The organism is Pseudomonas sp. C 49-2, from assembly GCF_003970195.1.
Classification (GTDB): domain Bacteria; phylum Pseudomonadota; class Gammaproteobacteria; order Pseudomonadales; family Pseudomonadaceae; genus Aquipseudomonas; species Aquipseudomonas canadensis.
Map to the genome: position 1 here is coordinate 226,429 of NZ_RXYG01000007.1, position 98,222 is coordinate 324,650.

The window sequence follows — 98,222 nt, forward strand, 5'->3', positions numbered from 1 at the left end:
CCCATGGGCTTGAAGGTGATGCGCAAGGTCGAAGCCATCGTTCGTGAAGAAATGAACGCTGCCGGCTCTCTGGAAGTGTTGATGCCGAGTACCCAACCGGCTGAACTGTGGCAGGAATCCGGGCGCTGGGAAGAGTACGGCCCTGAGCTGCTGCGCTTCAAGGATCGTCATGGCCGCGACTTCTGCGCCGGCCCGACCCACGAAGAAGTGATCACTGATCTGATGCGCAACGAGCTGAGCAGCTACAAACAGCTGCCGCTGAACCTGTATCAGATCCAGACCAAATTCCGTGACGAAATCCGTCCACGCTTCGGTTTGATGCGCGGCCGCGAATTCATCATGAAGGATGCGTACTCGTTCCACGCCGACCAGGCGTCACTGCAGGTCACCTACGACCGCATGCACCAGGCCTACTGCAACGTGTTCACGCGCCTGGGCCTGAAGTTCCGCCCGGTTGAAGCGGACAACGGCTCCATCGGCGGCGCCGGTTCCCACGAATTCCACGTACTGGCCGAGTCCGGCGAAGACGATATCGTGTTCAGCAACGGCTCCGACTACGCGGCGAACATCGAGAAAGCCGAAGCCGTGCCACGGGAAACCTCCCGTCCAGCACCGGCTGAAGAGCTGCGCCTGGTGGACACACCTGAGACCAAGACCATCGCGGCCCTGGTGGAAAAATTCAATCTGCCGATTGAAAAGACCATCAAGACCCTGATCGTGCGCGCCGAAGAAGAAGGCAAGCTGATCGCCCTGGTGATCCGTGGCGACCACGAACTCAACGAAATCAAGGCGGCCCAGCAACCTGGCGTGGCCAGCCCGCTGGTCATGGCTACCGACGCCGAACTGCGTGACGCCATTGGCGCCGGCGCAGGTTCGCTCGGCCCGCTTAACCTGCCACTGCCGATCATCATCGACCGTTCGGTCGAGCTGATGAGCGACTTCGGCATCGGCGCGAACATCGACGACAAGCACTACTTCGGCGTGAACTGGGAGCGTGACCTGCCGGTTCCGACGGTGGCCGACCTGCGTAACGTGGTGGCCGGTGACCCAAGCCCGGATGGCAAGGGCACCCTGGAAATCAAGCGCGGCATCGAAGTCGGGCACATCTTCCAGCTGGGCAACAAGTACAGCCAGGCGATGAACTGCAAAGTGCTGGGCGAGAACGGCAAGCCGGTGATCCTGGAAATGGGTTGCTACGGCATTGGCGTTTCCCGGGTGGTTGCCGCTGCCATCGAGCAGAACAACGACGCGAACGGCATCATCTGGAGCGACACCCTGGCGCCGTTCCAGATCGCCCTGGTGCCACTGCGTTATGAGACCGAGCAAGTACGCGAAGCCACCGACAAACTGTATGCCGATCTGACGGCCGCCGGTTTTGAAGTGTTGCTGGATGACCGGGACAAGAAAACCAGCCCGGGCATCAAATTCGCCGACATGGAATTGATTGGCATCCCGCACCGGATCGTGGTCAGTGACCGCGGCCTGGCCGATGGCAATCTGGAATACAAGAGCCGGACCGAAGCCGAAGCCCAACCGTTGCCGGTGGCTGACGTGCTGTCTTTCCTTCAGGCGCGTATTCGTCGCTGAAAACCAGATCAAGAGAAGTCATGTTCAAGCGAAACACCAGAGCCCTGGGGGGCGCCGCCTTGTGCGGCGCCCTGCTGGTCAGCGGCTGCGCCAACCAGATGTCGCAACGCAGTGAGCACGAGGAGCGGGTCGAGCGTAAGTTGCTCGACCACAGCCTGCAGATCGATGTAGGCGAACCCAAAGTGCTGGAGCTGCCGCAACGCCGGGTCCGCATTCACGAGCAGAAGACCTTCGAGGTCACCGAGTTCGAAGTCACCCGTCGTTACGACCGCTACACGCCCTACCAGCCCTGGCGCAAACTCTATGAGATGCCTTTGGGTGCCGTAGCCCTGGTGGCCGGCGCGGGCGCCAATGTGGTGAACGTATTCGCCCTTGGCAACCTGCCGACCAGTGTGACGCGTGACTGGCTGATCTACGGCGTGGACGGCCTAAACCCGTTCATGAACGTGCAGTCCCACGGCCGCGCGCAACAGAACCTGGCGGGTATTGATGAAGTCCAGCGCGACAAGCGCGTGGAGTATTCGAGCCTGCCCTGGAGCGAACGCCCGGTGCAAGTCACCGCCGGCAAGCAAGTCCATGAGCTGACCACCGACCGTAACGGCGTATTGCGCCTGAACCTGTTGGACAGCCCGTTTGCCGAGCAGGACCTGAACCGCGTCACGACCTTGAAGATCAGCGTGGAAGATGGCCAGGACGACGTGCATTCGGACTCCACGCTGGCGGTCAGCAGCACCTTGCGCAACAAGTTGCTGGAAGCCCACGGACTGATCTACGACGACCTGGAAGATGACGAAGTCAGTCAGTGGGTGCATAGGGTCAAGCGCTTGTCTGAACTGGGCCTGGAAGAAGAAGCCAGCGAGCTGGAGCAAAGCCTGATCGAACTGACCCGCAATGATCCCGAGTTGCAGCAGGAATTCCTGCAGGCGTTGACCAAGGATGCGGGGCGGTTGGTGGCAGATCCTGGCGCTCGCTGATATTTTTCGACCGCTGAAAATCTTAATGTGGGAGCGGGCTTGCTCGCGAACGCGGTGTATCAGTGATGCATGTATCGACTGACACTACGCATTCGCGAGCAAGCCCGCTCCCACATTTGGTTTCCGGTTTCTACCAGGAGAACTCGAGCTGTTCGTTGCCATTGCTTAAATCCAGCAACCGCACCCCAATCCCCAGCAACCGCACCGGCTTCCCACCCCGGTTAAACGCCTGCGTCAGCAGTTGTTGATAACTCTCCAGATCCCGCCCTGCCCCCGCCTGCTCCAAGGTGGTCTGGGTAAAGTCATGAAATTTCACCTTAACGAACGGCTTGCCTGCCCGGTAACTGCTGTCGATGCGCGCCATGCGTCCGGCCAGGGTTTCCATGAGTTCGGGGAGTTTGGCCAGGCAACTTGAGAGATCCGGCAGGTCCACGTCGTAGGTATTTTCCACACTGATCGACTGCCGGCGACTGTCGTTCTGCACCACGCGGTCATCGATCCCACGGGCCAGGCTCCACAGCCGCTCGCCAAAACTGCCGAATTCGCGCACCAACGCCAGCTTGTTCCACTCGCGCAACTGCAAGCAGTCTTCGATTCCCAGGCGCGCCAGTTTGTCCGCCGTGACCTTGCCCACACCGTGCAACTTGCTCACGCGCAACTGCGAGACAAAGTCTTCAACCTGGTCCGGGGTGATCACGAAGAGTCCGTTGGGCTTCTTCCAATCGCTGGCGATCTTGGCCAGGAACTTGTTCGGCGCCACGCCGGCGGACACGGTGATGTGCAACTGGTTGGAGACACGCCGGCGAATATCCTGGGCAATGCGCGTGGCACTGCCGCCGAAATGCGAGCTGTCGGACACATCCAGATAGGCTTCATCCAGTGACAACGGCTCGATCAGGTCGGTGTAGTCGCGAAAGATGGTCTGGATTTCCTTCGACGCTTCCTTATAGGCGTCCATGCGCGGCTTGACGATGGTCAGGTCCGGGCACAGCTTCAAGGCATGGCGTGACGACATGGCCGAGCGCACGCCATAGGCCCGCGCCTCGTAGTTGCAGGTGGCGATCACCCCGCGCCGGTCGGCCGAGCCACCCACCGCCAGCGGTTTTTGCGCCAGGCTCGGGTCATCGCGCATCTCGATGGCGGCGTAGAAGCAATCACAGTCGACGTGGATGATTTTGCGCTGCGTCATATAAACGGGGGTGTGTACCTACGGGTGGCCAGTATCGCATTCACACCTGTATATAGCACCAGTAGTTTGACTCTTCCGCTTGAGCGGTAGGAAAAATCCCGGATGAATTTATTTTCTCAATCGAATTTTACCTGCTGATAGAGCTGAAACCCTCAGCCACACTGGGCTGGCGGGGTATCGAGAGGCCACCTTGGAGAGCTAACCGATTGAACCACAAGCGCTTTTCTTCGATTCACGGGTTGACACACCTGCGTTCCTCTGTAGAATGCCGACACACAGACGCGGGATGGAGCAGTCTGGTAGCTCGTCGGGCTCATAACCCGAAGGTCGTCGGTTCAAATCCGGCTCCCGCAACCAAACATCAAAAAAGGCTACTCGAAAGAGTGGCCTTTTTTGTGCCTGCTCGTTTTTCCTTCCTGTACGAAAATTGTAAGACAAAAAAATCTTTACTCGTCGCGCACTTACCGCCCTTGGTCAACCTGTAACGACAAATTCACACTTATTTGACCCATCAGCCCATTAACGGTTGACACCCCGCCGTTGGGCTGTAGAATGCCGCCCACAGACGCGGGATGGAGCAGTCTGGTAGCTCGTCGGGCTCATAACCCGAAGGTCGTCGGTTCAAATCCGGCTCCCGCAACCAAACATCAAAAAAGGCTACTCGAAAGAGTGGCCTTTTTTGTATCCGGTGAAAAAGTTCTTCTGAAACAATGGCATGGCATCTTTCATGAAACCCTACACGGTTTGTTGAGTCCATCTCTTTGCAAGCTATGCTCAATGCTCAATCGCTACCCTCTACGACCAATGGCCGCTGTCGCCGCACCCGGTGATACGCGTTAATATTTGTAATTATTTTGTCCATAGGGATTGGTAACTTGGCTGGATACCTCCATCCTGTCGCGCACAATCCACGAGGTGATTGATGCGCGCCAACTCGTCTGAACCACAAGACACTGTTACAGCAGAACAACCGATCACACCCACCCGTTTGCGTTGGCTGGATCTGGTGAGCAAGTACCGGCAACCCATCGGGCTGGCCGTCACCCTATTGTTGTTCGCCATCGCCCTGATCGCCTGCCGCCACCTGCTGTTGGAACTGGACCTCTACGCCCTCCACGACTCGATCCTGGAAGTGCCCAAGCCCGCCTTGCTGGGTGCGTTTGCGGCGGCCGTCGCCGGTTTCGTCATTCTATTGGGCTATGAATTTTCCGGCGCGCGCTACGCGGGCGTGAACCTGCCCGCCAAAACCCTGGCCCTCGGTGGCTTTACCGCCTTCGCCATCGGCAATGCGATTGGCCTGTCGATGCTCTCCGGCGGTTCGGTGCGTTACCGTTTATATGCACGCCATGGCATCGGGGCTTCGGAAGTCGCGCACATGACAGTGTTCGCCAGCCTGGCGCTCGGTACTGCACTGCCGCCACTGGCTGCACTGGCGACACTGAGCAACCTGCCCGCCGCATCGACCTACCTGCATTTGCCACAGGCTGTGCTGGGCGGTATTGCTGGCGCGGTGCTGTTGTTGTCGGCGGTGTTGTGCATCGGCATTTATCGCCGTCGCCTGCCGGAACAACCCTACCCGGATAACCTGCTGGTAAAAGCCGGTCGTCGCACCCTGCGCCTGCCGGGTCGCCGCCTGACCTTCCTGCAACTGATCATTACCGCGCTGGACGTGGCCGCTGCCGCCACTGTCCTTTATATGCTGCTGCCGGAAGCGCCGCCGTTCGGTCCCTTCCTGCTGGTGTACCTGCTGGCCTTGGCCGCTGGTGTGCTCAGCCATGTGCCGGGCGGTGTGGGCGTATTCGAAGCGATCCTGCTGGCGGCCTTCGCCGACAAACTGGGCGCCGCGCCATTGGCCGCCGCCCTGCTGCTGTATCGCATGATCTACGTGGTGTTGCCGCTGCTGATCGCCTGCGTGTTCCTGCTGGTCAACGAAGCACAGCGCCTGTTCCAGACCCAGCAAAGCCTGCGGGTCGCCTCGGGGCTGGCAGCGCCAGTATTGGCCGTGCTGGTTTTTTTGTCCGGCGTGGTCCTGCTGTTCTCTGGCGCCACGCCCGAAATCGACTCACGCCTGGAAAACATCGGCTTCCTGATTCCCCACCGCCTGATTGACGCCTCGCACTTTGGCGCCAGCCTGATCGGCGTGCTGTGCCTGTTGCTGGCCCAGGGTCTGCGTCGACGTTTGTCGGCTGCCTGGATGCTGACCATGGTGCTGCTGTTGGTCGGCGCCCTGCTCTCGCTGCTCAAGGGGTTCGACTGGGAAGAAGCCAGCCTGATGACCATGACCGCGATCCTGCTGGCGATCTTCCGACGCTCGTTTTATCGCGCCAGTCGCCTCACCGAACTGCCCTTCTCGCCGCTGTACCTGGTGGCCAGTGTCTGCGTGCTGGGCGCTTCGATCTGGCTGCTATTGTTCGCTTATCAAGACGTACCGTACAGCCATCAACTGTGGTGGCAGTTCACCCTGGACGCCAATGCCCCCCGCGGCCTGCGCTCGCTGCTGGGCGCCGCCGTGGTGCTGGTGATCGTGTCGTTGACCTGGCTGCTGCGCACCGCGCGCCCGGTGATCCACTTGCCGACGCCGGACGAACTGGAGCGCGCCAGCAAGATCCTGATGGCCTCGTCCCAGCCCGACGGGGGCCTGGCGCTTACCGGCGACAAAGCGCTGCTGTTCCACCCCAATGATGAAGCTTTCCTCATGTACGCCCGTCGCGGCCGCAGCCTGGTAGCCTTGTACGACCCGATTGGCCCGACCCAGCCACGGGCCGAGATGATCTGGCAGTTCCGTGACCTGTGCGACATTCACCATGCCCGCCCGGTGTTCTACCAGGTCCGCGCCGAGAACCTGCCGTACTACATGGACATCGGCCTCACCGCCATCAAGCTGGGCGAAGAAGCCCGCGTCGACCTGAAACGCTTTGACCTGGAAGCCAAGGGCAAAGAGATGAAGGACCTGCGCTACACCTGGAACCGCGGCTCGCGGGACGGCCTGTCCCTGGAGATCTGCGAGCCGGGCACCGCGCCGATGGACGAGCTCAAGGTAATCTCCGATGCCTGGCTGACCGGCAAGAACGTACGGGAAAAAGGCTTTTCCCTGGGACGTTTCAGCGACGACTACCTCAAGCACTTTCGCATCGCGATCATTCGCTTCGAAGGGCGCCCGGTGGCCTTCGCCAACCTGCTCGAGACCTACAACCACGACCTGGCCAGTCTCGACCTGATGCGCGCCCACCCGGACGCGCCCAAGCTGACCATGGAGTTCATGATGGTCGGCCTGATTCAACACTATAAGAGTCACGGCTACGCCCGCTTCAGCCTCGGCATGGTGCCGTTGTCAGGCCTGCAACCACGACGCGGCGCCCCGCTGACCCAACGCCTGGGTTCGATGGTGTTCCGTCGTGGCGAGCAACTGTATAACTTCCAAGGTTTGCGCCGCTTCAAAGATAAGTTCCAGCCTGACTGGGAACCCCGTTACATGGCCGTGCCCGCAGGACTTGATCCGCTGGTGGCACTGGCCGATACCGCCGCCCTGATCGCGGGCGGCTTGACTGGATTGGTGAAACGCTGATGATTCGACGCTCCTGGCGGTATGTATTGGCCTTTGTAGTGCTGCTCGCCCTGGTCCTGGGTGGCGGCTATTGGTACTGGAACCGCCCTGCCCCCCAGCCGACCCTGGAGCAACTGCCCCAGGCCGATGGCTCGGTGATGACCCGGGTAACCCCGTACGGAGCGCCGAAAGCCCGTGTGGCCGTGGCCGTGATGCCCGATGAAATCCTGACCGACAGCCAACTGGTCGCCTTGAGCCAAGGCGGCAAGGCGCAGATTGTCCAGGTGATCCTGCCCAAGGACGACTGCAAGCTGCAGGAACAAGCGCTGCAAAACGCCCTGGGCCAGCTCAAGGGCCAAGCAACGCTGGTCAGCGGCATCGGCCCTGGCGCCGCCCTCGCCTGGCGCTGGCTGGCCACCCAGAACGACGACAAGGCCAACGCCATCTCCGTCGGCTTCGCCTTGGTGCAAGAAGGCTGCAAGGATCCACTGCCAAAGACAGCCGCACACGGCAATTGGCTGGTGGCCTGGAACGATAACCCTGACGATGAAAGCGCCAGTTTCGTACGTGACACCCCGCGCGCCACCACCAGCATCAGCGACTACGACATTCACTACCCGCAAGTGCTGAACAACGAGCTGCGCAAGCAACTGGTAGGTTCGGACAACGGCGGCCTGGCAATTCCGGTGGTTGAAGTCCCGGCCGGCCAAGCGAAGGACACCGTCACCCTGTTCCTCTCCGGTGATGGCGGCTGGCGTGACCTGGACCGTGACGTGGCCGGTGAAATGGCCAAGATCGGCTACCCGGTGGTGGGTATCGATACTCTGCGCTATTACTGGCAGCACAAGACCCCGGAACAAAGCGCCAAGGACCTCACCGAACTGATGCAGCACTACCGTCAGAAATGGGGCACCAAGCGCTTCGTACTGACCGGTTATTCGTTCGGCGCCGATGTATTGCCGGCCATCTACAACCGCCTGCCGGAAAACGAGCAGCAGCGCGTGGACGCGATCATTCTGCTGGCGTTCGCGCGCACGGGAAGCTTCGAAATTGAAGTGGAAGGCTGGTTGGGCAACGCCGGTAAAGAAGCCGCCACCGGGCCGGAAATGGCCAAGCTGCCCCCTGAGAAAGTGGTGTGCATCTACGGCACGGAAGAGGTCGACGAGAGCGGCTGCACGGACAAGACAGCCGTGGGTGAAGCGTTGAAGTTGCCAGGTGGGCATCACTTCGATGAGAACTACCCGGCGCTGGCGAAGCGGTTGGTGGATATCATCGTGAAGCATCAGGCCAAGGACAAAGCCGAGTAACTCCAGGTATTACATGGCTTAAAATGTGGGAGGGGGCTTGCCCCCGATGGCGGTGGGTCAGCTACAGATAAGCTGACTGAAGTACCGTTATCGGGGGCAAGCCCCCTCCCACATTTATATTTGCAGTGTTGTTTAGATTCAGCGCGGTTCGATGTGGGCAATCATCAGTTGCACAGTCTCATTCCCACGAAACTCGTTCACATCCAGCTTGTACGCCAACTCCACCCAACGCACGGTCGGGTTCGGCCAGACCTCACGGTCCACTCCAAAGGCAATGCCATCGAGTTTCACTGACCCGCATTCAGTCTTGAGCACCACCTTCAGGTGCCGCTCACCCAACACCCGCTGCTCTACCAACTGGAATACACCGTGAAAGACCGGCTCGGGAAAGTGCTGCCCCCACGGCCCGGCATGTCGCAATGCGCGAGCCAGTTCCAGATGAAACTCTTCCACCGCCAGGGTGCCGTCGGACAGCAGGCGCCCGGTGAGGTCTTCTTCGCGCAGTTGCCGGCGCACTTCAGCGTCAAACGCTTCGGCAAACAGTGGGAAGTTTTCCTCGCGCAGTGTCAGGCCAGCCGCCATGGCGTGACCGCCGTATTTGGCGATCAGGTTGGGATGCTGGCTCGCAACCACTGCCAGCGCATCACGAATATGAAAACCCTGCACGGAACGCCCTGAGCCCTTGAGCAAGCCATCACCGGCGTCGGCAAAGGCGATGGTCGGGCGGAAGTAACGTTCTTTCATTCGCGATGCGAGAATCCCGATCACGCCCTGGTGCCATTCCGGATCGAACAGGCACAAGCCGTAAGGCATCGACTCCACCGGCAAGTCCTTGAGCTGGGCCAGGGCCTCGCGCTGCATGCCTTGCTCGATGGACTTGCGATCCTGGTTCATGCCGTCCAGTTGCGCGGCCATTTCCCGCGCGGCGGCAACGTCGGTGGTGAGCAGGCATTCGATGCCCAGGCTCATGTCATCCAGGCGCCCGGCGGCGTTCAGACGTGGCCCGAGGATAAATCCCAGGTCGGTGGAAGTGATACGCGCAGCGTCGCGCTTGGCCACTTCCAGGATCGCCTTGATCCCCGGCCGCGCACGGCCAGCGCGGATACGCTCCAGGCCTTGATGCACGAGGATGCGGTTGTTGGCGTCCAGGGGCACTACGTCGGCCACGCTGCCCAGGGCAACCAGGTCGAGCAATTCACCAATGTTGGGTTGCGGCTTGTTGTCGTACCAGCCCAAGCTGCGCAGGCGCGCACGCAGTGCCATCAGCACGTAAAAGATCACACCCACGCCGGCCAGAGCCTTGCTCGGAAACTCACAGCCGGGCTGGTTCGGATTGACGATGGCATCTGCCGCCGGCAACTCATCACCAGGCAAGTGGTGGTCCGTCACCAACACCTGCAACCCCGCCGCTTTCGCCGCCGCCACGCCTTCGACGCTGGAAATGCCGTTGTCCACGGTGATCAGCAACTGCGGCTCGCGCTGCAGGGCGACAGCGACAATTTCCGGGGTCAGGCCGTAGCCGTACTCGAAACGGTTGGGCACGAGGTAATCGACATGGGCCGCACCGAGCAAACGCAGGCCCAGGGTGCCTACGGTGCTGGCGGTGGCGCCATCGGCGTCGAAGTCACCGACGATTAAGATACGCTGGCGCTGCTCCAATGCGGTCACCAGCAAGTCCACCGCCGCATCAATCCCTTTGAGCTGTTGATAGGGAATCAACCGGGCCAGGCTTTTATCCAGCTCGGCCTCGGACTGCACCCCGCGCGCGGCGTAGAGACGGGTCAACAGCGGTGGCAGTTCACCGAGAAACGGGAGGACGGCGGGCAACGGGCGAGGATCGATACGCATGGGAAGCAGGTGAATTCTCTTCAATAAACGGTAGGAGCGAGCTTGCTCGCGAAAATCGTTAACGATGACACGGATTGCCTAGATGAACGCGGCGCCCTCAGGTTCTTCGCGAGCAAGCTCGCTCCTACAGGTTCAGCCGCGTTCGCCGACCAGCCATTGCAGTTGGACTTCATGCTGGCCACGGTCGTCGGTGACGAACATCGTGCCTTCGCTGATCATCACATCCCACTTGATGACGCGGGGCATGTCCTTGGCCAGGGTCTCCAGGACTTCCTGGGGCACGGCGGCGATGTGTACGTTTTTCAGGTTATTCGCTACCGGCACTACCTTGCCTTCCCACACGCGCAAGCTGCCATAGGCCAGCAGGCTGGTGCGTTCGGTGCGGCGCGAGCACCAGGTGAGGCGGTCGGCGTCGGGCTGGCCGACTTCGATCCAGTGCAAAACCCGATCATCCAGGCTTTTTTCCCACAGGGCTGGTTCGTCTACATCTGACAGGCCGCGCCCGAACGACAACTGCTCGTTGTACCAGAGGGCGTAGGCCAGCAGGCGCACGGTCATGCGCTCTTCGGTTTCCGACGGGTGGCGGGCGATGGTCTGTTTGACGCTCTCGTACACCGAGCGATCGAGGTCGGTGAGGTTGAGTTCGAATTTGTAGGTCGTGGACGGCTGGGCCATGAACGGGCTTCTAGAGACAAGGAAAGGCGGCCAGTCTAACCGATGGCGAGGCTATTCAACGAATCCTGCGCTGCCCAGGGCTACTCGCCTATGTTAAAAGGCATCACACCCACGCTCTGCGCAGACAAGGATCCTGATGTCGTTCAACGCCAAACCGCTTGCCGGACTGAAAGTCATCGAACTCGGCACCCTGATCGCCGGCCCGTTTGCCTCCCGTATCTGTGCGGAATTCGGCGCCGACGTGATCAAGGTCGAGTCTCCCGACGGCGGCGACCCCCTGCGCAAATGGCGCAAGCTGTACGAGGGCACATCGCTGTGGTGGTTCGTGCAGGCGCGTAACAAACAGTCGCTGACGCTGAACCTCAAGCACCCCGACGGCCTGGCCATCCTCAAGCAACTGTTGGCCGACGCCGACATCCTGATCGAGAATTTCCGCCCCGGCGTGCTGGAAAAACTCGGCCTGAGCTGGGAAACCCTGCACGCCCTCAACCCCAAGCTGGTGATGGTACGTCTCTCCGGCTTTGGCCAGACCGGGCCGATGAAAGATCAGCCAGGGTTTGGTGCTGTGGGCGAATCCATGGGCGGCCTGCGCTACATCACCGGCTTTGAAGACCGCCCGCCGGTCCGCACCGGTATTTCGATCGGCGACTCGATCGCCGCGTTATGGGCGGTGATCGGTGCGTTGATGGCGCTGCGTCATCGCGAAGTCAATGGCGGTTTGGGGCAAGTGGTGGATGTGGCGCTGTACGAAGCCATCTTCGCCATGATGGAGAGCATGATTCCGGAGTTCGACGTGTTTGGCTTCATCCGCGAACGCACCGGTAACATCATGCCCGGCATCACGCCGTCCTCGATCCACACCAGCGCCGACGGCAAGCATGTACAGATTGGCGCCAACGGCGATGCGATCTTCAAGCGCTTTATGTCGGCCATCGGTCGAGAAGACCTCGCCAACGATCCTGCACTTGCCAGCAATGACGGGCGCGATAGCCGCCGTGATGAGTTGTATGGGGTCATTGATCGCTGGGTGAACTCGCTGCCGCTGGGTCAGGTGGTAGATATCCTGAATAAGGCCGAAGTGCCCGCCAGCCGCATCTATAGCGCCGAAGACATGCTCGGCGACCCGCAATTCCTCGCCAGGGAGATGTTCCTCAAGGCCAAGTTGCCTGGCGGCAAGGACTTCAAGATGCCAGGCATCGTGCCCAAGCTGTCGGACACGCCGGGCAGCTGCGAATGGGTCGGGCCGCAGTTGGGTGAACATAACAGCCAGGTGCTGGGCGGGCTGGGTTATGACGCTGCCGCCATTGTGCGTTTACGTGAGGCAGGCGCGATCTGATGATCCGCAGGCTTGCTCAGCTTTGCCTCGGCGTCATGCTCGCCTGGGGCCCGACCGCCAACGCTGAAGACACGCTGGTCTGGCTACTACGTGACTTGCCTCCCCTGACCATTTTCGAAGGCCCGCGCAAAGGCCAGGGTGCGCTGGACCAACTGTTGCCGATATTGAGCGAACGCCTGCCGGAGTACCGCCACCAAGTGCTGCACGTCAATCGCGCACGGGGCATGCAAATGCTGCGTGAGCCCACGTTCACCTGCGATCCTTCATTGCTGTGGACGGCCGAACGGGCCAGGTACGTCGTGTTTTCCAGCCAGGCGTTTGTGGTGGCCAGCAATGGCGTCACCATCCGACACGACCAGCAGGACGCCATGGCGCCTTACATCACGCAAGGCCAGTTTGACCTGCAGGCGTTCCTCGATGCTCACACGTCAAGGGTGGGAGCCATCGCCGAGCGCAGCTACGGGCCTGTCATCGATGAACAGCTCAAGCACGCTGATGCGCACAAGCTCGCACTGCATTACGGCAACGACGCCTTGGGTAGCCTGTTGCAGATGCAGCGCCTGGGCAGACTGGAGGCGGTGTTGGGTTATTGGCCGGAAATCCGCTATCACGCGATGCAGCAGGGCATCGTCTCGGACGACCTGATGTTCTACCCCATCAAAGGCTCAGCGCCTTACCAACGGACGCACATCGGTTGCTCGGATACGCCCCAGGGACGCCAAGCCATCGAAAGGATCAACCAGGTCCTGCGCGAAATCCCACAAGAGCAGATACAGCAGTCCTACGCCTCATGGCTGGACCCCGTCATGCGTGAACAGTATCTGCGCGATAACCCGAGTTTTTTCCAGGACTCGCCGGCCCCCTGACAAATCGCAGGCAAAAAGAAACCCCGGAGCGTGGGGAGACACTTCGGGGTTAAACGTGGCCTACAAAGACCAGTACAACAAGACACAAACACCGGAGCACAATGTTTGCTCTTGCTGTTACGAAATCTGACCGGCCACGCTGTAGGAAGTTTCCATAATTAAACAATTCTTCATGCGGCGGTGGCGTTGCGGGTCTGGGCTGCGTTGCGCAAGGCCGCGATGACCGAGGGTTCGACGCGCCCTTCGGCAATTTTGATGTCACGCAGCAGGCAATCCACCACATCCACCAGCACGCGTTTGTCCATCAACTGGGCGCGGTCGACTTCACGTTCGACCACAATGGCGCCAGCAGGATTCTTCACGGTTACCAGGCACTCGTCCTGCACACCAGAGGTGGTCAGCGTAACCTGATAAGGGCTCAGTGCTTCTTCGAGCAATAGGCTGATACTTTCCATCTCGATCACCACTCAATAGTTCGGGAACAATCGTTTCAACGGGAGAGCTGCATCTATCCTAAGTGACTGGTTGTGACGTAGGAAAGTTCGCTTTTTCGTCTTTTGGGGCCGTCAGGGGGTGACGGATTCCAGCATGCGCTTGCAACATGACAACGAAAAAACGGCCGCACATAACTGCTTACGCAATGGGTGGCTGATTTGAGGTTTTCCGGGGGTTGAGGCCGGAGGTGAATCCTATACTCGTTGAGCACTGGTCACGCTGCAACGCAGGTAAAAGCGCATGTCAAAAGGCCCTTATTGCGAAGGATGAAGATGATGGCGGAACACAATGAACAGCAAACATCGACAGACAGAATGCACGCCGAGGTCTCACGTATTTTTGCTGAAATCGCACGTATGAACGCAGAGCAGAACAAACTCAACAAAGAATCCCTGAAGATAACCTGTGAGACTTTCTGGTACCCGGTGGGTATCGCGACAGGGTTCTATGCCGCAGTCGGCACCGTCATAGTCGTCGCGCAGAAACTATTCTCGTAACACTAGACCGGGCCTGCCAGAAACAGAAAACGCCGCTGCCCCAAGGAAGGGAAAGCGGCGTTTTTGTGCACCGTGCCCCCCCCACTTTCCACCATCACTGGGTTAACAGGCTAAAATCCCCGAATTGTCCGGGGAATCTATCTTGAGAAGCGCACCTGAAAAACCCTTGCGCATCATCCTTGCCGACGACCATCCCATTTTCCTGATTGGTCTGCGAGCCGTCTTGGAACGCGATGAACAGTTGGAAATCGTCGGCGAAGCCAACTCACCCCAGTCCCTTGCCCAATTGCTGCAACACTGTGCCTGCGACCTGTTGATCACCGATTTCATGATGCCCGCCGAACCCCAGGCCGACGGTTTGCGACTGATCGAACAACTGCGCCGGCATCACCCTAGGCTCCCCATCGTCGTGGTGACCATGCTCAACAACGCTGGGTTGTTTCACGCCATTCTGGAGCTGGGTGTCATGGGCCTGCTGAGCAAAGCCAGCCTCGCGAATGAATTGCCTGAAGCCGTCCGGCGGGTACGCCAGCAGCAATGCTATGTGGCCCACACCATTCGCCAGTCACTGAGCGCCATGGGCACTGATCGATTGCAGTCCCATGAGCAACTGTCGCCCCGCGAGCTGGAAGTGATTCGCCTGCTGGCGAGAGGGCTGACCGTGGGTGAGATCGCGGCACATCTGCATCGCAGCAAGCAGACAGTCAGTGCGCAAAAAGTGAGCGCCATGCGCAAGCTCGGGCTCAGCACCGACGCATCATTGTTTATCTACGTGCAGGAGCATGGGTTGGCCTAGCCTCGTGGCCGAGCCACTCTTTCAGTGCCTGAGCGTCCATCGGCGGGGCAATCAGGCGGCCTTGCAACCAGGCAGGGCCCAGTGCACAGGCCGCCTCACGATCGGCTGTCGTTTCAATGCCCGCAATCACCACGTTCATGCCCATACGGCTGGCCATGCTCATGGCGCCTGCGACGACGGCCACTTTGCGCTCATCGCCCGCCATTCCACAGGCAAAGGCCGGTGGTATTTTCAGCTCGGTGAAAGGCAGCTCCAGCAAACGCTGCAAACTCGTACCGCCGACGCCGAAGTCACCGATAGACAACTTGCAACCGATCATCCGCAAACGTAGCAAGCTGCTGACATGAGCACTGTCGGTGTTCAAACGGGTGGTTTCGACCAGTTCCAGCGTCAGGCTATGGGCGGGCACGGCATAGAGTTGCAGCAGGCGCTGCAGCCTCTGGGGAAAATGCGCATGCTCCAGCATCCGCCCGGGAATGTTCACCGCCACTGGTAAGATCTCGCCCGTATCCCACGCTATCTGGCTGACAAGGCCTAGGGCCTCTTCCATCACATGCCAGGTAAACGCCTCCTCCATGCCGGCAAACTCCAGCACCGGCAGGAATTCATGCGGTAGCAACACTTCTCCCTCAGGTAGGTACCACCTCGCCAGCACCTCAACCCCTTGCAATACGCCTGCCTGGCAAACGATAGGCTGAAAGCTGGCGCTGGCGTAGCGCGCGATGGCTACCTGGCAGGCATCCACCGTAGGCGGCAATTCATCCTGCTCATTCACCCCCAACAGTTGGCGTACCCTCTCCCAGGACACTACCTGCGGCCCTGGGCGTAAGTGTTGCCGGCAAACCATCAGCAGTTGCCCGATCAGCTGTGCCGAGGCGGGTTTGGGCAAACACCTGAGCACATTCAACCCGGCCTGACGCGCCATGTTGGCGACACCCTCCAATACGTTGGGCTCAGCATTGCTTAACAGGATCAGCACCTGAGTCTGCCGCAGCTCGCCCAATTCGCGAATCAGTTCAAGGGCATCGCCTTGCTCCAGATAGAGGTCGCAAATAGCGATGTCTACCGGCCCCTTGCTCGCCAATGACTGCCGGGCGGCCTCTACTGTTTCGGCCGTCATTACATTGAATACACCATTGGCATTGAGCATCTGGTGCAGGGCCATCAGTTGGAACGGGTTATCTTCGAGGATCAAGACATTGAGGGAGCGCATGACAAACTCTACGGCGTAAAAGCGAGGTGGCGCAGGCTACTCAAAAGGCCCTGCGCGCCCCATAGGACACGTCCTATTCTTGCGGATTCAAATGAGCCCCCAGCTCAACTTTAAACTCTGCCAGCGCTTCATTCAGCACAAGCCAAAGGGGTTGAACTTCTTCAATACGCTGCTCACGCAGGCAGCTTTCAAGCCCCACACACGCCTTGGCAAGGGGCAGCGCATCCACCAGGCAGCAAATGCCCTTGAGGCGATGCAGCGAGGCCTTCACCCGGGGAAAATCCTGTTCCGCCAACGCCGCCTCGATCGCGTCGTGCTCATGTTCAAGACTCTTCGCCAGCTCCTCCAGCATTCGCTGCAGCACCGGCCCATCGGCCTGGGTCATCGCATGCAAGGTTTGGATATTGAAGGTGCGCAACGGCGCCACGCGGGCGAGTACCCTGGCCCAGTGTTCAAGGGTGACCGGCTTGACCAACAGTTCATCCATCCCCACCTCAAGACAACGCTGGTGCTCATCCTCCATGGCATTGGCGGTACAACCCACCAACGCACAGCGCGGTCGTCGCTCCTGCGCTTCAATCCCGCGGACCGCTTCGCTCAAGGCGTAGCCCGACATACCCGGCATGTTGCAATCGGTCACCAGCACGTCAAAGGCGTCATCTCGCCAATGCTGCAAGGCCAACTCAGCCGAGTCGAGGGCCACCACCCGATGACCGAGGAACTGAAGCTGCTGAGCCAGCACCAGACGATTGGCGGGCAGGTCATCCACAACCAGCACCGACAAACGGCGACCGACAGTCGGCAGGGTCACCTCAGGCACAACGGGCATGTCGTCGCCACTGACCCGTTCCAGATACAGGTCAATGCACACCGTCGTGCCCTCGCCCGCCGCGCTGCTCAGGGAGATCGTGCCGCCCATCAACTCCACCAGTTGCTGACAAATGCTCAAGCCCAGTCCCGTCCCGCCATGCTGAGCCGCCGTCAGCGGGCTGACCTGGACAAAGGGCTTGAACACCCGGGCCTGTTGTTCGACGCCAATACCCGGCCCACTGTCTGCAACACACACATGCAGGTATTCAGCGCCTGACTCATCGCACAGGGTGACGACGCTGAGGCGGACCTCACCCTGCTCGGTAAACTTCAACGCATTGCCCAGCAGGTTGTGCATGACCTGCCGCAAACGCAGCGGATCGAACCAATAATTCCCTTGCGCCGCTGGATCAAACGCCAGGGTCAAATGCAGGCCTTTTTTACGTGCGGTGGCTTCGAACAGGCGCTGGATCCCCTCGAAAAAACTTTTCAGGTCAGTGGTCTGCGGCGCCAGTTGCAAATGGCCTGCTTCGATCTTGGCCAGGTCCAGGCTATCGCCCATTAACTCAATCAATTCTCGTGCCGAACGATGGGCCACCTGTAGCGCTTCGGAAACGCGTTTGCCCTCGGCCAGGGCGCGTTCTTGTTCCAATTCAAGCAAGCCGATGATGGCGGTCATCGGTGTACGAATTTCGTGGCTCAGCGTCGAGAGAAATGCACTTTTGGCGTAATTCGCTTCGTCAGCAGCCTGGCGTGCGTCCATCAACTGATGCTCCAGGACTTTGCGCTCATTGATGTCGATCCACCCCCCGAGCAATCCCTGCAATTGGCCGCGCGCGTCGAAAAACGGCACCGTCCATTGATACACGTGGAAAGTGCCGCCGTTGAACTCCAGTTGGCGATCAACAAATAACGATCGCTGCGTTGCCAACTGCTCCATGTGCCCTGCATGCAGGCGTGCGGCAGTAGCCTCTGGCATCAAGCCACTCTCCATCAAGGTCAGGCCCTGGATCTGCTCGCGCCGGGTGGCCAACTGCTGCTCATAGCTGGTGTTACAGGTCACCAACCGCCCAGCCAGGTCACGTACGAAAACCGGGTTGGGCATGCCGTCGAGCAAGGCACGCTTGAAGGCCAACTGATCGCTCAGTCGTTGCTCGGCCACCAAGCGCTGCTGGATCTGACGCTTGAGCCGGCTATTCCAGGCCAGCGATACCAACACACACAGCAGCGCCATGGCGACCGTCCAATAGGCCCATGGCGGCACACGCTGCCATGCCGATGTAGGGATGGGCACCGCGCCCAGCCAGCGCAAGCGCAGCGCGCTCAACTCTGCCACCGGCATCGCTTCCAAAGCCTTGTTCACAATACTCAGCAGCTCAGGCTGATCCTTGCGCACCACAAGGCTGTTGGACGACCACTTGCCCTCGACACTACGCCCGATACGCAAGCCGTCGGACGGGTAACTCTGCACCTCCACTTCATTCTGGATAGTCGCCGCCGCGCGCCCCTGGATCACTTGATCACGGGCCTGGGTATAGTTATCGACAGAGAGAATTTCGATATCTGGGTGTTCACGACGAATAAAGTTTTCCAGTACATGGCGTGCCGGCAACGCCAATACTTTGCCGGACAGTTCACTCAAACTGACCAGTAATGGCGTGTCGCTGCGCTGGATAAACACCCACCCGGCGCCACCAAAACCATGGCTGAAATCCAGGAATTGCCTGCGTTCCTGATTCTCGGCCAGCGTGGTGTTCATATCCGCCCTGCCCGCTGCCAATAACTCCAGGGTCTGCGCGGTGGAAGACACCTCTTCCATCACGAACTGCAACCCCGTCATGCGTGAAATCCGGTTTAGCAGATCGACGTTCAGGCCGACCCATTGGTCGTCCTTGTCTTTGAAGATGTACGGCGACTGTTGCTGGGACGCCACCACCACATGAGGATGGTGCAACAGCCACGCTTGCTCCTGGGCCGACAACACAATGCGGTCTGCGGCGATGCCCACCCCCAGGCCAGTGGTCCAGCGCGCCAGGATTTCACGTTGTATCGACTCGTCGATACTCGCCAGGGCACGGTCCAGCATGGCGCCCAATAAAGGGTCCGCCGCACGGGAGGCAAAGGCAAAACCAATCGGCGCCAGCCGGCTTTCCACTTTTATCTGCAAACCCAGGTAAGGACGCAGCGACTTGTAGGCACGTACGATCACTTCATTGCCGATAAAGGCATCGGCATCCCCTTGATTCAACGCCTCCAAGCCACTGTAAAGGTTCGGAGCCAGTATGATGTGACTGGCGGGATAGGCCCGATGCACATTGCCGACATTGGCATATCCCTCCAGCAAAACCACCTTCTTGTCCGCGAGGTCCTCGTTCTGCGTGGCGTCGTCGCGGCGCACGACAACCACCGAACGATCCGGCATGTAGTCGCGGGTAAACCGCAACCCAGGCACATCCCGCTCATAGCCATTGGCGCTGGTCAGAATATCAATCGCCCCACTGCGCAAGGCTTCCACCGCTTGCGCCCGCTCAGCGAAACCCATCACCTGCATGGGCACATCGAGGCGCGCGCCGATCAGGCTCAGGTAGTCGGCGCTGATGCCTTGGTAGCGATTATGGTCGCGGGTAATATCAATCGGCTGGTAATCATCAATGGAGATACCGACCTTCAGCGTTCGATGGTTCGCCAGCCATTGCTGCTCGGCGGCCGTCAAAGGCAAGGGTGCCAGAGGCGTAAATGCCGGGACCAGTTTGAAAGGCAGGCTAACGGCTGCCAGGGTCGTCGACAGATGACCGAACAAGAGCAGATACACCAGCCACATGCACCTTCGGCTCAATAAACGCACCGTATTGGTTTCCTTGTTTTTTGTTGTCGGTTGCCCGTTGGAGTATGGCCTGCCCCAATGAAAAAGCCCGTCACGAAGACGGGCTTGAGCAACCTCGCGAAGCCATTGAATCAGAGCGGCTTGCCACGATTTCCGTGCTGGCTCACAAACGCCTGCACAGCCTTCAGGTCATTGGCCAACACGGTGCAACGCTCTTCACGCTCGAACAGGTCTGCCAAGTGCACCGGCAGCTCCAGCGCCTTGCCAACACCCGCCTTCTCTACCGCTTCCGGGAATTTAACCGGGTGGGCGGTGCCCAGGATCACCATTGGAATGTCCAGGCTGCGGCGGCATTCGCGGGCGGCCTTCACACCGATAGCGGTGTGCGGGTCGAGCAGCTCGCCGGTCTGGGCATAGACTTCAGCGATGGTTTCGCAGGTCTGTGCATCGTCCACGGCCAGGGAATCGAACAGCTTGCGGGTTTCGGTCCAGCGCTCTTCTTCCACGCTGAAACCGCCGCCACTCTTGAAGGTGTCCATCAAGCCGGCAATCGCTGCACCGTTACGACCGTGCATGTCGAACAACAGGCGCTCGAAGTTCGACGAGACCATGATGTCCATCGACGGCGACAGGGTGGCGTGCAGGGTTTCCTTGACGTACTGGTTGCCGCTCATGAAGCGGTGCAGGATGTCGTTGCGGTTGGTGGCGACGATCAATTGGTTGATCGGCAGGCCCATGTTGCGCGCCAGGTAACCGGCGAAGATATCGCCAAAGTTGCCGGTCGGCACCGAGAACGACACCGAACGCGCCGGGCCGCCCAACTGCAGGGAAGCGTGGAAGTAGTAAACGATCTGGGCCATGATCCGCGCCCAGTTGATCGAGTTCACCGCTACCAGGCGTGTGCCCTTCAGGAAGCTCTGGTCAGCGAAGCTGTTCTTGACCATTTCCTGGCAGTCATCGAAGTTGCCTTCGATGGCGATATTGTGGATGTTCTCACCAAAGATGGTAGTCATCTGGCGACGCTGCACTTCCGACACGCGCTTGTGCGGGTGCAGGATGAAGATGTCGACGTTTTCGCAATGCTTGCAGCCTTCGATGGCCGCCGAGCCGGTATCACCGGAGGTGGCGCCGATGATCACCACGCGCTCGCCGCGCTTCTCCAGCACGTAGTCGAGCAGGCGACCCAGCAGTTGCAGGGCGAAGTCCTTGAATGCCAGGGTCGGGCCGTGGAACAGCTCCAGTACCCATTCGTTGCCATTCAGCTGGCGCAGTGGCGCGATGGCATTGTGGGAGAAGACACCGTAGGTTTCTTCCAGGATCTTCTTGAAATCCGCATCCGGAATGCTGCCGGTGACGAACGGGCGCATCACGCGGAACGCCAGTTCGTGGTATGGCAGGCCGGCCCACGAAGCGATTTCTTCCTGGGTAAAACGTGGCAGGTTTTCCGGCACGTACAGGCCGCCGTCGGTGGCAAGGCCTGCCAGCAGGACGTCTTCGAAATTCAGGGCCGGTGCCTGGCCGCGGGTACTGATATAACGCATGACTGGCTCCTCTAGAGCATTCTTGAACAAGGGCCGCCGAACCTGTGGGGCCCTTGCAGCAAAACCATTAGTTCAGGTGTTCGACGCGAATCCGCACCACCGGGCCGACCACGCCTTGCAGGGCTTCCAGGGCAGCGATGGCATCGTTGATGTGCTGCTCGAGCACGCGGTGAGTCAGCAGGATCATCGGTACCTGGCCGTTTTGCTCCTCGACTTCCTTCTGCATGATCGACTCGATGTTGATGCCGCGTTCCGACAGGATGCTGGCGACCTGGGCCAATACGCCCGGATGGTCCTGGGCCTGGATGCGCAGGTAGTAGGCGCTTTCGCAGGCTTCGATCGGCAGGATCGGGTGCGCCGACAGCGAATCCGGCTGGAAGGCCAGGTGCGGCACGCGGTTTTCCGGGTCGCTGGTCATGGCGCGGACCACGTCCACCAGGTCGGCGATCACCGACGAAGCGGTCGGCTCCATGCCGGCGCCGGCGCCGTAGAACAGGGTCGAACCGGCCGCATCACCGTTGACCATCACGGCGTTCATCACGCCATTGACGTTGGCGATCAGGCGGTCGGCCGGGATCAGCGTCGGGTGCACACGCAGCTCGATGCCCGCAGGTGTGCTACGCGCGACGCCCAGGTGCTTGATGCGGTAGCCCAGGGCTTCGGCGTAGTTCACGTCGGCGGTGGTCAGCTTGGTGATGCCTTCGGTGTAGGCCTTGTCGAACTGCAGCGGGATACCAAAGGCGATGGACGCCAGGATGGTCAGCTTGTGAGCGGCGTCGATACCTTCCACGTCGAAAGTCGGGTCGGCTTCGGCGTAACCCAGGGCCTGGGCTTCGGCCAGCACGTCTTCGAAGGTGCGGCCCTTCTCGCGCATTTCGGTAAGGATGAAGTTACCGGTGCCGTTGATGATGCCGGCCACCCAGTTGATGCGGTTGGCGGACAGGCCTTCACGGATCGCCTTGATCACCGGGATGCCACCGGCCACGGCGGCTTCGAACGCCACGATCACGCCCTTCTCACGCGCCTTGGCGAAGATCTCGTTGCCGTGCACGGCGATCAGCGCCTTGTTGGCGGTAACCACGTGCTTGCCGTTCTCGATGGCCTTGAGCACCAGCTCACGGGCCACGGTGTAGCCGCCGACCAGCTCGATGACGATATCGATTTCAGGGTTGGTGGCAACGGCGAAGACATCGTTGGTAATCGCAATACCGGTCGTTTCGAACTGAGGCTTTGGCGAACGCGTGGCAATTTGCGCCACTTCAATCCCGCGACCTGCGCGGCGGGAAATTTCCTCAGCGTTACGCTGAAGTACGTTAAAGGTGCCGCCACCGACGGTCCCTAACCCACAGATGCCTACTTTGACCGGTTTCACTGAAGAACTCCCCATGAAACGGCCGACGCTAGGTCGGCCGTGGAAAACAGCCGCACGACTGCGGCTTGCAATTAACGACCCGCTGACGTGTCAGCGAGCCTTGATCGTCGACATTTCGACGATACTGATTTATTTGGCACTGAGCGCCAGTTTGGCAACTTGTGGTGCCGGCTGGTAGCCCGGAATCACTTGGCCGTCAGCCAAAACGATGGCCGGTGTACCGTTCACGCCGATGGACTGGCCCAGGGCGAACTGCTTGGAAACCGGATTGGCACATTTGGCCGCCTTGATTTCCTTGCCATCTACCATCTTGTCCATGGCTGCTTTCTTGTCGGCCGAGCACCACACAGCTTGCAACTGCTCGTCACCCGGCGAACCCAGGCCCTGGCGCGGGAACGCGACGTAGCGCACTTCCACGCCCAGCTTGTTCAGCGCCGGCACTTCGGCGTGCAGCTTGTGGCAATACGGGCAGGTGGTGTCGGTGAACACGGTGATATGGGTCTTAGTCTCGCCGATGGCCGGGTAAACCACGGTTTCTGCTACCGGAATGCCATTGATCAGCTTGGACACGCCCAGGCGCTCGGCTTTCTCGGTGAGGTTGACCGGCTTGCCGTCCTTCAGCTGGAACAGGTAACCCTGGACGATGTACTGGCCGTCGGCACTGGCGTACAGCACGCGGCTGCCCTTGAGCTTGACTTCATACAGGCCGGCCATCGGGCTGGCGCTGATGCTTTCGATCGGGGTATCGAGTTGCAGGTTGGCCAGGCTCTTGCGGATGGTCTGCTCGGCAGCGTCATCGGCGAAGGCAAAGGTGGAAACCAACGCAATGGCTGCGGCGGCAATAATCTGGGTCAAGCGCATGGGAACTCCTGAAGGCAGATGCAGGGACGGGAGCAGTAGCACCGATGTGGAAACTCGGGCATGGGCCGTCCCCTTTGCTAACCGGCAAAGCCTACCACAGTTGGGCCGCAGGGCAGCCCGTGGCGGGATAAATTGGCGGTTTTCAGCCTCGCGGGTGGTGCTTGGCGTGCATATCCTGCAAACGTGCACGCGCGACGTGGGTGTAGATTTGGGTTGTGGATAAGTCGCTATGGCCGAGCAACATTTGCACCACGCGCAAATCCGCACCGTGGTTGAGCAAATGCGTGGCAAATGCATGGCGCAACGTGTGGGGTGACAAGGTCTTGCCGATACCGGCGACCTTGGCCTGGTGCTTGATACGATGCCAGAAAGTCTGCCGGGTCATCTGCTCGCCGCGCAGGCTGGGGAACAGCACGTCGCTGGGCCGCCCGCCAAGCAGCTCACTACGAGCATCACGCATATAACGCTCGACCCAGACAATCGCCTCTTCGCCCATCGGCACCAGCCGTTCCTTACTGCCCTTGCCCATCACCCGCAGCACGCCCTGACGCAGGTTGACTTGCTCCAGGGTGAGGCTAATCAATTCGGTCACCCGCAGGCCGCAGGCATACAACACCTCCAGCATGGCACGGTCGCGCTGGCCGATGGCCTCACTTAAATCCGGCGCGGCGAGCAAGGCCTCCACGTCGGCTTCCGACAGGGATTTGGGCAATGGCCTGCCGAGTTGTGGCATGTCGACTTGCAGGGTGGGATCGAGGGCGATCAGCTTTTCCCGCAGCAGATAGCGATAAAACCCACGCACGCCCGAGAGGAATCGCGCGGTGGAGCGCGGTTTGTAGTTCTGCTCCAGGCGCCAGGCCAGATGGTCGAGGATCAGCTCACGACCCGCATTTATCAGTTCGAGTTTTTTCTCCTGGAGCCAGCCATTGAATAGGGCCAAGTCGCTGCGGTAGGCCTGGCGAGTGTTGTCCGACAGGCCTTTTTCCAGCCAGAGGGCGTCAAGGAAACGGTCTATCAGGGGGTGGTCGATGGCGGGCATGGGGGCTCAGGCGGATTTCTGTAATGTCTGTTAGATCCTATCGCAGGCAAGCCAGCTCCCACAGGGGTTTTGTGTCGGGTCACTGATTTGTACCCTCCACCGATCAAATGTGGGAGCTGGCTTGCCTGCGATGGCCGCGGCTCGGTCCAGGATCAGTCTACAAACCCAGGCAGCACAGGCACCGGACGCTTATCGGCATCAATCGCCACAAAGCTGAACACGCCCTGGATCGCCTTCTCGCGGCCATCGGCGCTCATGCTCTCGACGAACACTTCCACTTCAACCTTGAGGCTGGTGTTACCGACCTTGATCACGCGGCCGATCAACTCAACGATGGACCCAGCCGGGATCGCATGATTGAAGTCGATACGGTCGGTGGAGACCGTCACCAGCGGCAGGCGACAGAAGCGCGTGGCCGTGATGAACGACACTTCGTCCATCCAGGCTAAAGCGGTGCCGCCAAACAAGGTGTTGTGGTGGTTGGTGGTCGGCGGGAACACGGCCTTGGTCACGTGGGTCACGGACAGGTCGGTGCGGCGCTGGATTTCTTCGAGGCGGGTGGTCATGGACAAATACCGGCAAATAGACAAATTTCAGGCACAAAAAAGCAGCCCGTAGGCTGCTTTTTTCTGCATCGGGAAGCTGGACTTAAGCCAGTTTTTCCTTGATGCGAGCTGCTTTACCGGACAGGTCACGCAGGTAGTACAGCTTGGCTTTACGTACGTCACCGCGACGCTTGACGGCCATGCTGTCGATTTGCGGGCTGTAGGTCTGGAAAGTACGCTCTACGCCAACACCGTTGGAGATTTTACGAACAGTGAAAGCACTGTTCACACCACGGTTACGCTTGGCGATTACCACGCCTTCGAACGCTTGCAGACGCGAACGGTCGCCTTCCTTCACTTTCACCTGAACGACAATAGTGTCGCCCGGGGCAAAGGTAGGGATCTCTTTGGTCATCTGCTCTGCTTCGAGTGCAAGGATGATTTTGTTAGTCATGCTGTGCTCCTAAGGTAAGTCAATGGACCTACCATCGATACGTTGTTAACTATCGTCCCGCGCGAGGATGTATTCCTCGAGCAGCTTCTTCTCTTCTCCAGAAAGCGAGCGGCTTTCCAGAAGATCGGCGCGTCGTTCATAGGTCCGACCAAGGGACTGCTGTAAACGCCAACGCCGGATGTGTGCGTGATTGCCACTTAGCAATACGTCGGGAACACGCTGATCCGCATACACCTCCGGTCGGGTGTAGTGCGGGCAATCCAGCAAACCATCCGTGAAGGAATCTTCCTCCGCGGAGTCCGCATGCCCTAAAGCTCCAGGCAGCAGTCGTGTAACCGCATCTATCAGGACCATCGCCGGCAGCTCGCCGCCAGACAGGACATAGTCCCCAATCGACCACTCTTCATCGACATGAGCTTCAATAAAACGCTCGTCAATGCCTTCATAGCGACCGGCAATCAGGATCAGTGCTTCCTCATTCGCCAGTTCGCGGACCCCAGCCTGTTTCAGCTGGCGGCCTTGAGGGGACAGGTAAATTACCTTCGCCTTCTCCCCGGCGGCAGCCTTGGCCTGAACCAACGCGTCTTCCAGGGGCTTGATCTTCATCACCATGCCCGGACCACCGCCAAATGGGCGATCGTCTACAGTGTGATGTCGATCCGTCGTGTAGTCTCGCGGGTTCCAACAGGTGAGCTGCAACAGCCCCTGTTTCACCGCCCGACTGGTGATGCCGTACTCGCTGATGGCGGAAAACATCTCGGGAAACAAACTGATCACTTCAATGCGCAAATTAGCCACGCTTAGAAGTCCGCGTCCCATTCCACCTTCATCTCGCCCGCTGCCAGGTCGACGGCCAACACGCATTGCTCGGTATAGGGCAACAGGCGTTCGCGATCATCCAGGCTGCCAGCGCAAGGCTTGACCACCATTACATCATTGGCGCCGGTTTCCAGAAGATGATCGATTTTCCCGAACAATTGCCCGAGTTGATCAATAACCTTCAGACCTTCCAGCTGGTACCAGTAGTACTCGCCGTCGGTCAATTCAGGGAACAGGTCTCGCGGCACGCAGATCTCATAACCGGCCAGAAGACGAGCTTCTTCACGGTCATCAAGACCCTTGAGCTTTGCGACCAGGAACTTATCGCTCCCGCGTCCACTGACCAGCTCAACCTGCTTCACACTACCTTCGCGCTTGAGCGTCCAGGTCTTGTACTGCAACAGGTTTTCAGTCGGATCAGTAAAGGAATACACCTTCACTTCGCCGCGAACGCCATGAACAGAGTAAATCTTGCCGATAACGATCAAATCATCAGCAACAGCTGGCGTCGCGTTCATATTGCTCAGGCTGCGGCCTTAGCCGAGTCCTTCAACAGTTTTGCAACGCGCTCGGATGGCTGTGCACCCACGCTCAGCCAGTAGGCTACGCGCTCTTGGTTCACGGACAGACGAACTTCTTGACCACGAGCAACAGGGTTGAAGAAACCAACCTGTTCCTTGTGCGAACCGTCACGCGGGTTGCGGCTGTCGGTTACGGTCAAGTGGTAAAACGGGCGCTTTTTGGAGCCGCCAAGGGCAAGACGGATTGTTAGCATGTGAACATCGTTCCTGTAGTCGGTGCTGCAAATCTAAATGCACAGCGGGCATAGGTGCCCGAAAGGCCGCATATTCTAAGGAATATCCGGACTTTTGCAAATGTCTTTTTCTGGCGCCTATCAGCGTGCCACTCAGATCTGCTATAGAGCCGTCGGTTAAAACGGCCGGTCAGCCCCCGCCAACGGCGGGTTTGCTGGAGATCCCACATCCCTGTGGGTCGGAGCAGAAGCGAACTTCTGCTCGAATTCTTTACATCTTTGGCATCCCGCCGCCGGGCAACATACCGCCCATGCCGCGCATCATCTTGGCCATTCCGCCCTTGGCGGAGAATTTCTTCATCATCTTCTGCATCTGCTTGTGTTGCTTGATCAAGCGACCGATGTCCTGCACCTGGGTGCCGGAACCCATGGCGATCCGGCGCTTGCGCGAACCGCTGATCAGCTCGGGGTCGCGGCGCTCGGCCGGGGTCATGGAGTTGATGATGGCTTCCATCTGCTTGAACTGCTTCTCTGCCGCGCCCTGGGCATTGCCCATCTGCGCCAGGTTCACACCGCCGATGTTCGGCAGCTTGTCCATCAGGCCGCCAAGGCCGCCCATGTTCTTCATTTGTTGCAGCTGGTCGCGGAAGTCTTCGAGGTCGAAGCCCTTGCCCTTCTTCAGCTTTTTGGCCAGTTTGTCGGCCTTGTCCTTGTCGAGCGTGGCTTCGGCCTGCTCGATCAGGCTGAGCACGTCGCCCATGCCGAGGATGCGCGAGGCAATACGCTCTGGGTGGAACGGCTCGAGCGCTTCGCTCTTCTCGCCCATACCGATGAACTTGATCGGCTTGCCGGTGATGGCACGTACCGACAGCGCGGCACCGCCGCGGGCGTCACCGTCGACCTTGGTCAGGATCACGCCGGTCAGCGGCAGTGCGTCACCAAAGGCCTTGGCGGTATTGGCCGCATCCTGGCCGGTCATGGCGTCGACCACGAACAGCGTCTCGACCGGGTTGATCGCGGCATGCAGCGCCTTGATCTCGCCCATCATCTCTTCGTCGATGTGCAGGCGACCGGCGGTATCGACGATGACCACGTCGATGAACTTCAGCTTGGCTTCTTTAATAGCCGCGTTGGCGATGTCGACCGGCTTCTGGCTCAGGTCGGACGGGAAGAAGGTCACGCCTACTTCGCCAGCGAGCATTTCCAACTGCTTGATGGCCGCCGGACGGTACACGTCGGCCGACACCACCATCACGGACTTCTTCTTGCGCTCTTTAAGGAAGCGCGCCAGCTTGCCGGCGGTGGTGGTCTTACCCGCACCTTGCAGACCGGCCATCAATACGACGGCCGGCGGCACGGCGCTGAGGTTCAAGTCTTCATTGGCCGCGCCCATCAGGCTTTCGAGCTCGGCCTGGACGATCTTCACAAAGGCCTGGCCCGGCGTGAGGCTGCGAGACACTTCGGTGCCTACCGCGCGCTCTTTGACCGAGTTGACGAAGTCCTTAACCACCGGCAAAGCCACGTCGGCTTCCAGCAACGCCATGCGCACTTCACGCAGGGTGTCTTTAATATTGTCCTCGGTCAGCTTGGCCTTGCCGGTGACATGGCGCAGCGTCTGCGAGAGACGGTCAGTCAGATTTTCAAACATGCGCGATCCTTTCAGGCCCTATTCATAGACCGAGGTAATGGCGGCCCAGGCTGTGGTAAATCGCTATTAAAAACAGCGCTCGGCGAGCCTGCGGCGTGGGCAGGTCGCGGATTATAGCGAAGACTGCCGCCATGCACACCCGCTGTCTGGCTTGAGAGTCTTTCGTGTTACGCGGGGGTATGCCAAACTCAGCGCCTTTCGGGCTTGCCTAACAGGATTTATGCTCCCTTTGTCACCCAGTTTGCTACCCAGCCTCGCCGCCGCCATTTTGTATGCCGCTGCGACTCTCTACCAGGGCACTCGTCTGGCCCAAGGCGCCAAGGCGGACAAACGCCTGCTCGTCGGCCTTGGCGTCCTCGCCCTGCTGGCCCATGCTGCCAGCCTGTTTACCCATTTGATGACGCCCGTCGGCCTGGGCCTGGATTTTTTCAGCGCCGCCAGCCTGATCGCGGCTGCCGTCATCGCATTGACCCTGCTGGCGTGCTACCGGATTCCCGTCGAGAACCTGCTGGTGCTGCTATTCCCCTTGGGCATGCTGACGGTGCTGATGGCGCAATTCGCCCCGACCGGCACGGTGCAGGTGATTGATGAAGAACCGGGCATCCTCGCGCACATCCTGCTGTCGATCCTCGCTTACGGCATGTTCACCATCGCGGTGTTCCAGGCCCTGCTCCTGCTGCTGCAGGACCACCAGCTCAAGCACAAGCACCCCTCGGGGCTGATCAAGAACTTCCCGCCGCTGCAAACCATGGAAAGCCTGCTGTTCGGCTTCCTGTGGGCCGGCTGGACGCTGCTCTCGCTGTCGCTGATCTCCGGCTGGCTGTTCGTCGAAAACCTGTTCGCCCAGCACCTGGTGCACAAGACCCTGCTAGCGTGCCTGGCCTGGGTGGTGTTCAGCGTGTTGCTGTGGGGCCGCAACCGCCTCGGCTGGCGCGGCCACAAGGCGATCCGCTGGACCCTGGCCGGTTTCTGCCTGCTGATGCTGGCCTATTTCGGCAGCAAGCTGGTCCGCGAATACATCCTGCATATCTGACGGGCAGCGATCATGGACAACTTGCCCCTAGAGCCGATGCTCGCGGTAATCGCCCTGCTGGTCTTATGGGCCGCACTGTTCACCGCCATCGAAGCCGCGCAACAACACCTGCTGGCCCTGCGCCCCGGCACACGCCAGGGCGACAAGGCCGCCGCCCGCCTGAGCTTCCCGCGTAACAGCCTGATCCTGTGCAACAGCCTGTGTCGCGCCGCCGTGGTGATCCTCTGCACGCTGCTGGCCATCTATGCCTGGGCGCAGAACGGGCCCTGGCTGGGTTGGATGATCTCCTGCGCGATCCTGCTGGTTCTGGCCGATTACCTGCCCCGCGCCCTCGCCGTCCGCCATCCGCAGGCCGTGCTGGGCTTTGGCAATACGCTGTTGGGTGTGCCGCTGAAAATCCTCTACCCGCTGGCCTGGCTGCTCAATGGCATCAGCCTGTTGCTGCTGCGCCCGTTCGCACGCAAATCCGGCGTGGTGAAACAGAGCGACGAACCGCTGCCCGACCATGACGACGAGCGGGAAGCCGAATCCGACGAAGGCCACACCCCTGGCATGCCCGGCATCCACGCCCTGGACAACATCACTGTCAACGACATCCTGGTGCCGCGCAGTGAAGTGGACGGCATCAACCTGGACGACTCGATCGAAGAGATCATCGAGCAACTGCGCACCTCACAGCGTACGCGCCTGCCGGTGTTCCACAGCGACATCAACCAGGTCCAGGCGGTGCTCAACACCCGGCAGATCCAGCACCTGCTGCCCGACGCCAGCCTGACCAAGGAGGCCTTGCTCGCCGCCTGCCACGAACCCTACTTCGTCCCCGAAAGCACGCCCCTGCAACTGCAACTGCTGAACTTCCACAAGCAGCAGCGCCGCCTGGGCATGGTGGTGGATGAATACGGCGAAGTGCTGGGTATCGTGACCCTGGAAGACATTCTCGAAGAAATCGTCGGCGAATTCGAAAGCGAGCAGAGTGCCGACAACCCGCATATCGAGCCTCAGCCAGACGGCCGCTACATCATCGATGGCGCTGCATCGATCCGCGAACTCAACAAGAGCCTGAACTGGCACCTGCCCAGCGACGGCCCCAAGACCCTCAACGGTCTGGTCACCGAAGCGCTGGAGACCATTCCCGATTGCGCGGTGTGCCTGAAAATCGGGCGCTACCGCCTGGAAATCCTCGAGACCGAGGACAACCGGGTGAGCAAGGTACTGATCTGGCACACCAGCCGAATGCCCGTCGCCGCCTGAATCAACTCGGTTCATGTGGAAGCTGGCTTGCCTGCGATAAAATCGCCTCGGCTTCACTGAATGACCGAGGTGCCTGCATCGCAGGCAAGCCAGCTCCCACACAGACCCAGTTCCAAACCTTAGATCCTCACCAGCCCCCTTGTTGTATGTTCAAACCCCTTCCTATAATCGGTGCGGCTTACCAGAGCCGCGCCCGACCGCGTGCTACCCGCACCCAGCGTGTCCAGGCACCGCCTTATCGTGTCCGACCGGTGTTCGCTCCCATCCCGAGCCTGCCCGCGCACAACCCTGATCCATGGGTGTTCGACCAATAATAATCCGCGTCCAAACGCGCAATGACCATCAGGGACACCACCATGAGCACCACCTACAACGAGGCCGCGCCCGCCGCCGCCCCGACCAACTCGACTGCACGGGTCGCCACGGCGAGCATCGTCGGCACCGCCATCGAGTTCTACGACTTCTATATCTACGCCACGGCCGCTGCGCTGGTGATCGGCCCGGTGTTCTTCCCGCAGACCTCCGGCACCGCACAGATGCTGGCGTCATTCCTGACCTTCGGTATCGCCTTCATCGCCCGCCCGCTGGGCTCGGCGCTGTTTGGCCACTTCGGCGACCGCATCGGGCGTAAATCCACACTGGTGGCATCACTGCTGCTGATGGGCGTATGTACCACGCTGATTGGCCTGCTGCCCGGCTATGACAGCATCGGGGCCTGGGCGCCGATCCTGTTGTGTGTGCTGCGGTTCGGCCAAGGCCTCGGCTTGGGCGGTGAGTGGGGCGGCGCGGCGCTGCTGGCCACCGAGAACGCGCCCAAGGGCAAACGCGCCTGGTTCGGCATGTTCCCGCAACTGGGTCCTTCGATCGGCTTCCTGGCCGCCAACGGCTTGTTCCTGATCCTGGCCATGAGCCTGAACGACGAGCAGTTCCGCAGCTGGGGCTGGCGCATCCCGTTCATCCTCAGCGCTGCGCTGGTGATGGTTGGCCTGTACGCGCGACTGAAGCTGCACGAAACGCCGGTGTTCGCCAACGCCGTCGCCAAGGAAGCGCCGGTCAAGGTGCCACTGGTGGAATTGTTCAGCCAGCATTGGCTGCCGGTGTTGCTGGGCGCTGCGTCGATGGTGGTGTGTTACGCGCTGTTTTATATCACCACCGCGTTTTCCCTGAGTTATGGCGTTTCAACCCTGGGCTACAGCCGCGAGACCTTCCTCGGTCTGCTGTGCTTTGCGGTGCTGTTCATGGGGCTGGCGACGCCATTGGCGGCGCTGGCCAGTGATCGCTACGGACGCAAGCCGGTGCTGATTGTCGGCGCGATCCTGGCGATCCTGTCGGGCTTCACCATGGAGCCGCTGCTGACTCACGGTTCGACCTGGGCCGTAGCGCTGTTCCTGGCCTTGGAGCTGTTCCTGATGGGCGTGACCTTCGCACCGATGGGCGCCATGCTGCCGGAACTGTTCCCGACCCGCGTGCGTTATACCGGTGCTTCGGCGGCGTATAACCTGGGCGGGATTGTGGGCGCGTCGGCCGCACCGTTTTTCGCGACCAAGCTGGTGGCGATGGGGGGGCTGAGTTATGTCGGCGGGTATGTGTCGGCGGCAGCGTTGCTCAGCTTGATTGCTGTGCTGTGCCTGAAAGAGACGCGGGATAATGATTTGAACAAGGTCGCCTGATAGACCGAATCACCTGTAGGAGCGAGCTTGCTCGCGAAAAAGGTACATCCGACGCCGCAATGCGCCTGAAATACCTTCGCGAGCAAGCTCGCTCCTACAAGGGTTGGGTTACAGCTCTACGACAACAGCCTTCGAAGCACGGGTCGCTTTAGCACGAGCCGCTTCAATCGACTCATCCCGCGCCAGCGCCACGCCCATGCGGCGCTGGCCATTCACTTCCGGCTTGCCAAACAGACGCAACGCCGTGTCCGGCTCGCTCAGCGCAGCACCGAGGTTGGCGAACGCAGTCTGGGTCGACTGGCCTTCTACCAGGATCACCGCCGAGGCCGAAGGCCCGAACTGACGGATCAACGGGATCGGCAAGCCCAGGATTGCGCGCGCATGCAGCGCAAACTGCGACAGGTCCTGGGAAATCAAGGTCACCAAACCGGTGTCATGCGGGCGCGGCGAGACTTCGCTGAACCACACCTGATCGCCCTTGATGAACAACTCAACGCCAAACAGACCACGACCTCCCAGGGCCTCGGTCACCGCTTTGGCAACACGCTCGGACTCTGCCAGGGCAATCGGGCTCATGGCCTGCGGCTGCCAGGATTCCTGGTAGTCGCCCTTCTCCTGACGGTGACCAACCGGCGCACAGAACGTGGTGCCGCCGATGTGACGCACGGTCAACAGAGTGATTTCGTAGTCGAAGTCGATAAAGCCTTCGATGATCACGCGGCCTTTACCGGCACGACCACCTTCCTGGGCGTAGTCCCAGGCTTTCTGCACGTCATCGGCGCTGCGCAGCAGGCTCTGGCCTTTGCCCGACGAACTCATCACCGGCTTGACCACGCAGGGGAAGCCCAGGTCCTGCACGGCCTTGCTGTAGTCTTCGAAGGTATCGGCGAAGTGGTACGGCGAGGTCGGCAGGTCCAGCTCTTCAGCGGCCAGGCGGCGGATGCCTTCACGGTTCATGGTCAACGAGGTGGCGCGCGCGGTCGGGATCACGGTGAAGCCTTCGGCTTCCAGTTCTACCAGGGTCGCGGTGGCGATGGCTTCGATTTCCGGCACGATGAAGTGCGGCTTCTCGGCCTCGATCACCGCACGCAACGCAGCGCCGTCGAGCATGTTGATCACGTGGCTACGGTGCGCCACCTGCATGGCCGGCGCATTGGCGTAGCGATCCACGGCAATCACTTCAACGCCCAGGCGTTGCAGTTCGATTACCACTTCCTTGCCCAGCTCACCGCAGCCACACAGCAAAACGCGGGTCGCGGTTGGCGACAATGGAGTTCCGATTCGGGTCATCTCAGGTCCTCAGGGGAGCGGATCATTGGGAGAAAGGCCGGCATTTTACATGAACTGCAGCAATTGGCCTCAGTTGACGACGGCGCGCTTGCGGATGCGCCAGGCCATGATCAACCACACCACCGTGACCCCGGCGAATTTCGACACCAGCGCGGTGCCCGCTACCGCTGGAGTGAGCGCGCCGATCAAGCCGAAGAAGATGAAGGTATCGAGAGGAATACTCAGCGCCGAACTTATCCACAGGCGGTCGTGCAACGGGCGCTTGGTGATGCTGAACACCAGCCAGTCGATGCACTCGGACACCGCGAACGCCGTGGCGCTGGCCAGGGCGATGGCTGGGTCGGACGTGACATACGACAGCACCAGCGCAGCCAGCATGGCGATGATCGCACCGTGGCCGAAGCGGGTTTGCACCATGTCGCGCAGGATAAAGACCAGGCCACCCCAAGCGGACCAGATAACGTCCAGGTGCGGGGCGGTGGAGAAGGCGAAGTTGATCAGCACGACGCTGCTGATGTAGGCGATCAGGAAGAGCATGGGGGATGGACCTGTGAACAAGGGGCACAGGGTACTTCACATTTGGAAATATGTCGTCTGGGAGGGCCCTATCGCGGGCAAGCCCGGCTCTCACAATTGACCGAGTTGTCTTGGCTGGCGTCGAACAATGTGGGAGCTGGCTTGCCTGCGATAGCGGTGGTTCAGCCGCCAGATTTCCCGGAAACCATAAACACCATCCCACTCGCCACCGCCCGCTCATGACACAAGCCCAACACCACCAGGCGCTCGGCGTTATCCATGCGGCTCCAACGCGTGATCTCATCCACCGTGCGCTGGCAGCCAGTACAAATATCGTCGTCATCCAATGCGCAAATGCTCACGCACGGCGACGCAACGGGGCGCTCAATCGGGTTCATTCTTCCTGCTCAACCAAGTCACGCGCATAACGCTGCGAGTTGTGCACATAGTGCGCAGCGCTGGCTTCAAGCATGCGTTTCTGCGCGTCGGTCAACTCCCGCACCACCTTGCCCGGCGAGCCCATCACCAGCGAACCATCGGGAATTTCCTTGCCTTCGCCGATCAGCGAGTTGGCGCCGATGATGCAATGCTTGCCGATCTTGGCGCCATTGAGGATCACCGCGTTGATGCCGATCAGGCTGTAATCATCCACCGTGCAACCGTGCAACATCGCGTTATGGCCAATGGTCACGCCGGTGCCCAGGGTCAGCGGGTAGCCCATGTCGGTGTGCATTACGCTACCGTCCTGCACGTTGCTGTTCTTGCCGATCAGGATCAGTTCGTTGTCGCCACGCAACACCGCGTTGAACCAGACATTGGCGCCCTCCTCCAGCTTGACCTTGCCCACCAGCGTGGCATTCGGCGCCACCCAGCTGTGTGGATGCGTCTCGACGCGGGCGTCGCCCAGGCGGTATTTCATGGTGTTTCCTCACGGCGTTGCCATTCAAGCGATGGCTTAGATGTTGATGAAACTCTTGGGTGGTTGGTGCAGGCTGATCTTGGCATCGTCATAGAGCAGGTTGATCAACTCGACAATCATGATCGCCGTCAGCCCCCAGATCTTGTATTCACCGAATCGATAGCTGGGCACGTACCAACTACGGCCCTGGTAATCGATCCGGTGGGTATGTTCGCGCGGGTCCTGTCGGAAGAAGTCCAAAGGCACGCTGAAGACGGCGGCAATTTCGGCATCGTTGGCCAGGTATTCGACGTAATCGGGGATGACGCCGACATACGGCGTGACCCGAATGCCATGCAGGGAGATCAATGGGCTCAGCGGGCCGATGACTTCCACCAGGCCGGGTGGCAGGCCGATCTCTTCTTCCGCTTCACGTAGCGCGGTGAAGATCAGGTCCGGGTCTTCCGGATCACGGCGCCCGCCGGGAAAGGCCACTTCGCCACCATGGGTCGACAGGCCACTGGCGCGAAGGGTCAGGATCAGCTCAGGTTCGTCACTGCGGGTAATCGGCACCAGCACCGCGGCCTCGGGGAAACGCCCGTCGGTTTCAAGCGTGTGGGGGGTGTGATTGCTTACCCGGCGAAGTAGCTCGTCCAGCATGAGTCATCTCGGTCTGTTGGCTACCTTGCATCATGCACCAAAGCTCGCGGGTGCCCAACCCCAAAACCCGCGCCGTGTCGCTAAACGACAACTTGTTGCAGCGCCCTGCCCGTCACGCCAAGATAGACGCACTTTCCAGGAACCCCAGCATGAATTTCTGCAGCCAGTGCGGTAAACCGGTCACCCAACGCATCCCCGAAGGCGACGGCCGCCTGCGCTTTGTGTGTGATAACTGCTCGACCATCCACTACCAGAACCCCAACATCGTCGCCGGCACCGTACCCGTGTGGGGCGATAAAGTGCTGCTGTGCCGCCGCGCCATCGAACCGCGCCTGGGTTACTGGACCCTGCCCGCCGGCTTCATGGAAAACGGCGAGACCGTGGAACAGGCCGCCATGCGCGAAACCCTGGAAGAAGCCTGCGCCCGCGTGCACAACCTGAACATCTATACGCTGATCGACGTGCCACACATCAACCAGGTGCATATTTTCTACCGCGCCGACCTGCTCGACCTGGACTTCGCCGCCGGCCCCGAAAGCCTGGAAGTGCAGCTGTTCGACGAAGTTGACATCCCGTGGTCCGAGCTGGCTTTCCGCACGGTCGGGCGTACCCTGGAATACTTTTTCGCTGACCGCAGGCAACAGTCGTTCCCGGTGCGCAGCGAAGCCGTGCCGCCGATGGGAAAGCCCGCGCCATGACACTGGGGATACCGTATTTGATGCGTTGGGTGCTTGCCCTGCTCTGCCTGTCGTTCACCACGCTGTCACCAGCCTCTACGGTGCAAACCCTGGGCGGCAAGCCTGTCGAAAAAGTCCTGGTGCTCAAGTCCGCCCATCAGTTGCAGTTGATCAACGACGGCAAACCGTTCAAGACCTACCGCATTTCCCTGGGCAAGAACCCCAAGGGCCACAAGCTGATCGAGGGCGACCGCCGCACGCCAGAGGGCCTGTACTGGATCGACTGGCGCAAGACCAGTGACCGCTTCAACCTGGCCATGCACATCTCCTACCCGAACATCAGCGACGCCGCCCGCGCCCGCCGCGAAGGCGTGAAGCCCGGCAGCATGATCATGATCCACGGCACCCCCGACACCGAGGATTACCCGGAACAGTGGTTCCACACCCTGGACTGGACCGACGGCTGCATCGGCATGCGCAACGTGGACATGCGCGAAGTGTGGAACCTGGTCAAAGACGGTACCCTCATCGAGATTCGTCCGTAATCTCGTACCGTTCGTAAAATAATTCGAAAAAAATTCCTGCCCTGCCCCGCGCCCGCCGGTGAATACCAGTTCACCCCCGCGGGCTGCGCAGTTCTGCGCGTGATAAAGACCTCTCTAATACCACTTGATACCAGGCCCCATTACGGGGCCCTAAAACCAATGCCTGCACCATTTTGACTGCATTGACATGGTATTTAAGTGGTATTAATTTCCGGCCCATACCGGGCGACAACACTCCAATAACCGCATCGGAAACCTTAACGATGAATCCCATCCTGGCCCTGCGCCCCGACGACAAACAATCCACGCCGCTGTACCTGCAATTGGCGCGCAAACTGGAAGCGGCGATCCATGCTGGCCAGTGGACGTCCGAGCAGGCGCTGCCGTCAGAACGCGTACTCAGCGAGCAATTGAGCATTTCGCGCGTCACCGCACGCAAGGCGTTGGAAGTGTTGTTTGCCCAAGGGCTGATCCGCCGCAACCAAGGTTCCGGCACCTATATTTCGCCACGTTTGGAACAGCCGCTGTCGCGCCTGTCGGGGTTCAGCGAAATGCTGCGGCTCAAGGGTTTTGTGCCCAGCTCCCAATGGCTGGAGCGTGAACTGACCCAGCCGACCCACGAAGAGATGATCCGCCTGGGCCTGTCGCCCGCCGACAAAGTGGCTCGCCTCAAGCGCTTGCGTAAGGCGGATGACACGGTGATGGCAATTGAAATGACCACCATGCCCGCCTCGGTGCTGCCACAGCCACAAGCCATCGGCCACTCGTTGTACGAGTACCTGGAAGGCATCGGCAAACCGGTGGTGCGCGCCCTGCAGCATATCCAGGCGATCAACGCCTCGGACGAGTTCGCCAAGCTGGTCGGCATCGCCCCCGGCACCGCCATGCTGCTGATGACCCGGGTCGGCTACACCGCCGATAACACGCCGATCGAAATCACCGACACCTACTGCCGCAACGACTACTACGACTTCGTCGCAGAACTGCGTCGCCACGACTATTCCGCTGAACTGCGAATTTAGAGAACTGCCCATGTCCGAAGACAACATCCTCACGCCCAGCGGCTGGATTCGCGGCCGCCTGGTGCACGCGCACGGCAAGGTCGTCGCCATCGAAGGCACGCCCTGCGACCCGGCTGAAAACGAGTTGCCCTACCTGCTGCCGGGCTTTATCGACCTGCATGTGCACGGCGGTGGCGGCGCGGACATCATGGAAGGCCGCGATGCCTTCGAGACGATCACTCGCACCCATGTGCGCTTTGGTACCACCTCGTTGCTGGCCACCACCATGACCGCTCCGGTGGAGGAAATCTCCAGCGTGCTCGGCCAGCTCGGCACCTTCTGCGAGCAACGTCCTACCGGCAGCGCCCGTGTACTCGGCGTGCACCTGGAAGGGCCCTACATCAATCCCGGAAAACTCGGCGCCCAACCCAACTTCGCCCACACCGCGTTGATGGCCGAAGTGGAAGCCTACCTGCGCCTGGCGCCAATCCGCGTGATCACCATCGCGCCGGAAATCGCCGGCCACGACGCCCTCATCCGCGCCCTCAGCGAACGTGGCGTGCGCATGCAGATCGGCCACACCCTGGGCAGCTACGAAGAAGGCGTCGCCGCCCTCGCCGCCGGAGCCACCAGCTTTACCCATTTGTACAACGCGATGAGCCCGTTGCATCACCGCGAGCCGGGCATCGTCGGCGCCGCGTTGGCCCACGCCAAATACGCCGAACTGATCCCGGATCTGCTCCACGTTCACCCCGGCGCCATGCGCGTGGCGTTGCGCTCGATCCCATGCCTGTATTGCGTCACCGATTCCACCGCCGCCGCCGGCATGCCCGACGGTGAATACAAGCTGGGCAGCCACACCGTGACCAAATGCCTGGGCGGCGTACGCCTGGCCGACGGCACCCTGGCCGGCAGCACGCTGACCATGGACCAGGCGCTGCGCAACCTGGTGAAGATCGGCCTGCCCATCAGCGAAGCCTCACAACGCCTGTCGCAATTTCCTGCGGACTACCTGGGCCTGGAAGAACGCGGCCGCCTGCAACCCGGCAGCTTTGCCGACTGCGTGCGCCTGGACCGCTCCCTGACACTCACCGACGTAATGGTCGAAGGAGAAACCATTGACTTCAAAAATGCTTGAAGAGGCCCTGGCCTCCTGCGACGCCGTGGCCGCCCAACTGCAACGCCTGGACCCGGCGCTGGAGGAAATCGCCGGCCGCCTGCGCCGTCAGCCGCCGCAGGTGGCGATGACCATCGCCCGTGGCAGCTCGGACCATGCCGCCAGCTATTTCGCCTACCTGACCATGCAGCACGTCGGCACTCCGGTGGCGTCGTTGCCGATGTCGGTAGTGACCCTGTTGCAGGCACCAATGAAAGTCAGCGGCCAGGTAGCGTTTGGTTTCTCCCAGTCGGGGCAAAGTCCGGACTTGGTGAACAGCCTGCGTCTGCTACGCAAACGCGGTGCCCTGAGCATTTCGCTGGTCAACGCCGAAGACTCGCCGCTGGAAGCCGCCTGCGAATTCCATGTGCCGCTGTGCGCCGGGCCGGAACACAGCGTGGCCGCGACCAAAAGCTTCATCGCCACCCTCAGCGCCAGCGCGCAGCTGATTGGCCACTGGAACCAAGAAACCGAGTTGCTGCACGCCTGCCGCGCCCTGCCCGATGACCTGCGTGCCGCCGCCCAACAAGATTGGACGGTTGCCATCGACGCCCTGCGCGACTGCCAGCAATTAATGGTCATCGGTCGCGGCGCCGGTTTCGCCATCGCCCAGGAAGCTGCACTCAAGCTCAAGGAAACCTCGGCGATCCAGGCCGAAGCCTTCAGCAGCGCCGAAGTGCGTCACGGACCGATGGCCCTGATTGGCGACAACTATCCCCTGCTGGTCTTCGCCCCGCGCGGCGCCGAGCAAGCCGGCCTGCTGAGCCTGGCCGCCGACATGCGCCAGCGCGGCGCCCGTGTATTGCTGGCTGCGCCGGATAACATCGTCGAGCGCGACCTGACCCTGAGCCGCGCCGAACACCCGACCCTGGATTCGATCCTGGCGATCCAGAGTTTCTACGTGATGGCGGCAGGTTTGGCGCAAGCCCGAGGCATGGACCCGGACCAGCCGCGTCACCTGAGCAAAGTTACCCGCACTCACTGAGTGGCGTTTTCCTGATGAGTACCGTGCCCATGTCCTACAACAATAATGAATTGACCCTCAGCGCCCCGTTAAGCGGGCCCGTGCTGACCCTGGGCGACGTTCCTGATGAAGTGTTCGCAAGCCACGCCATGGGCGATGGTATTGCCATCGACCCCCTGAACGATTGCCTGCATGCGCCCTGTGACGGCGTAATCATCCATGTCGCGCGCACCGGGCACGCCCTGACGATTCGCGCCCAGAACGGTGCCGAGGTGTTGATGCATGTGGGCATCGATACGGTGGAACTGAACGGCGAAGGCTTTGCCTTGCTGGTGAAGGAAGGCGCGAAGGTGAGCAAGGGGCAAGCATTGGTGCAGTTTGACCTGGACCGCATTGCGCGTCAGTGCAAGAGCCTGATCAGCCTGATCATCCTGACCAATGGCGAACGTTTCGAATTGCGTTCGGTAGCCGGGCAATCGGTCAAGGTCGGCGAGCCGTTGTTGCAGGTCGTGGCGCGTTCGGCGGCAGCGGTTCAAACCGCTGTGGATAACTCGGACGCTAAAGTCAGCGCCAGCGTGCGCATCACGCATCGCGGTGGTTTGCATGCGCGTCCGGCGGCGTTGATCCGCAAGACGGCCCAGGGGTTCAGCAGCCAGGCACAGCTGCATTTCGGTGATAAATCAGCTTCGTGTGACAGCTTGATTGGCTTGATGGGGCTGGGTATTGGCGAAGGGGATGAAGTGCGTGTGAGCTGTCGCGGCAGGGATGCGGAGGCGGCGTTGCAGGCACTGGTCGCGGCCTTGTCCGCCGCCATCAAGGAAGAACACCACGCCCCCGTCGTTGCCACCCCACGCCGAGCCAACACCGAAGCCGGCGTGTTGCAAGGTGTGTGTGCTGCTCCGGGTCTCGTATGCGGGCCGCTGTTCCGCCTGACGGGTATCGAACTGCCGGCAGACGCCGGCCACCATGCTGCCGACGAACAACTGCAACGCCTGGACACCGCCCTGAAGCAAGTGCGCAGCGAAATTCGCATGACTCTGGATCAAGCGCGCCAGCGCAAGAACATCGAGGAAGAAGACATCTTCGCCGCCCACCTCGCGCTGATGGAAGATCCTAACCTGCTGGAAGCCGCGACCGGCTCCATCGAAAAAGGCAGCGCAGCGACTCACGCCTGGCGCGATGCAATCCAGGCGCAATGCGCGGTATTGCTGGCCCTGGGCAAACCACTGTTTGCCGAACGCGCCAACGATCTGCGTGATTTGCAACAACGGGTACTGCGTGCGTTGCTGGGTGAGGCCTGGCATTTCGAATTGCCCGCGGGCTCGATTGTCAGCGCCCATGAACTGACCCCCTCAGACCTGCTGCAACTCAGCGCGCAACAGGCCGTCGGCATTTGCATGGCCGAAGGCGGCGCCACCTCTCACGTGGCGATCCTGGCTCGCGGCAAAGGCTTGCCCTGCGTGGTGGCGTTGGGTGCCGAAGTCCTCGATGTGCCCCAAGGTCAACGTGTGGTGCTGGACGCCGCCAACGGCCGCCTGGAACTGGCACCCAGCGACGCGCGCCACGCCGAAGTGCACCAGATTCGTGACGCACAGAAACGGCGTCGCCAGCAGCAACAGGCCCAGGCTCAACAGCCGGCGCGCACCAGCGATGGCGTGACCATCGAAGTGGCCGCCAATGTCGCTTCCAGTGCCGAAGCCCAGGTGGCGTTTGAAAATGGCGCCGATGGCGTCGGCCTGCTGCGCACCGAATTTCTCTTCGTCGATCGTCGCACTGCACCGGATGAACAGGAGCAGCGCCAGGCCTACCAAGCAGTACTGGATGCCATGGGCGACAAGTCGGTGATCATCCGCACCATCGACGTGGGCGGCGACAAGCAGCTCGACTACCTGCCGCTGCCGGTCGAAGCGAATCCGGTGCTGGGCCTGCGCGGTATTCGCCTGGCCCAAGTGCGCCCGGAACTGCTCGACCAGCAACTGCGCGCGCTGCTGCAGGTCTCCCCACTGGAGCGCTGCCGCATCCTGCTGCCGATGGTCAGTGAAGTGGATGAGCTGCTGCAGATCCGCCAGCGTTTGGATGAGTTGTGCGTGGAGCTGGAGCTGACCCAGCGCCCCGACCTGGGCGTGATGATCGAAGTGCCCGCCGCCGCGCTGATGGCCGAGCAGTTGGCCAAGCATGCGGATTTCCTGTCCATCGGCACCAATGACTTGTCCCAGTACACCCTGGCCATGGACCGCGACCACGCCGGCCTTGCCGCGCGCGTCGATGCGCTGCACCCGGCGCTGCTGCGGCTGATCGCGCAGACCTGCACAGGCGCGGCGAAACACGGCCGTTGGGTCGGTGTGTGCGGCGCCCTCGCCTCCGACCCGTTGGCCACGCCAGTCCTGGTGGGCCTGGGGGTCAGCGAGCTGTCGGTAAGCCCGCCGCAGATCGGAGAAATCAAGGACCGCGTCCGCCACCTGGATGCGGCGCAATGCCGGCAACTGAGCCAAGGGCTGCTCGACCTGAGCAGCGCCAAAGCCGTTCGCCAAGCCTGTCAACACCACTGGCCGCTGAGCTGACAACAACAAGAAAAAAGGAGACTCGCCATGTACCAACATTTCATCGAAGGCCTGCAACGCCTGGGCCGTGCACTGATGCTGCCGATTGCGATCCTGCCGATTGCCGGCCTCTTGCTGCGCCTGGGCGACACCGATCTTTTGAACATCGCGGTGATGCACGACGCCGGGCAGGCGATCTTCGCCAACCTGGCGCTGATCTTCGCCATCGGCATTGCCGTGGGGTTTGCCCGCGACAACAACGGCACGGCCGGTTTGGCGGGTGCGATTGGTTACCTGGTGATGGTCTCCACGCTCAAGGTGATGGACACGTCCATCAACATGGGCATGCTTGCCGGTATCGCCAGCGGCCTGATGGCGGGCGGGCTTTACAACCGCTTCAAGGACATCAAGCTACCGGAGTACCTGGCGTTCTTTGGTGGGCGACGGTTTGTGCCGATCGTCACCGGGTTCAGTGCGGTCGGATTGGGCGTGATCTTTGGTTTGATCTGGCCGCCGATCCAGCACGGCATCAACAGCTTCGGCGTGTTGTTGATGGAAAGCGGCAGCCTGGGTGCGTTTGTGTTTGGCGTGTTCAACCGCCTGCTGATCGTCACCGGGCTGCACCACATCCTCAACAATATGGCCTGGTTTGTGTTCGGCACCTTTACCGATCCGGTGACCGGCGCGGTGGTCACTGGCGACCTCACCCGTTATTTTGCCGGCGACCCGAAAGGCGGCCAGTTCATGACCGGCATGTTCCCGGTGATGCTGTTTGGCCTGCCGGCTGCGTGTTTGGCGATGTATCGGAATGCGTTGCCTGAACGCCGTAAAGTGATGGGCGGGATTTTCCTGTCCATGGCGTTGACCTCCTTTCTGACGGGGGTGACCGAGCCGATTGAGTTCGCGTTCATGTTCCTCGCGCCGTTCCTGTACCTGATCCATGCGGTGCTGACCGGCCTGTCGATGGCGGTCACCAATATGCTAAATATCCACCTGGGCTTTACCTTCTCCGGTGGGTTTATCGACATGGTGCTGGGTTGGGGCAAGTCTACCAATGGTTGGCTGGTGTTCCCGGTTGGGTTGGCCTATGCGCTGATCTATTACAGCGTGTTCAACTACTGCATTCGCCGCTTCAACCTGAAAACACCAGGGCGTGAGGATATTCAGGTGGTGCAGGCGGAAGTGATGACGGATAACCAGCGCGCCACGGCCTACATCCAGGCCCTGGGTGGTGCTGAGAATCTGCTGAGCGTCGGTGCCTGCACCACGCGCCTGCGGTTGGACATGGTGGATCGTAACAAGGCGGTGGATGCAGAGTTGAAAGCGCTGGGCGCCATGGCAGTCGTCCGGCCAGGTAACGGCGGCAGTTTGCAGGTGGTGGTCGGGCCGATGGCCGACAGCATTGCTGATGAGATTCGCTTGGCCATGCCGTCGTTTGTTGCCAGTGCGCCTGTCGCCGTTGCGCCTGTGGCTAAGCCGGTTGCAGTGAATGTGCAGGAAGCCGAGAAATGGCTGAGCGCCTTGGGCGGCCGGGGAAATGTGCGGCAACTGGAAGCCGTAGCGATGACTCGGTTGCGGGTGAAGTTGGGGGATGATTCGGTGTTGTCGGAAGCTCAACTTACTGCACTCGGCTGCCAGGGCGTAAGCCAACTGGATAGCGGTGTTTGGCACCTGTTGATTGGTGAAAATGCGTCAGTATTGGGTGAAGCGTTGGAGCGGTTGGTTACCCGCCCAATCAACGCCTGACCACCCTGTGGCGAGGGAGCTTACTCCCGTTGGGCTGCGCAGCGGCCCTTCGCTCAGAACACCCATTTTTTCAGAAAGAACTCTGTGGCAGGTTTTGGGGGCGCTTCGCACCCCAACGGGAGCAAGCTCCCTCGCCACAGAGTGGGTGTGGTCAGTTGCTGATCGGCACTTCCTGTAGGTCCAACACCCGATCCACCATCAGTTGGATGCCTTCCACCATCCGATGAATGCCCAGCACTGCATCTCGCTGCGGGCCGTCGACATCAAACGCCAGATTGCCCGCCAGTGCCTGCACAGATGCCAGGTCTTGGGAGGCATTGGCGAGCAGGGTTTCGGTGTTCAGACTGGGTAGTACGGTGAAGATCTGGTCGGACGGTGAATCACCAGCTTGGCGGGACTCGGCTTGAGATGAGATTGAACCAGTTAGCAAGTTGTCGCTGATCATCAATAAACTCCATATGGAATAGGCTCCTAGTGATTTTTCAGGCTTGCAGTCCCGGTCACTGAATTGGCAGCGACTGGCGAAGGTTAGTGAGGTGAGTTCCGAGGGACAACCTGAAAGGCTTGTAAGAAACCTCCGAGAGCCGAAGAAATAGCAGACAACAAAAACCCGGCCTAAGCCGGATTCTTTAATCGCAACGAACGCCTAGACTGACGCCCCACGCTGCTCCGCTTCGTAATGGCGAGTCTGAAACGGCATCAGCGCTTGAGCTTTCAAACCCAACCCCTCACTCAGCCCCCAGGACACCGCCAGTTCATCACGGCGGCTGCGCAGTGCAACAACGCCCAAAGGCTTCACATCCTGCTTGGAAGCAGTCGCCGCAAACAGCTCAATAGCGTGCAAGGCTTCCAAAACCCGGCTATCCGTTACACACGAAAAGCGTGTGAAGCGTTCCAGCAGATACCCCGCGCGACGAAGCTCCAATTCACTGGAGTGAGCCTCTAGAAAGTTCTTCACTTCACCGACAAGGTTAGCGTCCGAGTACCAGACTGCTTTCGCTGCACTCACCAGCGCCTCATCATCAGCCTGATTCAAAGGGCTTTTAACCAGAGTGTCCAACGCGGACGAGAGGACGGGAGCGTTAAAAGGCTTCGCCATCTGCTGTCTCCAGATAATCATGCAAAATATTGGTCAGAATGGACCTGGGTGGTTCTTTGTTTCCAACATACATATCAATCGCCTGCGATGCCAGCCGACGGAGCTCAGTGGTCACAATGAAGCCCGCCCTGAGCAGCGCCATGATATCGCTTACATCCTGATCGGTAGCTCTAGCCAATTTTGAGATGGCAATGTCGATAGGTGCCGCTATATGCAAGTGCAGTGCGGATTGTGCAGGAAACTCATCCAGGGGAAGACTTCGTTCCCAGTAGTCTTCGTGCAGCGGGCCAAAGCTAGTGTTGTATTGGAGATCGTAGTTCAGCTCCATGACGCGCCCAGATCGCTCATCGAAAAACTGCTCTGGAAATTCCGCCAACAGTGTCTGAAGGCGCAGCTTATTTCGAAAGCTCGCGCAATAAATCTCCGCATCAACATCCGTGGAAATACGGTGGTGTGTGTATAAATGAACAGCACAACCGCCGAAGACAATGACCTTGACCGAGCCAGGTTTAGCCCCTTCAAGTATCAATTCCACTTCGATGGATTTGAACATTGAAACCAAGGCTTTCCCTAGTGGGCTACTGGTATTTAGGCGTGGAGCGACGGTATCTTGCAATTCCATCATTGAATATCAAACCCGAGAGCAATGTTGCTGGACGGGCCTTGAAATCAGATCCCGATCACTGAGCCGACAGCGACCGAAGAAGGCTATTGAGCCAGGTTCCGAGGGACAACCTGAAAGGTTTGTCGGAAAGGTCTGCAGCGCCTGTACGGACGCCATCGCCGGCAAGCCGGCTCCTACAGTTGAACGCGCTCCCTCTGTAGGAGCCGGCTTGCCGACGATGGGATTTCACAGCCAACAAAAAACCCGCTGACCAAACTGGCCCAGCGGGTTTCTTGTTAATACAGCGTGCGAATCAAAAATCCGCCAACTGCCACACCTCATACGCCGGTGTCTCATACGGGTGACTGAGTTTCAAAGCAGCCACAACAGCCACGATCAATTCATCCGTCACCACCAGCTCAACCTTCCATTCTTCAACCACTTCAACCTGACCCACCTGCCCGATAAACGGCTGGCTGCCATCCAACGCGCGGAATTGGCCCTGGCCCAGCACTTGCCAGGCGCAGCTGTCGTAATTGCCGATGCGCCCGCCGCCGGCGGCGAAGACGGCGGTTTTCACCGTCTCCACATGGCTGTCGGGCACAAAGAAGGCAAGCTTGTACACCGTCTTAGTTCACCCACACGCGAGCATTGCGGAACATGCGCATCCAGGCGCCATCTTCGTTCCACTCTTCCGGGCGCCACGAGTTCTGCACGGCGCGGAATACGCGCTCCGGGTGCGGCATCATGATGGTGACGCGACCGTCGCGGCTGGTGAGACCGGTGATCCCGCGCGGCGAGCCGTTCGGGTTGGCCGGGTAGGTCTCGGTGACCTTGCCGTGGTTGTCGACAAAACGCAGGGCGACGGTGCCGGACAGGTCGGCTTCCAGCAACGCTTCTTCGCTTTCGAACTCGGCATGGCCTTCACCGTGAGCGATGGCGATTGGCATGCGCGAACCGGCCATGCCTTGCAGGAAGATCGAGTTGGACTCCTGCACCTGCACCATGGCGACACGGGCTTCGAACTGCTCGGAACGGTTACGCACGAAGTGCGGCCAGAACTCGCTGCCCGGGATCAGTTCGCTGAGGTTGGACATCATCTGGCAACCGTTGCACACACCCAGGGTGAAGCTGTCGTTGCGCTCGAAGAAGCCTTGGAACGCATCGCGGGCACGGCTGTTGAACAGGGCCGACTTGGCCCAGCCTTCACCGGCACCCAGCACGTCGCCGTAGGAGAAACCGCCGCAGGCTACCAGGCCTTTGAACTCGTTGAGGTCAACGCGACCGGCGAGGATGTCGCTCATGTGCACGTCGATCGCATTGAAGCCGGCGCGGTCGAACGCAGCCGCCATTTCCACCTGGCCGTTGACGCCCTGCTCACGCAGTACGGCAACCTGTGGGCGGATACCTTTCTTGATGTAAGGCGCGGCGATGTCCTGGTTGACGTCGAAGCTGAGCTTGGTGCTCAGGCCCGGGTTGTCTTCTTCCAGGATCACGTCGAATTCCTGTTCGGCGCAGTCGGCGTTGTCACGCAAGCGTTGGATCTGGTAGCTGGTCTCGGCCCACTGACGTTGCAGCAGACGACGCTGGCCGGCAAACACCGTGTCACCGTTGAACGAGATGTTGATCTCGCCGTTGTTGATCGGCTGGCCGATCACGGCCACGCAGTCGTCCAGGCCAGCGGCGCTGAATTGGGCGAGTACGTCCGGGGTAGCGTCCTGGCGAACCTGGATCACCGCGCCCAACTCTTCGTTGAACAGGATGCCGTTGATCTCGCACGCTGCCTCGGCAACGCTGTCGAGCACGATGTTAAGACCGCAGTGACCGGCGAAGGCCATCTCGACAACGCTGGTCAGCAAGCCGCCGTCGGAACGGTCGTGGTAAGCCAGCAGGTGGCCGTCGGCGTTGAGGCCCTGGATCACGGCGAAGAAGGCTTTCAGGTCTTCGGCGTCATCGACGTCCGGTGCCTGGCTGCCGAGCTTGCCATGGGTTTGCGCCAAGATGGACGCACCCATGCGGTTCTGGCCACGGCCCAGGTCGATCAGGATCAGATCGGTGGTGCCCTTGTCCATGCGCAGTTGCGGGGTCAGGGTCTGGCGGATGTCGGTGACCGGTGCGAAACCGGTAACGATCAGCGACAGCGGCGAGGTGACCGTCTTGTCGATGCCGTCTTCGTTCCAACGGGTGGCCATGGACATGGAGTCCTTACCCACCGGAATGGTGATACCCAGCTCAGGGCACAGCTCCATACCCACTGCCTTAACAGTGTCGTACAGACGGGCGTCTTCACCCGGGTGACCGGCAGCCGACATCCAGTTGGCCGACAGTTTGATGTCGGACAATTTACCGATGCGCGAAGCCGCGATGTTGGTGAGGGTTTCACCAATGGCCATGCGGCCCGACGCCGGAGCGTCGAGCAGGGCCAGCGGTGTACGCTCGCCCATGGCCATGGCTTCACCGGTGTAGACGTCGAAGCTGGTGGCGGTAACGGCAACGTCAGCCACCGGAACCTGCCACGGGCCGACCATTTGGTCACGGGCCACCAGGCCGGTGATGGTGCGGTCGCCGATGGTGATCAGGAAGCTTTTGCTCGCCACGGCCGGGTGGTGCAGCACGCGTTCGATGCTGTCGGCCAGTTCCAGTTGGCTTGGGTCGAAATCATCGCCCAGCTCGGCTTCACGTACAGCCGAACGGTGCATGCGCGGGGCTTTGCCCAGCAGCACTTCCAGCGGCATGTCCACCGGGCTGTTGCCGAAGTGGCTGTCGGTAACCGTCAGCTGTGGCTCGGCAGTGGCTTCGCCGACTACCGCAAACGGGCAACGCTCGCGTTCGCAGATGGCCTGGAAGCGTGCGAAGTCTTCAGCGCCGACTGCCAGAACGTAGCGCTCCTGGGATTCGTTGCTCCAGATTTCGTGCGGGGCCATGCCCGGTTCGTCGTTAGGAATGTTGCGCAGTTCGAAACGGCCACCACGGTCGCCATCATTGACCAGTTCCGGGAAGGCGTTGGACAGACCACCCGCGCCGACGTCGTGGATGAAGCTAATCGGGTTCTTGTCACCCAACTGCCAGCAACGGTCGATGACTTCCTGGCAGCGACGCTCCATCTCTGGGTTTTCGCGCTGTACGGAAGCGAAGTCCAGGTCTGCCGAGCTGGTGCCGGTGGCCATGGAGGAAGCCGCGCCGCCGCCCAGGCCGATCAACATCGCCGGGCCGCCGAGCACGATCAGCTTGGAGCCGACCAGGATCTCGCCTTTCTTGACGTGTTCTTCACGGATGTTGCCCATGCCGCCGGCCAACATGATTGGCTTGTGATAGCCGCGCACTTCATCGCCACGCGGGGTGGTGATGGATTGTTCGAAGGTACGGAAGTAACCGGTCAGCGCCGGACGTCCGAATTCGTTGTTGAACGCGGCGCCGCCCAGCGGGCCTTCGATCATGATGTCCAGCGCGGTAACAATGCGCTCAGGCTTGCCGTACGGCACTTCCCACGGCTGTTCAAAGCCTGGGATCTGCAGGTTGGACACGGTGAAGCCGGTCAGGCCCGCCTTTGGCTTGGCGCCTCGGCCGGTAGCGCCTTCGTCACGGATTTCGCCGCCGGAACCGGTGGCTGCGCCCGGGAACGGGGCAATCGCGGTCGGGTGGTTGTGGGTCTCAACCTTCATCAGGATGTGCACCGGCTCCTGCACCGCGCCGTACTGGCGGGTTTCAGGGTCCGGGAAGAAGCGGCCGGCGACGGAGCCGACGATCACCGAGGCGTTGTCTTTATAAGCCGACAGAACGCCTTCGCTGTGCATCACGTAGGTGTTCTTGATCATGCCGAACAGGCTTTTTTCCTGGCTTTCGCCGTCGATGTCCCAACTGGCGTTGAAGATCTTGTGACGGCAGTGCTCGGAGTTGGCCTGGGCGAACATCATCAGTTCGATGTCGTGCGGGTTGCGTTTCAAGCCGTTGAAGGCGTTGACCAGGTAGTCGATTTCGTCTTCAGCCAGGGCCAGGCCCAGCTCGGTGTTGGCCTTCTCGAGGGCGGCGCGGCCACCGCCGAGCACGTCAATCGCGGTCAGCGGCTTGGGCTCGGCGTGGCTGAACAGGCCGGCAGCCTGTTCCAGCTGGCTGACGATGATCTGGGTCATGCGGTCGTGCAGGCTGCTGGCGATCAGCTCGGCTTCGGCATCGCTGAACTGGCCGGCGACGTAGAACGCGATACCACGCTCCAGGCGCTGGATTTTTTCCAGGCCGCAGTTGCGGGCGATATCGCTGGCCTTGCTCGACCAGGGCGAGATGGTGCCGAACCGCGGCAGAACCAGGAACAAGCGGCCATTAGGCTCTTGAACCGGAACGCTTGGGCCGTACTTCAGAAGGCGTGCCAGCACTTGCTGTTCGTCGGCGGTCAACACGCCGGTAACGTCGGCGAAGTGAGCAAATTCAGCGTACAGGCCTGTAACAGCTGGAACCTTTTGGCTCAGTTGCTCAAGGAGTTTGCTGTGGCGAAAGGCAGAAAGGGCAGGAGCGCCGCGCAGGATCAACATCTTCGGGACAGCCTCGGGAAGGGGGTGTGCTTTGAGGCCGTGCATTCTAGCGTAAACCGCCGCCAACGGCACCCGAAACGCTACCGGTGGCTGCTGCCGGACGTCAGTTGGCCGGATTACCCCCCTTTAGAGGGGGCATGCCCGGCATCCGGCGCAGTTATTTTAACCGTCACAATCCCTCGCCAAGCCCCGTTTCTGCGGGCTGCAGCACAGTTTTACCGGCGCTAGCAGACAAGACCCGCGCTGTCGAGATATGGCGCCGTGGGCCGTTTGCGTATACTGCGCAGATGTTCTCCCCAACTGCTTTGCGCCCGCGATGCGCCAAATGGCTCATCGCCACCGGACTCTTCCTGATGCTCAGCGCCTGTGTTGATAAACCCAGCACGCTCGAGCGAATCAAGGAGGATGGTGTATTGCGGGTGGTCACCCGGAACAGCCCGGCGACCTATTTCCAGGACCGCAACGGTGAAACCGGTTTCGAATACGAACTGGTCAAGCGCTTTGCCGATGACCTGGGCGTGAAGCTGGAGATCGAGACCGCCGACAACCTCGACGACCTGTTCGGCCAACTGGGCAAACCCAACGGCCCGGTTCTCGCAGCGGCCGGCCTGGTCAGCAGCGAGCAGCGCCAGACGCAGGTGCGTTTCTCCCACCCTTATTTAGAAGTCACCCCGCAGATCATCTACCGCAACGGCCAGTCGCGCCCGACCAACGCGGCCGATTTGGTGGGCAAGAAGATCATGGTGCTCAAGGGCAGCACCCACGCCGAGCAACTGGCGGCGCTGAAAAAGCAGAATCCTGCGATTGAATACGAAGAATCCGACGCCGTTGAGGTGGTCGACCTGCTGCGCATGGTGGACGAAGGGCAAATCGACCTGACCCTGGTGGACTCCAACGAAGTGGCGATGAACCAGGTGTACTTCCCCAACGTGCGCGTGGCGTTCGACCTGGGCAACGCCAGCAACCAGAGCTGGGCGGTGGCCGCCGGCGAAGACAACAGCCTGCTCAACGAGATCAACAGTTACCTGGATAAAGTCGAGAAGAACGGCACGTTGCAGCGTCTGAAAGACCGCTACTACGGCCATGTCGACGTGCTCGGCTATGTGGGCGCCTACACCTTTGCCCAGCACCTGCAGCAGCGTTTGCCCAAGTACGAGAAACACTTCCGCGCTTATGCCAAGGAAGAAAAGGTCGATTGGCGCCTGCTGGCAGCCATCGGCTATCAGGAGTCACTGTGGCAGCCGGCCGTCACCTCCAAGACCGGCGTGCGCGGCCTGATGATGCTGACCCAGAACACCGCCCAGGCGATGGGCGTGTCCAACCGCCTGGATCCCAAGCAAAGCATCATGGGTGGCGCCAAGTACCTGGCCAAGATCAAGGATGAATTGGACGACAGCATTGCCGAGCCGGATCGCACCTGGTTTGCCCTCGCCGCCTACAACGTCGGCACCGGTCACCTGGAAGATGCCCGCACCTTGGCCAAACGTGAAGGCCTGAATCCGAACAAGTGGCTGGACGTGAAGAAGATGCTGCCGCGCCTGTCGCAGAAGCAGTGGTACAGCAAGACCCGCTACGGCTACGCCCGCGGTGGGGAGCCGGTGCACTTCGTGGCAAACATCCGGCGTTACTACGACATCCTCACCTGGGTGACCCAGCCGCAGTTGGAAGGCAACCAGGTGGTCGAAGGCAACTTGCATGTGCCGGGTGTGGACAAGACCAAGCCGCCGGAAGATAACCCGCAACTGTAAGAACACAGCAAAATTCATGTGGGAGGGGGCTTGCCCCCGATAGCTGTGTGTCAGCTACAACTAAGCTGACAGATACATTGCAATCGGGGGCAAGCCCCCTCCCACATTTGGATTTCGAGCTGGCTCAAAGGCCGGTGAGCAGATGCACCACTCCGCCCGTCAGCACCATCACACCTGGCACCCCCGCTGCCTTTAACGCCGTAGCATCCACCTTCGCCGCATCCTGCAACTGCACCCTCACCCGCGTCAGCGCCACACGCTGCTGCGACTTGAGGTTATCCGCCCCACCCAATGCGTTCAGCACCTCGGCCGACAACAGGCTCTGCGTCGGCGCAGTGACCGTCTCGGCAATCAAATCCGGCGTCAGGGCCTTCCAGAACGCCCGCTGCAATTTCTCGAACATACTCAGTGCTCCACGACAGGTGAGGTTTCTAAGGTGGCGGCGTGATATTGGCGCAAGGCCTCACGCACCTGGGCGGCTCCTTCCAGGCCCAGGACCTGGCGGGCGATGATCTGGCAGTCAGCCAGGTCCAGCTCGCGCACGGTGGCTTTGATGGTGGGGATCAACGGCACGCTGACCGACAACTCGTCCACACCCAGCCCGATCAATACGGGTACCGCCAGCGCCTCGGACGCCAACGCGCCGCACACACTCACCCACTTGCCATGGGCGTGGGCAGCCTTGACCGTGGCGGCAATCAGGCGCAGTACCGCCGGATGGAAGCTGTCGGCCTGACTGGCCAGGCGCGGGTGGTCGCGGTCCATGGCGAGCGTGTACTGGGTCAGGTCGTTGGTGCCGATAGAAAAGAAATCCACATGGGGCGCGAACACATCCGCCATCAGCGCGGCGGACGGCACTTCAATCATGATGCCCAGCTTTGGCAACTCGGTGAGCCCCAGCGCTAATGCTTCCTCTTCAAGGATCCTGCGCGCCAGGTGCAGCTCCGACAGCAGGCTGATCATCGGCAACATGATGTGCAGCCGTGCAAAACCGGCGCTGGCGAGGATCGCGCGGAATTGTTCGCGCAGCAGTTCCGGGCGTTCCAGGCACAAACGGATGCCGCGCAGACCGAGGAAGGGGTTGGTCTCGGCGTCCATCGGCACGTAGGCCAAGGGTTTGTCGCCACCCACGTCGAGGGTGCGCACCACCAGGTTGCGCTCGGTGCCCAGGGCACGGGCGATCTCGGTGTAGGTCGCTGCCTGTTCGTCAGGACTTGGGGCACGGTTGCGATCCAGATACAGGAACTCCGATCTCAGCAGGCCGACGCCTTCGCCGCCGAGGGTCAGGGATTGCTCGACTTCCTGCAACGAAGCCACGTTGGCAGTGACTTCAACGTGATGACCATCGCGGGTAGTGGCGGGTAACGACGCCTGCGCCACATCGCGCTGATGGCGGAGCACCTGTTGTTTACGCGCAACGTCCAGCTGCTCGATTTCGGCCAGGTTCGGTTCGAGGTGCAGCTCGCCTTTGTCGGCGTCGAGCAGCACCTGCTTGCCATTGGCCACCGCCAACACCTGAGCCGAAACACCGCAGATAGACGGCAGGCCCAGGGCACGGGCGAGGATTGCGACGTGGCTGGTCGCGCCACCACCGACAGTGACAAACCCCAGCACCTTGCGTGTGTCCAGGCTGGCGGTCTGTGAAGGCGTCAGTTGTTCGGCGATCAGGATCGCGCGCTCCGGCAACTCCCAGGCGCTGTCTTGGATGCCCAGGATCAGTTTCAGCACGCGCTGGCCGACGTCCGCCAAGTCTGCCGCACGCTCAGCGATCAGCGCGTTGCCCAACCCCTGGAATAACTTGATGGTCGCGAGCGTCGCACTGTTCCAGGCGAACGCGGCACTCTTGCCTTCAGCCAGTAGGCGGTGGGCATGTTCCAGCAAGGTCGGGTCTTCGAGCAACTCCTGATGCGCGCGAAAAATCTCGGCCTGAGCGCTGCCAGCCGCCTTGTCCTGCAACCCCTGCAACGCTTCAGTGGCGGCGAGCAAGCCGCGCGTCAAAGCAGCGTGTTCCGTTGCTTCATCCGTGCCTTGTGCCGTGATGATCAGCTCCGGTTCGGTCACTTGAACGACCTGACCAAACGCCGAGCCCGGTGATGCACACACGCCCCGCAGCAAGGTTGCCGGCGACTGCGTTGCGACCGGCTCGGCAATGCTTGCCACTACCTCGCCACAGCCTTCAGCCAACAAGACCACCAGCGCCTTGATCGCCGCCTCGGCGTCCTTGCCCGCCGCGCTCACTTGCAAGGTATCGCCCTGCACGGTTTGCAACGCCATGATTGCCACCAGCGATTTGGCGTTGGCACTCTGGGTTTGCTTGTGCAGGTAAATGCTGGCGTTGAAACCTTTCGCCGCCTGGGCAAATACCGCTGCCGGGCGGGCGTGCAGGCCGTTGGCGTTGGGCAAGGTCAGCGGCTTGGAGAACAATGCATCGCCCTCCTCTTCGTCCGCTGCTTCCACGACCGCACTTGGGGATAACTGCAACAGCGGCTGGCCCATTTCCACCAGGCCGTCCGCCAACAGGCTGAAGGGCTCGCCGCTGACCACCAGCATCAAGGTCAGCAAACTGCGTGCGTTGAGTGCCACGTAGTCGGCATCGAATTCGATCAACGGCTGCCCGACCTCCACCCGCTGGCCTTCCTGCACCAACCGGGTGAAACCCTGGCCCGCCAGGTTCACGGTGTCCAGGCCGACATGCATCAGCACCTGGACGCCGTTGTCGTCGGTGACACTGACCGCATGCCCACTGTCCTGGATATTGCTGATCACCCCGGCCAGCGGCGCGCAGAGCGTCTGCGACGTGGGGTCGATGCACAGGCCATCGCCGATCAGGCGGCTGGAGAAAACCGGGTCCGGCACCTTGTCCAGCGCCAGCAGCACACCCGACAAGGGCGCCAGCAATTCCAGGGGTTGAGTTGTGGTCATGACTTCACCTGTTGTTTTGTTCTGTAGATATCATTGAGCGGAGGAAGGATTACTTCCACCAGTACTCAACCTGCACGCCAAAGTTCGACCCATGTCGCGCCGTGCCATAGGCACCGGTATCGGACAACGCCGACCCCGCCGCCAATTCATTCGCCGCACGCTTGGCCGCTTCGTTCCAGGTTGCATAGGTGTAGTACAAGCGCACCTCCGGACGAGCCCAGAAATCCGGGCCTTTGGGCGACCAGGTCGGGGCGAAGGTAAATTTGCTCAGCTTGCGCGTTCCGCCCGTGGCCTCGACTTGATCATGCCCAAGCTCGGTGACCAGTTTGAATTGCTCGCTGATGGCGTATGCCGGGCGCACACCGAGGGACATCCAGGTCTGATCGCTTGAGCCTGGGCGAATGTCTTTCTGATACACGGCCTCGATCTGCCCGCCAAAACGCGGGGTCACCTGCCAGTCGAAAAACTCCACGGCGCGGTAGCTTTTGCTGCTGTTGTCCAGGAAGGTATTGCCGGTGTAACCCAGGCCGGTGCCGGGGCCCTCGCCGTACTGCAAAGCGAACTTGTTCTTGCCGCCGAGGAAAGGTTTTTGCACGTGCTGCGCGGTGATCGCCCAACCGCTGTTGGTGTCGCGTCCGCCGGCTTTTTCGATATAGCTCAAGCCCAATTCCAGCTCACCGCCGGGGTTGGTCTTGAAACCTGCGACGTTGAAGTCGTGACGGGTGGCGTATTCCTTCTGGTACAGGTTGTCCTTGCGGGAAATCGCGTAGCTGTACTTGAGGTCGCCGATCAGCACGTCCTCGATACCTCCACCCGTGGCGCTCTGGTTCCAGTAGTAGAAGTCTGAGATATGGATGTCGTTTCGTTTGTAGTAACGCCGACCGGCCCACACCGAACCGCCATTGAGGCTGGGCAGGTTGGACCATTGCGCATACATCTGCGGCATGCGCGCCGAGCCATTGTTTTCGCCCTGGAACTTTAGCTCACGGTCGTACTTGTTGTAGAGCGATGCCATGGCATCGACGCTGAGCACCGAGCCGTCGTCGAGGGTGAGCAGATCCTGGCGCAGTTCCAGCTCGGCGTATTGTTCGCATTCGTTACCCAGGCGGTATTTGGTTTGCGCCCCCGGCAGTTGGAAACATTGCTGTGGACCGCTGCCCGTCGAGGTGCCCGCGCCGCTGCGCAGGTAACCGGCAAATTCCAGGGCTTGAGCGCCAAACGGCAGGCTTAGACAAGACGCAACGAGGCCCAGCTTTATTGTTGTTTTCATAAAACGCTCCTAATATTTTTTCTTATTGTTATTGCTTGGTGCACGCTCCCTTGTAGGAGCCGGCTTGCCGGCTCCTACAGTGGGTGGCGGTGTTTCAATCTTTCAGGTGCAGGACGAAGGATTCATAGGGACGCAGCGCTACCGTGGCGGTACGTTGCGGGCAGTCAGGGTAGTTGCTGATCAGCAGGCGCTGTTCGCCGGCCGGGTTGATCACGTTGTCCGGCAGCTGGATTTCGCAGGGCGTGCCGTAGAAGTTGTTCAGCACCAGCAGGCGTTCGCCATGGCCCTCGCGCAGGTAGGCCCAGACCTGCAAATGCTCCTGCAGCAGTTCGCGATACACGCCCTCCTGGATCAGCGGTTCGTGACGACGCAAGGCGATCAGCGCGCGGTAGTGATGCAGCACTGAGTCCGGGTCATCCAGTTGGCTTTCGACGTTGATCTGCGCCGCGTTGGCCGGAATGCCAATCCACGGCTCACCGCTGCTGAAACCGGCGTTTTCCCCGGCACTCCACTGCATCGGCGTACGGCCGTTGTCGCGGGACTTCTGCATGATCGCGGCCATGCTCGATGCCTTGGACTCACCCGCATCGCGCTTGAGGCGGAAGATGTTCAGGGTCTCCACATCTCGGTACTGCTCGATCCGGTCGAAGCCCGGATTGGTCATGCCCAGCTCTTCGCCCTGGTACACATACGGCGTGCCCTGGAGGAAATGCAGCGCAGTCGCCAACATCTTGGCCGAGACCACGCGATGCTCGCCGTCATTGCCGAAACGCGAGACCACCCGTGGCTGGTCGTGGTTACACCAGAACAGCGCATTCCAGCCACCACCGGCCTGCATGCCCAGTTGCCAGTCGGAGAAGATCCGCTTGAGTTGCAGGAAGTCAAAATCGGCCTTCACCCATTTCTGCAGGTTCGGATAATCGACTTTCAGGTGATGAAAGTTGAAGGTCATCGACAGCTCCTTCGACTCCGGTCGCGAATAGCGAATGCAGTGTTCCAGGCTGGTGGACGACATCTCGCCGACGTTGATCAAGTCGTGCCCTTCGAAGACTTCGCGGTGCATTTCCTGCAGGTAGTCGTGCACGTTCGGGCCGTCGGTGTAGAAGCGGCGGCCGTCGGTGTTGTCTTCGGGGAAATCGGCGGGCTTGGAGATCAGGTTGATCACATCCAGGCGGAAGCCGCCCACGCCCTTGTCGCGCCAGAAGCGCATCAGCTTGAACACTTCGGCGCGCACCTTGGGGTTGTCCCAATTCAGGTCGGCCTGGGTGTGGTCGAACAGGTGCAGGAAGTACTGGCCGGTTTGCGCCTCGTATTCCCAAGCCGAACCGCCGAACTTGGATTCCCAGTTGTTCGGCTGGTCGCGCCAGATGTAGAAATCGCGGTAAGGGTTGTCGAGGCTACTGCGTGCCTGCTGGAACCATTCGTGTTCGATGGAGGTGTGGTTGACCACGATATCCAGCATCAACTTGATGCCGCGCTTGGCCGCTTCACTGATCAGCAGGTCGCAATCGGCCATGGTCCCGTAGCTGGGGTCGATGGCGTAGTAGTCGCTGATGTCGTAGCCGTTGTCCCGTTGCGGCGAGCGCAGGAACGGGGTGATCCACAGGCAGTCGACACCCAGCCATTTGAGGTAGTCGAGTTTGTCCACGATGCCCAGCAGGTCACCGGTGGCGTTACCCGCATGGCTGTGGAAGCTTTTCGGGTAGATCTGGTAGATCACCGAGTGTTGCCAGTCTTGCATGGTGGGTTCCTTCAGTTGATTTGGTGCTGGCCTCTCTGGCCTCATCGGGGGCAAGCCCCCTCCCACATGGGAACGCATTTCAAATGTGGGAGGGGGCTTGCCCCCGATAGCGATGGTTCAGGCAACGCGATACCCCGGCCGAACAATCTTCATGCTCAACGCACAGGTCAAAACAAACGGCACCACCATCGCGATGACCATGCCAATCACAAACACCGCGATGGATTGCGGCACGATCGAGATAAACCCAGGCAAGCCTCCCACGCCGATGGCCGAGGCCTGCACCTTGTTCAGCGCGAGGAAAATGCTGCCCAATCCCGAGCCCACCAAGGCCGCATAGAACGGAAACTTGAAACGCAAATTCACCCCGAACATCGCCGGCTCAGTAATGCCGAAGTAAGCCGAAATCGCCGAGGTCGACGCCATGCTTTTATCCCGCGCATTACGGGTCATGTAGAACACCGCAAGCGCAGCGCTGCCCTGGGCCAGGTTGGACATGACGATCATTGGCCAGATAAAGGTGCCGCCCTGAGTAGAAATAAGCTGCAGGTCCACGGCGAGGAACATGTGGTGCATGCCGGTGATCACCAACGGCGCATACAGCAGGCCGAAAATCGCCCCGCCGACCATCGGTGCCAGGTCGAACAAGGTGACCACGCCTTCAGTGATCAGGATACCGAGGTGACGCGTTACCGGACCGATAATGGCCAGGGCCAGCACGCCGGTGACGACGATGGTGGTGATCGGCACGACCAGCAATTGAATCGCGTTGGGCACTCGCGCTCGCAACCATTTCTCGATCACGCTCATCACATAGGCGGCCATCAGGATCGGTAGGATCTGCCCCTGGTAGCCGACTTTTTCAATCTGGAACCAACCGAAAATATCGAAGTACGGCAGGCTCTGGCCGTCGAGACCGGCGACCGCCTTGCCGTAGTTCCAGGCGTTGAGCAGGTCCGGATGCACCAGCATCAGACCAAGCACGATGCCGAGGATTTCACTGCCGCCAAACCGCTTGGCCGCCGACCAGCCCACCAGCGCCGGCAGAAACACAAACGAGGTGTTGGCCATCAGGTTGATCAGGCTCCACAGGCCATCCAGGTTCGGGTAGGCCTCCAGCAGCGTCTTGCCCTCGATGAACATGCCCTTGGCGCCCATCAGGTTGTTCACGCCCATCAACAGGCCGGCAATGATCAGCGCGGGCAGGATCGGCATGAACACGTCGGAGAACACCCGCACCAGACGCTGCATGGCGTTGGTCTTGTCGGCGCCCTTCTTCTTCACGTCGGCGATGGTGGCGGCAGCGAGGCCGGTCTGCTCGCGCAGGGCGGCGTAGACTTTTTCCACTTCGCCGGGGCCGATCACCACCTGGAACAGGCCGCCGGTGAAGAACGAGCCCTTGACCAGATCCACTTGGTTCAGCGCACTGCCGTTGACCAGGCTCGGGTCCTTGAGCGCCAGGCGCAGACGGGTGACGCAGTGGGCAGCTTGCTCAAGGTTGTCGCTGCCCCCGAGGTTCTCGAGAATCTCGCGGGCGATAGTCGAATAGTCGTGGCTCATGCTTGGTTTCCACTTTGATTTTTTTATTTGGGGGCAGTCATTGGCAGCACGCCGAGGGCAAAAGTACTCGTCTGTACGAGTTAAAGCAACAACTCGTCTGTACGAGTTACATTTTGTTTATTTTTTGTAGGACAGCGCATGGCTACAAGCCGCATAAATCCAAGGGTCTAATGGACAAACCCCCGCTCTGCCACTAAGGTTCCTGCCTTGACCGCAACCCCGGCAAAGAGCCATCCCCATGAGCAAATACAACCAGATCTACACAGATCTGCTTGCCAGCATCACCACCGAACGCCTGCAGCGCGGCACACGCCTTCCCTCCGAAACCGAATTGATGGACAGCTACCAGGCCAGCCGAGGCACCGTGCGTCGGGCCATCGAGCAGTTTCAGGAGCGTGGCTTTGCACAAAAGATCCACGGCAAAGGCACCTTCGTGTTGTCGCCCAACCCGATCGAGTTCCAACTGGGCGGCATCGTCAGCTTCCACGAAACCCACGCCGACCTGGGCGATGACGTACGCACCGAAGTGGTCGAATTCACTCAATTCCCGCTGGAAGGCTCACTGCTGCAACACATCGAAGCCGAACCCGGCACCCTGATCACCCGCATCAAACGGGTACGGCGCATCGGCGGCAAACGGGTGATCCTCGACATCAACCATTTCGTTGCTGAGGTGATTCCCGGCCTGGACCGCGACATCGCCGAACAGTCGATCTACGCGTTTATCGAACAGACGTTGCAGCTGCAAATCGCCTATGCCCAACGCACCATCGAGGCCCTGCCCCGCGGCAAGGACGACCAGACACACCTCGACCTCGAAGGGCAGAGCCATGTGATCGTGGTGAGCAACCAGACGTTTTTGCAGGATGGGCGGCAGTTCGAGTACACCGAGTCGCGGCATACGTTGGATAAGTTTTACTTTTCGGATATTGCGCGGCGTTGAACAGCCTGACGCGCCCACTGTAGGAGCCGGCTTGCCGGCGATGGCATCCTTGAACCCGCCACATCATTCATGGGCCTCATCGCTGGCAAGCCAGCTCCTACAGAGAATCGAGGTGATCCATTTACCGTATTCCATAAACACAAAACCCCGGCACATGGCCGGGGTTTTGTTGTTCAGCGTTCACCTGCTACCGCAGGATCACTCCCACTCAATCGTCGCCGGCGGCTTGCTCGACACGTCATACGTCACGCGCGAAATGCCTTCGATCTCATTGATGATACGGCCGCTGACAGTTTCCAGCAGTTCGTACGGCAGGTGTGCCCAGCGGGCGGTCATGAAGTCGATGGTTTCGACGGCACGCAGGGCCACGACCCAGGCGTAACGACGGCCATCGCCGACAACGCCAACCGACTTCACCGGCTGGAACACCACGAATGCCTGGCTGACTTTGTGGTACCAGTCGGCCTTGCGCAGTTCTTCGATAAAGATGTGGTCGGCGCGACGCAGCAGGTCTGCGTATTCCTTTTTCACTTCACCGAGGATCCGCACGCCCAGGCCCGGGCCTGGGAATGGGTGGCGGTAGACCATGTCGTACGGCAGGCCGAGTTCCAGGCCCAGACGGCGGACTTCGTCCTTGAACAGTTCGCGCAGCGGTTCTACCAGCTTGAGGTTCATTTCCTCAGGCAGGCCACCCACGTTGTGGTGGGACTTGATCACGTGGGCCTTGCCGCTCTTGGCACCGGCCGACTCGATCACGTCGGGGTAGATAGTGCCCTGGGCGAGGTACTTGATGTTGTCCAGTTTGTTGGACTGGGCATCGAACACGTCGATGAAGGTACGACCGATGATCTTGCGCTTCTTCTCCGGGTCGGACTCGCCGGCCAGGTTGTTCAAGAACTGATCTTCAGCATTGGCGCGGATCACTTTGACGCCCATGTTCTCGGCGAACATGGCCATCACTTGCTCGCCTTCGTGCAGGCGCAGCAGGCCGTTGTCGACGAACACGCAAGTCAGTTGGTCGCCGATGGCTTTGTGCAGCAGGGCTGCGACCACGGAGGAGTCAACGCCGCCGGACAGGCCGAGCAATACGTTGTCGGTGCCGACCTGGGCGCGCACCTGGGCGATGGCGTCTTCAGCGATCTTCGACGGGGTCCACAGGGCTTCACACTCGCAGATGTCGAGGATGAAGCGCGACAGGATGCGGCCGCCTTGCTTGGTGTGGGTCACTTCCGGGTGGAACTGCACGCCGTAGTAACGACGCTCGTCGCTGAACATGCCGGCGATCGGGCAGCTCGGGGTGCTGGCCAGGATATGGAAGTCTTCCGGCATCTTGGTGACCTTGTCACCGTGGCTCATCCACACGTCGAGGCCGAACAGGCCGTCGGCGTCGACATGGTCTTCGATGCCGTCCAGCAGGCGGCTCTTGCCGACCACGTCGACACGGGCATAACCGAATTCACGCAGCTCGGAACCTTCGACCTTGCCGCCCAGTTGCTCGGCCATGGTTTGCATGCCGTAGCAAATGCCGAAGACCGGTACGCCCAGGTCGAATACGGCCTGCGGGCAGCGCGGGCTGTTGGCTTCGTGCACGGACTCGGGGCCACCGGCGAGGATGACGCCTTTCGGTGCGAATTCGCGGATCGCTTCGTCGTCCATGTCGAACGGATGCAGTTCGCAGTACACGCCGATTTCGCGCACGCGGCGGGCGATCAGTTGGGTGTACTGGGAACCGAAATCGAGGATCAGGATGCGGTGGGCGTGAATGTCGAGGGCCATGAAGTCAGTCTCGTCTAATGAATCAGAAACAACTCGGGGCTGAAGAACAGCCCCGGTTACTTAACAGTTTGCTGGAAGCATCAACCTACGCGGTAGTTTGGCGCTTCCTTGGTGATCTGCACGTCGTGGACATGGGATTCAGCCATGCCGGCGCCGGTGATCCGTACGAACTCTGGCTTGGTGCGCATCTCTTCGATGTCGGCGCTGCCGGTGTAGCCCATCGAGGAACGCAGGCCGCCCATCAGTTGGTGGATGATCGCGCTCAGGGTGCCTTTGTAAGGAACACGGCCCTCGATGCCTTCCGGGACGAGCTTCTCGGCGCCTGCCGAGGAGTCCTGGAAGTAACGATCGGAAGAGCCTTGCGCCTGGGACATGGCGCCCAGCGAACCCATGCCACGGTAAGCCTTGTACGAACGGCCCTGGAACAGTTCGATCTCGCCTGGCGCTTCCTCAGTACCGGCGAACATCGAGCCCATCATCACGCAGGAAGCACCGGCTACGATGGCCTTGGACAGGTCACCGGAGAAACGGATGCCGCCGTCGGCGATCAACGGTACGCCAGTGCCTTCAAGGGCTGCGGCGACGTTGGCGATGGCGCTGATTTGCGGCACGCCCACACCCGCTACGATACGGGTGGTGCAGATCGAGCCTGGGCCGATACCGACCTTGACCGCATCCGCGCCCGCTTCGGCCAGGGCCTTGGCGGCAGCGCCGGTGGCGATGTTGCCGCCGATCACTTGCACTTCAGGGAAATTCTGTTTGACCCAACGCACGCGGTCGATCACGCCTTTGGAGTGACCGTGGGCGGTGTCGACCACCACCACGTCAACGCCGGCAGCGACCAGGGCCGAAACACGGTCGCCCGTGTCTTTACCGGTGCCGACCGCCGCGCCAACGCGCAGACGACCTTGGTCATCCTTGCTGGCCAGCGGGTAAGCCTTGGCTTTTTCGATGTCGTTGACGGTCATCATGCCTTTGAGGGCGAATTTGTCGTCGACGATCAGCACACGCTCGATGCGGTGCTTGTGCAGCAGTTCGCGCACATCGTTCTTGTCGGCGCCTTCCTTGACAGTGACCAGACGCTCTTTGGGCGTCATCACTTCACGGACGGTGACTTCAAGACGGTTCTCGAAACGCACGTCACGGGAAGTGACGATACCGACCAAGTCGCCATCGTGCAGCACCGGAACACCGGAGATGTTGTGCAGGCGGGTCAGGTCGAACAGGTCACGCACGGTGGCGTCGGCTTCGATGGTGATCGGATCTTTCACCACACCGGCTTCGTAACGCTTGACCTTGCGCACTTCGGCAGCTTGCTGCTCGATGGTCATGTTCTTGTGGATGATGCCGATGCCGCCTTCCTGAGCCATGGCGATGGCCAGACGGGCTTCAGTGACGGTGTCCATGGCAGCGGAAACAAGGGGAATATTCAGCTCGATGCCACGGGTTAGGCGGGTCTTGAGACTGACTTCGTTAGGAAGCACCTCGGAATAACCGGGCACTAGGAGAATGTCGTCGAATGTCAGAGCTTCTTGGCTGATACGCAGCATCGCGGGGGCTCCCGAGCGGGAAAATGGAAGCGCGCCATTATATACATGCACCCTGCCGGGCTCAATGTAAAACTCTGACAAACTTGGTAATACTGATAGATGGGGAAAAACAGCCCTCTTTAGTAGCCGGCTTGCCGGCGATGAGGCCCTTGAGCCTGGCGCTCGACCATTGGGCGCCAGCGCCGGCAAGCGGGCTCCTACAGGGGGGCGCCGCAGTGAGTTACAACTCGACTTTGACCCAACTCATCTTCTGGTCCAGCCAATCGGCAAATTCGTCGATAAAACTCTGCTTGAACCCGGCCTCTGCCCAGTTGTTGAAGATAAATCCCAGGTTGGAAAACCCGCATTGCTGTAGGAACAGGAACCCGTTGATGTCGTCTTCATGCCCGCACAGCGGGCAGGTGAAGTTGTCGGTGTGACCGGGCATCCAGTCTTCGAGGCTTTCGAACAGGGCTTCACCGACTTCCTTGCGGCATTCCGGGCAACCGGCTTCTTCGAGAAAACCCTTGGCCGGCGTGTAGATGCAGCGCTTGTAGATGATCTCCAGGCCATTGATCGGCTCGTTGAACGGCAGCGCCTCGGGGTACAACACCACGGCGCGAGCGCCATCGGCGAGGGCATAGCCCATGCGGTTGCCGGTACGGCCGCAAGTGGTGAGTTCTTCCTTGATGATGTTCTTGCGCACCAGCCAACGCACGATTGCCCGGGCGCGGGGTTCGTGGACGGGCAAAGTGGAGATTTTCGGGACAAGGATGCTTTGGGAATTCATGAGAGTCCTGCGGTGTGGCGTCTGACGCCTTCGCGGGCAAGCCCGCTCCCACAGGTGACCGCATTCCTACAGGAGAAATGCGGTCGAATGTGGGAGCGGGCTTGCCCGCGAAGAGGCCCTGAAGGCTGGCAGCTTAATCCCTGTAAAAAATGAGGTCAAGTGCTCAAGTAACGCCCAATCAACGCAATCCCACTCGCCAGCACCAACCACGTCACCAACCTTACAAACGCCTCACGCGACATGCGCATCGTCAGCCTACGCCCGCACCACAGCCCGAGGGCCATCGCCGGCAGCAGGCACACCGCCAACATCAACAGCGGCAAATCAGCATACACCCCGGCTACCAGGAACAGGCTCAGACGCACCACCGTGCTGCAACTGATCAACGCACTCTGGGTGGCGCGCGCGGCGTCCTTGGGCAGGCGGCTATTGAGATAGATCGCATAGAGAAAGCCGCCACTGCCAAACAATGCGCCGAACAAACCACCGACGGTGCCCATGGGAACCGACCAACCCGCCGCCAGTTGGGCTGGCCGTGCCTTCACTGCCAAGCTGTAGACCGCATAGACGCTGATAAACAAGCCCATCAGCAGCAGTAGCAGGTCCGAATGCAGATTGAGCAAAAACACCACGCCCAGTGTGCAACCGATCGCCATGCACGGCAGCAAGCGCAGCAGCTCCGGCTTGTTCACGTCCTGCCGCGATTGCAGCAGGTTGCCAAACGCTGCGACAAAATCCAGCAGCACCAGCAGTGGGATGATCTTCGACAGCGGCATGAACAGGATCAGCAACGGCCCCGCCACCAAGGCGGTGCCAAATCCCGCGATACCGAACACGATATAGGCCACGACAATGCCCAGGCCGATCACCAGCCAATCCACACCACCAAACGACCACTGGCTCATCAGCTCAACCGGGTTCATGGGTCATTCCTTATTAGAGATGGCCTTCACTTTAGCCAGCGCCGAGAGATGCGACTAATATCTTCAAAGCCCTCCACCCATCTCGAAAAGGCATGACGCGTGATTTCCACCCGCCAACTGCGTTACTTCGTCGAAATCGCCGACAGCGGCAGCTTCAGCGCCGCCGCCGAACGCCTGTTTGTGGCGCAGTCCGCCTTGAGCCGGCAGATCAAGGAGCTGGAAGCCCAGCTGCAAACGCCCCTGTTCGAGCGTACTGCACGCCAACCACGACTCACCGCTGCGGGTGAGGCCTTCTATCCGCGAGCACGCAACCTGCTGAGTGAGCTGATCAAGGCCAGCGAGATGGCCAAACAAGTGGGCAATGGCGAACTGGGCACGCTGCGCCTGAGCCATTCAAGCACTGTGCCGATGAGCGGCCCATTGCTGCAAGGCATCAGCACCTGGCTGGAACGCTGCCCTGGGGTGTCGATGGACATCGTCAAACTGTCCTCCGAAGCGCAGTTGGAAGAAATCGCCGACGGTCGGCTGGAAGTCGGGCTGTTGCGCCTGCCCGTGTTGCGCCAGCGCGAAGGCGTGCGAGTCGTGCCTTTATATAGCGAGCAACTGTTGCTGGCGGTGCCGCCGAATCATGGGTTGGCGCGCAGCAATGCGCCCATCGAACTGGGGCAATTGAAGGACGAAGCGTTTATCTCGATCCCCCATCCCCAGCGGGGCGGCTTGAGTTATCTGTCAGCCGAATTGTGCATGCGTGCGGGATTTTTCCCCAAGGCTGCACGGGTGATGTCACGCAAGACCACCCAATTGCAGTTGATCCAGGCCGGCTTCGGTATTGCCTTGTTACCAAAATCCATGCAGGACATCGCTCCTGCCACTGTGCACTTTTTGCCCCTGGCCGACCCGGACTGCCTTAGCACCGTGGCCCTGGCCTGCGCACAACGGCCGAGCGCGCTGGTGGAGCAATTCTGTCAAACCTTGCACGAATGCCTATAAACTGCCGCCCATGATTAAAGATCCTTTTGCCCGTCTGGGCCTGGACCGCGAAGTCCTGACTGTCAGCCAGCTGAACGGCCGTGCGCGGGTGTTGCTGGAAGACGTGTTCACCAATATCTGGGTCGAAGGCGAGATCTCCAATCTCGCCCGCCCGGCCTCTGGCCATGTGTATTTCACCCTCAAGGACAGCGGCGCCCAGGTGCGTTGCGCGCTGTTTCGCAACAACGCCGCGCGAGTACGCCAGGCGCTGAAGGACGGCCTGGCGGTGAAGGTACGCGGCAAGGTTTCGCTGTTCGAGGGGCGTGGTGATTACCAACTGATCCTCGACACCGTGGAGCCAGCCGGTGATGGGGCACTGCGCCTGGCGTTCGACGCGCTGAAGGAAAAGCTCAGCGCCGAAGGCCTGTTCAGCGCCGAGCGCAAAGTGCCGCTGCCGGCGCACCCTCGGCGCATCGGCATTATCAGTTCGCCGACCGGCGCGGTGATTCGCGACATCATCAGCGTGTTCCGCCGTCGTGCGCCAAACATTGAACTGACCCTGATCCCCACCGCCGTGCAAGGCCGCGAAGCCATCCCGCAGATTGTGCGCGCACTGAAACTGGCAGATGCACGCGGCTTCGATGCGCTGATCCTGGCCCGTGGCGGCGGCTCGCTGGAAGACCTCTGGTGCTTCAACGAAGAAGCCGTAGCCCGCGCGGTGGACGCCTGCGTCACGCCAATCGTCAGCGCTGTTGGCCATGAAACCGATGTCTCCATCAGCGACTTCGTGGCCGACGTGCGCGCCCCTACCCCTTCTGCGGCTGCTGAATTACTGGCACCGGACGCCAGCCATTTGGTGCGCCAGGTCGAGAACCTGCACCGCCGCCTGGTGATGCTGATGCGCAATCGCCTGAGCCATGACCGCCTGCGACTGGAGGGCATGGCGCGACGCCTGCGCCACCCTGGCGAACGCCTGCGCCAGCAAGCCCAGCGCCTCGATGACCTGGACATGCGCCTGCGCCGTGCATTCGAGCGCAGCCTCAATACCCGCCGCGAGCGCCTGATCCGCCTGGAAACCCGCCTTGCCGGCCAGCACCCCGGTCGCCAACTGGCACTGCTGCGCCAGCGCCTGGACAGCCTTGCAGAACGCCTGCCCCGCGCCATGCGCGAAGGCCTCAAGGCGCGACGCCTGCAACTGCAAAGTCAGATGCAGACGCTGCACGTGGTCAGCCCGCTGGCGACCCTGGGCCGTGGCTACAGCATCCTGCTGGACGAGCGCGGCCATGCCATTCGCACTGCTGCGCAGACCCACACCGGCCAGCGCCTCACCGCGCGTCTCGGTGAAGGCCAATTGCAAGTGCGGGTGGAAGACAACCACCTGACACCCGTCACCCTTTCGTTATTGGATTGATTGATGCCACGTCTCTTTAGTGTGTTGATGCTGCTGTGCCTTGCCGTTAACGCTCATGCCGATAGCTACATCACCCGCACCTTGAACAAGCCGGTGCCAGGTGGCGTTGCCGTGGTCGAACTGGGCCCTTCCGCCGCTGCACCCAAGGCCACGTACTTGGGCAAGCCTGTGCTGGTGGTGAAAGAGGCGGACAACTGGCTGGCAATTGTCGGCATCCCGTTGACAGTCAAGCCCGGCAACGAACGCATCAGCAGCGGCGGGCGTAACCTGCCGTTTATCGTCGGCTACAAGAAGTACCCGGAACAGCGCATCACCCTGAAAAACAAAAGCCAGGTGAACCCCGACCCGGCGCAGCTGAAACGCATCGAGGCGGAGTTGGCGGTGCAGATCAAGGCTTACCGAAGTTTCAGCCCGAACCTGCCGAGCAACCTGGTGCTGGACAAACCGGTAAACGGGCCGCTGTCGAGCAAGTTTGGCGTGCGGCGTTTCTTCAACGGTGAAGAGCGCAATCCCCATTCGGGCCTGGACTTCGCCGTGCCGGCCGGTACACCGATCAAGACGCCGGCCAACGGCAAAGTGATTCTGGTAGGCAACTACTTCTTCAACGGCAATACCGTGTTCGTCGACCACGGCCAGGGCTTTATCAGCATGTTCTGCCACATGTCGAAGATCGACGTGAAAGTCGGTGACCAGCTCACGCGTGGCGCGGTGGTGGGTAAAGTCGGTGCCACGGGCCGCGCGACCGGGCCGCACATGCACTGGAACGTCAGCCTGAACGACGCGCGAGTCGACCCGGCGATCTTTATTGGCGCGTTCCAGCCCTGAAACGCTCGATTGCGCGCCTGATAATGGGCGCGCAATTAAAACCAACCCTCGACAAATCCCCAGGCACAAAATCTCGTTTCCTACGTAGATAGCAGAACTTCTCTCAATTTTTCGCGACTGCTTGCCATCTTTCACCCCGACGGTTAGGGTTGGGCTTATGAAAACCTCTCACACCCTCATTCAGCTCCGCCAGCACCGCAGCCTGTGCCTCGTCAGCGCACGACTGCCAGGCTGAATCGATCTGCCTCGTCCCGCGATTTATCCCCAATAACAGTTCCACGGCAGGCCGCCTTTTCTCGGCCCCTACAACAAAGGATTTCCCGATGAGCATGCTCAAAGACCCGTCTTCGAAGTACCGCGCGTTCCCGACTATCGACATCCCGGACCGCACCTGGCCGTCGAAGACCATCACCGAAGCGCCGATCTGGTGCAGCTCAGACCTGCGTGATGGCAACCAGTCGCTGATCGAGCCGATGGACGCGGTGAAAAAGCTGCGTTTCTGGAAGACTCTGGTTGCCGTCGGCGTGAAGGAAATCGAAGCCTCGTTCCCAGCCGCCTCGCAAACCGACTTCGACTTCGTACGTACCCTGATCGAAGACAACCACATCCCCGAGGACACCACCATCCAGGTGCTGACCCAGGGCCGTGAAGACTTGATCGCACGCACCTTCGAATCCCTGCGCGGCGCCAAGAAGGCCATCGTGCACTTGTACAACGCCACGTCGCCGTCCTTCCGCCGCATCGTGTTCAACCAGGACAAGGACGGCATCAAGGCCATCGCGGTCAACGCGGCCAAGCTGTTCGTCAAATACGCCGCCCAGCAGCCGGAAACCCAGTGGACCTTCGAATACTCCCCGGAGACCTTCAGCGCCACCGAACTGGAGTTTGCCAAGGAAGTCTGTGATGCGGTGATCGAGGTGTGGAACCCGACGCCTGAGCACAAGATGATCCTCAACCTGCCGGCTACCGTGGAATGCGCCACGCCGAACATCTATGCCGACCAGATCGAGTGGTTCGGTCGCCATATCAACCGTCGTGACAGCGTGATCATCAGCCTGCACACCCACAACGACCGTGGCACTGGCGTGGCCGCCACCGAGCTGGGCCTGATGGCCGGCGCCGACCGTGTCGAAGGCTGCCTGTTCGGCAACGGCGAGCGTACCGGTAACGTCGACCTCGTCACTGTGGCCCTGAACATGTACACCCAGGGCCTCGACCCGCAGCTGGACTTCTCCGACATCGACGGCGTGCGCAAGGTCGTCGAGGAGTGCAACCAGATCCAGGTGCACCCACGTCACCCGTACGTCGGCGACCTGGTGCACACCGCGTTCTCCGGCTCTCACCAGGACGCGATCCGCAAAGGTTTCTCCCAGCAGAAAGACGATGCGCTGTGGGAAGTGCCGTACTTGCCGATCGACCCGGCCGACATCGGCCGCAGCTACGAGGCGGTGATTCGCGTGAACAGCCAGTCGGGCAAAGGCGGCATCGCCTACCTGCTGGAGCAGGAATACGACATCAGCTTGCCGCGTCGCATGCAGATCGAGTTCAGCCAAGTGGTACAGGCCGAAACCGACCGCGTAGGCCTGGAGATGACAGCGCCGCAGATCTACGCCTTGCTGCAGCGTGAATACCTGCAAGCCAACACCCCGTACGCGCTGGTCAGCCATCGCCTGCAGGAAGAAAACGGTAACAGCTTTGTTGAGGTGGAAGTCTCCGGCAAGGGCCAGGGCGAAACCAACCTGCACTGGAAAGGCAAAGGCAACGGCGCGTTGGAAGCGCTGGTGGCAGGCCTGCCGATTGGTGTGGAGATCATGGACTACAACGAACATGCAATCGGCGCAGGCACCAACGCCAAAGCGGCGGCCTACATCGAGCTGCGTGTGAACGGTGAGCGTCCGGTGCATGGCGTGGGTATTGATGAAAACATCACCACCGCCAGCTTCAAGGCGCTGTTCAGTGCGCTGAACCGCTCGTTGAGCCAGCAGGAAGCCAAGGCGGCGTAACTGGCTGCTGAAATATGAAAGGCCTCTGGGTGAGAATCCAGGGGCCTTTTTCGCTTTGGGTTGTGGGTGATGCTGATGGCCTCTTCGCGAGCAAGCCCGCTCCCACATTTTGACCGTATTCCTACAGGATAAACGCGGTCGAGTGTGGGAGCGGGCTTGCTCGCGAAGGCGGTGCTTCAGACAAACTGAAAAGTATCGGCGTCCAAGTTCGCGGGAAACCGCGTGCGGTAAGCCGCCAACTCCGCCGCGTCCAGACTCACTGCAAATACACCGTCCGCCTCCCCCGCACTCAGCAGGGTCTCACCCTGGAAGTCCAACACCTGGCTATCCCCAGTGTAAGCAAAGCCCTTCCCATCCGTGCCCACCCGATTCACTGCCGCCACGTAGCACAGGTTTTCAATAGCCCGCGCCGGCAGCAGCCGGTTCCAGTGTGAACGCCGCGCACCCGGCCAGTTGGCGGTGTACAGCAGCAGGTCGGTGTCCTGGGCGTCGCGGCTCCATACCGGGAAGCGCAGGTCGTAGCAAATCAACGGGCGAATACGCCAGCCCTTCAATTCGAACTGCACCTGGCGTTCGCCCGGCGTGTAGTGATTATGCTCACCCGCCATGCGGAACAGATGGCGCTTGTCGTAATGCAGCACCTCGCCATCCGGACGCGCCCACAGCAGGCGGTTGCGGTGGCTGCCGTCGGCGGCCTGGATGATCACACTGCCGGTAATCACCGCGCTGTACTTCGCCGCCTGGGCCTGGAGCCAATGATGGGTCGGGCCGTTTTCAGGCTCTGCAAGGGCTTGCGACTCCATCGAGAAGCCGGTGGTGAACATCTCCGGCAACACAATCAGGTCGGCGCCTTTGGCTTGCTCCAACAGCAGTTCGAAATGTTCGAGGTTGGCCTGGCGGTCATGCCAGGCGAGGCTGGTCTGGACCAGGGCGATGTTCAGGTCTGGCAGTGCACTCAGATCACGCATAGTTTTTCCGCCGCTTGGCGCAGCGTTTCCTCGCGTTTGGCAAAGCACAGGCGCACCAGGCGCTGGCCTTGGGGTGGGGTCTGGTAAAACAGCGAAACCGGGATGGTGGCCACACCGTGTTCGCGGGTCATCCACAAGGACATGGCGACGTCATCCAGGTCCGGGCGGATCTGTGAGTAATCCACCAGTTGGAAGTAGGTACCGGTCACTCGGGTAAAGCTGAAACGGGACGGCGCCAACAGGTCGCAGAACAGGTCACGCTTGGCCTGGTAGAACGCCGGTAATTCGTCGACGTGTTCCGGGTGTTCGGCCATGAAATCGGCCAACGCGTATTGCAGTGGGGTCACGCCGCAGAAATTGACGTATTGGTGCACCTTACGCAATTCGGCGGTGAGGGCTGGCGGCGCGACGACATAGCCGGTTTTCCAGCCAGTGACGTGATAGGTCTTGCCGAAAGAGCTGACCACAAACGCGCGCTGGTAGAGTTCTTCGTGAGCCAACACGCTGACGTGAGACACGCCGTCGAATACCAAGTGTTCGTAGACTTCGTCGCTGACCAGATAGATATCACGGTCACGGATCAGTTCGGCCAATTGGTCCAGCTCGGCGCGGCTGATCAAGGCACCTGTAGGGTTGTGCGGGGTATTGAGAATGATCATGCGCGTGCGCGGTGACAGCGCCGCCTTGACCTTCTCGAAGTCGAGGGTAAAGCCGTTCAGGCTCAGTTGCACATGCACGCAGCAACCGCCAGCCAGCTCCACCGAAGGCTCATAGCTATCGTAGCTGGGGTCGAACACGATCACTTCATCGCCCGTGCGAATCACTGCCTGGATCGCGCAGAAGATCGCTTCGGTGGCGCCAGCGGTGATGGTCACTTCACTGTCGGCATTGACCGTGGCGCCGTAACTGCGGGCAATCTTGGCGGCCACCTGCTGACGCAGCACCGGCAGACCTGTCATAGGGGCATATTGGTTGTGACCGAGGGCGATGTGCTTGCCCACCGCGTCGAGCAAAGCCTGGGGGCCATTGAAGTCCGGGAAGCCCTGGGACAGGTTGAGCGCGCCGGTTTCGGCAGCGAGTTGCGACATGGTGGTGAAAATGGTCGTGCCGACATTCGGCAGCTTACTGGTGATCATCGAAAGGCCCCTGCAGGTGAGCCCCAAGTTTTAAGCTGCCAACTGCACCGGGTCAAGGCACAAACCATCGCGCACAAAAAAGGGCTCCAAAGGAGCCCTCTCTCACAACTTGAAGCTGCCGTTATTTCTTGTCACGGCGCTTCTTGTCGGCCTTCTTGTGGTGAGTCATCAAACGACGCTTCTTGTTCACCTGACGGTCAGTCAGTGTGTTCTTGTTGCCTTCGTATGGGTTCTCGCCACCTTTGAACTCGATACGGATCGGCGTACCGACCAGTTTCAAGACACGGCGGTAGGTGTTTTCCAGGTAACGCACATAGGACTTCGGCACCTTCTCGATCTGGTTACCGTGGATCACGATAATCGGCGGGTTGGCACCACCCAAGTGGGCGTAACGCAGTTTGATCCGGCGGTTGTTGACCATCGGCGGCGCGTGCTCACCAACGGCGTCTTCCAGGATCTGGGTAAGGCGATTGGTCGGCCAACGGGTGACCGCGGACTTGAACGAGTTCTGTACGGACGCGTAGAGGTTGCCCACGCCGGTGCCGTGCAGTGCCGAGATAAAGTGGATATCGGCGAACTCGACGAAGAACAGGCGGCGTTGCAGCTCGATCTTGACGAAATCGCGCTCGCTCGGCGTCATGCCGTCCCACTTGTTGATCGCGATCACCAGTGCCCGACCGGCCTCCAGGGCAAAGCCCAGCAGGTTGAGGTCGTGGTCCACCACGCCTTCGCGGGCGTCCATCACAAAGATCACCACGTTGGCGTCTTTGATCGCTTGCAGGGTTTTCACCACCGAGAACTTTTCAACTTCCTCGTGGATCTTGCCGCGCTTGCGCACACCTGCGGTATCGATCAGCGTGTACTTTTCCTCGTTGCGTTCGAACGGGATGTAGATGCTGTCGCGGGTGGTGCCGGGTTGGTCGTAGACGATAACCCGGTCTTCACCGAGCATGCGGTTGACCAGCGTCGACTTGCCGACGTTAGGACGGCCGATGATGGCGATCTTGATACCGTCTTTTTCGCTCGGGCCAGGAATGCGCTTGGCTTCCTCGCCTTCGGCAACGATTTCCTCTTCGCCTTCTTCTTCCTCGACATCATCCTTAGGGAAATCGCGCAGGGCGATTTCCAGCATCTGGGTGATACCGCGACCGTGAGCGCCGGCGACCGGAATCGCATCGCCCAGGCCCATCGGGCTGAATTCGGCACGGGCCGCTTCAGGATCGATGTTGTCGATCTTGTTCGCGACCAGATAGGAACGCTTGTTGCGCTTGCGCAGGTGCTCGCCAATCATTTGGTCAGCAGCGGTGTAGCCCGCACGGGCGTCCACCAGGAACAACACGACATCGGCTTCTTCAATGGCGAGCAGAGACTGCTCGGCCATCTTTTCGTCCATGCCATGCTCGTCACCGGAGATACCACCGGTGTCGACAATAATGTAGGAGCGCCCTTGCCACTTTGCCTCACCGTATTGGCGATCACGGGTCAGACCGGACAAGTCGCCGACGATGGCGTCGCGAGTCCTGGTCAGGCGGTTGAACAAGGTGGACTTGCCGACGTTAGGTCGGCCCACCAGGGCGATTACGGGAACCATGCGGCTCTCCACTTCGTTATTTCAGAAAATACAAAAGCCGCTGCAGGGCAGCGGCTGGTGCTCGGGGCAGCATAATCAAATGCCGCATGCCCCGCCGAAGCGGGGCCGCCTGGGTGTTACCCCAAGCATAGTTCTTACTTGATGGTCAGGGCTTCCAGCTTGCCGCTGTTGCCAAACACATAAAGCATGTTACCCACGACCAGCGGACGCGCACGCAGGCCGTCGCTGTCGATACGCTCGCGACCCACGAAGCGACCGTCCACCTGGCTCAGCAGGTGCAGGTAGCCTTCGAAGTCACCCACGGCGACGTAGCTGGAAAACACTTCCGGTGCCGACAATTGACGGCGAGCCAGGGAGTCGTTGCTCCACAGCGCGGTAGTGGAACGTTCGTCGACACTTTCAACGGTGCCGGACGAGAGGCTTACGTAGACGCTGCCAAACCCTTGGGCGACACCGGCGTAGCTGGAAGCATCACGCTGCCAGTTAACGCGGCCGCTCTGCAGGTCCAGTGCGGCAACACGGCCCTGGTAGGTAGCGACGTAGAGGGTTTCACCGGACAGCAGCAGGCCGCCGTCGATGTCCACTACGCGGTCCAGCTCGGAGCGACCTTGCGGGATGGCCACACGGGTTTCCCAGGCCGGCACGCCGTTCTGGGTATCCAGGGCGACCACTTTACCGGTCGACAGGCCTGCAACGGCCAGATTGTTGGTCACAATCGGACCACTGGTACCGCGCAACGTCAGCACCGCTGGGGTGCTGTCGTACAACCAACGCTGTTCGCCAGTGCTGGCGTCGAGGCCGATTACACGGTCGTCCTGGGTTTGCACCACGACGATATCGCCGTTGGTGGCAGGCGGTGCGAGGACTTCACTGGTCACGCGAGCGCGCCATTTCTCTTCACCGGTGCTGGAGTCCAGGGCCACGACTTCGCCTTTCAGCGTGCCGAGCATCACCATGCCGTAACCCACGCCGACGGCGCCGGAGACTGGCAATTCGAGGTCTTTCTTCCACTTCACGTCGCCGTTCATGCGATCCATGGAGATCACCACGCCGGTCACGTCAGCGGCCACAATGTTGTCACCGTCGATTGCCGGTACCAACATGTTGTAGGTGTCGCCCTGACCGTCACCGATGGAGCGGCTCCACTGCTTTTGCAGGACCACTTCTTCCTTGAAGCTGGTCAGCTCGGCCGGAGGCAGTTCTTTTTTACTGTTGCTGCTGCAACCCGCGGCCAGAACGGCCAGAGCCAGCAATGCTGCATGTTTCCAACGGATCACGTCACGCATCCCCTTTGGCCAAGTCGTCCAGCTTGATTTGTAAGCCACCGACCGCCGCTTCATCAGACAGCGCCGCCTTGGCTTTTTGGTACGCAGCATTGGCTTCGTCGGTACGACCCAATTGGACCAACAGGTCGCCCTTGAGCTCTTCGCGAGTGGCTACAAATGCCTTGTCAGCATCGCCGTCGAGCAGTTTGAGTGCTTCGTCAGCCTTGTTCTGTGCCGCCAGTACCTGAGCCAGGCGCTGACGTGCGATTTCACCCAGGGTCGGGTTGGTCGGCTTGTCGGCGACGGCCTTCAGCTCAGCGGCGGCGTCATCCAGCTTGCCAGTGTCGACCGCGACTTTCGCGACGAACAGGCTGCCGTATTGGGCGTAGGTGCTACCGCCGAATTCGTTCTTCAGCTTGCCGGCCAGGTCTGCAACCTGCGCAGGATCAGGCTTGCCGTCCGGCGTCAGGGTGGTTTCCAGCAATTGCTGATAGAGGATCGAGGCGCCTTGGGACTGGTTAGCCTGATACTTGGTCCAGGCTTGCCAGCCGAACACCACCACTAAAGCCAGCAGACCGCCAGTAACCAGGGGCTTGCCGTTACGCTGCCACCAGTCCTTGAACTCGGCCAGTTGATCATCATCAGAACTCGACACCCCAATACTCCTTAATCGCTAAATTCGGCTGTTCGACAGCTTCAACCCTGCACGACGCAGGTGGCCAAGTGCGCAGCGAGCGCATCAAAGGCAATGTTCTGTTGCTCGCCCTGGCCACGCAGGGGTTTGAAACCTATCACTTGCTGGGCCAGCTCGTCATCGCCGAGGATCAGTGCATACAGCGCACCGCTCTTGTCGGCCTTCTTGAACTGGCTCTTGAAGCTGCCAGCGCCGGCATTGACTTGCAGGCGCAGGTTGGGCAGTTGGTCGCGAACCTTTTCGCTCAGGGCCAGGGCAGCCAGTTCGGCGGCCTCGCCAAAGGCGCACAGGTACACATCCACCTGACGGGAGATCTCTTCCGGGACCTGCTCCAGGGTTTCCAGCAGCAGGATCAGCCGCTCGATGCCCATGGCGAAGCCCACGCCGGTGGTCGGCTTGCCGCCCATCTGCTCGACCAGGCCGTCGTAACGACCACCAGCACACACGGTGCCCTGGGCGCCGAGTTTGTCGGTGACCCACTCGAACACGGTCTTGCTGTAGTAATCGAGACCGCGCACCAGCTTGGTGTTGATCACGAACGGAATACCGGCCGCATCCAGGCGAGCCTTGAGGCCCTCGAAGTGGATACGGGACTCGTCATCCAGGTAGTCGGCCATTTTCGGCGCATTGACCAGCACGGCTTGGGTATCGGCGTTCTTGGTATCGAGGACGCGCAATGGGTTGGTCTTAAGACGGCGCTGGCTGTCTTCGTCCAACTTGTCCAGGTGGGCGGACAGGTACTCGACCAGGGCCACTTTGTAGCGGCCGCGGGATTCACTGGTGCCCAGGCTGTTGAGTTCAAGCTTGACCGCGTCGCGGATGCCCAGCAGGCCCCACAGGCGCCAGGTCAGGACGATCAGCTCGGCGTCGATGTCCGGGCCGTCGATGTTGAACACTTCCAGGCCGATCTGGTGAAACTGGCGATAACGGCCTTTCTGTGGACGCTCGTGGCGGAACATCGGGCCGATGTACCACAACTTCTGCGGCTGGCCAGCACCGGTGAGGCCATGCTCAAGCACAGCGCGAACGCAGGCGGCAGTGCCTTCCGGACGCAGGGTCAGGGAGTCGCCGTTGCGGTCTTCAAAGGTGTACATCTCTTTTTCGACGATGTCGGTTACTTCACCGATGGAGCGCTTGAACAGCTCGGTGAACTCGACGATCGGCATGCGGATCTGCTTGTAACCGTAGTTATCCAGCAGGCGCGCGACAGTGCCCTCGAAATAGCGCCACAGCGGCGTCTGTTCCGGCAGGATGTCGTTCATGCCACGAATGGCTTGCAGAGACTTGCTCACATCAAATCCTTAAATTCGTTCAATCAGCCGCGCGCTATCAGCGCTGCGTCAGCCGCGACCTTTTCGGCCGCTTTCTCGCGGATCAGCTTTTCCAGCTCATCCACCAGATTGTCATTCGTCAACTTCTGCGACGGCTTGCCGTCGATGTAGATCAGGTTCGGCGTACCACCGGTCAGGCCCACATGGGCCTCTTTGGCCTCGCCCGGCCCGTTGACCACGCAACCGATCACTGCAACATCCAGCGGCACCAGCAGGTCTTCAAGGCGCAATTCCAAGTCGTTCATGGTTTTAACCACGTCGAAGTTCTGCCGCGAGCAGCTCGGGCAGGCAATGAAATTGATGCCACGGGAACGCAAACGCAGGGATTTGAGAATGTCGTAACCGACTTTCACTTCCTCTACAGGGTCTGCTGCCAGCGAGATGCGGATAGTATCGCCAATCCCTTCGGCGAGCAGCATACCGAGACCTACCGCAGATTTCACTGTGCCTGAGCGTAAACCGCCCGCTTCAGTGATACCCAGGTGCAACGGCTGCACAATTTCCTTGGCCAGCAGGCGGTAGGCTTCTACCGCCATGAACACGTCGGAGGCCTTTACGCTGACCTTGAAGTCCTGGAAATTCAGGCGCTCAAGATGCTCAACGTGGCGCAGCGCCGATTCAACCAGCGCCGCTGGGGTAGGTTCGCCGTATTTCTTTTGCAGGTCTTTTTCCAGGGAACCGGCGTTGACGCCGATACGGATTGGAATGCCACGGTCGCGAGCCGCATCAACCACCGCACGCACACGGTCTTCACGACCGATGTTGCCCGGGTTGATACGCAGGCAGTCCACACCCAGCTCGGCCACGCGCAATGCGATCTTGTAGTCGAAGTGAATATCAGCAACCAATGGCACCTTGACCAATTGCTTGATGCGGCCAAAGGCTTCGGCAGCATCCATGTCCGGCACGGAGACGCGCACGATGTCCACGCCGGCTGCTTCCAGACGGTTGATCTGGGCAACCGTGGCGGCCACATCATTGGTGTCGCTGTTGGTCATGCTTTGTACCGCGATGGGGGCATCGCCACCCACCGGCACCGAGCCGACCCAGATCTTGCGCGATACGCGACGTTTGATTGGAGATTCGCCGTGCATGACTATTGTCCCAACTTCAGGCGAGCGGTCTCGCCACTGGTGAACGGCGCTACGTCCACAGGCTGGCCGTTGTAGGCCACTTGCGCGCCACGGGCAAAGCCCAGACGCAGCGTCAAAGGAGGCTTGCCGCCCTGGTCGAGCGTATCTCCCTTACGCTTCAGACCGCTGAACAGCACTTTGCCGTTGCCATCGGTGACTTGTGTCCAGCAGTCAGCGATGAAGGTAATCTGTACACGGCCATCACCGGCGATCAACGCTGGGGTGGTGGGCGGCGAAATCGCAGGGGCAGCGGGAGCGGCTGGAGCCGGAGTCGCTGGCGCCTGCACTGGAGCGGCCGGAGTGTGAGCCGGGACAGCAGGAGTTGCAGGAGCCGGTGCGGCAGCAGTCGCGGCTGGCGCGGTTTCCGGTGCGGCTGGCTGCTCGGTGGCAGCCGGTGCTTCCGGCGCGGCCTGGCTTTCGGCAACGGCCTGGTCTTCCGGCTCATCCAGCGGGTGAATCTGGGTGGTGCCGTCAGCGCTCTCGACTTCGACGTGCTCCATTGCGTTGCTGGTCAAGTCCTTGGCGCGCTGGGAGGTCTGGTCTTGCCACCAGACGAAACCGCCACCAATGACCGCGATCAGCAGCAACAGGCTGACTATTCGCAAAATCGTGTGGGAAACCCGCACCGGCTCTTCGATGCGCCCCAGGCCGTGGACATTGCTGCCCTGGGAGTCGGTGCCGGTGAATTGGTCGAATTCCTGGACCAGTATGGCTTGGTCGATACCCAGCAATTTGGCATAGGCACGGATATAGCCGCGGGCAAAGGTGTGCCCAGGCAGCTTATCGAACGCGCCAGCTTCCAAGTTGCCCAGGGACGTCGTGGTCAAATTGAGCTTGAGGGCCACTTCCGCCAGCGACCAACCATTGCTTTCGCGGGCCTGGCGCAAGGTGTCGCCTGGGTTTACGCGATTAGCTGCTACAACTTCCGGGTGCGCCGCTTTCATCATTGCTCCGACAGGTATTGCTGATATTCCGGCGTACCGGGATAGAGTCGTTCGAGTTGCTGGCCAAAACGTGCGGCCGTGTCGCGTTCTTCATGAACCGTCGCCAGGCGCACGCCGAGCAATAGACTACGTGCATTTTGCCCACTGAGCAGGCTAAAACGCTCGTAATAGTCACGTGCTGGCACATAATGCCTGTCATCAAAGGATATCTCAGCCATTTCGAGCAATGCCCGAGGCTGGCGACTGTTCAAATGCAGGGCTTTTTCCAGTTGCTGGCGGGCGCTGTCGCGTTGACCTAAGCGCATCGAGGTCACCCCAAGGTTCTCGAATACCCGCGAGCGCTCAGGATAGAGGGTATCAGCGCTGGCTTGCTGGAAATAAAGGGCGGCCTGGTCATAACGTTTATGCTCGAACAGGAAGCTGCCGTAATTGTTCAGCAGCCGCGGGTCGGCAGGACGGGAGGCCAGGGCCTTATGGAAATACTGTTCGGCCAGTTCAGGCTCGGCCTGGGCCTGGAACACCAACGCCAGTGCGCCATTGGCGTCGGCATCGTCGCGGTCCAGCTCCAGGGCCTTCTGCAGCGGCACTTTGGCCTGTTCGCTCATGCCTTGTCGAAGGTAACCCAAGCCCAGTTGCACATAGGCAACCCGCGCCTCGTCACGGCCTTTACCGGTTTGCAAAGGGCTCTCATGACCCGATGAAACACAACCGGCCGCGAGACCGGTAACAAGCAAAAGCAGCGCAAGGCGCAAGGGCATAGAGATCCTCTCTCAGATTCGATTCACAGCAATCAGCGGCAGATCGTCGGCGGCGTTCAACTCACGCCCGGCGATATAACGCTCGCTGCGGCGGGTGCGGTCCATCACCTGCCCTACCAATTGGCCACAGGCGGCGTCGATATCTTCACCACGGGTGGTGCGGACGGTGACGTTGTAGCCGGCCTGGTGCAGTTGATCCTGGAAACGGCGGATAGCGTTGTTGCTCGGCCGCTCGTAGCCAGAATGTGGAAACGGGTTAAACGGAATCAGGTTGATCTTGCACGGGGTGTCCTTGAGCAACTCGATCATCTCGACCGCGTGTTCGACCTTGTCGTTGATGTCCTTGAGCAGGGTGTACTCAATGGTCAACACTCGCTTCTCGCCCAACGTTGCCATATAGCGCTGGCAAGATTCGAGCAGCATCTTAAGCGGATACTTCTTGTTGATTGGCACCAATTGGTTACGCAATGCGTCATTCGGTGCATGCAGCGACAGCGCCAGGGAGACGTCGATGTGCTTGGCCAACTCATCGATCATCGGTACCACGCCGGAGGTCGACAGGGTCACACGGCGCTTGGAGATGCCGTAGCCCAGGTCGTCCATCATCAGGTGCATGGCCGAAATGACGTTATCGAAGTTCAGCAGCGGCTCACCCATGCCCATCATCACCACGTTGGTGATGGCACGGTCGACGGTCGCCGGGACGCTGCCAAAGGATTTGTTGGCAATCCACACCTGGCCGATCACTTCGGCGGCGGTGAGATTGCTATTGAAGCCTTGCTTGCCGGTGGAGCAGAAACTGCAGTCCAGGGCACAGCCTGCCTGGGACGAAACGCACAAGGTGCCACGTTTGCCCTGGGGAATGTACACGGTCTCGACGCAGCTGCCGGACGCCACGCGCACCACCCACTTACGGGTGCCGTCGCTGGAGATGTCCTCGCTGACCACTTCGGGACCACGGACCTCAGCAATGGCCTTGAGCTTGTCGCGCAGGGCCTTGCTGACGTTCGTCATGGCATCGAAATCGTCGACGCCAAAGTGGTGAATCCACTTCATTACCTGACCGGCACGGAAACGCTTCTCCCCGATTGAGTCGAAGAATTTCTCCATTTCCGGCTGGGTCAGACCCAGCAGGTTGGTTTTAACAGTCGATGTAGTCATGGATTCACCCTCACTCTTTAAGCCGATGCTTAGCGAGCGGTTACTTCAGTAGCAGCGAAAAAGTACGAGATTTCGCGAGCAGCGGCAGCTTCGGAGTCCGAGCCGTGTACAGCGTTGGCGTCGATGGATTCAGCGAAGTCAGCACGGATAGTGCCGGCAGCAGCTTCTTTAGGGTTGGTAGCGCCCATCAGCTCACGGTTCAGAGCGATAGCGTTTTCGCCTTCCAGAACCTGAACAACAACAGGACCGGAGATCATGAAGGCAACCAGGTCGCCGAAGAAACCACGAGCGCTGTGCTCAGCGTAGAAGCCTTCAGCTTCTGCTTTGGACAGTTGCTTGAGTTTCGAAGCTACAACCTTCAGGCCGGCTTTTTCGAAACGAGTGGTGATCTCGCCGATGACGTTTTTTGCAACAGCGTCAGGCTTGATGATGGAGAAAGTACGTTGAACAGCCATGGTGTAACTCCAGAAACGGTAATTTACGAAAAATTAAACCCGCGAATTATACGCGGGTTATTGGGTATTGCCTAACTGCGTAAAAAGGCGGCTCAGTCTGCTTCTTCGATCCACAGGCCTTGAATCGCCTCCAGGACCTTCTCGCCACCCCGATCAGGGATGTCATCGAAGTCCGGCAGCTCCGTCACCAGATTGCGCAGCTTGACGAAGTTGACCGTAAGAGGATTGACCTCCGGATGAGCTTCAGCAAGTTGTATAGCGATTTCTTGTACATCAACCCATTTCAGGCTCATGACATTTCCTTGAATCAATGCGGCGCTTCAGCGGCATGGTTGAGGGAATATTTCGGAATTTCGACGGTGATGTCTTCCTTCCCGACCTTTGCTTGACAGCTTAGACGCGAAGTCGCTTCCAGGCCCCACGCGCGGTCAAGGAAGTCCTCTTCCAGCTCGTCAGCCTCTTCCAGGCTGTTGAAGCCCTCGCGGATGACGCAGTGGCACGTGGTGCAAGCGCACACACCGCCGCAGGCGCTTTCGATCTCGATGTGGTTGTCATGGGCAACTTCGAGGATGGACTTGCCGGTCTCAGCCTCCACGACCATACCGTCCGGGCAATGCTCGGCGTGTGGCAGAAAAATGACCTGCGGCATTAATTATTCCTCGATTTCATTCAGGTTGCGTCCCGCCAGGGCGGCTTTGACCGTCTGGTCCATACGACGGGCGGCAAAGGCATCGGTCACTTGGGATAGGCGCTTGGTCTGTTGCTCGATGGCATAGCCATCGTTGCCTTTCATCAGTTCGGCCAATTCCTGCATCTGCAGGTCAATGACCATGCGCTCTTCGGCATCCAACAGGCGCTCGCCGTCAGCATCCAGCGCGCCCTGCACCGCTTCGAGCAGGCGCTGGGCGTCGACTTGCTGCTCACGCAATACACGGGCGACCTTGTCGTCACCGGCATATTGGAACGAGTCCTTGAGCATCTTGGCGATTTCACCGTCGGTGAGGCCGTAGGACGGCTTGACCTGGATGCTGGCTTCAACACCGGAGGCCAATTCACGCGCGGCGACGCTGAGCAAGCCGTCGGCGTCGACCTGGAAGGTCACGCGAATCTTCGCCGCACCCGCCACCATCGCCGGAATGCCGCGCAATTCAAAGCGCGCCAGGGAGCGGCAGTCGCTGATCAGCTCGCGCTCACCTTGCAACACGTGAATCATCATGGCCGTCTGGCCATCTTTGTACGTGGTGAAGTCCTGGGCGCGGGCGACGGGAATGGTGGTGTTGCGTGGAATCACCTTCTCCATCAAGCCGCCCATGGTTTCCAGTCCCAAGGACAGCGGGATCACGTCGAGCAAAAGCAGTTCGCCACCATCGCGCTTGTTACCGGCCAGGGTATCGGCCTGGATCGCAGCGCCAATGGCGACCACTTGATCCGGGTCGATTTCAGTCAGCGGCTGGCGACCGAAGGCCTCGGCGACGGCTTCACGCACGCGCGGCACACGGGTGGAGCCGCCGACCATGACCACGGCGCCGACGTCTTCCAGCTCGATACCGGAATCGCGCACCGCGCGGCGGCAGGCTTTCAGGCTGCGGGCAACCATCGGTTCGATCAACGCATCGAAGGCTTCGCGCGTCAGCTGGGCCGACCAGCTGCCGTAGGAAACTTCAACGCTTGCAGCATCGGTCAGCGCTTCCTTGGCCGCGCAAGCGGTTTGCAGCAGGTTGCGCTGCGCGCCCGGGTCCAAGTCGGCAGACAAGCCAGCGCTGCTGATGATCCAGCCCGCGATGGCGTGGTCGAAGTCATCGCCGCCCAGGGCGCTGTCGCCACCGGTGGCAAGCACTTCGAAGACGCCGCCGGTCAGGCGCAGGATCGAAATATCAAAGGTACCCCCGCCCAGGTCGTAAATAGCGACAAGGCCTTCGGCGTGCTGGTCCAGGCCATAAGCCACGGCCGCCGCAGTCGGTTCGTTGAGCAAGCGCAGCACGTTCAGGCCGGCGAGTTTTGCCGCGTCCTTGGTGGCTTGGCGCTGAGCGTCATCGAAATAAGCTGGAACAGTGATCACTGCGCCGACCAGTTCTCCGCCCAGGGTTTTTTCCGCGCGCTGGCGCAGCACCTTGAGGATATCGGCCGACACTTCCACCGGACTTTTCGGGCCCTGGATGGTGTCGATGAACGGCATGTGGGATTCACCGCCAACAAAGCGGTACGGCAGCTGGTCGCCCAATTGCTTGACGTCGGACAGACCACGACCCATCAAGCGCTTGACCGATAGCACGGTATTCAACGGATCGGTAGACGCCGCCAGCTTGGCCGACTCACCGACTTCGATGCGGTCGGCGTGGTAGCGAACGGCAGACGGCAGAATCACCTGGCCATCAGCGTCGGGCAACGGCTCGGACAGGCCGCTGCGCAAGGCAGCAACCAGGGAATTGGTGGTGCCCAGGTCAATCCCGACCGCCAGGCGACGCTGGTGCGGTTGAGGACTTTGGCCGGGTTCGGCGATTTGCAGTAGGGCCATGGTAATCAGGTCTTATCTGTCTATCAGGCGTGCATCACGGGTAGCACACTGGGTTAATCGTCGAGGCGCTCTTCTAGCTGGCGCACTTCGTAGGTGAGCTTGTCGAGGAACTGCATGCGCCGCATCAGGCGTTCGGCCTGTTCGCGTTGCGCTGCATCGTTCCAACAGGCTGCGAAGCTTTCGTTGAGCTCGTCCTGGGCGGTTTTCAGACGACGCTTGAAGACTGCGACGCCGGCCAGATCGGCCTCGTCCTGCAAGTCTTCGAGCTCTTCGCGCCACTGCATCTGCTGCATCAAGAAGTCCGGGTCGTGAACCGTGACTTCCAGCGGCAACTCGCCCCCATTCATCGCGAGCAGGTAACGCGCGCGCTTCGGGGGGCTTTTGAGCGTCTGATAGGCTTCGTTGAGGCTGGCCGATTGCTCCAGTGCCAGGCGTTGCTCACGCTCGGAGGCGTCAGCGAAGCGGTCCGGATGCACACCACGCGCCAGTTCTCGGTAGCGCGTGGCAAGCTGCTCAAGGTCCAGCCGAAAGCTCGGCTGCAGCTCGAATAAAGCGAAATGACAAGGAGTACCCACGAATAGCCTCAGATGTTGAAGCTTTCGCCGCAGCCACATTCACCGCGCACGTTGGGATTGTTGAACTTGAAGCCTTCGTTCAACCCTTCCTTGACGAAATCGAGCTCGGTGCCGTCCAGGTAGGTCAGGCTTTTAGGGTCGATGATCACTTTCTCGCCGTGACTTTCGAACACCTGGTCTTCCGCAACCACCTCGTCGACAAACTCCAGCACGTAGGCAAGGCCGGAGCAGCCTGTGGTGCGAACACCCAGACGAATCCCCTCACCTTTACCGCGCCCATTCAGGGAGCGGCGAATGTGCTGTGCAGCCGCTTCTGTCATGCTGATAGCCATCGTTGACTCCTTACTCGTCGCCAAATGCTTAGATCAAGCCTTTCTTCTGCTTGTAGTCGCGAACGGCCGCCTTGATGGCGTCTTCTGCGAGTACCGAGCAGTGGATTTTCACCGGCGGCAGGGCCAGTTCTTCGGCCAGCTGGGTATTGCTGATGGTGACAGCCTCATCCAGGGTCTTGCCTTTCATCCATTCGGTCGCCAGGGAGCTGGAGGCGATGGCCGAACCGCAGCCGTAGGTCTTGAACTTGGCGTCTTCGATAACGCCATTGTCGTTGACCTTGATCTGCAGGCGCATCACATCGCCGCACGCCGGGGCGCCGACCATGCCGGTGCCGACATCAGGGTCTTCCGCGTCCATCTTGCCAACGTTACGCGGGTTTTCGTAGTGGTCGATGACCTTTTCGCTGTAAGCCATGGTACTGAATCCTCACTCATCAGGGCCGCTCTGGAACCCTGTAGAAACGCCTGCGTTTTCCGCCACGTTCCTACAGAGCTGGGGTGGCGGCTTCTATAGTTAGTGTGCCGCCCACTCGATCTTGGAAATATCGACACCGTCTTTGTACATGTCCCACAGCGGCGACAGAACGCGCAGCTTGTTGACGGCTTCGCAGACTTTCTGCGCGGCGTAGTCGACTTGCTCTTCGGTGGTGAAACGGCCGAACGTAAAGCGGATCGAGCTGTGTGCCAGTTCGTCGTTGCGGCCCAGGGCGCGCAGTACGTATGAAGGCTCAAGGGACGCCGAGGTGCAGGCCGAACCGGACGAAACCGCCAGATCCTTGAGCGCCATGATCAGCGACTCGCCTTCGACGTAGTTGAAGCTCAAATTCAGGTTGTGCGGTACACGGGCGGTCATGCTGCCGTTGATGTACAGCTCTTCAAGGTTCTCGACCTGCTTGTAGAAGCGATCGCTCAGGGCCTTGATGCGCACGTTTTCGGCAGCCATGTCTTCCTTGGCTACACGGAAGGCTTCGCCCATGCCGACGATCTGGTGAGTCGCCAGGGTGCCCGAACGCATGCCGCGCTCGTGACCGCCGCCGTGCATGGTGGCTTCGATGCGCACACGTGGCTTGCGGCTCACATACAGCGCGCCGATGCCTTTAGGGCCGTAGGTCTTGTGGGCAGAGAACGACATCAGGTCGACTTTCAGTTTCGACAGGTCGATGTCGACCTTGCCGGTGGACTGAGCAGCGTCGACGTGCAGCAGGATGCCCTTCGAGCGGGTCAGCTCGCCGATGGCCGCGATGTCGTTGATGGTGCCGATTTCGTTGTTCACGTGGATCACGGAAACCAGGATGGTGTCTTCACGCAGGGCCGCTTCGATCATGGCCGGGGTGACGATACCGTCGGTGGTTGGCTCGAGGTAGGTGACGTCGAAACCTTCACGCTCCAGTTGGCGCATGGTGTCGAGGACAGCCTTGTGCTCAATCTTGGTGGTGATCAGGTGCTTGCCCTTGGTCGCATAGAAATGCGCCGCGCCCTTGATTGCCAGGTTGTCAGACTCGGTAGCACCGGAGGTCCAGACGATTTCCCGTGGGTCGGCGTTGACCAGGTCAGCGACTTGGCGACGAGCGTTCTCGACCGCTTCCTCGGCTTTCCAACCGAATACGTGGGAACGGGAGGCCGGGTTGCCGAAGTTTCCGTCAACCAGGAGGCATTCGCTCATCTTTTGCGCGACACGCGGATCAACCGGGGTGGTCGCTGAGTAATCAAGGTAAATCGGCAATTTCATGGACTTTCTCCTAAATCAGGCTGGCTGGCGTGCCGTTAGCTCTTCGGCTGTCACTCGACGGCGGACGCTTCGATCTTGTCCAGACGCGGCGCCTTGGTGTTGCAACGGCGCTGGTCCTGACGCTGGGCTACTTCTTGCACCTCACGGCGAGTCACAAGATCAGCCAAGCTGATACCACTCAAAAACTCATGGATCTGCAGGCTCAAGTCACACCACAGGTGGTGTGTCAGGCAGGTGTCGCCGGCGTGGCAGTCACCCAGGCCCTGGCATTTAGTGGCGTCGACGGACTCGTTGACCGCGTCGATCACCTGAGCCACCTGGATACCCTGCATGTCGCGGGACAACTGATAGCCGCCGCCTGGGCCGCGAACACTGGAAACCAGGTTGCTACGGCGCAACTTGGCAAACAGTTGCTCGAGATAGGACAGGGAAATGCCTTGGCGCTCGGAGATATCGGCCAGGGACACGGGCCCAGTTTGCGCGTGCAAAGCCAGGTCGAGCATGGCAGTCACCGCGTATCGGCCTTTTGTAGTCAGTCTCATGGACAATTACCAAGGTGTTTCAGAATGTGGGCAAGTATGCGATTCCCGAGTATTTAAGTCAACTATAAGACCTAGTACTTTAGTCAGGATTACCCGTAAAAAGGGCGCGCGAATCATAGCAGGATGGGGCGAGGACGAACAGCGAGAACAGGGGCGGATGGAGATCGCTGGATCAACGGAGATCAAAATGTGGGAGGGGGCTTGCCCCCTCCCACAGAAAGGCCTCAACCGGCCTTGGACGCAGCTTCATCCTTGATCTCGGCGAAGTCTTCTTCGCGCAGCTCAGGCAGATCCTTCGCACAGTACGGACTGCCCAGGTCCTTCAGCGCACCGCACATGCCATCCAGCTTGCCGTCCACCGCTTGCAGGTGATCCAGCAACTGGCCAATGGCTCGCGCCACCGGGTCAGGCATGTCTTCGCTGACGCCATAGGCATCGAAGCCGATCTTCTCAGCCATGGCCTTGCGCTTGGCTTCCTGCTCGTCGCCGACTTCCGGCTTGACGATGATTCGGCCAGGAATACCTACAACGGTTGCACCTGGCGGCACAGCCTTGGTCACCACCGCATTGGAGCCGACCTTGGCGCCCGCGCCGACAGTGAACGGGCCGAGCACTTTCGCGCCCGCACCTACCACCACACCATCACCCAGAGTTGGGTGGCGCTTGCCCTTGTTCCAACTGGTCCCGCCCAAGGTCACCCCCTGATAAAGGGTCACGTCATCGCCGATCTCGGCAGTCTCGCCAATCACGATGCCCATGCCATGGTCGATGAAAAAACGACGACCCACCTTGGCACCGGGATGAATCTCGATCCCAGTCATCCACCGCCCGAAGTTCGACACCAACCGCGCCAGCCATTTCCAACCCATACCCCACAGGGCACCGGACAGGCGGTGAATCCAGATGGCATGCATGCCCGGGTAGCAGGTCAGCACTTCAAAGGCGTTGCGCGCCGCCGGGTCACGGTGGAAAACACTCTGGATATCTTCTCGCAAACGCTCGAACATTTTTAATCCTTCCGCTTAAGAAGCTCGCCACGGGCCGCTTTCTGGGTTTCCGTGAGAATGCCACGCAATATGTTCATTTCTGCCCGGCTGACCGAGCTGCGTCCGTAAAGGCGACGCAGGCGTGCCATCAAATGCCGTGGTTTTTCCGGATCGAGGAATTCGATGGCCACCAGGGTTTGCTCCAGGTGTTCATAGAACCGCTCCAGTTCGTCCATGGTGGCCAACTCGCCACTTTTGGTCGACGCGACCTCTTCCTTCTCTACCTTGCTCGGCTGACCCGCAGCGGCCAGCCAGGCCATGCGCACTTCGTAGGTCAACACCTGCACCGCCGCCCCGAGATTCAGCGAGCTGAACTCAGGGTCCGATGGGATGTGCACATGGTAATGACATCGCTGCAGCTCTTCATTGGTCAGGCCGGAGTCCTCACGACCAAAGACCAAGGCGATTTCAGCGCCGCCGGCGGCTTCTTCGACCACTTTGGTGCCGCATTCACGCGGATCCAGCAGCGGCCAAGGGATGCGACGGTCGCGGGCACTGGTGCCGAGCACCAGGTTGCAGCCGACCAAGGCGTCTTCCAAGGTGGCGACAACCTGGGCTTTTTCCAGGATGTCATTGGCGCCGGACGCACGGGCATCAGCCTCGTGGTGCGGGAACACACGCGGTTCGACCAGCACCAGGCGCGTCAGCCCCATGTTTTTCATGGCTCGCGCCACCCCGCCGATGTTGCCGGGATGACTGGTATTGACCAAGACGACACGAATGTTTTGCAGCAAGGGAGGCGCTCTCGGACACGGGAAAGGGGAGCAAATCTTACAGAACAGCCTAAGGTTATGCCATGAAAGCTAACGTCGTCCTTCACCTGAAGAAAGTTTCTGCTAGAATGCTCGGCTTTCTTTAACAACCTTAGGTGACACATCCATGCAGCCCATGCTGAATATCGCGCTGCGCGCCGCCCGCAGCGCCAGTGAATTGATCTTCCGCTCCATCGAGCGCCTGGATACCATCAAGGTCGACGAAAAAGACGCCAAGGATTACGTATCCGAGGTGGATCGCGCCGCCGAACAGAAAATCATCGATGCCCTGCGCAAGGCCTACCCTACCCACGGCATCCTCGGTGAAGAAACCGGCTTGCACAAAGGCAGCGGCGAAGGCGAAGACTATCTGTGGATCATCGACCCACTGGATGGCACCACCAACTTCCTGCGCGGCATCCCGCACTTTGCCGTGAGCATCGCGTGCAAATATCGTGGTCGCCTGGAACACGCCGTCGTCCTGGACCCAGTCCGCCAAGAAGAATTCACCGCCAGCCGTGGCCGTGGCGCCCAACTGAATGGTCGTCGCCTTCGCGTCAGCGGTCGTACCAGCCTGGACGGCGCCCTGCTGGGTACCGGCTTCCCGTTCCGTGATGACCAGATGGACAACCTGGAAAACTACTTGGGCATGTTCCGCGCCCTGGTTGGCCAGACCGCTGGCATTCGTCGCGCCGGCGCAGCGAGCCTGGACCTGGCTTATGTGGCTGCTGGTCGTTTCGATGCGTTCTGGGAGTCGGGCCTGTCCGAGTGGGACATGGCTGCAGGCGCCCTGCTGATCCAGGAAGCAGGCGGCTTGGTGAGCGACTTCACGGGCGGTCACGATTTCCTTGAGAAAGGCCACGTCGTTGCCGGCAACACCAAATGCTTCAAGGCAGTACTGACGGCCATCCAGCCGCACCTGCCTGCATCGCTGAAGCGCTAAGCGAGCGAGCACAAAAAAGCACCCCGAGGGGTGCTTTTTTTATGTCTGTAGAACCGGTTACTGCTGGTTCTGACCCAGGATCAGGCGACCCTCTTTGTCGACTGGAATCTGGCTGCCAGGGTCACGCTCCATACGCACAGAACCTTCCTTGCCATCCAGGTTGTAACGCACGTCGTACCCGACCACCTTGTCGCTGATGTCGTTGACGGTGTTACAGCGGGTTTGCGTGGTGGTGTAGGTATCGCGGTTCTGCATGCCTTCCTGAACCTTGTTACCGGCGTAACCGCCGCCCACCGCGCCGGCTACAGTCGCCAGCTTCTTGCCATTACCACCACCGATCTGGTTGCCCAGCAAACCACCCGCCAGGGCGCCTACGACCGTACCGGCGATTTGATGCTGATCCTGCACCGGACGCTGCCGGGTCACGGTGACGTCCTTGCAGACCTCACGGGGAGTTTTTATCTGGGTTTTAACCGGCTGCACCGCCAGCACTTGCGCATACTCAGGGCCGCTTTTTACCAGGCTGTAGGTGGCAACAGCACCCCCGGCAGTCACACCGACAGCACCCAATACCGCACCAACCAGCAACGACTTGTTCACGTGAACCTCCTGACCATCACAAGCGGACCGAAACGTCCGCGCTATACCCAGCCTTGGAGCAAAAAAAAAGGCGCGAGTTCAATACTCGCGCCTTTCTTGTCACAGCCGATCAACAAACGCCCATCAAGGACGGTCGTCAACCTCCTTGCCAGTGCTGGCCGGAGGGATCAGGTCTTCGCTGTTGAGGTTCAGCCAGATCAGCACCACGTTGGCGATGTAGATCGACGAGTAGGTGCCCGCCAGAACGCCGATGAACAGCGCCAAGGAGAAGCCCCACAGGTTGTCGCCACCGAAGATCATCAGCGCAGCGATCGCCAGCAAAGTGGAGATCGACGTCGCCATGGTCCGCAGCAGGGTCTGGGTGGTCGAGACGTTGATGTTCTCGATCAGCGACGCCTTGCGCAGTACACGGAAGTTCTCACGAACCCGGTCGAATACCACGATGGTGTCGTTGAGGGAGTAACCAATGATCGCCAATACAGCGGCCAGTACGGTCAGGTCGAACGTGATCTGGAAGTACGCCAGGATACCCACGGTGACGATCACGTCATGGATCAGCGACACAATGGCGCCGACACCGAACTTCCACTGAAAGCGGAACGCCAGGTAGATCATGATGCCGACCAGCGCCATCAGCATGCCGAGGCCGCCCTGGTCGCGCAGTTCTTCACCGACCTGCGGGCCCACGAACTCGACACGCTTGACCGACGCAGGGTTGTCGCCGCCGACCTTCTGCAAGGCCTCGGCCACCTGGTGACCCAGTTGCGGGTCTTCGCCAGGCATACGCACCAGCAGGTCGGTGGTGGCACCAAAGCTCTGCACGATGGCTTCGTGATAGCCGGCCTTGACCAGCTCGTTGCGCACCAGGGTCACATCGGCCGGTTTCTCGTAGGTCAGCTCGATGAGCGTACCGCCGGTAAAGTCCAGACCGTAGTTCAGGCCCTTATGGAACCAGCTGAACAACGCCAGAACGGTAAGGAGCACGGTGACGCCGAACGCAACGTTGCGAACGCCCATGAAGTTGATTGTACGTAACATGGCAGCCCCTTAAATCCACAACTTCTTGAAGTCACGCCCGCCATAGATCAGGTTGACCATTGCGCGGGTCACCATGATGGCCGTGAACATCGAGGTAAAGATACCGAGGGACATGGTCACCGCAAAGCCCTTGACCGGGCCGGTACCCATGGCGAAGAGAATCCCACCCACCAACAATGTGGTCAGGTTGGAGTCGAGAATCGCGGTAAATGCCCGGCCGAAGCCTTCGTTGATTGCACGCTGTACGGTCATGCCATTGGCGATCTCTTCACGAATCCGCGAGAAGATCAGTACGTTGGCATCTACCGCCATACCCATGGTGAGTACGATACCGGCGATACCTGGCAAGGTCAGCGTAGCGCCCAGCAGCGACATCAGGGCCAGCAGCATGACCATGTTGCCCGCCAGGGCCACGGTGGCGATAACACCGAAGAAGCGGTAGATGGCGATGATGAACAGGGACACGAACAGCATGCCCCACAAGGCCGCGTCGATACCCTTGGTGATGTTGTCGGCACCCAGGCTCGGGCCGATGGTACGTTCTTCAGCGAAGTACATTGGGGCAGCCAGGCCACCGGCACGCAGCAGCAGGGCCAGTTCCGAGGATTCGCCCTGGCCGTTCAAGCCAGTGATACGGAACTGAGCACCCAGTGGCGACTGGATGGTCGCCAGGCTGATGATCTTCTTCTCTTCCTTGAAGGTCTGAACCGGCACGTCTTTCTCGACGCCGTTGACCATCTGCTTGGTATAGGTGGTCACCGGGCGTTGCTCGATGAAGATCACCGCCATGCTGCGACCGACGTTGCTGCGCGTGGCGCGGCTCATCAGTTCGCCGCCATGGCCATCCAGACGGATGTTCACTTCAGGGGTGCCGTGCTCGCCAAAACCAGCCTTGGCGTCAGTCACCTGGTCACCGGTGATGATCAAGCCACGCTCGATCAACGCAGGAGGACGGTTGCCTTCGCGGAACTCGAACTCTTCGGAAGTGGCGCGAGTAGCACCCGGCTCAGCCGCCAGACGGAATTCCAGGTTGGCGGTTTTACCCAGGATACGCTTGGCTTCAGCGGTGTCCTGTACGCCCGGCAGTTCAACCACGATACGGTTGGCACCCTGGCGCTGAACGATTGGCTCAGCCACACCCAGTTCGTTGACGCGGTTACGTACCGTGGTCAAGTTCTGCTTGATGGAGTATTCACGGATTTCCGCCAGCTTGGCCGGGGTCATCGCCAGACGCAGTACAGGTTGACCGTTGAGGTCGGCCGGTACGATGTCGAAATCGTTGAAGTTCTTGCGGATCAGTGCACGGGCCTGTTCGCGGGAAGCTTCGTCAGAGAAGCCCAGCTGGATGGCACCGTTGAGCTGCGGCAGGCTGCGATAACGCAGGCGCTCTTTACGCAGCAGGCTCTTCACGTCGCCTTCGTAGACCTTCAGTCGAGCGTCGAGGGCTTTGTCCATGTCGACTTCCAGCAGGAAGTGCACGCCACCGGACAAGTCCAGACCCAGCTTCATCGGGTGCGCGCCAATCTTGCGCAGCCAGGTTGGCGTGGTCTGTGCCAGGTTGAGCGCGACAACATAGTCGTCACCCATGGCCTTGCGCACGACATCTTTGGCCGGCAATTGGTCTTCTGCCTTGGTCAGGCGCAGCAAGCCGCCCTTCGCATCAGCTGCCAACGTTGCTGCCTTGACCTGGATACCCGCGTCAACGAGCGCTTTGCTCGCGCGTTCCAGATCGGCCTGATTGACCTGCAGCGAAGTGCTGGCGCCAGTGATCTGGATCGCCGGGTCATCAGGATAGAGATTGGGAGCGGAATAAATAAAACCGATCGCCAGCACCGCCAGGATCAGTACGTATTTCCACAGAGGGTATTTGTTCAGCATCACGCCGCCCGCTTATAACGCGGGGCGCCTTGCGCGCCCCGTCGATTGGTAAAGGTTGTTACTCAGATCGCTTTGAGCGTGCCTTTTGGCAGCGTGGCGGCGATGGCGCCCTTCTGGAACTTCATTTCTACGGTGTCGGAAACTTCCAGAACCACGAAAGCATCGGAAACCTTGGTGATCTTGCCAGCGATGCCGCCAGTGGTCACAACTTCGTCACCTTTCTGCAGGCTGCCCAGCAGGTTTTTCTGCTCTTTGGCGCGCTTGGCCTGTGGACGCCAGATCATCAGGTAGAAGATGACCAGGAAGCCGACCAGGAAAATCCACTCGAAACCACCGCCCATAGGGCCGGCAGCAGCAGGCGCAGCGGCATCAGCCATGGCGTTAGAGATAAAAAAGCTCATTTAGCACTCCAGTTGCAAATAGTGAATCTTAGGGTCGGAAAACTCAGTCCAAGGGCGGCACAGGGAGCCCGCGCTTGGCATAGAAGGCATCGACGAAGGCGGCCAATGTACCCTGTTGAATAGCCTCGCGCAAACCAGCCATCAGGACTTGGTAGTGACGCAAATTGTGGATGGTATTCAACATGCTACCCAGCATTTCCCCACACTTGTCCAGATGGTGCAGATAAGCACGGGAGAAGTTCTGGCAGGTGTAGCAATCACAGGTGGGATCCAGCGGCGAATCATCATGGCGATGGAACGCGTTACGGATCTTCAGCACGCCTGTATCGATGAACAGATGCCCATTGCGGGCATTACGGGTTGGCATCACGCAATCGAACATGTCCACACCGCGGCGCACACCCTCTACGAGATCTTCCGGTTTGCCAACGCCCATAAGGTAACGAGGTTTGTCAGCCGGCATCAGGCCCGGCAGGTAATCCAGCACCTTGATCATTTCGTGCTTGGGCTCGCCCACCGACAAACCGCCGATGGCCAGGCCGTCAAAACCGATTTTGTCCAAGCCTTCCAGCGAGCGTTTGCGCAGGCTTTCGTGCATGCCGCCCTGGACGATACCGAACAGCGCAGCGGTGCTGTCGCCGTGGGCATTCTTCGAACGCTGGGCCCAACGCAGGGACAACTCCATGGAGATCCGCGCGACGTCTTCGTCAGCCGGGTACGGCGTGCACTCGTCGAAAATCATCACGATGTCGGAGCCCAAGTCACGCTGAACCTGCATCGACTCTTCCGGGCCCATGAACACTTTGGAACCGTCCACCGGCGAGGCGAAGGTCACGCCCTCCTCCTTGATCTTGCGCATGGCGCCCAAGCTGAACACCTGGAAACCACCCGAGTCGGTCAGGATCGGGCCTTGCCATTTCATGAAGTCATGCAGGTCGCCATGCTTCTTGATCACTTCCGTGCCCGGGCGCAGCCACAGGTGGAAGGTGTTGCCGAGGATGATCTCGGCGCCGGTGGCGACGATGTCACGCGGCAGCATGCCTTTGACGGTGCCGTAGGTGCCGACCGGCATGAAAGCCGGGGTCTCGACGGTGCCGCGTGGGAAGGTCAAACGGCCGCGGCGAGCTTTACCATCCGTGGCCAGCAATTCAAACGACATACGACTCATGATTGTTCCTCTGGGCCCGCTTCTTTAGGGGCAGTCGGCGCCGGATTGCGGGTGATAAACATCGCATCACCGTAGCTGAAAAAACGGTACTCGTTGGCGATGGCGGCTTGATAAGCGGCCATGGTTTCCGGGTAACCGGCAAATGCCGAAACCAGCATCAACAGCGTGGATTCGGGCAGATGGAAGTTGGTCACCAAGCAATCGACCACATGGAATGGCCGGCCTGGGAAGATAAAGATATCGGTGTCGCCGCTGAACGGCTTGAGCACGCCATCACGGGCCGCGCTTTCCAACGAGCGCACACTGGTGGTGCCCACTGCGACTACGCGTCCGCCACGCGCCTTGCACGCCGCGACAGCGTCCACCACTTCCTGGCTGACTTCCAACCACTCGCTGTGCATATGATGGTCTTCGATGTTATCCACACGCACCGGCTGAAACGTGCCGGCCCCCACGTGCAGGGTCACATAGGCGGTCTCGACGCCCTTGGCGGCAATCGCATCGAGCAGCGGTTGGTCGAAGTGCAGGCCGGCGGTCGGTGCAGCAACGGCGCCGAGGCGCTGGGAGTAAACCGTCTGATAGCGTTCGCGGTCCGAGTCTTCGTCGGGGCGATCTATATAGGGAGGCAACGGCATATGGCCGACGCGCTCCAGCAGCGGCAATACCTCTTCGGCAAACTTGAGTTCGAACAGCGCATCATGACGCGCCACCATCTCGGCTTCGCCACCGCCATCGATCAGTATGGAGGATCCCGGTTTCGGCGACTTGCTCGAGCGCACATGGGCCAGTACGCGATGACTGTCCAGTACTCGCTCAACCAGAATTTCAAGCTTGCCGCCAGATGCTTTCTGGCCAAACAGCCGCGCCGGAATCACCCGGGTGTTGTTGAACACCATCAGATCGCCAGGGCGCAAATGCTCAAGCAAATCAGTGAATTGACGGTGTGCGAGGACGCCACTCACCCCGTCCAGGGTCAGCAGTCGACTGGCGCGACGCTCGGCCAAAGGGTGGCGAGCGATCAGCGAATCAGGGAGTTCAAAAGTAAAGTCAGCAACGCGCATGATGGAGTTCGTCTAGCAGGGCCGGGAAGTCTAGCGGAATTAGTCAAAATTGACCATGAAAGGTGATTGACCAACGGTAATCTCATCTCTATACTTCGCCGCCATTGAGCCCTGATGGCGGAATTGGTAGACGCGGCGGATTCAAAATCCGTTTTCGAAAGGAGTGGGAGTTCGAGTCTCCCTCGGGGCACCATCTTAAAAAAAGACCTTGAAATTCAAGGTCTTTTTTTTCGCCTGTAGAAAAGTGCATCACCTGCAAAGTTGTTCTTTTGTGAGCGTTGCACCATTCCAAACCCCTCTCCAGGCGCGCTCTGACACGCCCTGTCAGCGCAATGCCTGCCTACCATTCATCGCGCACTCACAAGCCTCTAGCGGCTACTGGAGAGCGCTCAGCGCGTCGAACACATTTGGGTGCCAGCACTACCGAGCATGTATGAAAAGCCAGATTAATGCGGCGCCGAAAGCACCGATGAAGTGATCACTCCGAGTATTTGGGGACTTTTCGACCGCCCAAAACAAAACCCCATCTGCTTTCGCAAATGGGGTTTCGGAATTTAATCTTGACGATGACCTACTCTCACATGGGGAAACCCCACACTACCATCGGCGATGCATCGTTTCACTAC

General features: G+C 60.2%; 87 protein-coding genes and 3 tRNA genes (1 of these 90 running past the window's edge). 28 read left to right on the forward strand and 62 right to left on the reverse strand.

What is annotated here, in order from left to right; genetic code table 11:
- Positions 1 to 1,587, forward strand: partial view of a proline--tRNA ligase gene (locus EJ576_RS16265; RefSeq protein WP_033898568.1) — the 3' portion only. It extends 129 nt beyond the left edge of the window; 1,587 of the gene's 1,716 nt are visible here — the last part of the coding sequence; its start codon lies beyond the left edge, outside the window; its stop codon occupies positions 1,585 to 1,587.
- A gap of 20 nt (positions 1,588 to 1,607) precedes the next feature.
- Positions 1,608 to 2,561, forward strand: coding sequence for a hypothetical protein (locus EJ576_RS16270; protein WP_028617799.1), 954 nt, complete (start codon positions 1,608 to 1,610; stop codon positions 2,559 to 2,561).
- A 130-nt stretch (positions 2,562 to 2,691) separates the two neighbouring features.
- Here EJ576_RS16270 and dinB read toward each other — a convergent pair whose 3' ends face one another.
- Positions 2,692 to 3,750: a DNA polymerase IV gene (gene dinB / locus EJ576_RS16275; RefSeq protein ID WP_122728652.1), complete on the reverse strand. Its 1,059-nt coding sequence runs from the start codon at positions 3,748 to 3,750 to the stop codon at positions 2,692 to 2,694.
- A 280-nt stretch (positions 3,751 to 4,030) separates the two neighbouring features.
- On the opposite strand from dinB, the gene EJ576_RS16280 reads away from it, so the two are divergent.
- The 4 genes from EJ576_RS16280 (at position 4,031) to EJ576_RS16295 (ending at position 8,601) form a co-directional block, all read left to right on the forward strand.
- Positions 4,031 to 4,107 (forward strand) — tRNA-Met (locus EJ576_RS16280).
- A gap of 209 nt (positions 4,108 to 4,316) precedes the next feature.
- Positions 4,317 to 4,393, forward strand: a tRNA-Met gene (locus tag EJ576_RS16285).
- Between the two features lie 279 nt (positions 4,394 to 4,672).
- Positions 4,673 to 7,315, forward strand: coding sequence for a bifunctional lysylphosphatidylglycerol flippase/synthetase MprF (gene mprF / locus EJ576_RS16290; protein WP_028617801.1), 2,643 nt, complete (start codon positions 4,673 to 4,675; stop codon positions 7,313 to 7,315).
- Positions 7,315 to 8,601, forward strand: coding sequence for a virulence factor family protein (locus EJ576_RS16295; RefSeq protein ID WP_126570698.1), 1,287 nt, complete (start codon positions 7,315 to 7,317; stop codon positions 8,599 to 8,601). Before mprF ends, EJ576_RS16295 begins: the two co-directional genes overlap by 1 nt.
- Positions 8,602 to 8,739: 138 nt before the next feature.
- On the opposite strand, the gene recJ is transcribed toward EJ576_RS16295, so the two are convergent.
- Positions 8,740 to 10,449 carry a single-stranded-DNA-specific exonuclease RecJ gene (recJ, locus tag EJ576_RS16300; protein WP_126570699.1) on the reverse strand — a complete coding sequence of 570 codons (1,710 nt, stop codon included), beginning with the start codon at positions 10,447 to 10,449 and terminating at the stop codon, positions 8,740 to 8,742.
- Between the two features lie 132 nt (positions 10,450 to 10,581).
- The gene (locus EJ576_RS16305; protein WP_016977727.1) at positions 10,582 to 11,124 is read right to left on the reverse strand and encodes a YaeQ family protein; all 543 of its coding nucleotides are present in this window, start codon (positions 11,122 to 11,124) and stop codon (positions 10,582 to 10,584) included.
- A 136-nt stretch (positions 11,125 to 11,260) separates the two neighbouring features.
- Between EJ576_RS16305 and EJ576_RS16310 the strand changes: the two genes are divergently transcribed.
- Together EJ576_RS16310 and EJ576_RS16315 are read left to right on the forward strand one after the other, a co-directional pair.
- Positions 11,261 to 12,460 carry a CaiB/BaiF CoA-transferase family protein gene (locus EJ576_RS16310; RefSeq protein WP_126570700.1) on the forward strand — a complete coding sequence of 400 codons (1,200 nt, stop codon included), beginning with the start codon at positions 11,261 to 11,263 and terminating at the stop codon, positions 12,458 to 12,460.
- Entirely contained in the window at positions 12,460 to 13,326 is an 867-nt protein-coding gene (locus tag EJ576_RS16315) for a TIGR02285 family protein (RefSeq protein WP_126570701.1), read from the forward strand. The genes EJ576_RS16310 and EJ576_RS16315 overlap by 1 nt, the downstream gene beginning before the upstream one ends.
- A gap of 170 nt (positions 13,327 to 13,496) precedes the next feature.
- Here EJ576_RS16315 and EJ576_RS16320 read toward each other — a convergent pair whose 3' ends face one another.
- The gene (locus tag EJ576_RS16320) at positions 13,497 to 13,781 is read right to left on the reverse strand and encodes a DUF3509 domain-containing protein (RefSeq protein WP_028617806.1); all 285 of its coding nucleotides are present in this window, start codon (positions 13,779 to 13,781) and stop codon (positions 13,497 to 13,499) included.
- A 315-nt stretch (positions 13,782 to 14,096) separates the two neighbouring features.
- Here EJ576_RS16320 and EJ576_RS16325 point away from each other — a divergent pair, with 315 nt between their 5' ends.
- Together EJ576_RS16325 and EJ576_RS16330 are read left to right on the forward strand one after the other, a co-directional pair.
- Positions 14,097 to 14,318, forward strand: coding sequence for a hypothetical protein (locus EJ576_RS16325; RefSeq protein ID WP_049711681.1), 222 nt, complete (start codon positions 14,097 to 14,099; stop codon positions 14,316 to 14,318).
- A 142-nt stretch (positions 14,319 to 14,460) separates the two neighbouring features.
- The gene (locus tag EJ576_RS16330) at positions 14,461 to 15,114 is read left to right on the forward strand and encodes a response regulator transcription factor (RefSeq protein WP_122728660.1); all 654 of its coding nucleotides are present in this window, start codon (positions 14,461 to 14,463) and stop codon (positions 15,112 to 15,114) included.
- On the opposite strand, the gene EJ576_RS16335 is transcribed toward EJ576_RS16330, so the two are convergent.
- From EJ576_RS16335 to ffh, 12 genes are all read right to left on the reverse strand, one after another.
- The gene (locus EJ576_RS16335) at positions 15,083 to 16,327 is read right to left on the reverse strand and encodes an EAL domain-containing protein (protein ID WP_126570702.1); all 1,245 of its coding nucleotides are present in this window, start codon (positions 16,325 to 16,327) and stop codon (positions 15,083 to 15,085) included. The two genes, EJ576_RS16330 and EJ576_RS16335, sit on opposite strands and share 32 nt — an antisense overlap.
- A gap of 73 nt (positions 16,328 to 16,400) precedes the next feature.
- Complete coding sequence (locus EJ576_RS16340) at positions 16,401 to 19,958, reverse strand: transporter substrate-binding domain-containing protein (protein ID WP_256656614.1); 3,558 nt, start codon at positions 19,956 to 19,958, stop codon at positions 16,401 to 16,403.
- Positions 19,959 to 20,092: 134 nt separating this feature from the next.
- Positions 20,093 to 21,502 (reverse strand): threonine synthase, encoded by a 1,410-nt coding sequence (thrC, locus tag EJ576_RS16345; RefSeq protein WP_028617811.1) that lies wholly within the window; start codon positions 21,500 to 21,502, stop codon positions 20,093 to 20,095.
- Between the two features lie 67 nt (positions 21,503 to 21,569).
- Positions 21,570 to 22,874: a homoserine dehydrogenase gene (locus EJ576_RS16350; protein ID WP_010207988.1), complete on the reverse strand. Its 1,305-nt coding sequence runs from the start codon at positions 22,872 to 22,874 to the stop codon at positions 21,570 to 21,572.
- 129 nt (positions 22,875 to 23,003) lie between these two features.
- Positions 23,004 to 23,735, reverse strand: a complete 732-nt coding sequence (locus EJ576_RS16355; protein WP_010207987.1) for a thioredoxin fold domain-containing protein — start codon at positions 23,733 to 23,735, stop codon at positions 23,004 to 23,006.
- Positions 23,736 to 23,877: 142 nt separating this feature from the next.
- On the reverse strand, positions 23,878 to 24,774 hold the full coding sequence (gene xerD, locus EJ576_RS16360) for a site-specific tyrosine recombinase XerD (RefSeq protein WP_122728666.1): 897 nt from the start codon (positions 24,772 to 24,774) through the stop codon (positions 23,878 to 23,880).
- Between the two features lie 152 nt (positions 24,775 to 24,926).
- Positions 24,927 to 25,340 (reverse strand): acyl-CoA thioesterase, encoded by a 414-nt coding sequence (locus tag EJ576_RS16365; protein ID WP_003193963.1) that lies wholly within the window; start codon positions 25,338 to 25,340, stop codon positions 24,927 to 24,929.
- A gap of 82 nt (positions 25,341 to 25,422) precedes the next feature.
- Complete coding sequence (gene rplS, locus EJ576_RS16370; RefSeq protein ID WP_003175895.1) at positions 25,423 to 25,773, reverse strand: 50S ribosomal protein L19; 351 nt, start codon at positions 25,771 to 25,773, stop codon at positions 25,423 to 25,425.
- Positions 25,774 to 25,818: 45 nt separating this feature from the next.
- Positions 25,819 to 26,592, reverse strand: coding sequence for a tRNA (guanosine(37)-N1)-methyltransferase TrmD (trmD, locus tag EJ576_RS16375; protein ID WP_016977714.1), 774 nt, complete (start codon positions 26,590 to 26,592; stop codon positions 25,819 to 25,821).
- Positions 26,574 to 27,110: a ribosome maturation factor RimM gene (rimM, locus tag EJ576_RS16380; RefSeq protein WP_028617814.1), complete on the reverse strand. Its 537-nt coding sequence runs from the start codon at positions 27,108 to 27,110 to the stop codon at positions 26,574 to 26,576. Before rimM ends, trmD begins: the two co-directional genes overlap by 19 nt.
- Positions 27,111 to 27,115: 5 nt before the next feature.
- On the reverse strand, positions 27,116 to 27,367 hold the full coding sequence (gene rpsP / locus EJ576_RS16385; protein ID WP_003175899.1) for a 30S ribosomal protein S16: 252 nt from the start codon (positions 27,365 to 27,367) through the stop codon (positions 27,116 to 27,118).
- Between the two features lie 250 nt (positions 27,368 to 27,617).
- Positions 27,618 to 28,994 carry a signal recognition particle protein gene (gene ffh / locus EJ576_RS16390; protein WP_003193965.1) on the reverse strand — a complete coding sequence of 459 codons (1,377 nt, stop codon included), beginning with the start codon at positions 28,992 to 28,994 and terminating at the stop codon, positions 27,618 to 27,620.
- A 220-nt stretch (positions 28,995 to 29,214) separates the two neighbouring features.
- Between ffh and EJ576_RS16395 the strand changes: the two genes are divergently transcribed.
- From EJ576_RS16395 to EJ576_RS16405, 3 genes are all read left to right on the forward strand, one after another.
- Positions 29,215 to 30,027, forward strand: coding sequence for an inner membrane protein YpjD (locus EJ576_RS16395; RefSeq protein WP_016977712.1), 813 nt, complete (start codon positions 29,215 to 29,217; stop codon positions 30,025 to 30,027).
- 12 nt (positions 30,028 to 30,039) lie between these two features.
- The gene (locus tag EJ576_RS16400) at positions 30,040 to 31,278 is read left to right on the forward strand and encodes a transporter associated domain-containing protein (RefSeq protein ID WP_122728668.1); all 1,239 of its coding nucleotides are present in this window, start codon (positions 30,040 to 30,042) and stop codon (positions 31,276 to 31,278) included.
- 356 nt (positions 31,279 to 31,634) lie between these two features.
- Positions 31,635 to 32,948: an MFS transporter gene (locus EJ576_RS16405; RefSeq protein WP_061433966.1), complete on the forward strand. Its 1,314-nt coding sequence runs from the start codon at positions 31,635 to 31,637 to the stop codon at positions 32,946 to 32,948.
- Between the two features lie 108 nt (positions 32,949 to 33,056).
- On the opposite strand, the gene purT is transcribed toward EJ576_RS16405, so the two are convergent.
- From purT to EJ576_RS16430, 5 genes are all read right to left on the reverse strand, one after another.
- Positions 33,057 to 34,238 carry a formate-dependent phosphoribosylglycinamide formyltransferase gene (purT, locus tag EJ576_RS16410; protein WP_017139720.1) on the reverse strand — a complete coding sequence of 394 codons (1,182 nt, stop codon included), beginning with the start codon at positions 34,236 to 34,238 and terminating at the stop codon, positions 33,057 to 33,059.
- 69 nt (positions 34,239 to 34,307) lie between these two features.
- The gene (locus tag EJ576_RS16415; protein WP_010207975.1) at positions 34,308 to 34,775 is read right to left on the reverse strand and encodes a VUT family protein; all 468 of its coding nucleotides are present in this window, start codon (positions 34,773 to 34,775) and stop codon (positions 34,308 to 34,310) included.
- Between the two features lie 161 nt (positions 34,776 to 34,936).
- Positions 34,937 to 35,152 carry a DUF1289 domain-containing protein gene (locus tag EJ576_RS16420; RefSeq protein ID WP_123478475.1) on the reverse strand — a complete coding sequence of 72 codons (216 nt, stop codon included), beginning with the start codon at positions 35,150 to 35,152 and terminating at the stop codon, positions 34,937 to 34,939.
- Complete coding sequence (locus tag EJ576_RS16425) at positions 35,149 to 35,673, reverse strand: gamma carbonic anhydrase family protein (RefSeq protein ID WP_028617818.1); 525 nt, start codon at positions 35,671 to 35,673, stop codon at positions 35,149 to 35,151. Before EJ576_RS16425 ends, EJ576_RS16420 begins: the two co-directional genes overlap by 4 nt.
- Before the next feature lie 36 nt (positions 35,674 to 35,709).
- Positions 35,710 to 36,312 carry a CoA pyrophosphatase gene (locus tag EJ576_RS16430; RefSeq protein ID WP_016971944.1) on the reverse strand — a complete coding sequence of 201 codons (603 nt, stop codon included), beginning with the start codon at positions 36,310 to 36,312 and terminating at the stop codon, positions 35,710 to 35,712.
- Positions 36,313 to 36,461: 149 nt separating this feature from the next.
- Between EJ576_RS16430 and EJ576_RS16435 the strand changes: the two genes are divergently transcribed.
- The 7 genes from EJ576_RS16435 to nagE all read left to right on the forward strand — a co-directional run bounded on the left by EJ576_RS16435 (position 36,462) and on the right by nagE (position 44,941).
- Positions 36,462 to 37,010 (forward strand): NUDIX hydrolase, encoded by a 549-nt coding sequence (locus tag EJ576_RS16435; RefSeq protein ID WP_126570704.1) that lies wholly within the window; start codon positions 36,462 to 36,464, stop codon positions 37,008 to 37,010.
- Positions 37,011 to 37,030: 20 nt separating this feature from the next.
- The gene (locus EJ576_RS16440; protein ID WP_028617820.1) at positions 37,031 to 37,534 is read left to right on the forward strand and encodes a murein L,D-transpeptidase family protein; all 504 of its coding nucleotides are present in this window, start codon (positions 37,031 to 37,033) and stop codon (positions 37,532 to 37,534) included.
- A gap of 263 nt (positions 37,535 to 37,797) precedes the next feature.
- Positions 37,798 to 38,556: a GntR family transcriptional regulator gene (locus tag EJ576_RS16445; RefSeq protein ID WP_016977704.1), complete on the forward strand. Its 759-nt coding sequence runs from the start codon at positions 37,798 to 37,800 to the stop codon at positions 38,554 to 38,556.
- A gap of 10 nt (positions 38,557 to 38,566) precedes the next feature.
- On the forward strand, positions 38,567 to 39,673 hold the full coding sequence (nagA, locus tag EJ576_RS16450) for an N-acetylglucosamine-6-phosphate deacetylase (RefSeq protein ID WP_123478474.1): 1,107 nt from the start codon (positions 38,567 to 38,569) through the stop codon (positions 39,671 to 39,673).
- On the forward strand, positions 39,666 to 40,676 hold the full coding sequence (locus EJ576_RS16455) for an SIS domain-containing protein (RefSeq protein ID WP_126570724.1): 1,011 nt from the start codon (positions 39,666 to 39,668) through the stop codon (positions 40,674 to 40,676). The genes nagA and EJ576_RS16455 overlap by 8 nt, the downstream gene beginning before the upstream one ends.
- A gap of 29 nt (positions 40,677 to 40,705) precedes the next feature.
- Complete coding sequence (gene ptsP, locus EJ576_RS16460; RefSeq protein WP_126570725.1) at positions 40,706 to 43,216, forward strand: phosphoenolpyruvate--protein phosphotransferase; 2,511 nt, start codon at positions 40,706 to 40,708, stop codon at positions 43,214 to 43,216.
- Between the two features lie 27 nt (positions 43,217 to 43,243).
- Positions 43,244 to 44,941, forward strand: coding sequence for an N-acetylglucosamine-specific PTS transporter subunit IIBC (gene nagE, locus EJ576_RS16465; RefSeq protein WP_123478471.1), 1,698 nt, complete (start codon positions 43,244 to 43,246; stop codon positions 44,939 to 44,941).
- A gap of 151 nt (positions 44,942 to 45,092) precedes the next feature.
- Here nagE and EJ576_RS16470 read toward each other — a convergent pair whose 3' ends face one another.
- From EJ576_RS16470 to purL, 5 genes are all read right to left on the reverse strand, one after another.
- Positions 45,093 to 45,386 (reverse strand): DUF6124 family protein, encoded by a 294-nt coding sequence (locus tag EJ576_RS16470; protein ID WP_256656615.1) that lies wholly within the window; start codon positions 45,384 to 45,386, stop codon positions 45,093 to 45,095.
- Between the two features lie 201 nt (positions 45,387 to 45,587).
- A complete protein-coding gene (locus tag EJ576_RS16475) occupies positions 45,588 to 46,040 on the reverse strand; it encodes a hypothetical protein (protein ID WP_123478470.1) in 453 nt (150 codons plus the stop codon).
- Positions 46,024 to 46,662 carry a DUF6036 family nucleotidyltransferase gene (locus tag EJ576_RS16480; protein ID WP_178083550.1) on the reverse strand — a complete coding sequence of 213 codons (639 nt, stop codon included), beginning with the start codon at positions 46,660 to 46,662 and terminating at the stop codon, positions 46,024 to 46,026. The genes EJ576_RS16475 and EJ576_RS16480 overlap by 17 nt, the downstream gene beginning before the upstream one ends.
- 295 nt (positions 46,663 to 46,957) lie before the next feature.
- On the reverse strand, positions 46,958 to 47,269 hold the full coding sequence (locus EJ576_RS16485) for an NGG1p interacting factor NIF3 (RefSeq protein WP_126570705.1): 312 nt from the start codon (positions 47,267 to 47,269) through the stop codon (positions 46,958 to 46,960).
- A 4-nt stretch (positions 47,270 to 47,273) separates the two neighbouring features.
- Positions 47,274 to 51,170: a phosphoribosylformylglycinamidine synthase gene (gene purL / locus EJ576_RS16490; RefSeq protein ID WP_123478468.1), complete on the reverse strand. Its 3,897-nt coding sequence runs from the start codon at positions 51,168 to 51,170 to the stop codon at positions 47,274 to 47,276.
- A gap of 287 nt (positions 51,171 to 51,457) precedes the next feature.
- On the opposite strand from purL, the gene mltF reads away from it, so the two are divergent.
- Positions 51,458 to 52,918 carry a membrane-bound lytic murein transglycosylase MltF gene (gene mltF, locus EJ576_RS16495; RefSeq protein WP_028617827.1) on the forward strand — a complete coding sequence of 487 codons (1,461 nt, stop codon included), beginning with the start codon at positions 51,458 to 51,460 and terminating at the stop codon, positions 52,916 to 52,918.
- Positions 52,919 to 53,042: 124 nt separating this feature from the next.
- On the opposite strand, the gene EJ576_RS16500 is transcribed toward mltF, so the two are convergent.
- From EJ576_RS16500 to treP, 5 genes are all read right to left on the reverse strand, one after another.
- Positions 53,043 to 53,321 (reverse strand): PTS transporter subunit EIIB, encoded by a 279-nt coding sequence (locus EJ576_RS16500; protein WP_126570706.1) that lies wholly within the window; start codon positions 53,319 to 53,321, stop codon positions 53,043 to 53,045.
- Between the two features lie 2 nt (positions 53,322 to 53,323).
- On the reverse strand, positions 53,324 to 55,840 hold the full coding sequence (gene ptsP, locus EJ576_RS16505; RefSeq protein WP_126570707.1) for a phosphoenolpyruvate--protein phosphotransferase: 2,517 nt from the start codon (positions 55,838 to 55,840) through the stop codon (positions 53,324 to 53,326).
- 49 nt (positions 55,841 to 55,889) lie between these two features.
- Entirely contained in the window at positions 55,890 to 57,110 is a 1,221-nt protein-coding gene (locus EJ576_RS16510) for a carbohydrate porin (protein WP_126570708.1), read from the reverse strand.
- A gap of 94 nt (positions 57,111 to 57,204) precedes the next feature.
- Complete coding sequence (treC, locus tag EJ576_RS16515) at positions 57,205 to 58,851, reverse strand: alpha,alpha-phosphotrehalase (protein WP_126570709.1); 1,647 nt, start codon at positions 58,849 to 58,851, stop codon at positions 57,205 to 57,207.
- 117 nt (positions 58,852 to 58,968) lie between these two features.
- Positions 58,969 to 60,411: a PTS system trehalose-specific EIIBC component gene (gene treP / locus EJ576_RS16520; RefSeq protein ID WP_126570710.1), complete on the reverse strand. Its 1,443-nt coding sequence runs from the start codon at positions 60,409 to 60,411 to the stop codon at positions 58,969 to 58,971.
- 238 nt (positions 60,412 to 60,649) lie between these two features.
- Here treP and treR point away from each other — a divergent pair, with 238 nt between their 5' ends.
- Positions 60,650 to 61,354: a trehalose operon repressor gene (gene treR, locus EJ576_RS16525; protein ID WP_126570711.1), complete on the forward strand. Its 705-nt coding sequence runs from the start codon at positions 60,650 to 60,652 to the stop codon at positions 61,352 to 61,354.
- Between the two features lie 198 nt (positions 61,355 to 61,552).
- On the opposite strand, the gene guaA is transcribed toward treR, so the two are convergent.
- The 4 genes from guaA to EJ576_RS16555 form a co-directional block, all read right to left on the reverse strand.
- Positions 61,553 to 63,130: a glutamine-hydrolyzing GMP synthase gene (guaA, locus tag EJ576_RS16535; RefSeq protein ID WP_016977685.1), complete on the reverse strand. Its 1,578-nt coding sequence runs from the start codon at positions 63,128 to 63,130 to the stop codon at positions 61,553 to 61,555.
- Between the two features lie 80 nt (positions 63,131 to 63,210).
- Complete coding sequence (guaB, locus tag EJ576_RS16540; RefSeq protein WP_010207937.1) at positions 63,211 to 64,680, reverse strand: IMP dehydrogenase; 1,470 nt, start codon at positions 64,678 to 64,680, stop codon at positions 63,211 to 63,213.
- A gap of 220 nt (positions 64,681 to 64,900) precedes the next feature.
- A complete protein-coding gene (locus tag EJ576_RS16545; RefSeq protein ID WP_028617835.1) occupies positions 64,901 to 65,449 on the reverse strand; it encodes a hypothetical protein in 549 nt (182 codons plus the stop codon).
- A 155-nt stretch (positions 65,450 to 65,604) separates the two neighbouring features.
- Entirely contained in the window at positions 65,605 to 66,372 is a 768-nt protein-coding gene (locus EJ576_RS16555; protein WP_068937983.1) for a sulfite exporter TauE/SafE family protein, read from the reverse strand.
- A 99-nt stretch (positions 66,373 to 66,471) separates the two neighbouring features.
- On the opposite strand from EJ576_RS16555, the gene EJ576_RS16560 reads away from it, so the two are divergent.
- The 4 genes from EJ576_RS16560 to leuA all read left to right on the forward strand — a co-directional run bounded on the left by EJ576_RS16560 (position 66,472) and on the right by leuA (position 71,580).
- Positions 66,472 to 67,362 (forward strand): LysR family transcriptional regulator, encoded by an 891-nt coding sequence (locus EJ576_RS16560; RefSeq protein ID WP_122728698.1) that lies wholly within the window; start codon positions 66,472 to 66,474, stop codon positions 67,360 to 67,362.
- 10 nt (positions 67,363 to 67,372) lie between these two features.
- Complete coding sequence (gene xseA, locus EJ576_RS16565) at positions 67,373 to 68,752, forward strand: exodeoxyribonuclease VII large subunit (RefSeq protein WP_126570712.1); 1,380 nt, start codon at positions 67,373 to 67,375, stop codon at positions 68,750 to 68,752.
- A 3-nt stretch (positions 68,753 to 68,755) separates the two neighbouring features.
- Positions 68,756 to 69,577, forward strand: a complete 822-nt coding sequence (locus EJ576_RS16570) for a M23 family metallopeptidase (protein WP_126570713.1) — start codon at positions 68,756 to 68,758, stop codon at positions 69,575 to 69,577.
- A 323-nt stretch (positions 69,578 to 69,900) separates the two neighbouring features.
- Entirely contained in the window at positions 69,901 to 71,580 is a 1,680-nt protein-coding gene (gene leuA, locus EJ576_RS16580; protein WP_016977678.1) for a 2-isopropylmalate synthase, read from the forward strand.
- A gap of 176 nt (positions 71,581 to 71,756) precedes the next feature.
- Here leuA and EJ576_RS16585 read toward each other — a convergent pair whose 3' ends face one another.
- The 21 genes from EJ576_RS16585 to trmJ form a co-directional block, all read right to left on the reverse strand.
- Positions 71,757 to 72,548 carry an amidohydrolase gene (locus EJ576_RS16585; protein ID WP_126570714.1) on the reverse strand — a complete coding sequence of 264 codons (792 nt, stop codon included), beginning with the start codon at positions 72,546 to 72,548 and terminating at the stop codon, positions 71,757 to 71,759.
- On the reverse strand, positions 72,536 to 73,684 hold the full coding sequence (locus EJ576_RS16590) for a pyridoxal phosphate-dependent aminotransferase (RefSeq protein ID WP_126570715.1): 1,149 nt from the start codon (positions 73,682 to 73,684) through the stop codon (positions 72,536 to 72,538). Before EJ576_RS16590 ends, EJ576_RS16585 begins: the two co-directional genes overlap by 13 nt.
- A gap of 121 nt (positions 73,685 to 73,805) precedes the next feature.
- The gene (gene der / locus EJ576_RS16595; RefSeq protein WP_016977675.1) at positions 73,806 to 75,275 is read right to left on the reverse strand and encodes a ribosome biogenesis GTPase Der; all 1,470 of its coding nucleotides are present in this window, start codon (positions 75,273 to 75,275) and stop codon (positions 73,806 to 73,808) included.
- A 134-nt stretch (positions 75,276 to 75,409) separates the two neighbouring features.
- Positions 75,410 to 76,561, reverse strand: a complete 1,152-nt coding sequence (gene bamB / locus EJ576_RS16600; protein WP_122728709.1) for an outer membrane protein assembly factor BamB — start codon at positions 76,559 to 76,561, stop codon at positions 75,410 to 75,412.
- On the reverse strand, positions 76,554 to 77,195 hold the full coding sequence (locus EJ576_RS16605) for a tetratricopeptide repeat protein (protein ID WP_126570716.1): 642 nt from the start codon (positions 77,193 to 77,195) through the stop codon (positions 76,554 to 76,556). Before EJ576_RS16605 ends, bamB begins: the two co-directional genes overlap by 8 nt.
- Positions 77,196 to 77,236: 41 nt before the next feature.
- Positions 77,237 to 78,526 (reverse strand): histidine--tRNA ligase, encoded by a 1,290-nt coding sequence (hisS, locus tag EJ576_RS16610; protein ID WP_027605419.1) that lies wholly within the window; start codon positions 78,524 to 78,526, stop codon positions 77,237 to 77,239.
- Positions 78,527 to 78,549: 23 nt separating this feature from the next.
- Positions 78,550 to 79,659, reverse strand: a complete 1,110-nt coding sequence (gene ispG / locus EJ576_RS16615) for a flavodoxin-dependent (E)-4-hydroxy-3-methylbut-2-enyl-diphosphate synthase (protein ID WP_003175952.1) — start codon at positions 79,657 to 79,659, stop codon at positions 78,550 to 78,552.
- Positions 79,660 to 79,661: 2 nt separating this feature from the next.
- Positions 79,662 to 80,642: a RodZ family helix-turn-helix domain-containing protein gene (locus tag EJ576_RS16620; protein WP_122728713.1), complete on the reverse strand. Its 981-nt coding sequence runs from the start codon at positions 80,640 to 80,642 to the stop codon at positions 79,662 to 79,664.
- Positions 80,642 to 81,400, reverse strand: coding sequence for a type IV pilus biogenesis/stability protein PilW (gene pilW / locus EJ576_RS16625; protein WP_123478457.1), 759 nt, complete (start codon positions 81,398 to 81,400; stop codon positions 80,642 to 80,644). The genes EJ576_RS16620 and pilW overlap by 1 nt, the downstream gene beginning before the upstream one ends.
- Before the next feature lie 12 nt (positions 81,401 to 81,412).
- Positions 81,413 to 82,561: a 23S rRNA (adenine(2503)-C(2))-methyltransferase RlmN gene (gene rlmN / locus EJ576_RS16630; protein WP_122728717.1), complete on the reverse strand. Its 1,149-nt coding sequence runs from the start codon at positions 82,559 to 82,561 to the stop codon at positions 81,413 to 81,415.
- A 29-nt stretch (positions 82,562 to 82,590) separates the two neighbouring features.
- Positions 82,591 to 83,016: a nucleoside-diphosphate kinase gene (ndk, locus tag EJ576_RS16635; protein WP_003175956.1), complete on the reverse strand. Its 426-nt coding sequence runs from the start codon at positions 83,014 to 83,016 to the stop codon at positions 82,591 to 82,593.
- 92 nt (positions 83,017 to 83,108) lie between these two features.
- Positions 83,109 to 83,309, reverse strand: coding sequence for a Fe-S cluster assembly protein IscX (iscX, locus tag EJ576_RS16640; protein WP_126570717.1), 201 nt, complete (start codon positions 83,307 to 83,309; stop codon positions 83,109 to 83,111).
- 14 nt (positions 83,310 to 83,323) lie between these two features.
- Complete coding sequence (gene fdx, locus EJ576_RS16645; protein ID WP_126570718.1) at positions 83,324 to 83,665, reverse strand: ISC system 2Fe-2S type ferredoxin; 342 nt, start codon at positions 83,663 to 83,665, stop codon at positions 83,324 to 83,326.
- Positions 83,666 to 83,668: 3 nt separating this feature from the next.
- A complete protein-coding gene (gene hscA, locus EJ576_RS16650) occupies positions 83,669 to 85,531 on the reverse strand; it encodes a Fe-S protein assembly chaperone HscA (RefSeq protein ID WP_126570719.1) in 1,863 nt (620 codons plus the stop codon).
- Between the two features lie 53 nt (positions 85,532 to 85,584).
- Entirely contained in the window at positions 85,585 to 86,106 is a 522-nt protein-coding gene (gene hscB / locus EJ576_RS16655) for a co-chaperone HscB (RefSeq protein ID WP_078050105.1), read from the reverse strand.
- 8 nt (positions 86,107 to 86,114) lie between these two features.
- On the reverse strand, positions 86,115 to 86,438 hold the full coding sequence (iscA, locus tag EJ576_RS16660; protein WP_003175963.1) for an iron-sulfur cluster assembly protein IscA: 324 nt from the start codon (positions 86,436 to 86,438) through the stop codon (positions 86,115 to 86,117).
- 28 nt (positions 86,439 to 86,466) lie between these two features.
- A complete protein-coding gene (gene iscU / locus EJ576_RS16665) occupies positions 86,467 to 86,853 on the reverse strand; it encodes a Fe-S cluster assembly scaffold IscU (RefSeq protein WP_010207899.1) in 387 nt (128 codons plus the stop codon).
- A gap of 99 nt (positions 86,854 to 86,952) precedes the next feature.
- On the reverse strand, positions 86,953 to 88,167 hold the full coding sequence (locus tag EJ576_RS16670) for an IscS subfamily cysteine desulfurase (protein WP_126570720.1): 1,215 nt from the start codon (positions 88,165 to 88,167) through the stop codon (positions 86,953 to 86,955).
- A gap of 50 nt (positions 88,168 to 88,217) precedes the next feature.
- Positions 88,218 to 88,709 (reverse strand): Fe-S cluster assembly transcriptional regulator IscR, encoded by a 492-nt coding sequence (iscR, locus tag EJ576_RS16675; RefSeq protein ID WP_003194020.1) that lies wholly within the window; start codon positions 88,707 to 88,709, stop codon positions 88,218 to 88,220.
- A 224-nt stretch (positions 88,710 to 88,933) separates the two neighbouring features.
- Positions 88,934 to 89,716, reverse strand: coding sequence for a serine O-acetyltransferase (gene cysE / locus EJ576_RS16680; RefSeq protein WP_123478454.1), 783 nt, complete (start codon positions 89,714 to 89,716; stop codon positions 88,934 to 88,936).
- 2 nt (positions 89,717 to 89,718) lie between these two features.
- Positions 89,719 to 90,489, reverse strand: a complete 771-nt coding sequence (gene trmJ / locus EJ576_RS16685) for a tRNA (cytosine(32)/uridine(32)-2'-O)-methyltransferase TrmJ (RefSeq protein WP_025859279.1) — start codon at positions 90,487 to 90,489, stop codon at positions 89,719 to 89,721.
- Positions 90,490 to 90,634: 145 nt separating this feature from the next.
- On the opposite strand from trmJ, the gene suhB reads away from it, so the two are divergent.
- A complete protein-coding gene (suhB, locus tag EJ576_RS16690) occupies positions 90,635 to 91,450 on the forward strand; it encodes an inositol-phosphate phosphatase (RefSeq protein ID WP_003175971.1) in 816 nt (271 codons plus the stop codon).
- Positions 91,451 to 91,507: 57 nt separating this feature from the next.
- Here suhB and EJ576_RS16695 read toward each other — a convergent pair whose 3' ends face one another.
- From EJ576_RS16695 to queA, 6 genes are all read right to left on the reverse strand, one after another.
- On the reverse strand, positions 91,508 to 92,050 hold the full coding sequence (locus EJ576_RS16695) for a glycine zipper 2TM domain-containing protein (protein WP_010207894.1): 543 nt from the start codon (positions 92,048 to 92,050) through the stop codon (positions 91,508 to 91,510).
- A gap of 123 nt (positions 92,051 to 92,173) precedes the next feature.
- Positions 92,174 to 93,088 carry a protein translocase subunit SecF gene (gene secF, locus EJ576_RS16700; protein ID WP_028617853.1) on the reverse strand — a complete coding sequence of 305 codons (915 nt, stop codon included), beginning with the start codon at positions 93,086 to 93,088 and terminating at the stop codon, positions 92,174 to 92,176.
- Between the two features lie 9 nt (positions 93,089 to 93,097).
- Positions 93,098 to 94,966: a protein translocase subunit SecD gene (gene secD, locus EJ576_RS16705; protein WP_122728723.1), complete on the reverse strand. Its 1,869-nt coding sequence runs from the start codon at positions 94,964 to 94,966 to the stop codon at positions 93,098 to 93,100.
- 62 nt (positions 94,967 to 95,028) lie between these two features.
- A complete protein-coding gene (gene yajC / locus EJ576_RS16710; protein ID WP_003175975.1) occupies positions 95,029 to 95,367 on the reverse strand; it encodes a preprotein translocase subunit YajC in 339 nt (112 codons plus the stop codon).
- 43 nt (positions 95,368 to 95,410) lie between these two features.
- Positions 95,411 to 96,526: a tRNA guanosine(34) transglycosylase Tgt gene (gene tgt / locus EJ576_RS16715; protein WP_164393827.1), complete on the reverse strand. Its 1,116-nt coding sequence runs from the start codon at positions 96,524 to 96,526 to the stop codon at positions 95,411 to 95,413.
- Positions 96,527 to 96,531: 5 nt separating this feature from the next.
- Positions 96,532 to 97,596: a tRNA preQ1(34) S-adenosylmethionine ribosyltransferase-isomerase QueA gene (queA, locus tag EJ576_RS16720; protein WP_122728727.1), complete on the reverse strand. Its 1,065-nt coding sequence runs from the start codon at positions 97,594 to 97,596 to the stop codon at positions 96,532 to 96,534.
- Between the two features lie 108 nt (positions 97,597 to 97,704).
- Here queA and EJ576_RS16725 point away from each other — a divergent pair.
- A tRNA-Leu gene (locus EJ576_RS16725) sits at positions 97,705 to 97,789 on the forward strand.
- Positions 97,790 to 98,222: the final 433 nt, after the last annotated feature.

Coding starts and splice junctions, on each gene's coding strand:
- EJ576_RS16270 (WP_028617799.1), top strand. CDS start 1,608: ATGTTCAAGCGAAACACCAGAGCCCTGGGGGGCGCCGCCTTGTGCGGC.
- dinB (WP_122728652.1), bottom strand. CDS start 3,750: ATGACGCAGCGCAAAATCATCCACGTCGACTGTGATTGCTTCTACGCC.
- mprF (WP_028617801.1), top strand. CDS start 4,673: ATGCGCGCCAACTCGTCTGAACCACAAGACACTGTTACAGCAGAACAA.
- EJ576_RS16295 (WP_126570698.1), top strand. CDS start 7,315: ATGATTCGACGCTCCTGGCGGTATGTATTGGCCTTTGTAGTGCTGCTC.
- recJ (WP_126570699.1), bottom strand. CDS start 10,449: ATGCGTATCGATCCTCGCCCGTTGCCCGCCGTCCTCCCGTTTCTCGGT.
- EJ576_RS16305 (WP_016977727.1), bottom strand. CDS start 11,124: ATGGCCCAGCCGTCCACGACCTACAAATTCGAACTCAACCTCACCGAC.
- EJ576_RS16310 (WP_126570700.1), top strand. CDS start 11,261: ATGTCGTTCAACGCCAAACCGCTTGCCGGACTGAAAGTCATCGAACTC.
- EJ576_RS16315 (WP_126570701.1), top strand. CDS start 12,460: ATGATCCGCAGGCTTGCTCAGCTTTGCCTCGGCGTCATGCTCGCCTGG.
- EJ576_RS16320 (WP_028617806.1), bottom strand. CDS start 13,781: ATGGAAAGTATCAGCCTATTGCTCGAAGAAGCACTGAGCCCTTATCAG.
- EJ576_RS16325 (WP_049711681.1), top strand. CDS start 14,097: ATGGCGGAACACAATGAACAGCAAACATCGACAGACAGAATGCACGCC.
- EJ576_RS16335 (WP_126570702.1), bottom strand. CDS start 16,327: ATGCGCTCCCTCAATGTCTTGATCCTCGAAGATAACCCGTTCCAACTG.
- EJ576_RS16340 (WP_256656614.1), bottom strand. CDS start 19,958: ATGTGGCTGGTGTATCTGCTCTTGTTCGGTCATCTGTCGACGACCCTG.
- thrC (WP_028617811.1), bottom strand. CDS start 21,502: ATGCGTTATATCAGTACCCGCGGCCAGGCACCGGCCCTGAATTTCGAA.
- EJ576_RS16355 (WP_010207987.1), bottom strand. CDS start 23,735: ATGCGCTTGACCCAGATTATTGCCGCCGCAGCCATTGCGTTGGTTTCC.
- xerD (WP_122728666.1), bottom strand. CDS start 24,774: ATGCCCGCCATCGACCACCCCCTGATAGACCGTTTCCTTGACGCCCTC.
- EJ576_RS16365 (WP_003193963.1), bottom strand. CDS start 25,340: ATGACCACCCGCCTCGAAGAAATCCAGCGCCGCACCGACCTGTCCGTG.
- rplS (WP_003175895.1), bottom strand. CDS start 25,773: ATGACTAACAAAATCATCCTTGCACTCGAAGCAGAGCAGATGACCAAA.
- trmD (WP_016977714.1), bottom strand. CDS start 26,592: ATGGGACGCGGACTTCTAAGCGTGGCTAATTTGCGCATTGAAGTGATC.
- rimM (WP_028617814.1), bottom strand. CDS start 27,110: ATGAACGCGACGCCAGCTGTTGCTGATGATTTGATCGTTATCGGCAAG.
- rpsP (WP_003175899.1), bottom strand. CDS start 27,367: ATGCTAACAATCCGTCTTGCCCTTGGCGGCTCCAAAAAGCGCCCGTTT.
- ffh (WP_003193965.1), bottom strand. CDS start 28,994: ATGTTTGAAAATCTGACTGACCGTCTCTCGCAGACGCTGCGCCATGTC.
- EJ576_RS16395 (WP_016977712.1), top strand. CDS start 29,215: ATGCTCCCTTTGTCACCCAGTTTGCTACCCAGCCTCGCCGCCGCCATT.
- EJ576_RS16400 (WP_122728668.1), top strand. CDS start 30,040: ATGGACAACTTGCCCCTAGAGCCGATGCTCGCGGTAATCGCCCTGCTG.
- EJ576_RS16405 (WP_061433966.1), top strand. CDS start 31,635: ATGAGCACCACCTACAACGAGGCCGCGCCCGCCGCCGCCCCGACCAAC.
- purT (WP_017139720.1), bottom strand. CDS start 34,238: ATGACCCGAATCGGAACTCCATTGTCGCCAACCGCGACCCGCGTTTTG.
- EJ576_RS16415 (WP_010207975.1), bottom strand. CDS start 34,775: ATGCTCTTCCTGATCGCCTACATCAGCAGCGTCGTGCTGATCAACTTC.
- EJ576_RS16420 (WP_123478475.1), bottom strand. CDS start 35,152: ATGAACCCGATTGAGCGCCCCGTTGCGTCGCCGTGCGTGAGCATTTGC.
- EJ576_RS16425 (WP_028617818.1), bottom strand. CDS start 35,673: ATGAAATACCGCCTGGGCGACGCCCGCGTCGAGACGCATCCACACAGC.
- EJ576_RS16430 (WP_016971944.1), bottom strand. CDS start 36,312: ATGCTGGACGAGCTACTTCGCCGGGTAAGCAATCACACCCCCCACACG.
- EJ576_RS16435 (WP_126570704.1), top strand. CDS start 36,462: ATGAATTTCTGCAGCCAGTGCGGTAAACCGGTCACCCAACGCATCCCC.
- EJ576_RS16440 (WP_028617820.1), top strand. CDS start 37,031: ATGCGTTGGGTGCTTGCCCTGCTCTGCCTGTCGTTCACCACGCTGTCA.
- EJ576_RS16445 (WP_016977704.1), top strand. CDS start 37,798: ATGAATCCCATCCTGGCCCTGCGCCCCGACGACAAACAATCCACGCCG.
- nagA (WP_123478474.1), top strand. CDS start 38,567: ATGTCCGAAGACAACATCCTCACGCCCAGCGGCTGGATTCGCGGCCGC.
- EJ576_RS16455 (WP_126570724.1), top strand. CDS start 39,666: ATGCTTGAAGAGGCCCTGGCCTCCTGCGACGCCGTGGCCGCCCAACTG.
- ptsP (WP_126570725.1), top strand. CDS start 40,706: ATGTCCTACAACAATAATGAATTGACCCTCAGCGCCCCGTTAAGCGGG.
- nagE (WP_123478471.1), top strand. CDS start 43,244: ATGTACCAACATTTCATCGAAGGCCTGCAACGCCTGGGCCGTGCACTG.
- EJ576_RS16470 (WP_256656615.1), bottom strand. CDS start 45,386: ATGATCAGCGACAACTTGCTAACTGGTTCAATCTCATCTCAAGCCGAG.
- EJ576_RS16475 (WP_123478470.1), bottom strand. CDS start 46,040: ATGGCGAAGCCTTTTAACGCTCCCGTCCTCTCGTCCGCGTTGGACACT.
- EJ576_RS16480 (WP_178083550.1), bottom strand. CDS start 46,662: ATGGAATTGCAAGATACCGTCGCTCCACGCCTAAATACCAGTAGCCCA.
- purL (WP_123478468.1), bottom strand. CDS start 51,170: ATGTTGATCCTGCGCGGCGCTCCTGCCCTTTCTGCCTTTCGCCACAGC.
- mltF (WP_028617827.1), top strand. CDS start 51,458: ATGTTCTCCCCAACTGCTTTGCGCCCGCGATGCGCCAAATGGCTCATC.
- EJ576_RS16500 (WP_126570706.1), bottom strand. CDS start 53,321: ATGTTCGAGAAATTGCAGCGGGCGTTCTGGAAGGCCCTGACGCCGGAT.
- ptsP (WP_126570707.1), bottom strand. CDS start 55,840: ATGACCACAACTCAACCCCTGGAATTGCTGGCGCCCTTGTCGGGTGTG.
- EJ576_RS16510 (WP_126570708.1), bottom strand. CDS start 57,110: ATGAAAACAACAATAAAGCTGGGCCTCGTTGCGTCTTGTCTAAGCCTG.
- treC (WP_126570709.1), bottom strand. CDS start 58,851: ATGCAAGACTGGCAACACTCGGTGATCTACCAGATCTACCCGAAAAGC.
- treP (WP_126570710.1), bottom strand. CDS start 60,411: ATGAGCCACGACTATTCGACTATCGCCCGCGAGATTCTCGAGAACCTC.
- treR (WP_126570711.1), top strand. CDS start 60,650: ATGAGCAAATACAACCAGATCTACACAGATCTGCTTGCCAGCATCACC.
- guaA (WP_016977685.1), bottom strand. CDS start 63,130: ATGGCCCTCGACATTCACGCCCACCGCATCCTGATCCTCGATTTCGGT.
- guaB (WP_010207937.1), bottom strand. CDS start 64,680: ATGCTGCGTATCAGCCAAGAAGCTCTGACATTCGACGACATTCTCCTA.
- EJ576_RS16545 (WP_028617835.1), bottom strand. CDS start 65,449: ATGAATTCCCAAAGCATCCTTGTCCCGAAAATCTCCACTTTGCCCGTC.
- EJ576_RS16555 (WP_068937983.1), bottom strand. CDS start 66,372: ATGAACCCGGTTGAGCTGATGAGCCAGTGGTCGTTTGGTGGTGTGGAT.
- xseA (WP_126570712.1), top strand. CDS start 67,373: ATGATTAAAGATCCTTTTGCCCGTCTGGGCCTGGACCGCGAAGTCCTG.
- EJ576_RS16570 (WP_126570713.1), top strand. CDS start 68,756: ATGCCACGTCTCTTTAGTGTGTTGATGCTGCTGTGCCTTGCCGTTAAC.
- leuA (WP_016977678.1), top strand. CDS start 69,901: ATGAGCATGCTCAAAGACCCGTCTTCGAAGTACCGCGCGTTCCCGACT.
- EJ576_RS16585 (WP_126570714.1), bottom strand. CDS start 72,548: ATGCGTGATCTGAGTGCACTGCCAGACCTGAACATCGCCCTGGTCCAG.
- EJ576_RS16590 (WP_126570715.1), bottom strand. CDS start 73,684: ATGATCACCAGTAAGCTGCCGAATGTCGGCACGACCATTTTCACCACC.
- der (WP_016977675.1), bottom strand. CDS start 75,275: ATGGTTCCCGTAATCGCCCTGGTGGGCCGACCTAACGTCGGCAAGTCC.
- bamB (WP_122728709.1), bottom strand. CDS start 76,561: ATGCGTGACGTGATCCGTTGGAAACATGCAGCATTGCTGGCTCTGGCC.
- ispG (WP_003175952.1), bottom strand. CDS start 79,659: ATGCACGGCGAATCTCCAATCAAACGTCGCGTATCGCGCAAGATCTGG.
- EJ576_RS16620 (WP_122728713.1), bottom strand. CDS start 80,642: ATGAAAGCGGCGCACCCGGAAGTTGTAGCAGCTAATCGCGTAAACCCA.
- pilW (WP_123478457.1), bottom strand. CDS start 81,400: ATGCCCTTGCGCCTTGCGCTGCTTTTGCTTGTTACCGGTCTCGCGGCC.
- rlmN (WP_122728717.1), bottom strand. CDS start 82,561: ATGACTACATCGACTGTTAAAACCAACCTGCTGGGTCTGACCCAGCCG.
- ndk (WP_003175956.1), bottom strand. CDS start 83,016: ATGGCTGTTCAACGTACTTTCTCCATCATCAAGCCTGACGCTGTTGCA.
- iscX (WP_126570717.1), bottom strand. CDS start 83,309: ATGAGCCTGAAATGGGTTGATGTACAAGAAATCGCTATACAACTTGCT.
- fdx (WP_126570718.1), bottom strand. CDS start 83,665: ATGCCGCAGGTCATTTTTCTGCCACACGCCGAGCATTGCCCGGACGGT.
- hscA (WP_126570719.1), bottom strand. CDS start 85,531: ATGGCCCTACTGCAAATCGCCGAACCCGGCCAAAGTCCTCAACCGCAC.
- iscA (WP_003175963.1), bottom strand. CDS start 86,438: ATGGCTATCAGCATGACAGAAGCGGCTGCACAGCACATTCGCCGCTCC.
- iscU (WP_010207899.1), bottom strand. CDS start 86,853: ATGGCTTACAGCGAAAAGGTCATCGACCACTACGAAAACCCGCGTAAC.
- EJ576_RS16670 (WP_126570720.1), bottom strand. CDS start 88,167: ATGAAATTGCCGATTTACCTTGATTACTCAGCGACCACCCCGGTTGAT.
- iscR (WP_003194020.1), bottom strand. CDS start 88,709: ATGAGACTGACTACAAAAGGCCGATACGCGGTGACTGCCATGCTCGAC.
- cysE (WP_123478454.1), bottom strand. CDS start 89,716: ATGTTCGAGCGTTTGCGAGAAGATATCCAGAGTGTTTTCCACCGTGAC.
- suhB (WP_003175971.1), top strand. CDS start 90,635: ATGCAGCCCATGCTGAATATCGCGCTGCGCGCCGCCCGCAGCGCCAGT.
- secF (WP_028617853.1), bottom strand. CDS start 93,088: ATGTTACGTACAATCAACTTCATGGGCGTTCGCAACGTTGCGTTCGGC.
- secD (WP_122728723.1), bottom strand. CDS start 94,966: ATGCTGAACAAATACCCTCTGTGGAAATACGTACTGATCCTGGCGGTG.
- yajC (WP_003175975.1), bottom strand. CDS start 95,367: ATGAGCTTTTTTATCTCTAACGCCATGGCTGATGCCGCTGCGCCTGCT.
- tgt (WP_164393827.1), bottom strand. CDS start 96,526: ATGTCGTTTGAATTGCTGGCCACGGATGGTAAAGCTCGCCGCGGCCGT.
- queA (WP_122728727.1), bottom strand. CDS start 97,596: ATGCGCGTTGCTGACTTTACTTTTGAACTCCCTGATTCGCTGATCGCT.